Here is a 115343-nt window from a genome sequence, read left to right as displayed (position 1 = left end):
AGTCGCTCAGCTTGCCCGGCAGCGACGCGCTCTCCAGCAGCCCCTTGCGACGGGTCAGGTCACGCGCCTTGCGGGCCGCGACCCGCGCGGTGGCCGCGTTGATCGACTTGCGGATGATGTCCGCGGCCTCGTTCGGGTTGCGGTCCAGCCAGTCCGTGAGGTGCTCGTGCACGGCCTTCTGCACGAAGGTCTTCGCCTCGGTGTTGCCCAGCTTGGTCTTCGTCTGGCCCTCAAACTGGGGTTCGCCCAGCTTGACCGAGATGATCGCCGTCAGACCCTCGCGGATGTCCTCGCCAGCGAGGTTGTCGTCCTTCTCGCGAAGGAACTTCTTCTCGCGCGCGTAGCGGTTGACCAGCCCGGTGAGCGCCGCACGGAAGCCCTCCTCGTGCGTACCGCCCTCATGGGTGTGGATCGTGTTCGCGAAGCTGTAGACACCCTCGGTGTACTGGGTGTTCCACTGCATCGCCACCTCGACGGAGAGCAGCCGCTCCTTGTCCTCCGCCTCGATGTCGATCACGGTCGGGTGGATCAGCTCGCCCTTGCGGGAGTTGAGGTGATTCACGAAGTCGACGATGCCGCCGGGGTAGTAGTACTTCACCGCACGCACCCGGGGCGCGTCCTCCGGCTCCTCGACCGTCTCGGCGCCGACGGTGGCCTTCGCCGACTCCCGCTCGTCGGTCAGCGTGATCGTCAGGCCCTTGTTGAGGAAGGCCATCTCCTGCAGCCGCCGGGACAGCGTCTCGAAGGAGTACTCGGTGGTCTCGAAGATGTCCGGGTCGGCCCAGAACGTCACCGTGGTGCCCGTGGTGGACGACGGCTCGTTCTTCGCCAGCGGAGCGGTCGGAACACCCAGCTTGTAGTCCTGCGTCCAGCGGAAGCCGTCGCGGTTGACCTCGACGGTGACCTTCGTCGACAGCGCGTTGACGACCGAGACGCCGACGCCGTGCAGACCGCCGGAGACGGCGTAGCCGCCGCCGCCGAACTTGCCGCCCGCGTGCAGCACGGTCATGACGACCTCGATGGCGGGCTTGCCCTCGGACGCGACGATGTCCACGGGGATACCGCGGCCGTTGTCGACGCAGCGCACGCCGCCGTCCGCCAGGATCGTCACGTCGATGGTGTCCGCGTGCCCGGCGAGGGCCTCGTCGACCGAGTTGTCGACCACCTCTTGGACGAGGTGGTGCAGGCCGCGCTCACCGGTGGAGCCGATGTACATGCCCGGACGCTTACGGACCGCGTCGAGGCCCTCGAGCACGGTGATCGCGCTGCCGTCGTAGACCGGACTGGAGTTCTCGTTGGGGTTGCCGGAATCGGCCACGAAGCGCCCTTTCTGGCACAGCACGAGCCGTCTCCCGCCGAGCGGGATCGGCTGCGTCGTTCGACATGTACCGCGACTGGGCGGCTTACGTATCAGTCTACCGGTAGCGCCGACATGAATGGGTGTTTGCCGGTACCTGAGTTCCCACGTGCCGTCCTGAACCGCACTCACCCGACTCCCTACACGTGGACCAGGGCCAGAAACGGCTCACGCAGGCGTCCAGGGCTTCCGGCTGTCAACCCTCGACTACGGTGAGCAGGGTCTCAGCGGACCCACGGCTCTCACCCGTATGTGTCGCCCGGGCCCTTGCTGCCCGGCGCGCGCAGCCGGCCGTAGGTACGCGGCGGCCCCATCGGGCCCAGCACCTTGATCAACTTCACCGTGCCATGGCCCAGATCGCTGTTCAGCCGCGCCACCAGCGTCGGAGCCAGCAGCCGCAGCTGCGTCGCCCACGCCGTCGAGTCGCACTGCACCGTCAGGACGCACTCCTCCTCGTCGTACTTCGCCGGCTCGCAGTGCTGCGCGATGTCCTCACCGACGATCTGCGGCCAGCGGCCCATCACCCCGCCCACCGCGGCCGGCGCCTCCCAGCCGCGCTCGGTGATCAACCGGCTGATCGCGGCACCCAGCGGCAGCGGATCCCGGCCGTCGGCGCGCGCACCGCTGCGCAGGCCCCCGCGGCGCGCCTGCTTCTTCTGCTGCGTCGCCGCGCCCCGCGCCCGCGCCTGCTCCTTGGCGGCGCGCAGCGCGACCCGCGCCAGGTCGACGCCGGACAGCCCGTCGCCCGGGGTGTCCGCGTCCGGTGCTCCTGGTGCGGCCGGTTTTCCCGCGTCCCGGCCGTCCGCCGGCAGCTGCCCGCTCATGACACACGCTCCGCTGCGCCCTGCTCGACGGCGAATCGCGCCCCTGCCAGCAGATCCGGCACATCGTCCTCCACAGCCGCGGTGACCAGTACCTGTTCGCCCGGCGCCACCAGCTCGGCCAGCCGCCGGCGGCGCTTGGCGTCGAGCTCGGCGAAGACGTCGTCCAGGATCAGCACCGGCTCCCTGCCGTCCGCGCTCAGCAGCTCGTACGACGCCAGCCGCAGCGCCAGCGCGTACGACCAGGACTCGCCGTGGCTCGCGTAGCCCTTCGCCGGCAGCCGGCCAAGGTTCAGCAGCAGATCGTCACGGTGCGGGCCGACGAGCGTCACCCCCCGCTCGATCTCCTGCTTGCGGGACTCGCCCAGTGCCTCCAGCAGCAGCCCGGACAACTCCTCCCGGCCGCTCGCTCCGGCGAGTCGTTCGCCGATCGAACTGCGGTACTCCAACGCGACAGGACCGCCCCCGGGAGCCAGCTGCTCGTACGCCTTGTCGGCCAGCGGCTGCAGCGCGGCCGTCAGGTCCAGGCGCTGCGCGAGCAGCTCCGCGCCGACGCCCGCCAGATGCTGGTCCCAGACGTCCAGCGTCGACAGGTCCCCGCCCTTGCCGCCGTGCCTGCGGGCCATCGCCGCGCTCTTCAGCAGCGTGTTGCGCTGTTTCAGCACCCGCTCGTAGTCCGAACGGGTACCCGCCAGCCGCGGGGTGCGGGTCGTGAGCAGTTCGTCGAGGAACCGGCGGCGCTCTCCGGGGTCGCCCTTCACCAGGGCGAGGTCCTCGGGCGCGAACAGCACGGACCGCAGAATGCCCAGCACATCGCGCGGCCGGACCTGGTTCGAACGGTTGATCCGGGCCCGGTTCGCCCGGCCCGGATTGATCTCCAGCTCGATGAGCTGCTGGCGGTCGCCCTGCACCACCTGGGCCCTGACCACCGCGCGCTCCGCCCCCGACCGCACCAGCGGCGCGTCGGAGGCCACCCGGTGGCTGCCCAGCGTGGCCAGGTACCCGACCGCCTCGACGAGGTTCGTCTTGCCCTGCCCGTTGGGGCCCACGAAAGCGGTGACGCCCGGGTCGAGCGGTACCTCGACCCGGGCGTAAGAACGGAAGTCGGCTAGCGACAGGTGCGCTACGTGCATGGCTGTGCGCCGGCCTCCCCGGTAATGACTACTACTTGTTCTCGACCGCGTGGCCGCCGAACTGGTTACGCAGCGCCGCGATCATCTTCATCTGCGGGGAGTCGTCCTGGCGGGACGCGAAACGGGCGAACAGCGATGCGGTGATCGCCGGCAGCGGCACCGCGTTGTCGATCGCGGCCTCCACCGTCCAGCGGCCCTCGCCCGAGTCCTGCGCGAAGCCGCGCAGTTTCTCCAGGTGCTCGTCGTCGTCCAGCGCGTTGACCGCCAGATCGAGCAGCCAGGAGCGGATGACGGTGCCCTCCTGCCAGGAGCGGAAGACCTCGCGGACGTCGGTGACGGAGTCCACGGCCTCCAGCAGCTCCCAGCCCTCGGCGTAGGCCTGCATCATCGCGTACTCGATGCCGTTGTGAACCATCTTCGCGAAGTGGCCGGCGCCGATCTTGCCCGCGTGGACCGAGCCGAACTCACCCTCGGGCTTGAGCGCGTCGAAGATCGGCTGCACCTTGGCGACGTCCTCGGCGGAGCCGCCGTACATCAGCGCGTAGCCGTTCTCCAGGCCCCAGACACCGCCGGAGACGCCGCAGTCGACGAAGCCGACGCCCTTGGCCTTCAGCTCCTCGCCGTGCTTCTCGTCGTCGGTCCAGCGGGAGTTCCCGCCGTCGACGACGATGTCGCCGGGGGAGAGCAGGCCGGCCAGCTCGTCGATGGTCGACTGGGTGGCCGCACCGGACGGGACCATCACCCACACGACCCGCGGACCCTTGAGGGTGTCCACAAGCTCCTTGAGGCTGTGGACATCGGCGACGTCCGGGTTCCGGTCGTAGCCGATGACGGTGTGGCCCGCGCGGCGGATGCGCTCGCGCATGTTGCCGCCCATCTTGCCGAGACCGATGAGACCGAGCTCCATCACAGATCCTTCGTTCGAAGCGTGCCTGACCTAGACCGAGCCTACGACGGCCCCGCGCGACCGGCTCAGCCGGAGAGGCGCACCGGCATGATCAGGTACTTGTACGCGTCGTCCGCCTCCGCGTCCACCGCCGGGCGGCCGCTGAGCAGCGCGGGCTTGGTGGAGGTGGTGAAGGAGAGCTGGGCGACCGGCGAGTCGATCGCGCTGAGCCCGTCCAGCAGGAACGTCGGGTTGAAGGCGATCGAGATGTCGTCGCCGTCGAGCTTGGAGTCGACCCGCTCCACAGCCTGTGCATCGTCGCTGGAGCCGGCTTCCAGGGTGAGGACGCCCTGCTCGAAGCTCAGCCGCACCGGGGTGTTCCGCTCGGCGACCAGCGCGACGCGCTTGACGGCCTCGACGAAGGGCGCGGTCTCGATGACGGCGACCGAGGCGAACTCGGTCGGGAAGAGCGTGCGGTATTTGGGCAGGTCGCCTTCGAGCAACCGGGTGGTGGTGCGGCGCCCGGCGCCCTCGAAGCCGATCAGGCCCTCACCGGCGCCGGAGCCCGCCAGCGCGATGGAGACGGTGTCTCCGCTGGTCAGGGACTTGGCGGTGTCCAGCAGGGTCTTGGCGGGCACCAGGGCGACCGCGGAGATGTCCGCCTGCTCGGGCTTCCACATGAACTCGCGGACCGCGAAGCGGTAGCGGTCGGTGGCGGCGAGGGTGACCGTGTCGCCCTCGATCTCGATCCGCACACCGGTCAGCACCGGGAGGGTGTCGTCACGGCCGGCGGCGATGGCCACCTGGGCGGCCGCGGCGGCGAAGACCTCACCGGGCACCGTGCCGGAGGCGACCGGCATCGCGGGCAGTGCCGGGTACTCCTCCACAGGCAGGGTGTGGAGTGTGAATCGCGAGCTGCCGCAGACCACGGTGACCCGGGAGCCCTCGGTGGAGATCTCCACAGGCCTGTTGGGAAGTGCCCGCGTGATGTCGGCGAGCAGGCGGCCGGAAACGAGGACCGTGCCGTCCTCCTCGACCTCCGCGTCGACCGCGACCCGGGCCGAGACCTCGTAGTCGAAGCCGGAGAGGCTGAGCCTGCCCTCCTCCGCCTTCAGCAGCAGTCCGGCGAGGACCGGTACCGGGGGACGGGCCGGAAGGCTGCGGGCTGCCCAAGCCACTGCCTCGGCGAGTACGTCGCGCTCCACCCGGATCTTCACCGGAACCGCCTCCTGCTTGTTGCTGGCTGTCGGTGAACAGTCTGACAGCCGCCGCCGACAGTCGGTGCGGGTTGAGGTCAAGCCGGGCAGGGCGGTGTCGGGCGGCTCCGGCCCGAGTTGTTCACAGCCCATGCTTCCAAGCAGGTTCCCAGTTATCTATACGTAGTCGTAGTAATAGGTGTTGTGGATACCGTGGATAAGTGGTTCCTGCGCAGGTCAGAGCACGTTTTTTATCCACCGCGCCTGTGGGCGGAGGCGGTGCATAACCACCCGCTTCTGTGGACAGCCAGAAGTTGTGCACACCGCATACACAGGGGACCCCCACTTCTCCCCAGCACTGTCCCCAGAAATACCCGGGTTCTCCCCAGCCCAATCCACCCCCTTGGTGTGACGCGGTTCACTCTCCCCGGGGACAGACGCCGTTTTGTTGCCGAACAGTGGACAAACGTGTGGAGAAGCTGTGTACAACCCCCTTCAGGCTGTGGGCGGCCGGTGGACAACCTCCGGACCGACCGGTAACCACAATCTCTGTCCACAGGCTGTGGACGAAGGTTTCCCACAAATCCACAACCCACTGACCTCGCCTGATGAGTATGCAGCGGGCCTGCCTGTGGAGGCAGTTGGGACAACTTCCCAGTCCCCAGGGTGTGGACGGCCGTTTCCGGCCCAACCTGTGGAGAAGCCCCGGTCAGGACCCGGGATTCGAACAAAAAGAAGCGCCCCGGGAGTTCGACTCCCGGGGCGCTGAACGTTTCCACCGTGCTTCAGCTGTCATTGAGGCCGTGATTGAGGCCGTTGTCCGAGCCCTGGACGGGCCCTGGACGCGCTCAGGATCAGCTCTTGATGCGGTTCGTCAGCTCGGTCACCTGGTTGTAGATGGACCGCCGTTCGGCCATCAGCGCCCGGATCTTGCGGTCCGCGTGCATCACCGTCGTGTGGTCGCGGCCGCCGAACAGCGCGCCGATCTTCGGCAGCGACAGGTCCGTCAGCTCACGGCACAGGTACATCGCGATCTGACGGGCGGTGACCAGCACCCGGCTGCGCGAGGATCCGCACAGGTCGTCCACGGCCAGACCGAAGTACGCCGCGGTCTCCGCCATGATCGCGGGCCCGGTGATGTCCGGCACCGAGTCCTCGCCGCCCGGGATCAGGTCCTTGAGGACGATCTCGGTGAGCTGCAGGTCCACCGGCTGCCGGTTCAGGCTCGCGAACGCGGTGACGCGGATCAGCGCGCCCTCCAGCTCGCGGATGTTCCGCGAGATACGCGAGGCGATGAACTCCAGCACCTCGGGCGGGGCGTTGAGCTGCTCCTGCACCGCTTTCTTGCGCAGGATCGCGATCCGGGTCTCCAGCTCGGGCGGCTGGACGTCCGTGATCAGGCCCCACTCGAAGCGGTTGCGCAGCCGGTCCTCGAGGGTGACCAGCTGCTTGGGCGGCCGGTCGGAGGAGAGCACGATCTGCTTGTTCGCGTTGTGCAGGGTGTTGAAGGTGTGGAAGAACTCCTCCTGCGTCGACTCCTTGCTCGCGAGGAACTGGATGTCGTCGACCAGCAGGATGTCCATCTCCCGGTACCGCTTGCGGAAGGTGTCGCCCTTCCCGTCGCGGATGGAGTTGATGAACTCGTTGGTGAACTCCTCCGAGCTCACGTACCGCACCCGGGTGCCGGGGTAGAGGCTCCGCGCGTAGTGCCCGATGGCGTGCAGCAGGTGGGTCTTGCCGAGCCCGGACTCCCCGTAGATGAAGAGCGGGTTGTAGGCCTTGGCCGGCGCCTCGGCGACCGCCACGGCCGCCGCGTGCGCGAACCGGTTCGACGAGCCGATGACGAAGGTGTCGAAGAGGTACTTCGGGTTCAGCCGGGCGGTCGGCTCGTTCGGGGCACTGCCCTGGCTGCTGCGGCCGGGGGGCGCCTGGTCGTGGCGGCCCTGCTGGTCGCGGTGTCCGTCCCGGGGTCCGGAGTCGTGGCGCCCCGAGTCGTGCCGGTCGCGCTCCGGCGGCTGCGACCGGTAGCCGGACTGCGGCGCCGGCGGATAGGACTCACGGTCGCGGTCCGCCGGGTAGCGGTCCCGGTCGCTCTGGTAGCTGTCGCGCTCCTGGAAGCCGCCGAGCCGCGGCTGCTGCCAGGGGTCGTCGGCGGCGGGCCGGGGCGGCCACTCGTCGGTGCCCGGGCGTCCTGGCGGGTGGTCGGGGTAGGCCCGGCGCATCCGGGGGCCGTCGTCGTGGGACGGGCGGTCGGACTGCGGCCGGTCGTAGGACTCGTCGTACTCCCGCCGGTGCTGGCCGTACGGAGCGGGCTCCTGGACCGGCTCCTGCGGGGCCGGCGCCGGACCGTCCTGGTCGCCGCCGGACGCGACGGCGATGGCGATGCCGACCGGGTGTCCGAACTCACGGCTGAGGACTTCGGTGATCAGTGGCAGCAGGCGCCCTTCGAGGACGCTCTTGGCGAACTCGTTCGGGGCGGACAGCACCGCGGTGCCCGCGACGAGGGCGAGCGGCTGGGTGCGCTTGAGCCACTCCGCGTCCTTCGGCTTGAGGTCCTCGCTCTCCACCAGGATCTTCTGGAGTACGCGGGGCCACACTGCGGCTAGATCGGCAGATACGTCAGCCACAGTGCACGCTCTCTCAGTCGCTGGTGGTGCCGAGGAATCCCACGAAGGTGTGGTTCTTGGGACGGACGGGAAGGATGTCGGGTCGGGTGTGCGGTAGATGCCCGAGTTCGGCCACGGTAGTCAGCGCAGGCCCAGTGGTTCAAGTCGTTGTCCACAGGCTGTGCACAAACGGAGCCCCAGGTGACCCCGGTTTGACCGGATGGGTCAACCGCACGTACCGTATCGAGGTCGAGTTGTCGATGGCTGCTGCCGCCTGCCTACCGATGGGCGAGGATCTACCGGGACCCCCTGGAAGATCGTCAAGCGGTGCACCTAAATGGTCCGCGAGTTTTTCGTGGGCGCACGGTGACAGCCAGGCGACGTCCCGCCTCATCCGATTTTCCCTGGAGCCCCCGAGTGAGCAAGCGCACCTTCCAGCCGAACAACCGCCGCCGCGCCAAGACCCACGGCTTCCGTCTGCGGATGCGCACGCGTGCAGGCCGCGCCATCCTGGCGACGCGCCGCGTCAAGGGCCGCGCCCGCCTGTCCGCCTGATCGCAACAGGTCACATGCCGTGCTGCCCACCGAGAATCGGCTGAGGCGGCGCCAGGACTTCGCGGCAGCGGTACGCCGAGGACGCCGAGCGGGTCGCCCGCTTCTGGTTGTCCATCTGCAGGCAGAGACCATGGACCCGCACGTATCGGGGGGGATCACTCCCCCGGCACGTGCGGGTTTCGTCGTGAGCAAAGCAGTCGGCGGAGCCGTGCAGCGCAACCTTGTGAAGCGCCGGCTGCGGCACCTGGTACGCGAGCGGCTGGCCCTGCTGCCCCCCGGTAGCCTGGTAGTCGTACGAGCGCTGCCCGGAGCGGGTGGTGCTGACCATGCACAGCTGGCCCGCGACCTGGACGCCGCCCTGCAGCGGCTGCTGGGAGGGGTTGCGCGATGAAGTACCCACTGCTGGCGCTGATCAAGGTGTACCAGTGGACCATCAGCCCCTTGCTGGGCCCGGTCTGCCGGTACTACCCCTCCTGCTCGCACTACGGGTACACGGCCATCGACGTGCATGGAGCGGTAAAGGGGTCGGCACTGACCGCCTGGCGCATCCTGCGGTGCAATCCGTGGTCGCCCGGTGGTGTCGATCATGTTCCGCCACGTAAACGCCCCCCGTGGCACGATCGGCTGCGCAACTTGTTGCGCAACAGCAAGGGCGGTCCCTCCGCCGTCGCTGAGACCAGCCCGGCCGCAGAGACCTCGCCCCATGCTCAAGGAGCCTGATTAGTGGACACGATCTCGAATCTGTTCAGTTTTATCACCACGCCGGTCTCCTGGATCATCGTCCAGTTCCACTCGGTGTACGGGAAGATCTTCGGCGCCGACAGTGGCTGGGCCTGGGGCCTGTCCATCGTGTCGCTCGTGGTCCTGATCCGGATCTGTCTGATCCCGCTGTTCGTGAAGCAGATCAAGTCGACCCGCAACATGCAGGCGCTCCAGCCGAAGATGAAGGCGATCCAGGAGCGCTACAAGAGCGACAAGCAGCGACAGTCCGAAGAGATGATGAAGCTGTACAAGGAGACGGGTACCAACCCGCTCTCCTCGTGCCTGCCGATCATCGCCCAGTCGCCGTTCTTCTTCGCCCTGTACCGCGTGCTGAGCAGCATCGCCAACGGCGACACGATCGGTGCGATCAACCAGCCGCTGCTGGACAGCGCCAAGAAGGCGCACATCTTCGGTGCTCCGCTGGCGGCCAAGTTCACCGAGAGTTCCGACAAGGTCGCGGCGCTGGGTGCCTCCATCACCGACGTCCGGGTCGTCACCGCGATCATGATCGTCATGATGTCGGCGTCGCAGTTCTACACGCAGCGCCAGCTGATGACGAAGAACGTCGACATGACGGTCAAGACGCCGTTCATGCAGCAGCAGAAGATGCTGATGTACGTCTTCCCCGTCATGTTCGCCGTGATGGGTATCAACTTCCCCGTGGGTGTCCTCGTCTACTGGCTGACCACCAACCTGTGGACCATGGGCCAGCAGATGTTCGTCATCCGCCGGAACCCGACGCCGGGCAGCCTGGCCTTCAAGCAGCGCCAGGACCGGCTGCGGGCCAAGGGCAAGCTGGTGGAGCCGCCCGAGGAGATCGCGGCCAAGGAGGCCGTCGAGGTCGCCCGCGCCAACCGCCAGCAGCCGAAGCGGCAGACCAAGGCGCGCCGTACGACGGCCGCCGGCGCCGCTCAGGGTTCCGCGTCCGGATCGTCGGCCTCGGCCGCTTCGGACAAGACCGGTGACAAGCCGAGCCTGACGAAGAAGGAGCCCGAGGACGCCAAGCCGTCCGGCGGCTCCACCGCGTCCGGCTCCCCCAGAACGTCCAAGGGCGGACAGCGCAAGGGTCAGCAGCGCCCCAAGCACCCGTCCAAGAAGTAGTGCAGAACCTGATGAGGAGCCCATCCGTGACGGAAGGCAACAGCACCACTGTGACCGACGGCGGCTCCGCCGATCGCCTGTCCCGCCTTGAGCAGGAAGGCGAGATCGCAGCCGACTACCTGGAGGGTCTGCTCGACATCGCGGACCTCGACGGGGACATCGACATGGATGTCGAGGGCGAGCGAGCTGCTGTCTCGATCGTCGGCGACTCCTCCAGCCGTGACCTGAACAAGCTGGTCGGGCGGGACGGCGAGGTGCTTGAGGCACTGCAGGAGCTGACGCGTCTCGCGGTGCACCGGGAGACCGGCGACCGCAGTCGGCTGATGCTGGACATCGGTGGCTTCCGGGCCCGTAAGCGGACCGAGCTGGCGCTGCTGGGCGCCAAGGCGGCGGACGAGGCGAAGGACACCGGGCAGCCGGTCAAGCTGGACCCGATGACGCCGTTCGAGCGCAAGGTCGTGCATGACGCGGTCGCCGCCGCGGGGCTGCGCAGCGAGTCCGAGGGCGAGGAGCCCGAGCGCCGGGTGGTCGTGCTTCCGGTCTGATCGGGCCGAGCACGGCCCGGTACGGCTCAGTCGGCCCCGTCTGCTCGCGGACGGGGCCGATCCTTGTAAGCCTGGAAGTCGCGGTGTGCGGCAACGGGATCGATGGAAAGGACAGTCCTCGTGACGGAGGCAGCGGCGGAGGCGGCGGCGGAACTTCCCGCACCGCCCGAGCAGGCGCAGGCAGTGTTCGGCGAGCGTTTCGCCGATGCGGTCCGCTATGCGGAGCTGCTGGCCGACGCGGGGGTGCGCCGGGGGCTGATCGGTCCTCGTGAGGTGCCCCGGCTGTGGGAGCGGCATCTGCTGAACTGTGCGGTGCTCTCCGAGGTGATCCCGCAGGACATGACGGTGTGCGATGTGGGCTCCGGGGCGGGACTGCCCGGGATTCCGCTGGCGCTGGCCCGCCCTGATCTGCAGATCACCCTGCTGGAGCCGCTGCTGCGGCGGACCACGTTCCTCGACGAGGTGGTCAAGCTACTGGCGCTGTCCAATGTGACCGTGGTTCGGGGGCGTGCCGAGGAGATGGTGGGCAAGCTCCCGGCGGTGGATGTGGTGACGGCCCGCGCGGTGGCCCCGCTGGAGCGGCTGGCCGGCTGGGGGCTTCCGCTGCTGCGTCCGCACGGCGAGATGGCCGTTCTGAAGGGGGACACGGCCGAGGAGGAGCTGAAGGCGGCGCGGGCCGCGCTCGGCCGGCTCGGTGCCGTGGAGAGCTCGGTGGTGCAGGTCGGCGAGGGCGTGGTGGATCCGCTGTCGACGGTGGTGCGGGTCGTGGTCGGGGAGAGCCCCGGCGGCGTGCGGGCGGCGACGCGCAGGGCGAAGGCGGCGCGAGCCAGCCGGGCGGCGAAGAACTCGGGCCGGCGCCGGTACTGAGGCGCGTTCTACTCCATACAAACGGCCAAAACGACATAATCCGGAGTGTCTCCGGGATAACGGGCACATCGCTGTGCATCGTGTTCCACGTGAAACGTCGCTCCCTGCTCCCAGGAGTCCTCAGCCGCGGTCGTGCCGCGGCTGAGGCGCGCGCCAAGAAGCCCTCAAAGTCGGCCCATGAGGTGGATTCATCCACAGGCAGTCGGGCCTCGCTGGTTCACGACCCCGAAAGCATGGCAGGCTCTGTGCATTGCGAGCCTGTAGTCGAGGAGAGTGAATCCTTGCGGTCCGACGCCAACATCGCGGGGCCGATGACCGATCCGGTCCCCGGTCCCCGTTCGGAATCATTCGGGGGTGATGTTTCACGTGAAACATTGCCCCCGATGGACGACACCCCCATCGGTCGCGCCGCCCAGTTGGCGGTCGAAGCGCTCGGTCGGGCCGGCGAGGGGCTCCCTCGGCCGGCTCAGACCCGAGTGATGGTGGTGGCCAATCAGAAGGGCGGGGTCGGGAAGACCACGACCACGGTCAACCTTGCCGCATCGCTCGCCCTGCACGGGGCGCGGGTGCTGGTGATCGACCTCGATCCCCAGGGCAACGCCTCCACGGCGCTGGGCATCGACCACCATGCCGATGTGCCGTCGATCTATGACGTCCTGGTGGAGAGCCGACCGCTCTCCGAGGTCGTACAGCCGGTCCTCGATGTCGAGGGGCTGTTCTGTGCGCCGGCCACGATCGACCTCGCCGGTGCCGAGATCGAGCTCGTGTCCCTGGTGGCACGGGAGAGCCGGCTGCAGCGGGCCATCGAGGCCTATGAGCAGCCGCTGGACTATGTCCTCATCGACTGCCCGCCGTCGCTCGGCCTGCTCACCGTCAACGCTCTGGTGGCCGGCGCCGAGGTGGTCATCCCGATCCAGTGCGAGTATTACGCGCTGGAAGGCCTGGGGCAGCTGCTGAAGAACGTGGATCTGGTCCGCGCTCATCTCAACCCCAAGCTGCATGTATCAACCATCCTGTTGACCATGTACGACGGCCGGACCCGGCTCGCCGCGCAGGTCGCGGATGAGGTGCGTACCCACTTCGGCAAGGAAGTGCTGCGCACGAGCATCCCGCGCTCGGTCCGGATCTCGGAGGCACCCAGCTACGGCCAGACCGTGCTGACCTACGACCCGGGCTCCAGCGGGGCACTGTCCTACCTCGAAGCGGCGCGTGAGATGGCGTTGCGCGGCGCCGAGGGCACCAATGAGCATGATCAGCACAGCATGTCGGAGGGGATCCAGTGAGTGATCGACGCAGAGGGCTCGGCCGTGGTCTAGGCGCGCTGATCCCGGCGGCACCGTCATCGGCGGGTACATCGCCGTCAGCGGTACCGCTGCTGACCGCGGACCGGAGCTTGCTGGCGGCCACCAAGGTCGCCGGTCTGAACTCCAGAGCCCAGGATGCTCCGCCGACGGTGGACATCCCGGTTTCACGTGAAACAGAGCCGGATCCGCCGGCAGCCGAAGCGCCCCCGGCGCCGAGCGCCTACTTCGCCGAGCTGCCGATCGACTCGATCACGCCGAACTCGCGTCAGCCCCGTGAGGTGTTCGACGAAGAGGCGCTGAACGAGCTCATCACCTCCATCAAGGAAGTGGGCCTGCTCCAGCCGGTCGTCGTGCGACAGGCGGGGCCGGAGCGCTATGAGCTCATCATGGGCGAGCGCCGGTGGCGGGCCTGCCGGGAGGCCGGTCTGGAGAACATCCCGGCCATCGTCCGGGCGACCGAGGACGAGAAGCTTCTCCTGGACGCGCTCCTGGAGAACCTGCACCGCGCCCAGCTGAACCCGCTGGAAGAGGCGGCGGCCTACGACCAGCTGCTGCGCGACTTCGCCTGCACGCATGAGCAGTTGGCCGACCGGATCGGGCGCTCACGCTCCCAGGTCTCCAACACGCTGCGCCTGCTGAAGCTCTCTGCACCCGTGCAGCGACGGGTCGCGGCCGGAGTGATCTCCTTCGGACACGCGCGCGCTCTGCTCTCCCTGGAGGACGGGGAGGATCAGGATCTGCTGGCGCACCGCATCGTGGCCGAGGGGCTGTCGGTGCGGGCGGTCGAAGAGATCGTCACCCTGATGAACGCCGAGCCGCAGAGCGCGAAGAAGGCGGTGGGCCCGAGGGCCGGACGGCGGGTCTCCCCGGCGCTGACCAATCTCGCCACCCGGCTGTCGGACCGGTTCGACACCCGGGTGAAGGTCGACCTGGGGCAGAAGCGCGGAAAGATCGTGGTGGAGTTCGCCTCGATAGAGGATCTGGAGCGGATCCTGGGGACGATGGCCCCCGGTGAAGGCAAGGTCCTGGAGAGCAGGCTCGACGAGGAGTCCGACGACGACGTCGAATGAGTCCGCCGTTCAGGGGAGCGGGTGGTGTTCCGGCCGGAACACCACCCGCTCTTTGCTTGTCCTCAGTGTCCTGGGACAGGGGGCGAGACTACGATGCGTAGGGGTAGGGAGCCTCTCTGGGGAGGGAAGCCCATGCGTGCGTCGAAGGTCGGACTGGAGCACGAGCGGCACATGGCCGCTCTCGTAGCAGCGGGACTGGGCTTGGGGGCGGTGGGGGGATTCGTGGGCAGTTTGGTTCGCGACAGAAATGAGGGCCTGGCCGTATGGGGCGTCGGCTCGTTCCGCTCACGTTGGACAACCTCTCGGATCTCCCCAAGCGCTGCAGATCGTGCGTCTTCTGGGAACTCGATCCGGTAAGCGGTGAGGCCGCCGTGCAGGCGGGCAAGCCGGAGCTGGAGAAGGAGGCCTGGATCTCCGCGGTCCTGCTGGAGTGGGGCTCGTGCGGCCGGGTGGTGTACGTCGACGACGTCCCGGCCGGCTTCGTCCTCTACGCGCCGCCGGCGTATGTCCCGCGCTCCATGGCCTTTCCCACCAGTCCGGTGTCACCGGACGCCGTGCAGCTGATGACCGCCAGGATCATGCCCGGGTACCAGGGGCAGGGCATCGGGCGGGTATTGGTGCAGACGGTCGCCAAGGACCTGGTACGCCGTGGAGTCAAAGCGGTCGAGGCGTTCGGCGACGCCAAGTGGGCCGAGCCGGGCTGTGTCCTGCCGGCCGACCACCTACTCGCGGTGGGCTTCAAGACGGTACGCGCCCATCCGCGTTATCCCCGGCTGCGGCTGGAGCTGCGATCGACGATCTCCTGGAAGGAAGACGTCGAGATGGCGATCGACCGGCTGCTGGGAGCCGTCCAGAAGGAGCCGGTCCTCAGGCCACTGTGAGGTGTGGACACCCCGGAACGCGAACAGGCCCGCTCCTTCGAGGAGCGGGCCTGTTTCACGTGGAACGGTCGAACGGTGGAACCGGACGACGTCGTCTCAGACGGCGTCGCCGATGAAGTCCGCCAGATCGCGCTTGATGGCGGCCTTCGGCTTGGCGCCGACGATGGTCTTCACGACCTCGCCGCCCTTGTAGACGTTGAGCGTCGGGATCGACATCACGCCGTACTTGGCAGCGGTGACCGGGTTCTCGTCGATGTTGAGCTTGACGATGGTGATGTCCTCGGCGTGCTCCTCGGCGATCGCCTCCAGGGAGGGGGCGATCTGCCGGCACGGGCCGCACCACTCGGCCCAGAAGTCGACCAGCACGGGCTTGTCGCTGGCGAGGACCTCCTCGGCGAAGGTCGCGTCGGTCACAATCTTGGTCTTGCCGGCCACGGCAGTCTCCTCAGGCTTGATACGTGTGGGGGAGAGGGTTGGTGAGGGTCAGGCGGTCTTCTCGGCGTCCGCGAGGGCGGCGAGGAAGCGTTCGGCGTCCAGCGCGGCCGAGCAGCCGGTGCCGGCCGCCGTGATCGCCTGACGGTAGGTGTGGTCCACGACGTCACCGGCGGCGAAGACACCGGAGATGTTGGTACGGGTGCTGGGCGCGTCGACCGTGAGGTATCCCTCGCCGTCCAGTTCCAGCACACCCTTGAACAGCTCGGTGCGCGGGTCGTGGCCGATGGCGATGAACAGCCCGGTGACGGGCAGCTCCGAGCTCTCACCGTTCTTGGTGCTGCGCAGCGTGAGGCCGGACAGCTTGTTCTCGCCGTGGATCTCAGCGACTTCGCTGTCCCACACGAACGAGATCTTCGGGTCGGCGAAGGCGCGCTCCTGCATGGCCTTCGAGGCACGCAGGCTGTCGCGGCGGTGGACGATCGTCACGGACTTGGCGAAGCGGGAGAGGAACGTCGCTTCCTCGATCGCCGTGTCGCCGCCGCCGATGACGGCGATGTCCTGGTCCTTGAAGAAGAAGCCGTCACAGGTGGCACACCAGGAGACCCCGCGGCCGGAGAGCTGGTCCTCGTTGGGGAGGTTCAGCTTGCGGTGCTGGGAGCCGGTGGTGACGATGACGGCCTTCGCCCGGTGGACGGTGCCCTCGGTGTCGGTGACGGTCTTGATGTCACCGCTGAGGTCCACCGCGACCACGTCGTCGGGGATGAGCTCGGCGCCGAAGCGCTCGGCCTGGGCGCGCATGTTGTCCATGAGGTCCGGGCCGAGGATGCCCTCGCGGAAGCCGGGGAAGTTCTCCACCTCGGTGGTGTTCATCAGCGCACCGCCTGCGGTGACCGATCCCTCGAAGACCAGCGGCTTCAGGGCGGCGCGCGCTGTGTACAGCGCGGCGGTGTAGCCCGCAGGCCCGGATCCGATGATGATCACGTTACGGACGTCGCTCACGGGTGTCTTCCTCGTCTCTACCGACTACTGCGGGGCCCTGGCGGGACTCTCGTCCTGCCTAACGGATCCTAAGGGTCCAGCATTCCCGCAGTGGTACGCCGTCAGCGCGCGTACGTGTCCTGGCGAAGTACCCGGCCCGGCTTGGTGGAGCAGCCGGCGTCCACGACATACAGATCGACATGGGCCGGGTCGCCGGGATGCGGAAGGACCACCAGATACGCGTCGGTGCCCTCGTACGGTTCGTGTGCGGAGGCGAGCGGCTGCTCGGAGCGGTGGATGCCGTTCTGCACACACGGCGGCAGGGGGACGGACTGGGTGCGCAGCGGCGTGGTGGCGGGGGTGTCGGAGCCGAGCGCCGGGGACTGCGGATCCTTGCCGCTGACGACGTGCGCCGGGAGACCCAGGAGCTCATGGACGCGCGCTTTCAGGGCGCTGCCGGCCTCGGCGACATTCGGCGATTCGCCGGGCTGCCGCGCGGTGGCGTGAACGCCCGCGTCCTTTCTGGCCGAATCGTTGGTCTTGTTCGACGTCAGGTCGACGGAGTGCAGCAGGACGCCGCCGAGACCCAGGACCGCGACCGTGGAGGCCGTGACGAGCAGTGTCCTGGCCCAGCGGCGCCGGGGGCGGGCGTGGCCGCGTCCGGGTCCCGTGGAGGCCGGAGAGTGGCCGGTGGGCCGATCGGCCGCCGCCGCTGTTCCACGTGGAACCGATGCGTCGGCTGTTTCACGTGGAACAGCCGGGGGCGCCGTCGAGTCGAGCAGTGCTTCGGCGGCGAGTGCGGCATCGATGCGGCCGGCGATGTCGGCGGGCATGCGCGGGGGGCCGGGGAGTGTGCCCAGCAGGTTGCGGATCTCGTCCAGCGAGGTGCGCACGTCGGAGCAGAGCGCGCAGCCGTCGAGATGGCCGCGTACGTCCGCGGAGCGGCCCGGCGGAAGGAGGCCTTCGGCCAGGTCCGAGATCTCCGAGACCTCGGGGTGTGCGTCCATCCCCGTCGTCGAAGTCACTGGTGGCCACCTCCGCCCTTTTCCGTTGCCGTCTCTGGGACGGATGTCCCCTCCGTCCGGTTCCTTCCCCGGCCTGGGTCCGCGTTACTCCCCTGGTCGGCGCGCAGATGAGTGAGGAGTGGAAGGAGCCGTGCCCGGCCGCGCGCGCATCTGCTCTTCACGGTGCCGGTCGGCACATCGAGTACGGCGGCGGCCTCGGCGACGGGGTAGCCCTGCATGTCCACCAGGACAAGGGCGGCGCGCTGATCGGGAGGCAGGGTGGCCAGGGCGGTGATCAGTTCGCGGTGGAGCTCGCCGCGCTCGGCGGGGGCGGCGGCGGATTCATGCGGTTCGAGGAGCGTCTCGAAGCGGTCCTCGTCGACGACGGGGGAAGTGCGCCGGGAGACGGTTTTGCGCGCCCGGTCCAGGCACGCGTTCACGGTTATCCGGTGCAGCCAGGTGGTCACCGCGGACTGGCCCCGGAAGGTGTGGGCGGCACGGAAGGCGGACACCAGAGCGTCCTGGACGGCGTCGGCGGCTTCCTCGCGGTCCCCCAGAGTGCGCAGAGCGACCGCCCAGAGGCGGTCGCGGTGGCGCCGGACGATCTCCCCGAAGGCGTCGGGGTCTCCCGCGACGTGCCGGGCGAGGAGATCAGCGTCGCTGGCCTCCTCCCCCGGCTTGCTGCCGTCGTCCACAAGCGCCTCCCCGTCCGCTGCTCAGCTGTTGCCGAGGACCTTTATTTCCGTGATGCCGCCACGGAAGCCACCACCGGACTCGGGCGGCAGGTCGGTGATGTGGATCAGGATGTAGCGCGTTTCCACCTGCTGGCCGGCGGTCACCTGAACGGTGCTCCCGGCCTTGGCCGCCGGGGCGAGCCGCTGCGGGAAGGCCGCCAGGGTGGTGGGCTGGGAAGCGTCCGGTGCCGCGGCCAGAACCTCCACGGTCTGGCCGGGTACCCACATCGTGAGGTCGATGCCGGTGACCTTACGCCGGCTGCCCAGGTCGACGATGATGCCACTGCCCTGGATGCGGTTGGGCAGGTTGCCGAAGTTCGACTGGCCCTTGTAGTTGCTGGTGATCCAGGAGGTGTCGGCCTTGCCGTCGACGGTGAACGCGACCTTGTCGGGCGCTATCGGGGCGGCCAGCGGCGAGAACTCACTGGCCGAGGAGATGGCCAGCGGTGTGCCGGGAGCGGCGCTGCTGGGGTCCTGGCCGGCCCGCTGGGAGTTGCCGGTGTCTTCCTTGCTCTGTTCCTCGCGGCCCATGAGGGTGTCCGCGAGCTGCCAGCTGCCCAATCCCAGCGCGGCGATCAGCAGCGCGGAAACGGCCCACTTGAGTACCTTGCCGGTGCGGCCGGGAAGGGCCGGCGGCGGAGCGGGGGACGCCGGTGCCGGCCGGGGCGTGGCGGGCGTCTGGCGGTAGGGGCCCTGCTGGTACGTGGTGCGCTGGTACGGCGAGATGTCCGGCTCAGGGGGCTTGATCCGGGGCAGGCCGGCGACCGCTCGAGCCAGCTCCTCCGGAGTGGTGCACGGCGATTCCTCGCGGGAGGCGGTGGCGCCCTCGTTGACGAGCGCGCGCATAGCGATCTCGGACAGCCCGCGGTGGACCCCCGCGCGCACCTGGTCGGGGGCGACGAGCCCGACGGCCTTGGGCAGGCCGGTGAGGCCGTACGCGTCCTCCTCGTAGGGCCAGCGCCGGGTGAGCGAGGCGTAGAGCAGCGCGCCGATCGCCTCGGTGTCCTCGCGCTGCGGGCGCTCGGACTTCAGGCCGCGCAGCGCGGCGGTGACGGCGAGGCCGCGGATGCGGTACTGCCCGGAACCGGTGCGCAGTACGGAGCCCGGGCTGAGCCGCAGATGCGCCAGTCCCTCGCGGTGGGCGGCGGCCATGGCCTGGGAGACCTGGCTGACCATCTGGTAGGCGTCGTGCGGCTCCAGCGGTCCGGCGGCCAGGCTGTCACTGAGCGCGGCGGCGTCGGGGAGCCATTCGTGGATGACGTAGACGAGGTCGTTCTCCTCGACCGCGTCGAGGACCTGGACGAAACGGGGATCACCCAGGAGTGCGGCCGAACGGGCGGCCGCGAGCACCTGACGGGCCCTGGAGTGGTCGGCGGGCAGGAGATGGATGCCCACGGCACGCCGTAGCTTCTCGTCGACCGCCCGCCAGCTGCTGAAGCCGTCGAGGCGGGTGACGCACTCCTCCAACTGGTAGCGGCGGGCCAGCTTGTGGCCGCTGTGGAGTTCCGGCGGCTTGCTCTTGCCCTTGTGCTGCTCCGCTGCCTCGTCCTGCGGTTCGTCCCGCGCGTCCTGGGGGTTGTCCTGATCCATCGTCTCGTCGGGTGTGGCCCCGTCCTGCTGGACGGTGGGCGGCGGTTCGCCGCTCTCGTTGGCCACTCCGACGGCAGCCGTACTCCGATCCGCCACCGTCGTTCCTGCCTCCCCATCCGTTGCGCGATCCCACTTCAGAGCCAAGGCCAATTGTGCCCACAGTCCGGCTCTATGCACGACACACGGCGGGAGCCGATGGTTGCCCGCCGTGTTCTTTCGATCAGCGGCCGAGTCTGCCGCGCACCATTCCGACCATCGCGGTCATTTCCTCGATCCTCATACGCTTGGCGGCGATGTAGAAGACGCCGATCAGCAGTGCGCCGCCGACGATCAGGGAGACCAGCGAGCCGGAAGCCCCGCTGCCCAGGGTCCGGGTGATGCCGTAGACCGCGACCCCGGCGGCCAGGGCGGCGGGGACGCAGGCGCCGGTGAGGCGTGCGTACGTCCGGGTGATGCGCTTGCCGTCGAGGTCGCCGCCCAGCCGGGTGCGCAGCCGCCTGACGGCGACGCCGACGCCGACCGCGTAGGCCAGCCCGTAGGAGAAGGCCATACCGACCACGGCCCAGCGGGAGGGGAGCACGACGAAGCAGACCGCGGACGCGACGGCGTTCACCGCGGCGACGATCACCGTGTTGTAGAAGGGGGTGCGGGTGTCCTCGAAGGCGTAGAAGCCGCGCAGCACGACGTACTGCACGGAGAACGGGATCAGTCCGATCCCGAAGGCCATCAGGATGAATCCGATGTTGCGCGCGGAGTCCGTTCCGGTGCCGGCGTACAGCAGGCTGCACATCGGGACGCCGAGGGCGAGGAAGGCGAAGGCGGCCGGGACGATGGCCACGGCCGAGGTGCGCAGGCCGTAGGAGATGTCGTCGCGGACCGCAGGTGAGTCCCCGTCGTGGGCGGCGCGGGAGATCCGGGGCAGCACGGCGGCCATGACGGAGACCGTGATGATCGCCTGCGGCATCTGCCAGATCAGCAGTGCGTTGTTGTAGGCGGTGATGCCGGTGCCCTGGAAACCGAGCTTGTCGGCCTCGGACCCGGCCCAGGTGGCGAGCTGGGTGACGACGATGAGGCCGGCCTGGTTGGCGAGGACGAAGAAGAACGTCCACTTGGCCAGCTTCGCGGCGTGGCCGAGTCCGTGGCCGCGCCAGTCGAAGCGCAGCCGGAACTTGAAGCCCGCCTCGCGCAGATAGGGCAGCATCGCGATGGACTGCACGGCCAGGCCGAGCAGGGTGCCGATGCCGAGCAGCTGGATGCCCTCGGGGGAGATCGTGGTGGCGTCCATCTTGGTCGTGCCGTAGGAGCCGTAGACCCAGATGAACATGCCGAAGGTGAAGATGACGACGATGTTGTTGAGGACCGGGGTCCACATCATCGCGCCGAACTTGCCTCGGGCGTTGAGGATCTGCCCCATCACGACGTGCACACCCATGAAGAAGATCGTGGGCAGGCAGTAGCGGGCGAAGGTCACCGCGACGTCGAAGGTGGCCGGGTTGTCCGCGATCTTCGTGGACATCATGCGGACCAGCAGCGGGGCCGCGATCACGGTGAGCGTGACGATGCCGCCGAGAATGACCATGACGAGGGTCAGCAGCCGGTTCGCGAACGCGGTGCCGCCGTCCTCGTCGTCCTTCATCGCGCGGACCAGCAGCGGGACGAAGACGGAGTTGAGGCCGCCGCCGACGGTGAGGATGTAGATCATCGTGGGCAGGACCATCGCGACCGCGTAGGAGTCGCCGAGGGTGGCGACACCGATCGCCGCGGCGATGACCAGGGTGCGGACGAAGCCGGTGAGGCGGGAGACCAGGGTGCCGGCCGCCATCAGGGCGCTGGACTTCAGGATGCTGCCGCCACGGCCGGCGGAGCGCGGCGCGGGGACCGGGGCCGCCTGCTGCTCCGGCTCGGGCACAACAGGCTCCACGGGCGGCCCGACGGGCGCCGCGGTGGGCTGCTGGTCGCGGTACAGGTGCGCGAACGCGTCGTAGGGGGGCGGCTCCTCGGCCGCGTGGGTCACCAGGTCGTCCACCCCGACGTACTGCGTGGTGGCGTCGTCGCCGTACGGCATCTGGTACTGCTGTTGCTGCGGGGGCCACGGCTGCCCGTAGGGCGGGGGCGGCGGCGGAGGGTGCGCGGCGCGGTCGTAGAGCGCCTCGCCGACGGGGTCCTGCGCGGTCGGATCCTGCTGCTGGTACGGATCGTGGGCGTAGGTGTTCTGCAGATAGGGGTCCGGCGGGACCGGGTGGGAGCCCGGGGGTGGCGGCGGTACCTGTGCGCGCGGATCTCCGGCCGGAGTCTCCCGGTCGCGGTCACCGTCGTACGGCGCGTTCATCTGCCCCACCTTATTGATTGTCCGCTGTCGAGACCCGGCCTGGCTATCGGTCCACCTTCTCACCCGGCGGGGACGGGTCCGTGTTTTCCGGGGCGGTGTCCGGAGCCGGGTCACCCGGCTGCCCGGCTTCGGCGCCGACCGCACCGTCGCTCTCTTCCAAGCCGTCCGCACCGCCCGTACCGTCCGCACCATCGGCACCGTCAGTGCCGTCGTCGCCGTCACCGGCCGCGTCGCCGTCGTCGTCCCCGTCGGCATCGGTGCCACCCGCTCCGGCGGCCGCCTTGCGCTTGCGCTGGTTGTACATCTTCACGCCGGCCAGCGCGAGGAGCAGCAGGCCGCCGGCGATCACCAGCATCACGGTGTCGGTGATCGAGGTGACCTTGACGTTGAACGAGATCGGATCGCCGTACTTGACGCCGTCCTTGGTGTAGAGCTGGGCGGTCACCTGTGCCAGGCCGTTCGCGCCCGCCTTGGTGGGGAACTTCAGCGAGCGGGTGTGGCCGCCCTCGACGGTGACCGGCTGGGGGTCGCCGACGTCCAGCCGGATCTGCGCGCTGGAGGTGAGCCGCAGTTCCAGACCGGTGACGGCCTGCCCGAGTTCGTTCTTCACGGTGACCGGGATCGTGGCACTGCGCCCGGACAGCGTCAGGTTGGTCTTGTCCAGGATGTGCACCGAGCCCATGAGGTCGGTGAGGTAGGACCCGATGGAGTTACGGAACAGCGAGGCGCCGATGGGGTCGCCGCGCCAGGCGTTGGACATCGAGCGCAGGACCGCCGCGGTGAAGGGGACGGTGACCCGGTCCTTGCGGCTGAGGATCACCGTGAATCCGTTGAGCTGGCCCTGCGTCCGCTGGATGTCCTGGAACGCGCTGGTGCTGATCTCCTGCTTGCGCAGGTAGTCGGGGTACGCGGAGGTGCCGGGCACCTTGTGGTTGGCGGCCGGGTCCGCGGGCGCCTTGGTGGCCGCGTCGAAGCTGATGGTCTGCGCCCAGGGGCTGTGGCCGACCGCGGCGATGCCCTGGGCCATCTCCTGGGCCTGGGACGCGGTGGGCATGCGCTGCGGCGCGACGACGATGCTGCGCTGCTTGGTCGGCGCCTGCATGGTGATCATCAGGGTCTGGGAGAGGAACTCCTGGACCGCGAGGGTCGACGCCGAGGCGCTCGTCATGTCGCCCGTGAACGCCTTGGAGAGCACGGCGTCGCTGACCACCGCCGTGGTGCCGCCGCTGATCGGCCGGGCGGACGTCGGGGTGTAGGCGAGCGAGCCGGTCTCTCCGAAGCTGTCGCTGCGCGCGATCAGCTTGTCGGCGCCGCCGGCGGTGGCGATGTCCACGATCGACGGATCGACGGCGCCGTCGGCCGGCCAGGCCACATTGGAGGTCGGTTCCAGGCCGAGGATCGTGTCGACGGTCCTGACCCCCAGATCCGTGGCCGTCTTGAGGTGGCCGAGGGTCGCGGGGACGTCCTTGCCGTGATGGGCGATCGAGGCGATGTCGGTGTCACCGAAGGGCAGCGACACCACCTCATGGCCGGCGGTCGCGGACTTCAGGTCGTTGAGCCACTGCTTGGCGTTCTCGGTGCCCGTACCCGGCGTGGTGTGCGCGACGTCCCCGTCCGGACCCAGTACCCGGTAGCTGCGGGTCATGAAGTCGACGGTGGCGAGCAGGTCCGGATCGACGACCCAGGTGATCGGCAGGGTCTTGCCCAGCTCCACCAGCTCCTGCAGCCGGCCGCCGGGGGCGAGATCCGCCGCGAGGTCGTCGTCCAGGAAGATCGGGCTCTGCTGGTCGTCGGTGTCGCTGCGCACCGCCAGATGCGGCCGGTCGGCCAGCGGCCACAGGAAAGTGAACTGGGTCGGCTTGGCCTCACCCTTCGCATACCAGGGGAGAAACGTCCGCTGGATCCCCAGGACGTGGTTGTAGGCCTCGTCGGCGGTCTGGCCGTTGAGGGTGACTCCCAGCTGGTAGACGCCGTCAGCACCCAGCTCCAGGGCGCTCACGGGCACCTTCAGGGAGAAGGCGCTGCTCGCGCCGGACGGGATGTCCGCCAGCTTGGCCGTGTGCTCGGTGATCAGGCTGCCGTCGTCTCCGGTGCTCCCGGTGCGTGCGGCGGCGGAGCTGATCGCGCTGCGGCTGGTCAGCGGGCTGCTGGAGGAGACCCGCAGTCCGGCCTCGGCATGGGTGATCGTGGCCCGTCCGGTGTTGGTGACGGTGCCCTCGACGGTGATCGTGCCGTCCTTGGCCGGGGTGACCGGGTCCACGGATTCCAGGGACACCTGGGCGGTCCGTGATCCGGTACCGGCCGAGGCGGCGTAGGAGGCGGGTGCGGCGTGCACCTGCAGCAGGCCCGCGAAGAGCGACGCCCCGGCGATCAGCGCGGCCGCGCGGCGTAGCCGCCGCGGACGAGCCGTGGGTGTACCGGGTGACTGTGCCGCCTCGCCCACTCGTTTGCCCGTCCTGTCGTCAATCGGATGTGCGTCCTGGCATGTTAACGATCGGGCGAGAGGCAAAGTGCTGCGGACTGCTCCATGTGGACCGGGGACATAACGCGGAGGCCAGGAGGCTCGCGGCCACGTACCCTTTTACGTTGTGCCGAATGCCAACAATGACCCCCAGATCCAGCAGGCCCCTCACACGGTCGCGCCGGTCGCCGAAGACCTCGGCCGCCGCTTCCAGGAAGCCGGCTTCAAGCTCGCCCTCGTCGGCGGCTCGGTCCGTGACACCCTGCTCGGCAGGCTCGGCAACGACCTGGACTTTACGACCGACGCCCGCCCGGAACAGGTGCTGAAGATCATCCGGCCCTGGGCGGAGGCCGTGTGGGAGGTCGGTATCGCCTTCGGCACCGTCGGGTGCATGAAGGACGGCTTCCAGGTCGAAGTCACCACCTACCGGTCCGAGGCTTACGACCGGACCTCCCGCAAGCCCGAGGTCTCCTACGGCGACACCATCGAGGAGGATCTGGTCCGCCGCGATTTCACGGTCAACGCGATGGCCGTCGCGCTGCCGGGAAGCGTCTTCGTCGACCCGTACGGCGGCCTCGACGACCTGGCCGGACGGCTGCTGCGCACTCCCGGTACGCCGGAGGACTCCTTCTCCGACGACCCGCTGCGGATGATGCGCGCCGCGCGCTTCGCGGCCCAGCTGGACTTCGAGGTCGCTCCCGAGGTCGTCGCCGCGATGACGGCGATGGCGGACCGTATCGAGATCGTCTCGGCGGAGCGGGTCCGGGACGAACTGAACAAGCTCATCCTCTCGGACAACCCGCGCAAGGGTCTGCGGCTGCTGGTCGACACCGGGCTGGCGGAGCGGGTACTGCCGGAGCTCTCGGCGCTGCGCCTGGAGCGTGACGAGCACCACCGGCACAAGGACGTCTACGAGCACTCGCTGACCGTCCTGGAGCAGGCCATCGACCTGGAGACGGACGGCCCCGACCTGGTGCTGCGGCTGGCCGCGCTGCTGCACGACATCGGAAAGCCGCGGACCCGGCGCTTCGAGTCCGACGGCCGGGTCTCCTTCCACCACCACGAGGTGGTGGGCGCGAAGATGACCAAGTCCAGGATGGCCAAGCTCAAGTACCCCAACGACATGATCAAGGACGTCGCGAGGCTCGTCGAGCTGCATCTGCGGTTCCACGGGTACGGCACCGGGGAGTGGACGGACTCCGCCGTCCGGCGTTACGTGCGGGACGCGGGCCCGCTGCTGGGCCGGCTGCACAAGCTCACCCGGTCCGATTGCACGACACGGAACAAGCGCAAGGCGGCGGCGCTCTCCCGTACCTATGACGGGCTGGAGGAGCGGATCGGCGAGCTCCAGGAGCGGGAGGAGCTCGATTCGATCCGCCCGGACCTGGACGGCAACCAGATCATGCAGATCCTGGATGTCCCGCCCGGTCCGGTGATCGGCAAGGCCTACCAGTTCCTGCTGGAGCTGCGGCTGGAGAACGGCCCGATGGCCGAGGAGGACGCGATCGCCGCACTCAAGGAGTGGTGGGCGACGCAGGGCTGACCGCTCCGGCGGATGCGATGTTCCACGTGGAACATGGCACGGCCCGGACAGGCCCGGACGGCGCGAGGGGCGATGTTCCACGTGGAACATCGCCCCTGCGTGCGTCCGTGAACCGGGTGGGACCAGGTGGGACTACTTGTCCTTCAGGCAGAGCAGGAAGTCGCTGCCGCTACCGGACTCGGTGTACTGGTAGCGGAAGTCCGGTGCTGCCGCCGAGCACTTCTCTCCGGCCTCGGTGCTGCCGTACGTGCCACTAATCACCGCCAGCACCTTGTACTGCGCCTTGGCGTCCGTGCAGGAGACGACCTCCAGGTCCGGGTTGGTGTTGCTGGTGCTACCGCGGTGCATGCAGTCGCCGACGGCGGCCGTGCTGGCGCTCTTGTCGAGCGCGTTCACCCCGATGATCGCGGCGATCACGATGAGCGGGACCAGGATGCCGTAGGCACCCACCCGCCCGAAGATCGGCTTTCCGGGCTCGCGGGGCGGCCCCCAGCCACCGGTGGGCGCGGGGAGCTTGTTGAACTTGCCGCGTGCGCCCAGGTTGATGAGCAGGGTGACCGGCGTGATGACGAACGAGGCGATGCCCCACCAGCCCTGCCACAGGGTCTTGGTGGTCATGTCGCGGTGCGTGGCTATGCCGCAGGAGCGGCAGTAGTTGGCCTTCAGCTTGAGGAATCGCATGATGACCAGGAAGCCCTGGTGACCGCGGACCGTGGCGTGGACTGCGGGGTAGCCACCGCAGAAGGTGCACGCGCCGGGCTGGGCTCCCTGCTGGGGATACGGCTGCGTTCCCTGCTGCCCGAACGGGTTGCCGCCCTGCGGCGGTTGCGGCTGGCCGTACGGGTTCCCGCCCTGGGGCGGCTGCGGCTGCCCGTACGGGTTGCCGCCCTGCTGGTACTGCGGTGGCGGTGAAGTGGTCATGGGTGTCCCCCGAATGGGATGTATGAGCGACGTAAGAACGGGCGAACACTACTGGAGACCCCTGACACGGAGCATCGCCAGGGCCACCACCGCGTACAGCAGGGCCAGTAGGGCGATCAGCAGAGCGGACCGGCCGTCCGGCGGAAGCATCAGGGCGGCGACCGCCGCGGCGCCGACGAAGGCGACGTTGAAGGCCACGTCGTAGAGCGAGAAGACCCGTCCCCGGTACGTGTCGTCGACCGAGGACTGGACGACGGTGTCGGTGGCGATCTTGGCGCCCTGGGTGCAGATGCCCAGGGCGAAGGCGGCCACCAGCATGGGCGCGGGGTCGAACGGCAGGGCCAGCGGCGGGAGAAGCACGGCGGCGGACCCGGCGCAGACCGTGATCCAGCCGGCGGTGCCGAAGCGGGCGGTGGCCCAGGGCGTGACGACGGCGGCGGCGAAGAAGCCCGCACCCGAGACCCCCACCGCGAGTCCGAGCAGGGCCAGCCCACCGCTGCCGTCGTCGCCCGGCCGGTCCGACGCGGTGTTCCAGGCGTAGCGGCACAGCATCAGCAGGACGACGGTGAGTGCGCCGTAACAGAAGCGCAGGGCGGTCATGGCGGCCATGGCCCGCACCGCGGCCGGGCGGCTGCGCAGATGGCGCAGCCCCTCCGCGAGGCCGTGCACGGTGCCGGTCAGCGCTGTGCCGAGGCGTGGTTGGACGAGGTCCGGGTCGGGGCCGAGGAGGTCGCGGTCCAGGGCGAGGGCGGCCAGGCCCGCGCAGAGGTAGACGAACGCGGCGAGCAGCACCACGGTCGCGTCGGCTCCGGCGCCCTTGGCGAGGCCGAGGTGGACGAGGAAGGCGAGGCCGCCGCCGGCCGTCGCGGCCAGCGTTCCCGCTGTCGGCGACAGCGAGTTGGCCATCACGAGCCGCTCCCGGTCCACGACGCGCGGCAGCGCGGCCGACAGCCCGGCCAGGACGAAGCGGTTGACGGCGGTGACGGACAGCGCCGACAGATAGAACAGCCAGTCCGGGACATGCGCCAGGATCAGCGCGGCCGTGCCGCAGGACAGCACCGCGCGCAGCAGGTTGCAGTACAGCAGGACCTGGCGGCGCCGCCAGCGGTCCAGCAGCACCCCGGTGAACGGCCCCAGCAGCGAGTACGGCAGCAGGAGCACGGCCATCGCTGAGGCGATGGCGGCGGGGGACGCCTGCTTCTCGGGCGAGAACACGACGTACGTGGCGAGCGCGACCTGGAAGACGCCGTCGGACAGTTGGGACAGCAGGCGCACCGCGAGCAGCCGCCGGAAGTCGCGCAGCCGCAGCAGTACGCGGAGATCGCGCACAACAGCCATGGGCACAGCCTCACATGACGCGTCAGGCCCCGGGTGCACCACCCGGGGCCTGACGGTTACGCGTCGTGCGTGATCGGCGGTTCAGCGGCGATCAATGGCGATCGGCGGTTACGTGCCGATCGACCGGTGAGCCAGAGCCGGCTGGGCTCAGCGCTCGACCTCGCCCTTGATGAACTTCTCGACGTTGTCGCGGGCCTCGTCGTCGAAGTACTGCACCGGCGGGGACTTCATGAAGTACGAGGACGCCGAGAGGATCGGGCCACCGATGCCGCGGTCCAGGGCGATCTTCGCGGCACGCACCGCGTCGATGATGACGCCGGCCGAGTTCGGGGAGTCCCAGACCTCGAGCTTGTACTCCAGGCTCAGCGGGACGTCACCGAAGGCGCGGCCCTCGAGGCGGACGAACGCCCACTTGCGGTCGTCGAGCCACGCCACGTAGTCCGACGGGCCGATGTGCACGTTGTCGGCACCCAGGTCGCGGTCGATCTGCGAGGTGACGGCCTGCGTCTTCGAGATCTTCTTCGACTCGAGGCGGTCGCGCTCCAGCATGTTCTTGAAGTCCATGTTGCCGCCGACGTTCAGCTGCATGGTGCGCTCCAGCAGGACACCGCGGTCCTCGAAGAGCTTCGCCATCACACGGTGCGTGATCGTGGCGCCGACCTGCGACTTGATGTCGTCACCGACGATCGGCACACCGGCCTCGGTGAACTTGTCCGCCCACTCCTTGGTGCCGGCGATGAAGACCGGGAGGGCGTTGACGAACGCGACCTTGGCGTCGATGGCGCACTGCGCGTAGAACTTCGCAGCGACCTCGGAGCCGACGGGCAGGTAGCAGACGAGAACGTCGACCTGACGGTCCTTGAGGATCTTGACGATGTCGACCGGGGCCGCGTCCGACTCCTCGATGGTCTCGCGGTAGTACTTGCCGAGACCGTCGTGGGTGTGACCGCGCTCGACGGTGACACCGCTCTGCGGAACGTCGCAGATCTTGATCGTGTTGTTCTCGCTGGCGCCGATGGCGTCCGCGAGGTCGAGGCCGACCTTCTTCGCGTCGACATCGAAGGCGGCCACGAACTCGACGTCACGCACGTGGTAGTCACCGAACTGCACGTGCATGAGGCCAGGCACGCGGCCGTTCGGGTCGGCGTCCTTGTAGTACTCGACACCCTGCACCAGCGACGCGGCGCAGTTGCCCACGCCAACAATGGCTACGCGAACCGAACCCACGGTTGCTCCCTGTGTAATCGTCACGCGGTTCCCCGGTCTCCGGGTTGGCCGCCATGTTCTTGAGTGTTGCGGTCTTGTGTGTTGTCGTCCTGCTTGGCCGACGGGCGCGTGGTGCGCCCGTTGCGCTCGGTCTCGATCAGCTCGTTGAGCCAGCGGACCTCGCGCTCCACCGATTCCATGCCGTGCCGTTGCAGCTCGAGCGTGTAGTCGTCGAGCCGCTCACGGGTGCGCACCAACGAGGCGCGCATCTTGTCCAGGCGTTCCTCGAGGCGGCTGCGCCGCCCCTCGAGGACGCGCATCCGAACGTCCCGTGACGTCTGGCCGAAGAAGGCGAAACGAGCCGCGAAGTGCTCGTCCTCCCATGCGTCCGGCCCTGAGTGGGCGAGGAGCTCCTCGAAGTGCTCCTTGCCCGCCGTGGTCAGCCGGTAGACGATCTTCGCCCGGCGGCCGACGAGGGGAGCGGCCAGCGGATCCACGTCCGGAACCGTCTCCTCGATCAACCAGCCCTGGGCGACCAGCGTCTTCAGGCAGGGATAAAGGCTGCCGTAGCTGAACGCGCGGAACACACCGAGCGAGGTGTTGAGCCGCTTGCGCAGCTCGTAACCGTGCATCGGGGATTCGCGCAGCAGGCCGAGAACAGCGAATTCGAGGATCCCGGAGCGCTTGCTCACTGCCCCCGCCTCTCCGTCCTGGCCACCGCTGAACCCGGGTCCGCCCCGGTGTGTGGTGGTGCTTGTGCCGACTCGATGTATCGACTCGATACATCGCGACGATAGAACGGCTTGATCTATCTGGCAAGGCGGCCCGCGGTGACCGGTGTCACATCGGGAAACCTGTGAAGGCCCAGCCGCCCGTTATGTGACGAAGGTTGGTGTCACAGGGCTTTTGAGCCTGCGTACTCTGTTCGCCATGCAGAGCACCGGGAACCCTGTGACGCGCGTGAGCGTCTTGGTCCTGGGTGCAGTGCGGCCTGACACTGCCGCACTCAGGGGGACCCACGGATATTCATTGCCGCCTTCAGGCGATCCCGCCTGTTCTAGGAGTAGCTGTTCATGAGCGATCACCGTCGCAAGCCGCCGCAGTCGCCCGGCGGCGGCCGCGCAGCCGCCCGGCGCGGAGCGCAGCAGCAACCGCCGCCGTCGTCCGGTGGCCGGCGCGCCGCAAACCCGCCGTCCCAGGGACCGTCATCGGGCGGATCCGCCGGTGACGGGCCTTCCTATCCCGGCCGCGCGGCTGCTCGCCGTGCTTCGCAGGGCGGTCGCCGCCGTGCGGCGAACGCTGCCGAGGGCGCGGGTGTCGCGGAAGGCGCGGGCGGTTCCGGTGGCGGCGGGCGCCGCAGGACCGGCGGTGGTGGCAGCGGCAGCGGCAGTGGCAGTGGTCCCGGCCGTCCCCCGAAGAAGCGCTTCATCGACTATCCGCGCTGGGGCAAGACCGGCTGGCGCCACTGGATGCCGTCCTGGAAGCAGGTCACGTCGCTGACCATCGCGTTCCTCGGCACGCTGGTCGGTATCGCGGGCATCGCGTACGCGATGGTGAAGGTCCCGAACGTGAACCTGGCCGCCACCGCGCAGAACAACGTCTACTACTGGGACGACAACACCCCGATGATCGCGACCGGCGGGGAGATCAACCGCCAGATCGTGCCCATCGAGTCGATCCCGAAGGCGATGCAGAACGCGGTCATCTCCGCGGAGAACAAGAGCTTCGAGGGCGACAGCGGCGTCGACCCCATGGGTATCGCGCGAGCCCTGAAGAACATGGCCACCGGCGGTGAGGTGCAGGGTGGTTCGACGATCACCCAGCAGTACGTCAAGAACTCCCGGCTCGACCAGTCGCAGACGATCACTCGTAAGTTCAAGGAACTGTTCATCTCGATAAAGGTCGGCGCCAGTGTGAGGAAGCCGGACATCATGGCCGGCTACCTCAACACCTCCTACTACGGGCGGGGTGCCTACGGGATCCAGGCCGCGGCCCGGACGTACTTCGGGGTCGACTCCGACAAGCTCAACCCGAGCCAGTGCGCGTTCCTTGCCGCGCTGCTCAAGGGCCCGACGTACTTCGACCCGGCCGGTGCGGTGGACATCGACCAGCACGCCACCCCCGAGGCCAACAAGGCACGGTCCATGGACCGCTGGAAGTGGATCCTTGACGAGGAGGTCAAGGACGGCCGCCTGGAGCCCGCGGATCGCGCGAAGTACACGGCGTACCCGATGCCGGGCCCGGTGAAGAAGAACGCGCAGATGGCCGGGCAGATCGGCTATCTGGTGGGGCTGGCCAAGTCCTACGTCACCAGCAACACCAACGTCACGGCCGACATGCTGACCAAGGGCGGCTACCAGATCCACACCACCTTCAACAAGAAGAAGGTGGCGGAGCTGGAGGCGTCGATCAAGGCGGTCCGCGACAAGAACCTGAAGCCGGACACCCGTAAGGACACCTCGGGGAAGAACACCACCCTGGACAAGGACGGCGGGTTCGTCGACAAGTTCGTGCAGTTCGGTGGCGCCTCGATCAACCCCAAGGACGGCGCGATCATCGCCATCTACGGCGGTACCGACGCGACGCAGCACTTCACCAACAACGCCGACGAGACCGGCGCGCAGGTCGGGTCCACCTTCAAGCCGTTCGTCCTGGCGGCCGCGATGACGCACGGATCGCGTGACCCCAAGGGGGGGCCGGAGCAGGGTGACGACGAGCGCACCAAGGTCTCGCCGAAGAGCATCTTCAGCGGTAAGAACGACCTGAAGATCAACACCTACGACGGCAAGCCCTGGCACGACAACAAGGGCGACGAGTGGACCCAGCCGAACGACGACGGCGAGTCCGAGGCGAAGGTCACGCTGCGCGAGGCCATGGAAAAGTCGATGAACTCCCCCTACGTCCAGCTCGGTATGAACGTGGGCACCGACAAGGTGCATGACGCCGCGATCGCGGCGGGTCTGCGGCCCTCCTCGTCGAACGGTCTGAACGACTACAAGAACAGCGTCACGTACTCGATCGGCACCTCGTCGCCCAGCGCGATCCGGATGGCCGGGGCGTACGCGACGTTCGCCGCGAACGGCACGCAGAACGACCCGTACTCGGTCACCAGCGTGTCGGACAAGAGCGGACAGATCTACAAGCACGAGAAGAAGTCGAAGGTCGCCTTCGAGACGAACGTGGCCGACACCGTCACCAACGTGCTGCAGGGCGTGGTCCAAAAGGGCACCGGCGAGCCGGCGAAGCTCGACGACGGCCGCGAGGCCGCGGGCAAGACCGGTACCACCGACGACAACAAGTCGGCCTGGTTCATCGGCTACACGCCGGCGCTGTCGACCTCGATCGGTATGTGGCGACTGGACGACAAGGCCGAGGCCAGCAAGAAGACCTTCCTGTCGATGTACGGGACCGCCGGCAAGGCGAAGATGCACGGTAATTCGTTCCCGGCGCAGATCTGGCACGACTACATGACCGAGGCCCTCAAGGGCACCCCGAAGCAGACCTTCAACGAGCCGTCGAGCGATCCCGGCGAGGTGATGTACGCGCCGGGCACCAGCCCGACGCCCACGCCGTCGCAGACGACGCCCAGCCAGACCCCGTCGACGACCAAGCCTCCGACGACGCCCACGACGACGCCGCCCACGTCGCCGTCGAACACGCCGAGCGGTACGCCGCCGACGTCCTGCGGGCCGCTCGACTGGCCGCCGTGCAACCACACACCCGGTGGTGGCGGCAGCACCTCGCCGACGCCCTCGACCACCCCGCCCCGCAACAACGGCGGCGGTGGGAACAACAACGGTTTCTCCGACTGACGGATGAGCCGTCAGCAGTGCGGCCGGGGCCGCGGAGGGCCAATGCCCTCCGCGGCCTCCTGCCTTCCGGGGCCATGCGGCAGGATGTCCGGCATGACGAGCGTGCGCGAAGACGACCAGCTGGAGGCCCTCGTGCCGCCGACCGACGAGGATCCGCTGGCCGCATCCGCCAGCGAGGTCATCGGCGGGCCGCTGGGACGCCGGGCGGAGATCAGCACCCACCGCTGGTGGAACCCGCTGCGGGTCCTGGTGATCCTGGTCATCGGCATGTTCGCGCTCGGGATGGTGCAGAAGCTGCCCTGCTACAACAGCGGCTGGTTCCAGCCGGGTGACGCGCAGTACATCCACGCCTGCTACTCCGACATCCCGCACCTGTTCGGCGGCCGCGGTTTCTCCACGGGGATCGTGCCGTACTTCGACCGGATCCCGGACGAGGTCTCCACCGACTTCCACTATCTGGAGTACCCGGTCCTGACCGGCCTCTTCATGGAGGTCGCGTCCTGGTTCACCCCGGACGGCGGCTCGGAGCAGCACCGGGAGCAGATCTACTGGCTGGTCAACGCGGGCATGCTGATGGTCTGCGCGGTGGCCCTCGTGGTGTGCGTCGCGCGCACCCACCGGCGCCGGCCCTGGGACGCCCTGCTCGTCGCGCTCTCCCCCGCGCTGGCGCTGAGCGCCACCATCAACTGGGACCTGTTCGCGGTGGCGCTCACCGCGGGAGCCATGCTGATGTGGTCCCGCAGCCGCCCGCTGGCGGCCGGCGTCCTGCTCGGCCTGGCCACTGCCGCCAAGCTCTATCCGCTACTGCTGCTGGGGGCGCTGTTCGTGCTCTGCCTGCGGGCGGGCCGGCTGAGGGCCTTCTGGACGGCCGTGGCGGGTGCGGTGGGCGCGTGGCTGGTGGTGAACCTGCCGGTGATCCTGCTGGCGCGCGACGGCTGGGCGAAGTTCTACTCGTTCAGCCAGGAACGCCGGATCGACTACGGCTCCATCTGGCTCGTCATCAGCCAGCAGACCGGCAAGCCGCTCGACGGCGTCAACTCCTACGCCGTCGCCCTGATGCTGCTGCTCTGCGCGGCCATCGCGGGCCTCGCGCTCTACGCGCCCCGGCGTCCCCGCTTCGCGCAGCTCGCCTTCCTCGTCGTGGCCGCCATAGTGGTCGCCAACAAGGTCTACTCGCCCCAGTACGTGCTGTGGCTGCTGCCGCTGGCCGTGCTCGCCAGGCCGCGCTGGCGGGACTTCCTGGTGTGGCAGGGCTCCCAGGTCCTGTACTTCCTGGGCATCTGGATGCAGCTCGCCTATGTGACGGGCGGCAACAAGCACCACGGGCTGCCCCAGGACGGCTACCACCTGGCGATCGTCATCCACCTCCTCGGCACGCTGTACCTGTGCGGCGTGGTGGTGCGGGACATCCTGCTGCCGGAACGCGACGTGGTGCGCTGGGACGGCGAGGACGACCCGTCCGGCGGCGTGCTGGACGGCGCGCCGGACGTGTTCGTGCTCGGCAGGGCCCATGAACCGCGGCACGCGGCCCCCTTCACCGGGATGCCGGTGGAGTGGGGCGTGGAACGGCACGCACCGGCGGGACAGCGGCCCGTGGAGGGCGGCGGTGCCGCGACAGCGGCTGAGACCGGCTGAGAGGCGTCCTGCTGCGGCTCAGCGGTCCAGGACGCGGTCGAACTGGGTGGTGGTGTGCCGCAGGTGCGCCACCAGCTCGTCACCGACCGCCGGCGGGGCCACGTCGTTGGGCAGGAAGAGGATGGAGACCTGCATGTGCGGGGGCTCCGCGAACCACCGCTGCTTGCCCGCCCACACGAACGGCGACAGGTTGCGGTTGACGGTGGCCAGGCCGGCCCGCGCGACACCCTTGGCGCGGGGCATCAGGCCGTGCAGGGCCTTGGGCGCTTCGAGCCCGACCCCGTGGGAGGTCCCGCCCGCGACCACGATCAGGTGGCCGTCGTCGGAGGCCTTCTGCTGGCGGTACCCGTAGCGCTCGCCCTTGGCGATGCGCGTGACGTCCAGGACCGCACCGCGGTACTCGGTGGCCTCGTGGTCGCCGAGCCACATCCGGGTGCCGATCCGGGCACGGAACTTGGTCTGCGGGAACTGCTGCTGCAGCTGGCCGAGCTCATGCGCCTTGAGGTGGCTGACGAACATCGTGTGCAGCGGCAGCCGGGCGGCGCGCAGCCGCTCCATCCAGCCGAAGACCTCCTCCACCGCGTCGGAACCGTCGGTGCGGTCCAGCGGCAGATGGATGGCGAAGCCCTCCAGCCGTACGTCGTCGATGGCGGCGTGCAGCTTGACCAGGTCGTCCTCGGCGACGCCGTGGCGCTTCATGCTGCTCATGACCTCGATGACGACCCGCGCGCCCACCAGCCCGCGCACGCCCTCGACGGAGGACACCGACCGGATCGCACGGTCCGGCAGCGGTACCGGCTCCTCGCCGAGCCGGTACGGGGTGAGGACCAGGAGGTCGCCGCCGAACCAGTCCTTGATCCTGGCGGCTTCGTAGGTCGTACCGACCGCGAGCATGTCGCTGCCGAGCCGGGTCGCCTCGTCGGCGAGCCGCTCGTGTCCGAAGCCGTAGCCGTTGCCCTTGCAGACCGGGACTATGCCGGGGAACTGCTCGGCCACGGACTGCTGGTGCGCACGCCAGCGTGCGGTGTCGACATACAGGGTGAGCGCCATGGCCTGGTCAGGACCTTTCCTTCGTCTGCTCGCCGGTCAGCGGCGGGACATGTAGATGTCGAGTGCCTTGTGGAGCAGTTTGTTGAGGGGGAAATCCCACTCGCCCAAGTATTCGGCGGCCTGGCCGCCCGTGCCCACCTTGAACTGGATCAGGCCGAACAGGTGGTCCGTCTCGTCGAGGGAGTCACTGATGCCGCGCAGGTCGTACACGCTCGCCCCGAGGGCGTACGCGTCCCTGAGCATCCGCCACTGCATCGCGTTGGACGGCCGGACCTCCCGCTTGTGGTTCGCGGAGGCGCCGTAGGAGTACCAGACGTGCCCGCCGACGATCAGCATGGTGGCCGCGGCCACCGCCTCGCCCTCGTGCACGGCCAGGTACAGCCGCATCCGGTTGGGGTCCTCGTTGTTGAGCGAGGTCCACATCCGCTGGAAGTACGACAGCGGGCGGGGCCGGAAGTGGTCGCGCTCGGCCGTCACCTCGTACAGCTTCTGCCAGACCGGGAGGTCGTCGTAGCCGCCCTGCACGACCTCGACGCCGGCCTTCTCGGCCTTCTTGATGTTGCGGCGCCACAGCTGGTTGAAGCCCTTGAGGATGTCGTCCAGCGAACGGTTCTCCAGCGGCACCTGGTAGACGTAGCGCGGCTGCACATCACCGAAGCCTGCGCCGCCGTCCTCGTTCTGCTGCCAGCCCATCCGGCGCAGCCGGTCGGCCACCTCGAAGGCGCGGGGCTCGATGAACGTCGCCTCGACGTCCCGCAGCCGCTTCACGTCCGGGTCGGAGATGCCGGCCTTGATGGCGGGCGCGTCCCAGCGGCGGATGACGACGGGCGGGCCCATCTTCACCGTGAAGGCGCCCTGCTGCTTGAGGTGCGCCAGCATCGGCTGGAGCCACTCGTCCAGGTTCGGGGCGTACCAGTTGATGACCGGGCCCTCGGGCAGGTACGCGAGGTACCGCTTGAGCTTGGGGATCTGCCGGTACAGCACCAGGCCGGCGCCGACGATCTGGCCGGTTTTGTCGTCGAACCAGCCGAGGTTCTCGGAGCGCCATTCGTTCTTGACATCCGCCCATGCCGGAACCTGGCAGTGACTGGCCGAGGGCAGGCTCTGGATGAATGCCAGATGCTGCTCACGGCTGATGGTCCTCAGGGTCAAGCTCATGCGGGGCGCTCCCCATCGCTACGACTGCGGTCTTATCTGCGCCGAAGCCTACTGCGATCGGGGAACCGCCCCGCCAGCCCTGTGGACAAGTCTCCGGTCAGCCGCCGAAGAACCCTCCGTGTGCCATACCCAGGTAGAAGCCGACCGCGGCCGCGCCGAGCCCGATGATCAGCGCGAAGCGTTCGGCGGTGGTGACCGAGATGAATTGCCCGTATCCCCCGGTGATGATCCCGGCCAGGCCGGTCAGGGAACTGAGCAGATGCAGGCTGTCGAAGATCGACGTGACGATGGCGATGCCACCGAGGACCAGGCTGACCGCGACCAGCGTGTTCTCCAGGGGATGGGCCTGGCCGTCGGTGTTGAACCTGAGGCGATGGGTCCGAGCCGCTTGCTGTGCCATGGGAGACCTCCGTAACGGAGCCGTAGCGCATCGTAGCGCCGTTCCTACCCGATGTGTACAGATTGAGGGCATTAGCGGCCGGATTTCAACCGGAGGCGGTTGTCCGGGTAGTCTGTACGGTCTGCACCGGTGTCTGCGCTGGTCCACAACGATCCACCGTGATTGTCAGTGGTCGGCGCTACCGTTGCGACGCAATGCAAACCCTCCTGCCACGGAAATGCCGTGGCCGCTGAGTCCAAAGGAGGTGGGTTCCACAATGCGTCACTACGAGCTCATGCTCATTCTCGACCCCGATCTCGAGGAGCGCGCTGTCTCCCCGCTGATCGAGAACTTCCTCACTGTCGTCCGCAACGGCGGCGGCAGCGTGGAGAAGGTCGACACCTGGGGCCGTCGTCGCCTCTCGTACGAGATCAAGAAGAAGGCCGAGGGTATCTACTCGGTCGTCGACCTCAAGGCTTCGCCCGAGGTCGTCAAGGAGCTCGACCGTCAGCTCAACCTGAACGAGTCGGTTCTCCGGACCAAGGTCCTCCGCCCGGAACTGCACTGAGCCTGCGGGCTTAGAGCAGTACCGGTTCCGAGAAGCAGCCAGCACACCGCCGAGAGGTCACCACCATGGCAGGCGAGACCGTCATCACGGTCGTCGGCAATCTCGTCGACGACCCCGAGCTGCGCTTCACCCCGTCCGGTGCGGCGGTCGCGAAGTTCCGTGTCGCGTCCACACCCCGCATCTTCGACAAGCAGACCAACGAGTGGAAGGACGGCGATGGCCTCTTCCTCACGTGCTCGGTCTGGCGTCAGGCGGCGGAGAACGTAGCGGAGTCGCTGCAGCGAGGCATGCGCGTCATCGTGCAGGGCCGGCTGAAGCAGCGGTCCTACGAGGACCGCGAGGGCGTCAAGCGGACGGTCTACGAACTGGACGTCGAGGAAGTCGGCGCCAGCCTGAAGACCGCGACCGCCAAGGTCACCAAGACGACCGGCGGCGGCCGTAGCGGCCAGCAGGGCGGTTACAGCGGTGGCGGTGGCGCACAGGGCGGCCAGGGTGGCGGCAACTGGGGCGGAAGCTCCGGCGGCGGCCAGCAGGGCGGCGGCGGTGCTGCTACCGACGACCCCTGGGCGACCAGTGCTCCGGCCGGCGGTGCCCAGCAGGGCGGCGGCGGAAGCTGGGGAGGGAACTCCGGTTCCTCCTCCGGCGGCGGCTTCTCGGACGAGCCGCCCTTCTAAGGGCGTCACGACACCAACTTCTTGATCAAACAGGAGAGACATCATGGCGAAGCCGCCTCCGCGCAAGCCTAAGAAGAAGGTCTGCGCGTTCTGCAAGGACAAGACCGTTTACGTGGACTACAAGGACACGAACATGCTGCGGAAGTTCATTTCCGACCGTGGCAAGATCCGTGCCCGCCGCGTGACCGGCAACTGCACGCAGCACCAGCGTGACGTCGCCACGGCCGTGAAGAACAGCCGTGAGATGGCACTGCTGCCCTACACGTCGACCGCTCGCTAAGGAAGGGTGACCGAAACATGAAGATCATCCTCACCAACGAGGTCTCCGGCCTCGGCGCCGCAGGCGATGTCGTAGAGGTCAAGTCCGGCTACGCCCGCAACTACCTGGTCCCGCGCGGTTTCGCGATCGCCTGGACCAAGGGTGGCGAGAAGGACGTAGAGCAGATCCGTCGTGCGCGTCGGATCCGTGAGATTCACACCCTTGAGGACGCGAACGCCGTCAAGGCGAAGCTGCAGTCCGTCAAGGTGCAGCTGACCACCCGCGCGGGTGACAGCGGCCGACTGTTCGGTTCCATCACGCCGGCCGACATCGCTGCGGCGATCAAGGCCGCCGGTGGCCCGGACGTGGACAAGCGTCGTGTCGAGGTCGGTACGCCGATCAAGACCCTCGGCGCCCACAAGATCTCGGTGCGTCTGCACCCCGAGGTCGAGGTCAAGCTCGACCTTGAGGTCGTTGCTGCCTGATCTGCCGCGCTTCGGCGCAGCGCGAAGGACCGGTACCCCGCAGGGGGTGCCGGTCCTTCGTTCGTTCCGGGATGTTTCACGTGGAACATCCCATCGGCCGGCGGATGTTCCACGTGAAACATCGCACCCGAGTGCCCTCGTGGATGCCGCGCGTACTCAGGTAGGTACGGGGCCCGGAGTGAGTAGCGCAGCCCATACAGAGGACGGGGCCGCGCGGCCACCATGTGGGCATGGCAATGGGAAGCTTCGCGCGGCAGTGGCTGCTGAGAATCATCAGCTTCGGGCTCACCGCTCTGTACCGGCTCTACCGGGTGCACCCCTTCGTATGGCGGGTGATGGCCCGCAACTACCGCCCGTGGATGAGCGGTTTCGCCCGCCTCCACGCATGGATGACCTGCCAGTTCGCGGCGCTGGACGTACCGGCGTACGCCGCGCACCTGGAGAACGGCGGCTGGCGGTTCCGCTGGTTCCGGCTCGACTCCTACCCGGCCACCGACAAGGAGTCGTACGTCAAGGCGTACCCGGAGGAGATGCGCTGCTGGAAGGGGCGGGTGGAGATCGCCGGCAGCGTGGTCGACGAGTCCTCGGGCTCGTCCGGCACTCCGTACAACTGGGTGCGCAGCCGCCGCGAGTTGAACACCGTGCACCGCAATGTGGCCGGCTACACCAGCCTCGTCTTCCCCTCCAAGCGGCTCTTCGTGATCAACGCCTACTCGATGGGCGCCTGGGCCACCGGCACCAACACCGGCATCGCCATGGCCCGGATCGCCACCGTGAAGAACACCGGGCCCGATCTGGAGAAGATCGTCGACACGCTGCGGCACTTCGGGCCGCGCTACGACTACCTGGTCACCGCCTACCCGCCGTTCCTCAAGCATCTGCGGGACCGGCTGGCTGGTGAGTCCTGGTTCGAGGAGAAGGGCTACCGGCTCGCGGCGATGGTCGGCGGCGAAGGGATGACCGAGGCGCTGCGCGACTACGTCGGCGATGTGTTCGGCAAGGTCCGCTCCGGCTACGGCGCGTCCGACCTCACCATCGGGATGGGCGGCGAGACCACCTTCAGTGTCTGGCTGCGCCGGATGATGCGCGAGGACGCCACCGTCAGGGCGGCCTTCCTGGGCCCGGACGAGCAGCGGTTGCCGATGGTCTTCCAGTACAACCCCCTGGAGACCTATCTGGAGACCGCCGGCGACGACCGGACCGGCGAGGTGCTCTGCACCATCAACTCCACCGCCGTCATGGCTCCCAAGCTCCGCTACAACATCGGCGACGAGGGCACGTTGATGTCCTTCCCCCAGGTCTGGGACATCCTGCGGGAGCTCTTCGCGGACCGCCCGGTCCTGCTGCAGCGCGCGGAGGCCGCCGCCCTGCGCGAGAAGATGCGGCTGCCCCTGCTGTTCCTGTACGGGCGGGCCGACTCGACCGTCTCCTACATGGGCGCCAACATCTACCCGCAGGACGTCGAGTACGGCCTGTACGAGGGCAATCCGATGGCGGACCGGATCGAGAGCTTCTGTCTGGCGCTGGAGGAGGGCGACGACCTGGAGGCGCGGCCCGTCGTCCATGTGCAGCTGCGGGAGGGGACGGTGCTGGACGCCGACGGGACCGTGAAGCTCGCGGAGGTGTGCCGGGCGGGCGTGCTGCGGCATCTCGCCGCCTGCAGCCGGGACTTCGCCCAGTCGCTGACGGAGGACTCCTCGGCCGGCGAGGTGGCGGCGCGGGTGCACCCGTACGGCTCGGGGCCGTTCGCGGGTGGAACGGGGACCGCGGCCGGTGGCAGCAGTCGCGGCATCAAGAACAAGTACCTGCTCGGTGCGACCGCGAAGGGCGGTGCCTGAACCATGCGCAGTACCGACTTCTCCCTCACCCCGGCGCCAGGACAGGCCGGTGCCATGTTCGTCGGCGCCACCCGCTACTCGGGGCTGCGCGCGATCATCACGCTGGGCCCCGGCTATGTGCGGATGGTCCGCGAGATGAAGCGGATGAAGGGCTATGTCTGGCACAAGGTGTACTGGCGCTTCCCCTTCACCCTGGGCACGATCGCCTTCTTCGCCGACCGCGACGAACTGCTGAAGTTCGCCCGGGGCAAGGCCCATCACGAGCTCATGTGCTGGCTGACGGACGAAGGCAAGGGCCGCGCGACCGGCGGCTGGATCCGCATCTACACGGCGGACGCGGCCGGGTACACCAACGGCGTCTGGCGGGCCGAGGACGGTGCGCTGTCCCACGTCGACACCTTCGAGCCGCTGAGCACGGAGCTCTCCGCAGGGCGCGCACCGCGCCCCGTCAAGCATGTGCGGCACGAGAAACGGCGTGCGCAGCGCAGTGCGGAGCCGCGTGCGGCGGCGGGCGGCGCAGCGCCGGCGGCGCGCTGCCCGGAGCACCTGGACGGCAGGCCGTGACCATCACCGTCACCAAGGTCGGCGGACGGAGCGAGCTGCGGGAGTTCTGCGAACTCCCGCTGCGGCTCCACCCGCGCGACCGCTACGTGCCGACCCTGGAGCCCCAGATCCGCACGTGGTACCGGGAACGGACCGTCGAGCTCCATGTCGCGCGCGATACGGCCGGCACTCCCGTGGGCCGGATCTGTCTGCACCGCTACCCCGGGTTCGACAGCAGGATCGGCAAGCGCGCCCAGCTCTTCGGGCTCACCGAGTTCGCCGATCCGCAGGACGTCGGGGAGGACGTCGCCAAGGAGCTCTTCGATCTGACCGAGCGGGCCGGTGCGGGAACGGAGGTGGCGTTCGGGCCGGTCAGTCTGCTGCCCAACCAGTCGGGCGGTGTCATCACGTCGGGGTTCGGGGACCGCGGGTTCATCGACTCCGCCTGGAACCCGGCGTACTACCCGGCTGCCTACGAACAGCACGGCTTCACCCGGCGGTTCGGCGCCGACACCTGGGTCTGCGAGAACCTCGACGGTCCCGGCGCCGTCGACCCCGGCCAGGCGTTCCTGTTCGACGACAGCCGCATCGCCGCTGAGGGGCTGCGGATCCACCACGGCTCGCGGCGGAAGCTGGCGGAGCAACTGCCGCTGCTGCGCGGCATGCTCAACGCCTCCTTCGCCCAACTCGGCTACTACACCGAGATCTCCGCCGCCGAGCTGGCGGCCCAGACGGACGGGCTGGCCCATCTCCTCGACGAGCAGCTGCTGCTCTATCTGACGGCGGAGGGCGAGCCGGTCGCGTTCGTGCTCGCCGTCCCCGACATCTCGGAATTCGTCATGGCGACCCGTGGCCGGCTGGGGCTCCCGCAGCAACTGCGGCTGCTGGCCACCCGCGGCCGGTACCGCAGCGAAGCGGTACTGATCATCAAGGGGACGGTGCCGGGTCACCAGGGGAAGGGCTATCTGACGCTCCTCGCCCGGGAACTGCACCGCGATCTGCGCAGCGGCGGCTACCGGACGTTGCGCAGCACCTTCGTCGAGCACGGGAACGCCGCGTCGGCCGCGCAGTACCGGCGCGTCGGCGGCCGACCGCTGCACGGCTACACCTTCTACGAGAGGGCAATGCGGTGAGCAACCGGGACTCGGTCCACTGGACGGCGGTGCTGCGGGAGCGCGAGGAGCTGTGCCGCCGCGCGCCGAGCGCGCACAACACGCAGCCCTGGGTGCTGCGCTACGACAACGACGCCGTCGAAGTGGGCTGGGACCCGGCCCGGGAGCTGCCCGACGGCGACCCCGGCCGCCGCGATCTGTTCCTGTCCCTGGGCGCCTTCGTGGAGACCTGTCTGATCGTCGCGGCGGACGCCGGCCTCGCGATACGCGCCGAGATCACCGTCGACGAGGAACGGCGAACGGCCGCCCGGCTGTTGCCGGCGCCCGATCTGTACGCGACGCCTTTCAGCGCGCGGACCGTCGGGCTGCGCGGCTGCGCGAGGGGCGTCCACACCGGGGGACGGCTCACCGCGGCGGACCTCGGCGCCGCCAGGACCGGGCTGGAACGGACGAGCCTGGTGGAAGTGCCCGCGCGCGAACTCGCGGGCCTCGCGGTACGCGCCGACCGGTGGCTCTTCGGCAGTGCCCCGGTGGTGCGGGAACTGCGCACCTGGCTACGGCTGAACCGGAGCCATCCGCGGTACGCGGCCGACGGTCTGACGTACGAGGCGCTGGCCATGTCTCGCGTGGAGGCTGCGGGGCTGCGGGTGGTGCTCATACCGGGCGTCTACGGGGTGCTGCGGCGCCTCGGGCTGGCCCGGCTGCTGGCCGCTTCGCAGAGCGGGCTGCTGCGCTACGAGGGCAGCGTCCTGGTCCTCACCGCGCCGGCCGGACCCGCCGCGTCCGGCGCCGGTGCGGCGGCCGGGCCCCCGGCCGCCCTGGTCCAGGCCGGACAGGAGCTCGTGCGGGTCTGGTACGGCCTCGCGGAGCGGGGGATCGCCGTGCATCCGCTGAGCCAGATCCTCGACTGCCCGCGGACGGAACGGGAGCTGGCGCGGCACCTGGGAGGCCGTGAACGGCCGCTCGCCGTCTTCCGGGCGGGCCGGGCGGCCGGACCATCGGTACGGTCGGCACGGATCGGCGGAACGGGGAACCGGTCCCGGACCACCGCCGCGTCCCCCGCGGCAGGGAAGAGGACGGCTACGCCCGCACCGCACCGGTGACGATCCAGCGGCCGGACCGCGCCCGCAGCTGGAGCGCGACGAGCCGGGTCAGCATCATCAGCGTCATGGCCCACCACAGGGCGGTGAGGCCGCCTCCGAGGGCCGGGACGGCGAGCGCGACGGGGGCGAAGACGGCCAGCGTGGCGAGCATGGACCAGGCGAGATAGGGCCCGTCGCCGGCGCCCATCAGGACACCGTCGAGGATGAAGACGATGCCGGAGACCGGCTGGCTGACGGCGACCACCAGCAGGACCGGCATGAGGGCACTCCGCACGGACGGGTCGGAGGTGAAGAGCGTCGCGATCAGCGGGCGGCTCGCGACCACCAGCAGGCCCAGCAGCACGCCGGAGGCGATGCCCCACTGCACCATCCGGCGGCAGGCGGCCCGGGCGCCCGCAGGGTCGTCGGCGCCCAGATAGCGGCCGATGATGGCCTGCCCCGCGATGGCGATGGCATCGAGTGCGAAGGCCAGCAGCGACCAGAGGGTGAGCGTGATCTGGTGGGCGGCGATCTCGGTGTCGCCCAGGCCTGCGGCGACCGCGGTGGCGATCAGAAGGACCGCCCGCAGGCTCAGTGTGCGGATCAGCAGTGGAACGCCCGCCTGGGCGCAGGCCCGGATGCCGGCGGCGTCCGGGCGCAGCGACGCGCCGTGCCGGCGCGCTCCGCGGACGACGACGTACAGGTACACCACGGCCATGGCGTTCTGGGCGATGACCGTTCCCCAGGCCGAGCCGGCGATGCCCAGTCCCGCGCCGTAGACCAGGGCCGCGTTGAGCCCCGCGTTGGCCGTGAAGCCGCCGAGCGCCACGTAGAGCGGCGTCCTGGTGTCCTGGAGGCCGCGCAGCACGCCGGTGGCGGCGAGGACGGCGAGCATGGCGGGGATGCCGAACGCGCTGATCCGCAGGTAGGTGACGGCGAACGGTGCGGCGGTGTCGGACGCTCCGAAGAGGCCGACGAGTGCCGGAGCGGTGGGGACGACGAGCGCGATGACGGCAACGCCGAGCAGCAGGGCGAGCCAGATGCCGTCCATGCCCTGGCGGATCGCGCCCGGCAGGTCGCCCGCGCCGACCCGGCGGGCCACGGCGGCGGTGGTGGCGTAGGCGAGGAAGACGAAGATGTTGACGGCGGTGGTCAGCAGGGCGGCCGCGACGCCGAGCCCGGCGAGCTGCGGGGTGCCGAGGTGGCCCACGACCGCGCTGTCGACCATGACGAAGAGCGGCTCGGCGACGAGGGCGCCGAAGGCGGGCACGGCGAGTGCGATGATCTCCCGGTCGTGCCGCCGCCGGGTCTCCTTGGAGAGATGGCTGGGGCGGCTCTTCTGGGGAGGCTCGGCGACCGGGTTCACCCGCTCAGGATAATCATCCACAAGTAATACCTGCAAGGCCTGATCAGCTATTACGGGCGACTGCGTAGAGTGATCTCCTCCGCGTGGTTTGTCGCGATCTTGGCCCGAGGGCGAAAGTTTTTCTTCTGCACAGCCCGCGGATGATAAAACGCCAGGTCAGGGCAGTTCGGGTCGGCTGATTGTGTGTTTGTCCACAGCGGTTTCCCAAGGCCTGTGCACAGGTTGAGGCGGCTTCTCCACAGGTTGGATGCCTCCGTCCACAGGGCCTGTGGATAACCGTCTTGGCCAACGGTCTCCTGGGCCCTACCGTGAGCCCCCTGCCCGACGCGCCGTACGAGGAGCCGGGTGTCTCAATTGTCAGAGCCGTGGCGTAAGAAAGAGACGCACGGTATGGCGCCAGGTCGGACGGAGGAGGTGGCGGGGTGACCCAACCCGAACCCGCGGACGACCACTGGGGGGACGAACCGCCGTTCCCCCCCGACAGCGGTCCTGGTGACCGGCTGCCGGTCACCCACTTCCGTTCCGGACAGGGCGGCAAGCGCAACAAGAAGGACGACGGCGAGGACCGCAGCAACTGGTCCGAGGGCGGCGGCGGTTTCGAACGCGTACCGCCGCAGGACCTCGACGCCGAGCAGTCCGTCCTCGGCGGCATGCTGCTGTCCAAGGACGCCATCGCCGATGTCGTCGAGGTGCTCAAGGGCCAGGACTTCTACCGTCCGGCCCACGAGACCATCTACACCGCGATCCTCGACCTGTACGCCCGGGGTGAGCCGGCCGACCCCATCACCACCGCCGCCGAACTGGTCAAGCGCGGTGAGATCACCCGCGTCGGCGGCGCCCCGTACCTCCACACCCTGGTCAACGCGGTCCCCACCGCGGCCAACGCCGAGTACTACGCCGAGATCGTGCACGAGCGCGCCGTCCTGCGCCGCCTCGTCGAAGCCGGCACCCGCATCACCCAGATGGGATACGCGGCCGACGGCGACGTGGACGAGATCGTCAACTCCGCCCAGGCGGAGATCTACGCGGTCACCGAGCAGCGCACGTCCGAGGACTACCTCCCGCTCTCCGAGATCATGGAGGGCGCCCTCGACGAGATCGAGGCGATCGGGTCCCGCAGCGGCGGGATGTCCGGCGTTCCCACCGGGTTCACGGACCTCGACTCACTGACGAACGGCCTCCACCCGGGCCAGATGATCGTCATCGCGGCCCGCCCCGCCATGGGCAAGTCGACCCTGGCGCTGGACTTCGCCCGCGCCTGCTCGATCGGCAGCGGTATGCCCAGCGTCGTGTTCTCCCTCGAAATGGGCCGCAACGAGATCGCGATGCGCCTGCTGTCGGCGGAGGCACGGGTCGCGCTGCACCACATGCGGTCCGGCAGCATGACCGACGAGGACTGGACGCGGCTCGCCCGGCGGATGCCGGACGTGTCGGCGGCGCCCCTCTTCATCGACGATTCGCCGAACCTGTCGATGATGGAGATCCGCGCCAAGTGCCGGCGCCTCAAGCAGCGCAACGATCTGCGGCTGGTCGTCATCGACTATCTGCAGCTGATGCAGTCCGGTGGATCCCGGCGTCCCGAGAGCCGTCAGCAGGAGGTCTCGGACATGTCCCGAAACCTCAAGCTGCTGGCCAAGGAGCTGGAAGTCCCCGTCATCGCGCTCTCGCAGCTGAACCGTGGCCCCGAACAGCGCACGGACAAGAAGCCGATGGTCTCCGACCTCCGTGAGTCCGGCTCCATCGAGCAGGACGCCGACATGGTCATCCTGCTGCACCGCGAGGACGCCTACGAGAAGGAGTCCCCGCGCGCGGGCGAGGCCGACCTCATCGTCGCCAAGCACCGTAACGGCCCCACCGCGACGATCACCGTTGCTTTCCAGGGCCACTATTCACGCTTTGTGGACATGGCGCAGACCTGAGTCCTGAAAAGGGTATGAGCGGGCGATAAAACGGGTGTTCTTGAGGGCATCCGGATCTGTATTCTTACCGGGTACTATCCTGAGATTTGCCTGAGAGAAACTGGGGGGCCAGTGTCTCATCGTCGTCTTGCAACGACGGCTGCCGCACTTGCAGCCGGCGTTGCCCTTATACCGGGATTGGCTTATGCGGACAATTCACCGCATGCCGTTCCCCATAGCAGTGGACCGAGTGCCGCTGCCGCTCTGACCAGGGCAGCGTCCTCGAATTTCACCACCTTCTCCAGCCCCGCGGCGAAGCAGGTCCGGGAGCGCAGGCCGCTGGCCCGCGGAGTGCAGCCGCGGGACGAGGGCACTGGTAGGACGATTTACGCAGTATCGGCGATCTCCTGCGATGTCGATACCGGGACGGGCGCACAGGATGCCCCCTATTGCCTGATTCAGAACGCGGTGAATGCGGCGGTCCGGGGTGACACCGTCCAGATAACCGGCAGCACGGGGTATTTCTCCCAGGAGTCGGTGACGGTCAAGACCTCCGGAATCAGGATCGTCGGAATCGGCGGCCAGGCGTGGATCAACTCGTCAGGACAGCGGCCGGCCCTCGAACTGGACGGCGTCACCGATGTGACGGTCAGCAACATGATGCTGGAGTCGTACGGCACGCCCGCGGTTGTGATCAAGGGCTCGTCCAACATCAAGCTGGACGGCGACTATGTCGACCTCAACCCCAACACCCACGGGGTGGACGCTCTCACCATCGACGGCGCGTCCAGCAACGTGACCGTGAGCCGGACGTATGTCGACGCGGGCTTCTGGGGTGCCGGGCCCGCGGCCAGCGGGATTTCCGTGGCCTCCGGCGCGAGCGACATCACGCTCGCCGGCAACGTCCTGGCGGCGACCGGCATCACCGCCACCGGAGTGGCCGGCCTGGACGTCACCGGCAACACGATCCAGCGGGCGTGCGCGTCCGCCATCGACATCCAGGGCGCCTCGACCGGCGTTCACCTGGAGAACAACCTGCTGGAGGACACCAACCCGAACACGGACTACATGTTCGGCGGCTTCAAGTCGCAGTGCACGGCGGCCCAGCAGACCTGGGCGCCGGACATCACCGTCTCCGAAGGGTCGAGCGCCGGCACCACGGCCGACTACAACGCCTTCTACATCCACGGCGATGACGCGACCGCGCCCTACAGCTGGTCCGGAACGACGTACCCGACGCTCGCCGCCTTCCAGGCCGGCGCGGCCCAGGGCGCACACGACGTGATCGACACCAAGAAGGCGAACGGGGCCTATCTCAGGGCGAACAAGTCCGCCAACGTCGACATGCTCCTGGTGCCGGGTTCGGCCGCGATCAACTCCGCGGACCCGAACGCGCCCGGCCGGCTCGGCTCGGACTTCTACGGCGTGAGCCCGTACACCAGCCGGGGAGCCGTCCAGTACGTCAACCCCAACGCCCAACTCGCGGTGGCCCTGTCCGGGACGCACACGAGCGCGTACGCGATCTCGCTCAACGCGGACGTCACGACCGCGCTCGTGCCGATCACCGCCAAGGTCAGCTGGGGTGACGGGACCACGAGCAACCCGGACGTCTACGGTTCCGGGCGGGTGACCCTGCCGCACCGGTACGCGAAGCTGGGGACATACACGATCACCGTCACGGTCGCCGACAACGTCGGGAACACGGTGTCCAACACCGTCACGGCGAGGACGGCGGGTTCGGCCTACACGGCCTACGGGCCGACCCGGGTGCTCGACACCCGGACCGGTACCGGCGCGCCGAAGGCCAAGGCGAAGGCCCACGCGGTGACCAAGGTGCAGATCGGCGGCAACGGCGGCATTCCGGCCGGAGTGACCGCGGTGGTCCTGAACGTCACGGTCACCCGCGCCGACGGCTTCGGCTACATCACGGCGTACGGCGACGGTGACGCGCGGCCGAGCACCTCGAACGTCAACTTCACCGCGGGCCAGACCGTTCCGAACCTGGTGATCGTCCCGGTGGGCGCCAACGGCTACGTCGATCTGTACAACGGCGCCTCCGCCACCGTCGACCTGATCGCCGATGTCGCCGGGTACTTCACCCAGTCCGCGTCCAGCGGCTACACACCGGTGTCGCCCGCCCGTCTCGTCGACACCCGGAACGGCACCGGGGTGGCCAAGGGGCAGATCGGCGCCAACGGATCGTTCGCCGCCCAGATCGCCGGGAACAGCAAGGGCCACCTGCCGGCCTCCGGCGTCACCGCGGTCGCGCTCAACGTGACCGTGACCGGCTCCAAGGGCTCCGGCTTCCTCACCGTCTACCCGGACGGCGGGAAGACGCCGCTCGCGTCCAACATCAACTACGGCACGAACCAGACCATCGCCAACGCGGTGATCGTGCCGGTCGGTGCCGACGGCAAGATCCGGGTCTTCAACGGCAGCACCCGGTCCACCGACGTCCTCGTCGACGTCGTCGGCTACTACAGCGCCGCGAGCAAGAGCGCCTACCTGCCGGTCGATCCGGTCCGGGTGCTCGACACCCGCGCCTCGTACTGGCACAGCGGCCCGATGTACCCCGGGGGCTACATCTACACCCCCCTCGGCGCTGACGAGCCCGACATCACGGCGTTCGCGCTCAACACCACCGTGACGGACACCAAGGGGGCCGGTTTCCTGACGGTCTCCCCCGACCCGTACTCGGAGTACCAGTACGAGAGCGGCAGCGCGGGCTGGCCGACCCGGCCCGGCGTGTCCACGCTGAACTGGCTGCGCGGACAGACCGTTCCGAACCTGGTCCAGGCGAGCCCCGGCCCGTACGGCATCATCGACTTCTGGAATTCGGGCACCGGGAGCGTCAACCTCGTCATCGACGCCTTCGGGTACTACCAGAACGACTAGGACCCACCAGTAGGTGACCCAGGGCCGGGGCCCCGGGGCGGCGATCCACGCCGCTCCGGGGCCCCGGCCGTATCCCCTCGTGTCCGGTGCCGTCGGGTCAGGACTGGGCGATCGGTTCCTGGAGCTCGGTGACCCACTTGTCGTGGTCCTCCGGGCATTCGAGGTAGAGCTCGCGGGGATAGCCGGTGGAGCGGGCGCCGGTGGAGTCGATCCACCGGGCCAGGGTCTGGGCCGTCGACACGATGTCGTCCATGGAACCGTGGTGCACGACCGTGGCGGCGCTCCCGATCGCCGGCAGGTCCACGATCGTGAAGTCGTGGCCGGCCGCCGGGTCGGCGGTGACGGTCAGTCCGGCGTGGACGGTGATCGCACCGTCGCCTTCCGGGGCGTCCTCGTAGTAGGCGACCCCCGGTCCGGTGACGGCCACACCCGCGGCCTCCAGCCGGCGGCACAGCTCGTCGTAGAGCGGGCCGATGACCGGTCCGATGTGCTCGGGGCCGAACCCGATGGCGGTGCCGGTCAGCTCGGCCACCCGGACCGCTGGAATGCGCTTGACCACGACGTCGTCGGCAGCCATGCGTCCCTCACTTTCGATCGACCGGAGCCTCGCCTCGACATGCGTCAGCCGCGTGGCGGTGGCCGCCATCGCCTCCTCCAGCTCCGCCCGGCGCAGCCGCAGCATGCCGCGCAACTGCTCGGCGCTCACCTGCTCGTCCAGGATCGACCGGACCTGTTCGAGGCTGAAGCCGAGGTCCTTCAGAGCGATGACGCGATGGAGCCGGGACAGCTGGCCGGCTTCGTAGAAGCGGTAGCCGCTGGCGGGGTCGACGCGGGCGGGCCGCAGCAGCCCGATCGCGTCGTAGTGGTGCAGCATGCGGACCGATACCCGTCCGTGCTTGGCGAAGTCTCCGATGGTGAACATGACGTCTCCTAGTGCAGGCCCTCACACAGTGTCAGAGTCAAGCGCGACCGCCGGAAACCCTTGGAGCGACCGGCGCCGTTTCTGCGAGGCTGACCCGTATGTCCGAGACACCTGAAGTGCCGCCCGCCGCACCTGCGGCCGAGGAACTGCTGCCCACCACCCGTCGTGCCCTGCTGCACCGGCTCGCCCGAGGACAGGCCGAGGGCCGTACGCCGTCGATGGTGGGGGCGGTGGTGCGGGACGGGGCCACGGTCTGGACGAGTGGCCGCAGCATGATGGAGGGGCACGGCCCCGATGGGGACACCCAGTACCGGATCGGGTCGCTGACCAAGACCTTCGTGGCGGTGCTGGTGATGCGGCTGCGGGACGAGGGCCTGCTGGACCTGGCGGACCCGCTCGGTCTGCACCTGCCCGACACCGAGCCGGGCCGTGCGACGATCGCCCAACTCCTCGCGCACACCTCAGGACTGGCGGCCGAGACGCCCGGTCCGTGGTGGGAGCGCACCTCCGGCGATCTGCGCCCGGAGCTGGCCGACCTGCTCGGCGCGGAACCGATGAAGCATCCGGCCGGCCGCGTCCATCACTACTCCAACCCGGGGTTCGCCCTGCTGGGCGCGCTCGTGGAGAAGCTGCGGGGGAAGCCGTGGGGCGACGTGCTGCAGGCGGAGGTGCTGGAACCGCTGGGCATGACCCGGACGACGCTGCTGCCGCAGGCACCGCACGCGGGTGGCTGGGCGGTGCATCCGTGGGCCGATGTGATGCAGCCGGAACCGCTGCACGACACGGGGCTGATGGCGCCGGCCGGCCAGCTCTGGTCCACGGCGGACGATCTGTGCCGCTGGGCGGTGTTCCTGGCCGGGGGCGACGAGCGGGTGCTGAGCGCCGCGACCGTCGCCGAGATGCGTACCCCGGCGGCGGCGCCGGCCGGGGAGGACCAGGACGCCGGCTACGGGCTGGGCATGCAGCTGCTGCGCCGTGACGGCCGGCTGCTGGCGGGACACACCGGGTCCATGCCGGGCTTCCTGGCGACGCTGTGGGTGAGCGTCGAGGACGGCGTGGGAGCACTGGTGCTGACCAACGCCACCTCCGGGCCGCGGGTCGCCTCCATCGCGGCCGACCTGCTGGCGATCGTGGCGGACAACGAGCCGCGCTTCCCCGAGCCGTGGCGCCCGCGGTCGGCGGCGGATCCAGCGCTGCTGGCCCTCACCGGCCCCTGGTACTGGGGCACCACCCCGTTCGTGCTGCGGCTGCGCGCGGAGCGCGACGTGGAGCTGACGGCACTGGACGGGCGGGGCCGTGGTGCCCGGTTCAGGGCGGAGCCGGACGGTACCTGGACCGGTCTCGACGGCTACTACGCCGGCGAGACGCTGCGCGTGGTGCACGGCGACGACGGCGAGGTGCGCCATCTCGACCTGGGGTCCTTCGTGTTCGCCCGGGAGCCGTACGACGAGGCCGCCGGGGTGCCGGGAGGTGTGGACCCGGAGGGCTGGAGGTAGTGCTAGCACCCGTACCAAGAGACCTGAAGACCGCATGGGACCGGATGGTGGCGGACCTTAGGTTGGTTGCGGAGCGTCGGACGAGGGTTCCGGCGATCGGGGAGACTGTGATGACAGCCAAGCGTTCCGCCGTACTGATCGTGTCCGCGCTCGTCCTGGGGGCCGCGCTCACGGGCTGCGACGGGGTGAGCATCCACAGCAGCCCGGAGCACAAGGCCGTCGATGACGCGAAGGCCGCGGGCCCGGTCAGTGCCGTCGAGGTGGGCACCGGAAGCGGGGATGTCCGCATCCGGCCGGGCACGGGTGACGGGGTCACCATCCACCGGACGGTGCGCTATCACGGGGACGACAAGCCGACTCCCGGGCAGGAGGTCGAGAACGGCCGGCTGACGTTCACCAACGGCTGCGACGACTGTTCGATCGACTACGAGCTGACCGTGCCCGCCGGGGTGAGCGTGAAGGTGAGCACGAGCAGCGGGGAGGTGGAGGTGCAGGGGGTCGCGTCGGCGGACCTGACGACGCACTCGGGCGATATCGACGTCTCCGGGATCGCGGGGGCGCTGACCACCTCGGCGAGCTCCGGCGATCTGACCGCCACCGGACTCGGTGGAGCCGACGTCAGCGCGACCGCGTCGTCGGGCAACATCCGGCTCACGTTCGCCAAACCGCCGCAGAAGGTCCTGACGAAGGCGTCGTCGGGCGATGTCACCGTCCAGGTGCCCGGGGGACCGTACGCGATCGATGTCAGCACGGGTTCCGGCGACAGGACCGTGTCAGTGCCGACCGACCCGTCGGCCACCGCGCGCATCCAGGCGAAGACGGGCTCCGGCGATGTCACGGTCAGCCGTGTGGGGTCCTGAGCCGTCGCTGAGGGCACTCCACGGCCGATGACGTTCAGCATCCGCGGCACCTGATGATGTTCCACGGCCGCGATGTTCCACGTGGAACATCGCGGCCGCAGCCGTGGTGCGGTCCGGCGGGCGGCGGTGTCTGGGCGGCCAGGGCGGGGGCCGCCGGAGCGGCGGGTCCGCCGCACAAAACGAGTGGCCCGATCGGTCGATCCCGTCGCACGCTGGGAGTATCTCCGCGTAGGCGGGATCGGTACGAAGCAGGGAGACGCTCGCGTGGCACGGCTGCACATTTTCGACATGGACGGCACCTTGATGCACGGCTCCTCGGCGAGCCTGGAGCTGGCCAGGGAGCTGGACATGGTCGAGGAGATCCAGCAACTGGAAGGCGGCCTGATCCGGGGCACGCTGGACCCGCCGGGGTTCGCGGAACGGGTGTACGCCCTGTGGGCGACGCTGACGGAGGAGCGGCTGAAGGCCGCCTTCGAGGGTGCGCCGTGGCTGGACGGGATACGCGAGGTCTGGACGGAGATCACCGATCGCGGTGACCACTGCGCGGTGATCTCCCTGTCGCCGGACTTCTTCGTGGGGCGGCTGCGCGAGTGGGGCGTGCACGAGGCGCGCTCGTCGGTCTTCCCGCCGGTGCCCTTCGCGCCCGAGGCGGTACTCGATCTGGCGGGGATCCTGGTGCCGGAGTCGAAGGTGGGCATCGCCGATGAACTCTGCGCGCAGTACGGGGTGACGCGGGCGGACTGTGTGGCCTACGGGGACTCGCTGTCGGACGCGGCGCTGTTCGGGGTGGTGCCGACGTCGGTGGCGGTGAATGGTGACCACTATGTACGGGATCTGGCCACTCATGCCTATTCGGGTCGCGACTTGCGTGAGGCCTTTGCCCTGGCGAATCAATTCGATCGCGAATGACCGAATGAGGCCACAACTGATACCCGGCTGACGTTGTCCAAACCGAATTCCGTGACTTTGTGGGAAGGGTCACGGGATTTGGCCAACGTGCTCCGGTGAATCGGCCAACGGGGGTTGTCGAACAGCGCGTTCCGGGTATGGTCGACTGCGTTCGAGCGCCTCGGGCCGCCGCAAGCCGACGGATCCTAACCTGAATGCAGCCCCGTTTCCTGTGCTTCCGGCTATTTGTCCGATGCGCCGCCCCAGCGTGACACGCTCGCACCTCACCACGCGTGACGCACGTCGGGAAATCGACCGGGGAAGTTCGAGGCGAAGTTCACGATGGACGCTCTGACCACCAACTCGGCCGAGACGGATCCGAACCGGGGCTGGTTCACTCCGCCCGAACGGGAAACCGACTCGCATCAACGCACGGCGGACGGCGGTGAATCCGAAATACCCAGCAGATCCCCGGCCGCCATAAGACCCGTCGGCAGGGCCGCAGCCCGCAAGCAGCGGGCCCAGCAACAGGCGGACCAGCAGGAGCAGGCACAGGAACGAGCGCAGGAGCAGGCAGACCACCGGGCGGATCAGCCGCCGGACCGGCAGACACCCCCGCCGGCCGCGCCGATATCCGCCCCGGAACCCGCCCCGGCCCGCATCGCGGACCCCGCGCCCGCAGCGGCGCCGTCCCCCTCCACCTTTGAGGCCGCACCCGCGTCCGCAGCCTCGCCGGACGCGCTGCTGATCCGGCGGACCATGGCGGAGATCGGTCCGGTCGCCGACCGGACCACCGGCTACTTCTACGCCCTGCTGTTCATCCGGCACCCGGAACTGCGCGAGCTCTTCCCGGCGGCCATGGACGCCCAGCGCGACCGGATCCTGAAGGCCCTGCTCACCGCGGCCGAGCACATCGACAACACCGAGACCCTCGTCGAGTACCTGACCAACCTCGGCCGCGGCCACCGCAAGTACGGGACGCAGCCGGAGCACTACCCCGCCGTCGGCGAGGCCCTGATCGGGGCGCTCAGCCGGTACGCAGCGGCGGTCTGGGACCCGCTGACCGAGGCCGCCTGGGTACGCGCCTACACGGTGATCTCGCAGGTGATGATCGACGCGGCCGCCGCCGACGAGCGGCACGCGCCGCCGTGGTGGCAGGCCGAGATCGTCTCGCACGAGCCCCGCACCCAGGACATCGCCGTGGTGACCGTGCGGCCCGACCAGCCGTACCCGTTCCTGGCCGGCCAGTACACGTCGCTCGAAACCCCCTGGTGGCCGCGGGTGTGGCGGCACTACTCCTTCGCCTCGGCGCCCCGCTCCGACGGTCTGCTGTCCTTCCATGTCAAGGCGGTCCCGGCCGGCTGGGTCAGCAACGCGCTGGTGCACCGCGCGCGGCCGGGCGACGTCATCCGGCTCGGCCCGCCGGCCGGCTCCATGGTCGTCGACCACACCACGGACAGCGGACTACTGTGCGTCGGGGGCGGTACCGGCATCGCGCCGATCAAGGCGCTGGTCGAGGACGTCGTCGAGCACGGCCGCAAGCGCTCGGTCGAGGTCTTCTACGGTGCGCGCCACGACCACGACCTGTACGACCTCGACACGATGCTCCGTATGCAGGAGGAGCACTCCTGGCTCTCCGTGCGACCGGTGGTCGCCGACACCCCGAGCAGTAGCCTGTCGGGTCCGCTGCCGGACATCGTGCGGCAGTACGGCCCCTGGGAGGCGTACGACGCCTACCTCTCGGGCCCGCCCGGGATGATCCGGAGCAGTATGGACGCGCTGGTCGGCGGGGGTATGCCCTCGCACCGCATACGGCACGACGCTCTGGAGGAACTGGTGGCGGCGGGTGACTAGCCCGGTGGAACGACCGGGCAGCGACGGCGAGCACCTGCTCCAGACGGAGCTGGGCACCGGTGTGCGCGCGGACCGGTTCTACGACGACCAGGTGCGGGACCGGCTCAATCCGCGGATGCGGGAGTTCGTCGCCCGGCAGGAGATGTTCTTCCTGTCCACGGCGGACCGGCGCGGGGAGTGCGACAGCACCTTCCGGGCCGGGCCGCCCGGTTTCGTGCGGATTCTGGACGACAGGACGCTCACGTATCCCGAGTACCGGGGCAACGGGGTCATGGCGTCGCTCGGCAACATCCGCGAGAACCCGCATGTCGGGATCCTGCTGATCGACTTCGCCCGGGACCGGATCGGGCTGCACATCAACGGCCGCGCGCTGCTGGTCCCGGACGAGCGGATGCGCGCCGAGCACCCGGACCTGCCGGAGGATCCGGTGCCCGGCCGCCGCCCGCAGATGTGGGTCGAGGTGGAGGTCGAGGAGGCCTACATCCACTGCTCGAAACACATTCCGCGGCTGGTCCCCGCGCCGCTGCAGAAAGGTTCCGGCACCGGCGGCGGGCGGTCGTGGGGGACCGACGACGCACGCCGCAAGGGCGGTGACCACTTCGGGGCGGCGGCGGAACGCAGGCCGGTACAGCCTGTGCCGGCGTCCGTGCCGGAGGCTCCTGTGCCCGTGCCCGTACCTGTGTCCGTACCCGAACCCGTACCCGTACCCGTGCCCGTGCCCGTGGCGCGGGTGGCGGCCGCGCCGCCCGGTCCTGCGGAGCGGCGGCGCGCCCGGCGCGGGCGGCGGCTCCGCGGCTGGTTCCTCCGGCAGGCGGGCTGACCCACCGAGGACTTCCGGGGCGCCGGTCCGCCGGCCGGATCAGCCCAGGTCGGGGCCGACCAGTCCCAGTACGCCTTCGATGTTCGCGTCGAGGTAGTGCCGCAGCGTCAGCGGCACCACCTCGACGGAGGCCAGCCCGACCCGGCTGAACGGCACACGGACGACGTCGTACGTCCCGCACGGATCGTCCACCTCGGGGCCGTGCCGGCGGGCCGGGTCCATCGAGGCGAGCCGGCACACGAAGAAGTACTGCACCTTCACGCCGTGGGCGCCGTTCTCCGCGATGTGCTCGACGGTGTCGACGAAGGCCGGGACGACGTCGGTGATCTTGGCTCCCAGCTCCTCGTCCACCTCACGGTGCAGGGCGTCGACGACCGAGGGGTCGTCGTCCTCCACGCCGCCGCCCGGAGTGATCCAGTACGGGGCGAGGCCGGGCTTGGTGCGCTTGATGAGGACCATGCAGTCGCCGTCGAGCAGGATCGCGCGGGCGGTGCGCTTGACCACCGGGCGGGTGGCAGGGGCTTCGGCCGGAGTTGCGTTCTCCAGGGGCATGGTTGAGATCTGCCGCGACACAAGGATCGACAAACGCACCGGGAGCAGTGAATCGGAGCATTCGATTCCCGTTGGCGCGTCACCGGCGCTCGCCGAGCGCCGTCGGCCACGTGCCGAGGCCGCTCGATCCGGCCTCGGCGGCCCTGGCAGCCTTGGCATGGCCGGTGGTCCGGCGGCCTACCAGCCCTGTGCGGCGGTCAGCAGCCGATCGTGCGCCCGCGCGAGGTGGGGCAGTGCGAGGGTGCCGACCCGGGTGGCCAGGAAGTAGGTCCGCAGCGGTGGCACGGGAGGCTCCAGCAGCAGCGTGATCTCACCGGCGGCGAGCGCGGCGGCGCACAGATAGCGGGGCAGGACGGCCAGCCCGGCGCCGTCGCGTACGCAGTCCAGGACGGCGCGCAGGTCGGGGACGACGACCGCGGGATCCCGGGTGGGCTTGGCGTCGAAGACGGCCGACCAGTACTGGGACAGCAACCGGCATTCCTCGTCGGAGGTGACGACGGGCAGGTCGTCGAGCAGCTGCGGGCCGTGGTCGCGCACTCCGTGCGGGCCGCCGGCCCGTTCCCGCCAGGCGGGCGCGGCGACCAGGGCGTACTCCTCGTCCCACAGGGGTACGGCCGCTATCAGCCGGTCGCGGGGCTGCACGCTGACGACGGCCAGGTCGTGGTGGCCGGCGGCGAGCCCGGCCAGCGCCTCGTCGTCGCCGCTGAGCGAGACCCGCAGGTGCAGCCCGTCGGTGACCAGCGGCGCCAGGGCGGGCAGGATGCGCAGCGCGGTGAACTCGGCCGGGCCCGCCAGATGCAGGCTGTGGGTGCCGGGGCCGTCGTCGTCGGGAGCCGCGGCGGTGATCTCCAGCAGCGCGTCGAGGTGCGGGGCGACCTTGTGCGCGAGCTCGTCGCCCACGGTGGTGGGGGCGACGCCGCGGGGCAGCCGCAGGAAGAGCGGGCGGCCGACCTGCCGCTCCAGCGTGCGTATCTGGCCGGTGACGGCGGGCTGGGACAGGCCCAGGAGCTGGGCGGCCCGGGTGAAGGAACCAGCCCGGTGCACGGTGACGAAGGTACGCAGGAGGGCCAGATCCACCATGGTCTCCTCACAGACAGAACCTGACGCATCGTCAAGTATAAATTTATCGATAGGTCGTACCAGGTACTGTGATTGGACACTGACGCAGAGTCAACTAGCCTTGTTCGAGCGCGTCTTCGCGCGTTGCGCCAGGGCGGTTCGAGCCACGAGGGGGGAGGCTCGAACCGCCCATTCTGCGTAGGGCTCCCTGCATATATGCGTAGGGGCCCTACTTTGCGGCGTCCAGGGCGCGGGTGACATCGGCGACGATGTCACCCGCGTCCTCCACGCCCACCGAGAAGCGGATGAAGCCGGGCGGAACCGCGTCGCCGCCCCAGCGGGCCCGGCGCTCGGCCGTGCACTGGACGCTGCCGAAGCTCGTCGCCTCGATGGTGATCCGGAGCGCGGAGAGGAAGCGCTCGGCGTGCTCCTTGTCGGGCAGCGTGAAGGAGACGACGCTGCCGAAACGGCGCATCTGGCGGGCGGCGAGTGCGTGCGCCGGGTCGGTGGACAGGCCGGGGTGGCGCAGCCCGGTCACCTCCGGGCGGTCGGCGAGCGCCGTGGCCAGCTCCAGGGCGTTGGCGGCCTGCCGGTCCACGCGCAGCGAGAGGGTGGCCAGCGAACGGTGTGCGAGCCAGGCCTCCATCGGGCCGGGGATCGCACCGACGGTTGCGCGCCACATCCGGGTCTGTTCGGCGAGCTCGGGATCGCGGGTGGTCACGTAGCCGAGCAGCAGGTCGCCGTGGCCGGTCAGGGCCTTGGTGCCGCTGGCGACCGAGAAGTCGGCGCCGAGGTCGAGCGGGCGCTGGCCGAGCGGGGTGGCCAGGCTGTTGTCGACGGCGACCAGGGCGCCCGCCGCGTGCGCGGCGTCGGCGAGCCGGCGGATGTCACAGACGTCCAGGACGGGGTTGGACGGGGTCTCCAGCCACAGCAGGCGCGCGCCGTCCAGCAGGGCCCGCTGCGCGTCGTCGCGGGTCGGTGCGAGGCGCACGGTGACTCCGTACGACTCCAGCCGCTGTTGGAGGGCCCGGGTCGTCTGGTAGCAGTCGGAGGGCAGGACGACGGTGTCGCCCGCGCGCATCTGCGACAGGAGCACGGCGGAGACCGCGGCCATCCCCGAGGCGAAGACGGTCGTCCTGGCGGTCGGGTCGGCGGGGGACTCCAGCTCGGAGATCGCGTCTTCGAGCAGGGTCCAGGTCGGGTTCTGCTCCCGGCCGTAGGTGTACGGGCCGGTCGCGTCGCCGGGCAGGTGGAAGTGTGAGACGAAGGTGGGGCCGGGGAGGGAGGGCTCGTACGGCTGGGCGGGCGGGCGTCCGGCGTGGACGCTGCGGGTACTTTCACCGCTGCCGCTCGGGCTGTCGTACTCGGCCATCGCTGCCTCCTGGGACCTGGGGGTCGCACCTGATGCGCGTGTGCGCGCGGGTTCAGTCAACCCGATCCCGGGTCGGTGCCCGGGCCCTCCGGGGCGGGGGTCCGAAATCGTATATTTACGTGCCTGGCGGCCCACAAATACACGGCAGCATTTCGGACCCCCACCCCTACGGTCCCGGTCACCTCCGGCGCTCGTAACGGCATCGGGCCGTCCTCCTCGGTGCTCAGTCCTCGTCCGGCAGGAGCATGTTGAGGGCCCAGGACACGATGCTGATGATCAGGCCGCCGATCAGCGCCGCCCAGAAGCCCTCGACGTGGAAGTCGAGGCTGAGCTTTCCGGCGAGCCAGGAGGTGAGCAGCAGCATCAGGGCGTTCACGACCAGCGTGATGAGGCCCAGGGTGAGGATGAACAGGGGGAAGGACAGGAGTTTGACGACCGGCTTGACCAGCCAGTTCACCAGTCCGAAGACCACGGCGACCAGGATGACGGTGAGGACCTTGTGCCAGGTGTCGTCACCGGTGAGGGTGATGTCCTTGACCAGCCAGATGGCCACACCGAGGGCCCCGGCGTTGGCGAGTGTCTTGACGACGAAATTCTTCATGGTGTGATCGTGGCAGAACTGATCGCCCGGGCAAGAGATGCGACGAGGGAGAGCTGCGATGAAGGTGTTCCGGCTGGACGATCTGGAGGCGGAGCGGGCCGCCAACAACGGGGCTTATCTCAGCTTTCTGCGCGAACGGAACATGTCGGCGGGGCTGTACGCGCTCCAGGCCGGGGAGCTCGATCCGCAGACCCCGCACCAGCAGGACGAGATCTATCTGGTGGTGAGCGGCCGGGCGGCGATCACCGTGGGGGAGGAGACGACCACGGTGGCCCGGGGCAGCGTCGTCTATGTGCCGGCCGGGGTGCCGCACCGCTTCCACCACGTGACGGAGGACCTGCGGGTCATGGTCGTCTTCTCGCCGCCGGAGGCCTGAACCCCGGCGACTGAGGGTCGGACCCTGGGGTTCCGTAGGGGAACGGTCAGGGAAGGATCGGGTCTCCGACCCCTCCGCCGGCCCCCTTGTCGGCTCTAGAGTCGAAGCACGGGGACAACGAAGGAATCTGGAGGGAAACAGTCATGGAAGAGCTGGTCAAGGGTCTGCCCTGGTGGATCAAGTGGGTTGCGATCCCGGTGATCGCTCTCGTCGTCTTCGGCGGCTTGATCATGAGCCTGGTCGGCTTCGTCATCGGGCTGCTGTTCAAGGTGCTGGTCTTCGCGGCGCTGGTCGGCGGGCTGATCTTCCTGGTGAAGAAGTTCACCTCGGGATCCTCGTCCTCGCATCGTGACTGGTAATCCCCCGGGGGGCCGGAACCCGTACATCCCGTCCGCAGGCGGCACCCGCCGCGCCGGGCGGGGGCGGCGCGGCGCGATGACGCGCCCCGCCCCCGCCCTCACACGTGCTTCGCGGATCAGACCTGGTCGTCGTCCTGCAGCGGTATCAGATGGCTGCGGGGCGTCGATCCGTTGGGGGACGCCGGCGGCGGCACGGTGCCGGCGCCGTTCTCCGTGCCCATCGACGCGAGCAGCTGGCGGGCCAGTCCGAGCCCGGTGCCGCCCATGGTGAGTGCCTTCGCGAACATGTCGGACATACCGTCCGCGCCGTTGAGCAGCACCATGTGCTCCACGTTGCCGAACGCCGAGGCGCCCGCCTTCACGATCTCCGGCCAGTTCTCGGCCAGCTGCTGAGCGACCACGGCCTCCTGGTTGGTGGCCAGTGCCTCCGCGCGCGCCTGGATCGACGCGGCCTCGGCCAGGCCCTTGGCCTTCGCCGCCTCGGCCTCCGCGAGCCCGCGGGCCTGCGTCGCCGCCGCCTCGGCCTCACCGGTCGCCCGGGTGGCCGCCGCCTGGGCCAGCCCGCTGACCTTCGTCATCTCGGCCTGCGCGGCCGCGGCTATCTTGACCCGGTTGGCTTCGGCGATGGCCGCCAGCTCGGTCTCCTTCGCCTTGGCCTGTGCCGCGGAGATGCGCACATCGCGTTCGGCCTCGGCCAGCGTCCGCTTCTCGTACGCCTTCGCGTCCGCCGGCTTTCTGACGTCGACCTGGAGCTGCTGCTCGCGCCGCTGCGCCTCCAGCTCCGCGACGCGGGTCTCCTGGACCACGACCTCCTGCTTGGCCGCGGCCTCCGACAGCGGTCCTGCCTGCCGTGACGTCGCGGCCGCCTTGTCCCGTTCGGCCTGGTAGCCGGCCTGCAGGATCTCGCTGTCCCGGGTCGCCTCAGACATCCGGGCGGCGGCCTTCTGCTCCGCCTCGGTGGCCAGCCGGTCCGCCTCGGCCTGGGCGATCCGCGCGTCCCGGTGGACGGCCGCGGCGTGCGGCGCGGCCAGGTTCTTGATGTACCCGGTAGGGTCCTCGATCTCGTGGATCTGCAGCGAGTCGATGATCAGGCCGAGCTTCTCCATCTCCGAGCCGGAGGCGGCCCGGGTCTGCCCGGTGAGCTTCTCGCGGTCACGGATCATGTCCTCGACCGTCAACCCGCCGACGATCGACCGAAGATGACCGGCGAAGACGTTGTGCACCCGGTCGCCCATGAACTTCTGCTGGTCCAGGAAACGGCGGGCGGCGTTGGCTATCGACACGAAGTCGTCGCCGACCTTGAAGATGACGACTCCGCGCACCTTCAGCGGAATGCCCTGCTGCGTCACACAGTCCACCAGCAGCTCGGTCTCGTTGAGATCGAGCGAGAGCTTGCGCACGGCCTGGACACCGGGGACCACGAACGTCCCGCGCCCCGTGACGATACGGAATCCCAGGCCCTCCTCGATGCCCTCGGTCCGGTGCCGGGAACCGGAGATGACAAGCGCCTCGTTCGGCTCCGCGACCCGCCACATCAGCTTGAACAGCCCGATCACGATGATGATTGCGGCGAGAACGAGTCCCGCCACGACGCCGATGATCATCGGCATACGCCCCCCTCACAGCGGCCCCCATGCGGGGCCTGACGAACGCGAGTGTGCTCCCGCGCAAGGCCGCGGTGAACACCCTGACGGAACCTTGGCGCAGTCTTGATACGAAGCCCGCTCGGCCGAAGCCGGAAGCTCACATCAGCTGCCGCCGGAAGCTCACCCGGCCGAGGTCTGAAGCCCGCTCAGCCGAAGGCCGCGGCCACGTAGACCGTCCGCGGAGCCTGGTATTCCACGACCACGATCTGCGTCCCGGTCTCTATCCGCTCGCCCGGTGTGACCGGATACGCCAGGAACGCCTCGGCGCCGCCCCGTACTTGGACGATCACCTCGCCGACCAGCCCCGGGCCGATCCGCCCCGTCACCCTGCCCTGCAGCCCGATCATCCCGGCCATCGTCCCCCCGTTCACCGCCGCCACCCGCCCCCGCGGGTGCGGCCTGCCGCTACTTCCCCCGGCGCCGGTGGCCGCCGCCGGTCCTCGCGGGGAGAGTGTCCCCCGCCTTCGGTCCGCCCGTCCTCGTATTGTGCCGGTCGGCACTGACAACGAGCGCCGCCAGCAGCGTTGTCAGGGGAACCGACGCGACCAGGCCGATGCTGCCGACCAGCGTCCGGACGATCTCCTCCGCCACCAGTTCGCTGCTGGCGACCCGCAGCACCCCGCTGCGCGCCACCGAGAACAGCAGCAGGAGCGGCAGCGCCGCACCCGCGTACGCCATCACCAGGGTGTTCACCACCGACGCGATGTGGTCCCGGCCGATCCGCATGCCGGAGCCGTAGAGCTTGCGCCAACTCGCGCCGGGGTCGGCGTCCTTGAGCTCCCACACCGCCGAGGTCTGGGTGACCGTCACATCGTCCAGGACGCCCAGCGAGCCGATGATGATGCCGGCCAGCAGCAGGCCCTTGATCTCGATGCCGGGGTAGAGGGTGTGGACCAGCCCGGTCTCGTCCGAGGTGTTGCCCGTCAGATGCGCCCAGGAGATGAAGACCGAGCCGAGGATCCCGATCAGGAAGAGCGAGCACAGCGTGCCGATCACCGCCACCGACGTGCGGGCGTTGAGCCCGTGGCACATGTAGAGCGCGATCAGCATGATCGCGCTGCCGCCGATCACCGCCACCAGCAGTGGATCGTGGCCGTGCAGGATCGCCGGGAGGATGAAGAGCGTCAGGATCGCGAAGCTGATGACCAGCGCGATCAGTGCCATCAGACCGCGCAGCCGGCCGACGGCGATCACCGCGAGCGCGAAGATCACGGCCAGCAGTGCGAGCGGGAAGCCGCGGTCGACATCCGTCACCGCGTACTGCAGCTCCTTCGGAGCGTCGGGTGCGTACGCCACCACCACGCCCTGGCCCGCCGTGTAGCGGCGGGTCTGGTCGGGATGCACGATCTCGGTGAACGTCCGGCCCTTGTCCTTGCCCGTGGTGACCTCGATGGTCGCCTTCTCGCAGCGTTCCGGCGCGGAGGCGGCGGCGCCGGGCGTGGACTGTGCCGGTGACTGTGTGTTCGCCTCGGCGCAGGCGACGTCGTCGATCCTGGTGACGCGCGCCTGCTGGGTCTGCTGGTCGAAACCGACCCCGGTGCGTGCGTGCGGGGGCGCCCCACCCGGCCACAGCACGATCAGCCCGGCGAGCACCGCCGCGGTGAAGGGCACCAGAACCACCGCGATGACCTTGCGGAGATGCTTGGAGACCGGCGGCACCGGACCGTGACCGTGGGTGTGCGAGTGCGCGTGGGGCGACGCCTGGGGAGTGTCCACGGACCGATCATCGCAAGACCCCCTGGTGTGCGTTCGTCCGCACCCGCTACCGTGGGGGCACCTTTGCAATCGCGGGAGCTCGGAGCACCGGGCTGAGAGGGCGCTGAAGAACTGCGCCGACCGCTGAACCTGTTACCGGGTAATGCCGGCGTAGGGAGTTGGGTCTCATGACCACGCAGGATGCACGCATGCCTGTCTCCGTTCAGCCCGTTTCGACGGATAAGCCCGTTTCGGCGGAGCCGTCCGTCGCTCCGGAGAAGCGCGAGCCCGGCTGGCACAAGGGCTACCTGACCGGCACCAGGCCGGACATCCAGGTCCCCGTGCGCCAGGTGCACCTCACCACCGGCCGTGACGTGACGCTGTACGACACGTCGGGGCCGTACACCGATCCGAACGTCACCACCGACGTCCGCCGCGGCCTGGCGCCGCTGCGGGAGAACTGGATCATCGGCCGCGGCGACACCGAGGAGTACTCGGGCCGCCCGGTCCGCCCCGAGGACGACGGGATCAAGCACACCTCCCCCCGCGGCGGTCTGCGGAACCTCGACGCGGTCTTCCCCGGCCGCCCCCGGATTCCCCGCAGGGGCCGGGACGGCCAGGCGGTGACGCAGCTCGCGTACGCCCGCCGCGGCGACATCACCCCGGAGATGGAGTACATCGCGATCCGCGAGAATGTCTCCCCCGAGGTGGTGCGCGAGGAGATCGCGGCCGGCCGGGCCGTCATGCCGATGAACGTGAACCATCCCGAGATCGAGCCGATGATCATCGGCAAGCGGTTCCTGGTGAAGGTCAACGCCAACATCGGCAACTCCGCGGTCACGTCCTCCATCGAGGAGGAGGTGGACAAGATGACCTGGGCCACCAAGTGGGGCGCCGACACGGTCATGGACCTGTCCACCGGCCGCAACATCCACACCACCCGTGAATGGGTGCTGCGCAACTCCCCCGTGCCGATCGGCACCGTCCCCCTCTACCAGGCACTGGAGAAGGTCGACGGCAAGGCCGAGGAGCTCACCTGGGAGGTCTACAAGGACACCGTCATCGAGCAGGCCGAGCAGGGCGTCGACTACATGACGGTCCACGCCGGCGTGCTGCTGCGGTACGTCCCGATGACCGCCCGCCGCAAGACCGGCATCGTCTCGCGCGGCGGCTCGATCATGGCGGCCTGGTGCCTCGCGCACCACAAGGAGTCGTTCCTCTACGAGAACTTCGAGGAGCTCTGCGACATCCTCGCCTCCTACGACGTCACGTACTCGCTCGGCGACGGCCTGCGCCCCGGCTCCATCGCGGACGCCAACGACGAGGCGCAGTTCGCGGAGCTGCGGACGCTGGGCGAGCTGAACACCATCGCCAAGCGGCACAACGTGCAGACCATGATCGAGGGCCCCGGGCACGTCCCGATGCACAAGATCAAGGAGAACATCGACCTCCAGCAGGAGATCTGCGAGGAGGCGCCGTTCTACACGCTCGGCCCGCTCACCACCGATGTCGCGCCCGCCTACGACCACATCACCTCGGGCATCGGCGCCGCGATGATCGCCTGGTGGGGCACCGCGATGCTCTGCTACGTCACGCCCAAGGAGCACCTGGGCCTGCCCAACCGCGACGACGTCAAGACCGGCGTCATCACGTACAAGATCGCGGCCCACGCGGCGGACCTGGCCAAGGGCCACCCGGGGGCGCAGGACTGGGACGACGCCCTGTCCGACGCCCGCTTCGAGTTCCGCTGGGAGGACCAGTTCAACCTCGCCATGGACCCGGACACCGCGCGTGACTTCCACGACGAGACGCTGCCGGCGGACGGCGCCAAGACCGCGCACTTCTGCTCCATGTGCGGTCCCAAGTTCTGCTCGATGAAGATCAGTCAGGACATCCGCAAGGAGCACGGCGGGGACCTGCTGCTGGACCCGGAGGCCGGGATGCGGCAGAAGTCCGAGGAGTTCGCGGCGAGCGGTAACCGGGTCTACCTGCCGCTGGCGGACTGACGACGGCCCGCTGACCACCGCACATGCGTGAGGTCCCGGTGGGAATCCCACCGGGACCTCTGCGGTGCACCGACGTCGGGTCGTGCGCGTCAATCGGGTCGATCGGGTACCGCCGGGTCAGATCAGGTCCATGGCGGCCACTTCGTCGGGACGGCCGTAGCTGACCGGTCCCTGGAAGCGCTTCCGCGCGGTGGCGAACCACCAGACGGTGGCGATGAGCAGCACCACACCCAGGGCGATCGGGGCGTAGTTGAACGAGGTCGTGGTGATCGGGGAGACCTGGGGCAGCATGAACAGCACGCTGCTGAGGACGATCCAGGTCACGGCGACCGATCCGACGACCTTGCCGTAGCGCCCGAGGTTCCAGGGGCCGGACTCGAACTCGTCGCCCAGGCGCAGCCGCAGGAAGATGGGCACGCCGTAGGCGAGGAACAGCCCGACGACATTGACGCTCACAATGGCGGTGAAGGCGGTGTGGGACCACCAGCCGGGCAGTACCAGAACGATGGAGCAGGCCGCCGCGAGCCATACCGCCTTGACGGGCGTACGGGTGCGCGGGGACACGGAATGCCACCAACGCGAACCGGGCATCGCACCGTCACGGGAGAACGCGAAGATCTGCCGGGTATTGCTGGTCATGTTGGCCAGACCGCAGAACAGCATGGCGCCGATGACGATCAGCAGCAGCAGCTTGGCGGTGCCCATGCCGAGCGCGTCGATGAGAATCTGCACGGGCGGTGCGGCGGAGCTCGCCTCGGCGGCGTAATCACGAATCGCGTACACCAGGGCGAGCATGAGAATCAGGCCGATGCCGGCGGAGTAGGCGATCGACCGCATGATGCCCTTGGGCGCGTTGACCGTTGCCTGCACGGTCTCTTCCGACATGTGGAAACTGCCGTCGAAGCCGGTGAAGGTCCAGCTCGTGACGAGCAGACCGAGCATCGCGCCGTAAATCCCGTTGGAGAAGCCGGTGTTGTTCTCGAAATGCGTGACGAAGGAAACCGACTGGTGGTGGTCGGGTATGACGGTCAGACAGACGACGATCACGACCATGCCGATGAACAGCCACCACACGGATATGCGGTTCAGCAGGGCGATCAGCTGCACCGTGTAGGTGTTGGCGAGCGCCTGCAGCAGCAGGATCACCGCCGTGATGCCCACGGTGCGCTGCGCCGTCACCTCGTAGTCGGTCCACTGCATCGCGATGAAGGCCTGGATGAACGTGGCGGCGGCGTAGCCGGTGGCGGCCGTCCCGCCCACCTGGCCGACGAAGTTCAGCCAGCCGGTGTACCAGGACCAGGCGCCGCGGTGCCGCTTGGCGAGCTTGCCCGCGGAGAAGTACAGCGCGCCGCTGGTCGGATAGGCGGAGGCGATCTCTCCCATCGAGGCGCCGACGAACAGCACCATGATGGACACGCCTATCCAGCCGAATATGAGAATCCGCGGACCGCCGGCCGCCATGCCGAAACCGAACGAGGAGAAGATACCGGCGATGATGTTGATGATGGTGAAAGAGATCGCGAAGTTGTCAAACGCGCGAAATCGCCGGGTAAGTTTCCGCGGATAGCCCATGGCATGCAGCGTCGCGTCGTCGTCGAGGGCGGCGACGGGCGCTGGAGGACGAAGGGTTTTCGAGTGTGAAAGAGATCTGTGCTCGGTCACAACCGCAGCCTTTCTGAGACATGGAGGACGGGAGGACTTCGTCGTGCGATGTGGAGCGGAATAGGGATCAGGCGGCACTCGGAATCGGCAGTCCGCACAGCTTTCTGGCCCTGGTCAGTTGTTCCTCGGGCGCTCCGAACGCACTCCAGGGCATACGGGACGCATAGGGTCCTGACGCCGTGAGCACTTCCCGCGCCTCGAATTCGAGCTTCGCCATGACCAGGGCATGCGCCAGATAGGCCAGGTCGAGCACCGGGGTGAACCGGTACTTGGCCGTCTCGGGAAACCAATGGGTGTAGATCCCCATCGTGGTCGCTTTCCACTGGGGCTGTTCCCAGGTGCGGTCCGCCAGCAGTGCGGAGGGGTCGTAGTCCTCGACCAGCGCCACCAGAGGCAGCAGCCGCAGCGGCGAGGAGGTCGGTGCCCGGTGGCTCAGGAACGAGGCGACGTCCCATCGCGCGCTCGCCGAGCCGCCGTTGCGGGTGAAGAAGAAGGCCAGGAACCGGTGGTGCGCCTCACGGTGCCAGGGGTCGAGCCGGAGGATGTGGGCGAAGAGGTACCAGGGACCGGTCGGCTCGGTCAGCAGTCCGCGCGGCGCGGGATCGCGGGGTCGCTGGAGCCGGGTGAGCGCCAGTTGGGTCACCCAGGGAGTCGGGTCGGTCGGCAGCATCTCCGAGGCCCGTTCGCACGCGCCCTGCGCTATGCGGACCAGCGCGCCCTCGCGGAGATCGCCGGCGTCGGCCATCCGTAACGCCCGGAGCATCGCCACCCGCGCCCACAGCAGCGCGGACTCGGCGCTGGGTTCCTCGGCCAGCCAGCGTTCGGCCAGGTCGGAATCCGCTGCCTCGGAGGCCAGTACGAGGGACCGGTGGGCCCGCACTTCGAAATCCCCGCGGGTCTCCTTCAGGATCTCGCTGGCGCTGAGGTACCGCCCGGCCTTCACATCCATGCACGCTCGGGCCAACTGACGATCATCGGCCGCCGGATGCCACACGTACTGCCCCTCGAACGAGCCAGCAGTCACTATCCCCCTCCAGATCCTGCAGACGACACCACCCGCACCCGCACATTCCGGTCATGCTGAATTCAGCCAGACCCTCTGAATTCAGCCAGGCACCTTCCGTAGATCCATCGGCAGCGGGTCACACCCTACTCATCATCAACTCGTATCGAAACCAGTCGTCCGGAGCAACTCGTTCCACGCCAATTGCCGTCTGCGGCAATGCAGTCGGGCCCGATCCGCGCGGTTCGACTCCGGCCGTCCGGGTTGTCGAGCAGTGTGCGCCGAAGTATGCACATGGCATATGCGCGGACAGGTGGGAACGTCCCGTCGGCACTCTCCGGATCGAATACCACGGGAGCGATGGCGCGCCGCTGACCTGCGGTTCTGCGGGAAGTCCCGTTGGGGGCGCGCCCATTCGAAACACTCTCGAAGGCGAAGTTGTCCACGGATTGGACTTTGTGGGCCGGCGGCGGCATTGCGTTAACGTTTCAACCAGTTGGGCGTGGAGCCGCAGCTTTCTCGCGCGGCTTCAGGTCCCTTCCGCTGTCCGCGTAGTCGGGGACGCCGCCCGGGCCCGGTGCCTGACGCGCTCGACACCGGGGTGAGACGGGCTACGCCGTACCGCCTCCGGCGCGCACCGTAGGTGCGTTCATGCGTCACATGGGGGCGGATGGCATCAAATTCGCACTATAGGTGCGGACTTCCGCATTCCGCCCATACTCACAACCGGGTGCGCTATCTCGAACCCTCGTCCGGGCCCGTGAAGTCGGGGCTCGAAAAGTCCGGACTGGAGAAATCGGGGCTGGAGAATCGATGGCCCGGTCCTGGGGATTCCTCGGGGCCGGGACTGGTGAAGTCCGGGCGGGAATAGCCGAGTCGGGGCATTCGTGAGGGCTGGCTGCCGTTGGAGCGCGGAGGCTCGAAGTCCGGATGCGGCGCCAGGGCGGCGTTCGTTCTGGCCTCGGCGAGGAAGGGCAGGACGCCGCGGTCGCGCAGGGCGCGCCGCCACGCCTCGCGGGCGGCGGCGACCTCGGGCGGCAGCGAGTCGGAGTCGTCGTCATGGATGGCGCTCGCGCTGTCGCGCAGGGCGGTGAGGAGCAGGCCGACCATCCCGACCAGGATCCCGCACCCGGTGACGCCCGCGAAGAGCCAGCCGGCGGTGCGCAGCGGTGCGGCGATGGCGGGTTCCGGCGTCATCGCGTGCAGGACGTAGCCGATCAGCAGGAAGATCAGCGCGGCGGTGCCCGCCAGGAGGGGTGTCAGCACGGCGACCACCGCGAACAGCCCGGCGCCGGAGCCCGCGGAGTCCGCTACGCCCATGGCGGCGTAGCTGAACGCCCGGTTGTCCGCGGCCGTCACGGGCTCCGTCCGGCGGATGACCGCGGACTCCTCGAGGGCCTCGCGGATCTGCTCGCGAACCTTCAGGTACTGCTGGTACTCCGGTGCGGCGCAGGCGGAGATGACCTCCGCGGCGCTCAGCGCCATGGTGCGCAGCTGTTCGCTATTGAGCACGCCTTCGTGCCCGCCGTGCTCGTCGTGCCCGGTGTCCGCGGAGTGCAGTGCGTCGTCGAGGACTCGTTCGAAGTCCGGGCGGTCTTCGTTGAGCAGGTGTGGAGCGCTGTTCATGTGCATCCCCCGATGCTCCGTCTCCGGACCTCCCCGCTGAATGTGGAGCCGGTCGGCCGGTGAAGCGGAGGAGAGCGTGCCTTACGGATATAGCGATGGTAGAGCGCGGGATGAGGGGGTGACAGAGTGCTTCCCGGAAATCTGCCGATCAGGAAAGGGGTGGGAGTTCGGCAACGAGCAGTCGGCCGTCCATGGTTACGCCACCGTCCATTGCCAATGCCAAGTTCTCGGCATATGCCATCGGGCCATTGACGACCGGGGTGCGTTCCTCCCCGTCCGCGGTGTATTCGCCGCCGACCTCGCCGAGCAGGTACGGGATGGGGCTGTGGCCGTGGACGACCTGGTGGCCGCCGTAGGTGTCGAGGAGTTCCCGGGCGGCCTGCGGGCCGTTGTCGCCGCGGAAGGCGAAGCGCTTGGTGAGCTTGCGGAACAGGTCCCAGCACTCGTCCGCGTCGCCGCGCTGGAGGATGCCGGTGACGGCGTCGTTCATCGCGTCGATGGTGGTGCCGTAGTCGAGGTACGCCGTGGTGTCGGAGTGCAGCAGCAGATGACCGTCGGTCAGGTGCGCCGCGTCGAGCCGGGACATCCACGTCAGATGGCGGTCCTCCAGCCGGTCCATGTCGGAGGGCTGGCCTCCGTTGAGCCGCCAGGCGGCGAGGAACGACGCGGTGCCACCGGTGGAGTTGACGGGGGTGTCGCCGAAGCGGTGGGCGCCGAGCAGCAGCAGCTCATGGTTGCCCATGATGGCCTTGGCGTAGCCGCCCGCGGCGGCCGCCTCGGCGGAGAGCTGCATGACGAGCTCGATGACGCCGATGCCGTCCGGACCGCGGTCGGTGAAGTCACCGAGGAACCACAGCCGGGCGGTGCCCGCCGACCAGTGGCCTTCGGCGTCGATGAGGCCCTGGGCGTGGAGCGCCGTACGCAGCTCGTCGATGTACCCGTGGACGTCGCCGACGACGTAGAGCGGACCGGGCTGGTCCGCGTCGACGGGAGCTATCACCGGGAGGTCGTGCGCGGTGGGGGTGTAGTCCTCCGGCACCAGACGGGTGTCGAGCTGGGTCGCCTCGTACCCGGCCGGGGGCGCGGCGGCCGGCACCTGGACCGGGGCCGCCGGCGCGGCGAAGGACGCGGGCGCACCTGCCGGCCCGTCCGCACCGATCGCGGCACCGGTACCGGGCGCACCGAGAACGCCTGGTGTGCCTGGCAAGACGGGAGCACCGGAAGCGTCGGCGAACCCGTACGACCCGTTGCCGGGCGCGGCTGCCTGACCGGTCTGCCGACCGCCTTCCGGTCCGGCCTCCGGACCCGCGTCCGGACCTGCCGGACGCCAGCTCACCATCGCCTTGAGCACGGGCCCGTGACCTGCCCCCTGTGTCATCGACCCCTCCACCATCGCGCCGCCATCCGCCCATCATAGGAATGACGCTGTCGTGGTGTGACATACCTGGGTGCCGGGTTTTCGGCCGGTGCCGACAAACACCCCCTAAATCGGCGTCCTGGGGCGGTCCGGCGGCCGATTCGGGTTCCTGCTCGGACTCCTGTGCCGACTCCTGAACAGGTTTCCGCACGGAGTCCGGTGCGAACTTCCGCGCGGGGTTCCGGTTCCGGATCCCCGCGCGGACTTCCCGGCGGCTCGTGCGCGGTGGTGCGGTTCGGGTTTCCCGGGCCAGGCGTCAGCCCCCGGCCGGACTGCGCGGGGGACTCACCGTGGTGCGGTGCGTACGGCGCTGGGACGAGGTGCGGACGATGAGGTCGGTCTGCATGATCTGCTGGACGGGATGGGTGGCACCCACCCCTTCGATCGCGTCGATGAGGAGCTGGACCACCGCGGTGCCGATCTTCCCCGGTTTGAGGGACAGCGTGGTGATCGGCGGTTCGGTGCTCGCGTAGACGCTGCTCTCGCTGCAGCAGACCAGCAGCAGATCGTCCGGCACCCGCAGCCCGTAGCGGCGGGCGGCGGCCAGCAGATCGGTGCCGTTGGGGTCGAAGAGACCGTAGACGGCGTCGGGCCGGTCGGGACGGGCGAGCAGCCGGTCGGCGGCGACGGCGCTCGCGCACGGGTCGTGGGCGGGGTAGGACTCGTAGACCGGCTCCTGGCCCACCCGCTCGCACCATTGCAGGTACGCGGTGGTGGAGAGCCGGGTGTAGGTGTCGGTGCTGGTACCGGTGAGCAGGCCGATCCGGCGGGCTCCGGCGGCGGCGAGGTGGTCGAGGATGCCGAGGACGGCTTCCTCGTGGTCGTTGTCGACCCAGGCGTGGACGGGGAGGCTGCCGGCGGGCCGGCCGTCGCTGACCACCGGTACGCCCTGGCGGACGAGTTCCATGACGACGGGATCGTGGTCGGAGGGGTCGATGACCACGGTGCCGTCGAGTGCGACGTTGCTCCACACGTCATGGCGTGAGGAGGCGGGGAGGATGACCAGGGCGTAGCCCCGGGCGAGGGCGGCCGAGGTCGCGGCTCTCGCCATTTCGGCGAAGTACGCGAACTCGGTAAAAGTGAACGGTTCTTCGCCGTAGGTGGTGACCGTCAGGCCGATTAAGCCCGATCGGCCGGTGCGCAGTGTGCGGGCTGCCGCGGACGGGCGGTAACCCAGCCGTTCGGCGACCTCCCGGACATGGCGGCGGGTGGCGTCGGGCAGTCGGCCCTTGCCGTTGAGTGCGTCGGAGACAGTCGTGATCGAGACACCGGCGGCAGCGGCGACATCTCTGATGCCTGCCCGCTCGAGCCGGCGTCCGATGGGCCGGCTCGCCTGGTGGTTCCCTGCTGCTGTCATGGCGACCCGATAGTAGGGCGGGGTTGGTCCGTCCGCTGGGGCCCCGAAAAGGCATTCAGACGGTACGTTTCTGCAAGATCAAGAGTGCCTTGTGGGGTGTAATGTGCAGCTCGCAAGCGCTTTCTTCGCGTGAGTACCGGCGTCGCGGGGACGATCTCCTGCCCATTGGTTCGTATTGCGGGGAGGTATCAACTCACTCCTACGAGGGATGCGCACCACCGCGTGCGCCACCGGCGCACGGTGTGGCGCACGGCACTTTCCCACTCCCTCACGCCCCCTCGTATGGTGTGGTCATGACCCCGAAGCTGCGCGCGGAACTGGACGGCATCCCCACCTACAAGCCCGGGCGACCCCCGGTCTCGGACGAGGGTGCTCCGGCCTACAAGTTGTCCTCCAACGAGAACCCCTTCCCGCCGCTGCCCGGCGTGCTGGAGGCGGCCACCGCCGCCGCGGGTTCGTTCAACCGTTATCCCGACGCCGCGTGCACCGAGCTGATCGCCGAGCTGGCGCACCGCTTCGGAGTGCCGCAGACGCACATCGCGACCGGCACCGGCTCGGTCGGCGTCGCGCAGCAGCTGCTGCAGTCGACCGCGGGGCCGGGTGACGAGGTCATCTACGCCTGGCGTTCCTTCGAGGCGTACCCGATCATCACGCGGATCAGCGGCGCGACGCCGGTGGAGGTACCGCTCACCGACGGCGAGGACCACGACCTGGACGCGATGGCGGACGCCATCACCGACCGGACCCGGCTGATCTTCATCTGCAACCCCAACAACCCCACGGGCACCGCGGTACGCCGTGCGGCGCTGGAACGCTTCCTCGACCGGGTGCCGTCCGATGTGCTCGTGGTCCTCGACGAGGCGTACCGCGAGTTCATCCGGGACGCCGACGTGCCGGACGGTGTCGAGATCTACCGCGACCGCCCGAACGTCGCGGTGCTGCGCACCTTCTCCAAGGCGTACGGCCTGGCCGGTCTGCGGGTAGGCTTCGCCATCGCGCACGAGCCGGTCGCGGCCGCGCTGCGCAAGACCGCGATGCCGTTCGGTGTGAGCCAGCTCGCGCAGGACGCGGCGGTCGCGTCGCTGCGCTCCGAGGAGGCCCTGCTGGAGCGGGTGGCCGGCCTGGTCACCGAGCGGGACCGGGTCGTCGGGGCACTGGCCGCGCAGGGCTGGGCGCTGGCGGAGACGCAGGCGAACTTCGTCTGGCTGCGGCTGGGGGAGCGCACCCTGGACTTCGCCGCGGCGTGCGAGCGGGCCGGGGTGGCGGTACGGCCGTTCCCGGGCGAGGGCGTGCGGATCACCATCGGCGAGACCGAGGCCAACGACCTGCTGCTGAGCACGGCGGACGCGTTCCGCAAGGAGCTGTAGCTCCCTTTACCACCTGCCGTTTTCGCCCCCTTCCACCCCCCGGTGGGAGGGGGCGAACTGCTGTGCGCGATACTTAGCTTGTGAATGCGTTCACTTTCACAAGCGGACGTGTTTGCCCCCTTTCCTATGGGTTCCACGCGAGGGTTGGGGGGAAAAGTTCGAGTTTGGACCGGTGCAGGTGAACCGGTACAGGTAAGGAGTCGTGACGTGCAGCTCTCGCTGGAAACCGTCGACGTCGCGCGATGGCAGTTCGGCATCACCACCGTCTACCACTTCCTCTTCGTCCCGCTGACGATCAGCCTCTCCGCGCTCACCGCGGTCCTGCAGACCGCATGGGTCCGCAGCAAGAACGAGAAGTACCTCAGGGCCACCAAGTTCTGGGGCAAGCTCTTCTTGATCAACATCGCCATGGGCGTGGCCACCGGGATCGTCCAGGAGTTCCAGTTCGGGATGAACTGGTCGGACTACTCCCGGTTCGTCGGGGACATCTTCGGAGCCCCGCTCGCCTTCGAGGCACTGATCGCGTTCTTCTTCGAGTCCACGTTCATCGGGCTGTGGATCTTCGGCTGGGACAAGCTGCCGCAGCGCATCCACCTCGCCTGCATCTGGATCGTCTCGATCGGCACGATCCTCTCCGCGTACTTCATCCTGGCCGCGAACTCCTGGATGCAGCACCCGGTCGGCTACACCTACAACAAGGTGACCGGCCGCGCCGAGCTCACCGACTTCTGGAAGGTCATCACCCAGGACACCACCCTGGTCGTGGTCTTCCACACCATCACCGCGGCCTTCCTCACCGGCGCCGCGTTCATGATCGGCATCTCCGCCTACCACCTGGCGCGCAAGAAGCACATCGCCGTGATGCGCACCTCACTGCGGCTCGGCCTGGCCGTCGCCGTCGTCGCGGGGCTGCTCACCGCGATCAGCGGTGACTCGCTCGGCAAGGTCATGTTCAAGCAGCAGCCGATGAAGATGGCCGCCGCCGAGGCGCTGTGGGACGGCGAGGGGCCGGCCCCGTTCTCGATCTTCGCCGTCGGCGATGTCGACAAGGGCCACAACAAGGTCGCCGTCGAGATCCCCGGGATACTGTCCTTCCTCGCCGACGGCAACTTCTCCTCGTACGTGCCCGGCATCAACGACATCAACAAGGCCGAGCAGCAGAAGTACGGCCCCGGTGACTACCGGCCGAACATCCCCACCGCCTACTGGGGCTTCCGCTGGATGATCGGCTTCGGGATGACATCCTTCGCGGTCGGCCTGGCGGGACTGTGGCTCACCCGCCGCAAGCTCTGGGTCGCCGAGGAGCACCGCACCGGCGAGGACGAGGCGCCGAAGCTGATGCTCACCAGGAACACACCGTTCGGCGACCGGTTCGCCGCCTGGTACTGGCGGATCGCGCTGTGGACGATGGTCTTCCCGCTGCTGGCCAACTCGTGGGGCTGGATCTTCACCGAGACCGGCCGCCAGCCCTGGGCCGTCTACGGGCTGCTCCGCACCTCCGACGCGGTCTCCCCCAATGTCTCCACCGGCGAGGTGTTCGGCTCGCTGATCGCCTTCACCCTGCTCTACGCGGTGCTCGCGGTCGTCGAGATCAAGCTGCTGCTGAAGTACGCCAAGGCCGGACCGCCCGAGCTGACCGATTCCGACCGGAATCCGCCCACGAAGATCGGCGGCGACTCCACCGACGCCGACCGGCCCATGGCCTTCTCGTACTGAGAGGAAGGAGCGCGACATGCACCTGCACGACGTCTGGTTCGTACTCATCGCCGTCCTGTGGACCGGCTACTTCTTCCTGGAGGGCTTCGACTTCGGGATCGGGATCCTCACCAAGCTGCTGGCCCGCGACCGCCCCGAGCGCCGCGTACTGATCAACACCATCGGCCCGGTCTGGGACGGGAACGAGGTGTGGCTGCTCACCGCGGGCGGCGCGACGTTCGCCGCGTTCCCCGAGTGGTACGCCACGCTCTTCTCCGGCTTCTATCTGCCGCTGCTGATCATCCTGCTCTGTCTGATCGTCCGCGTCGTCGCCTTCGAGTACCGCTCCAAGCGGTCGGAGGACCGCTGGCAGACCAGCTGGGAACAGGTGATCTTCTGGTCCTCGCTGCTGCCGTCCGTGCTGTGGGGCGTCGCGTTCGCCAACATGGTGCGCGGTGTGAAGATCGACGCGAACAGGGAGTACGTCGGCACCTTCTGGGATCTGCTGAACGTCTACTCGATCCTCGGCGGGCTCGTCACCCTCACGCTCTTCACCTTCCACGGCGCGGTGTTCGCCGCGCTCAAGACGGTCGGCGACATCCGGACCCGGGCTCGCAGGCTCGCCTTCCGGCTGGGCATCACGGCCGCGGTGCTCGCGGTGCTCTTCCTGGGCTGGACCCAGAAGGACAGCGGTGACGGCACGACGCTCGGCGCGCTGATCGTCGCGGTGGTGGCGCTGGTCGCGGCGGTCCGGATGATCTGGATCGGCCGTGAGGGATGGTCGTTCGTCTTCTCCGGCATCACGATCGCGGCGTCGGTGGCGATGCTCTTCCTGGCGCTCTTCCCGAACGTCATGCCGTCCTCGCTGAACGCCGCGTGGAACCTCACCGTCACCAACGCCTCGGCGACGCCGTACACGCTGAGGATCATGACGTGGTGCGCCGCGGTCGCGACGCCGGTCGTGCTGATCTACCAGGGGTGGACGTACTGGGTGTTCCGCAAGCGGATCGGCACCCAGCACATCGCCGAAGTCCACTAGCCACGGTCAGACAGGGTCCGGGGCCCGTTGCGGCCGGCCGAGCTCTTCGCCGAAGGGAATGTTCCACGTGAAACCAGTCGATCCGCGTCTGCTCCGGTACGCCCGCGCCAGCCGCGTCTTCCTCGTGGCGTCCGTGGCCCTCGGCCTGGCCGGGGCGGGGCTGGTCGTCGCCCAGGCGATGCTCATCGCCGAGATCGTGGTCGGCGGATTCCAGCACGGTCTCGACGCCGGCGAGCTGCGCACTCCGCTGCTGCTGCTCGCCGCCGTCGCGGCCGGCCGCGGGATCGTCGCCTGGCTGACCGAGCTGTGCGCGCACCGCGCCAGCGCGGCCGTCAAGTCGGAACTGCGCGGCCGGCTGCTGGAACGGGCCACCGCCCTGGGCCCGTCCTGGCTCTCCACCCAGCGCACCGGCGAACTCACCACGCTCGCCACCCGCGGGGTCGACGCGCTCGACGACTACTTCGCCCGCTATGTGCCGCAGCTCGGACTGGCCGTGGTCGTACCGGTCGTGGTGCTGGCCCGGATCGTCACCTCGGACTGGGTCTCGGCGCTCACCATCGCGCTGACCCTCCCCCTCATCCCGCTGTTCATGGCGCTGATCGGCTGGGCCACCCAGGACCGGATGAACCGTCAGTGGCGGCTGCTCGCACGGCTGTCCGGGCACTTCCTGGACGTCGTCGGCGGCCTTCCCACCCTGAAGGTCTTCGGCCGGGCCAAGGCGCAGGCCGAGTCCATCCGCACCATCACCGACGAGTACCGGCGCGCGACCATGCGGACGCTGCGGATCGCGTTCCTGTCGTCGTTCGCCCTGGAACTCCTCGCGACGATCTCCGTGGCGCTGGTCGCCGTGGGCATCGGCATGCGGCTGGTCCACGGGGATCTGGACCTCTACACCGGGCTCGTCGTCCTGGTGCTCGCGCCCGAGGCGTATCTGCCGCTGCGGCAGGTGGGCGCGCAGTACCACGCGGCCGCCGAGGGGCTGGCCGCCGCGGACGAGGTCTTCGCCGTCCTGGAGACGGCTCCGGCCACCGCCGGGACGCTGCCCGCCCCCGATCTGCGGCACGCGGTCATCACCGTGGACGGTCTGACGGTGCACCACGAAGGCCGCGAGCGGCCCTCGCTCTCCGAGGTCTCCTTCACTGTCTCCCCCGGTGAGACGGTCGCCGTCGTCGGTCCCAGCGGTGTCGGCAAGACCACGCTGCTGGCCGCGCTGCTCGGCTTCGCGCAGCCGTCCGGCGGCCGGATCCTGGTCGACGGCACCGATCTGGCGTCTCTCGACCCCAGGAGCTGGCACCGGCAGATCGCCTGGGTCCCGCAGCGGCCGCATCTCTTCGCCGGGACCGTCGCCGAGAACGTCCGCCTGGCCCGGCCGGATGCCACCGACGAGCAGGTGCGGGCCGCCCTCCGTGACGCGGGCGCCCTCGACTTCGCCGGCCTGGACACTCCGCTCGGTGAGGGCGGCTCCGGAATCTCCGCAGGGCAGCGCCAACGGCTCGCCCTCGCCCGCGCCTTCCTGGCCGACCGTCCGCTGCTGCTGCTCGACGAGCCGACCGCCAACCTCGACGGTGACACCGAGGCGGCCGTGGTGGCCGCCGTCCGCCAGCTGGCGGTGGGCCGCACTGTCCTGCTCGTCGTCCACCGGCCGGCCCTGCTCGCGGTGGCCGACCGCACGATCCGGCTGCGGCCCGCGGCGGTCGAGGTGACCGCCGTCAGAGACCGGAGTCCCCTGGCAGCCCGTCAGGGACCGCTGTCGGCCGGCACGTCGACCACGTCGCCCGTCCTGCCCGTGGACGCGTCGCCCGCCGCCGATGGGGGACGTCCGCTGCGGCGGGTGCGCCGGATGGCGGGGCCGTTGCGCGGACGCTTCGCGCTGGCGCTGCTGTTGGGGGCGCTGGCGCTCGGGTCCGCGGTGGGTCTGATGGCGACGTCCGGATGGCTGATCAGCCGGGCGTCGCAGCAGCCGCCGGTGCTGTATCTGATGGTCGCGGTCACGGCGACGCGGACGTTCGGGATCGGGCGGGCGGTGTTCCGCTACGCGGAGCGGCTGGTGTCGCACGACGCGGTCTTCCGTTCGCTCGCGGATCTGCGGGTGGCCGTCTACCGGCGGATCGAACGGCTCGCGCCGGCGGGCCTGCGGGAGACGCGGCGGGGCGATCTGCTCTCCCGGCTGGTCGCGGACGTCGACGGACTGCAGGACTACTTCCTGCGCTGGCTGCTGCCCGCCGGTGCTGCGGCGGGTGTCTGTGTCGCGTCGGCGGCGTTCACCGGCTGGCTGCTGCCCGAGGCGGGCGTGGCGCTGGCGGCCGGTCTGCTGATCGCGGGCGCGGGTGTCCCGGCGCTGTCCGCCGTCCTGTCGCGGCGGGCCGAGCGGCGGCTCGCGCCGGCGAAGGGCGAGCTGTCGACGCAGGTCGTGGACCTCCTGACCGGTACCGCCGAGCTGACCGTGGCGGGCGCGCTGCCGGGCCGGCGGGAGCGCGCCGCGCGCTCCGACCGCATCCTCACCCGGATCGCCGCCCGGTCCGCCGCGACGACCGCGCTGGGCGCCGGACTGGCCGCACTGGTGTGCGGTCTGACGGTGGTGGCCTGTGCTTACGCCGGGATCCAGGCGGTACGGGACGGCCGGCTCGACGGGGTCGCCCTGGCGGTCGTGGTGCTCACCCCGCTCGCCGCGTTCGAAGCGGTCACGGGGATGCCGCTCGCGGCGCAGTACCGGCAGCGCAGCCGGGCGGCGGCGCTGCGGGTGCACGAGGTGCTGGACGCGCCGGATCCGGTCCGGGAGCCGGAGCGGCCGGCCGAGCCGCCGGCGCTGCCGTTCCCGCTGGTCGTCCGGGATCTGACGGCCCGCTACCCGGGCCAGGACCGGCCCGCGCTGGCCGGGCTGGACCTCGAACTGACGCAGGGCCGCAGGATCGCGGTGGTCGGCCCGTCGGGTGCGGGCAAGACGACCCTGGCGCAGGTGCTGCTGCGCTTCCTCGACGCGGAGAGCGGTTCGTACGCTCTCGCCGGTACCGAAGCGGCCGCGCTGGACGGCGACGAGGTACGCCGGCTGGTCGGTCTGTGCGCGCAGGACGCGCATGTCTTCGACAGCTCGGTCCGCGAGAACCTGCGGCTGGCGCGCCCGGCCGCCGATGACGACGCGCTGCGCGCGGCCCTTGCCGCGGCCCGGCTGGACGCGGACCTGGACACGCTCGTCGGCGAGCACGGGGCCCGGCTGTCCGGCGGGCAACGCCAGCGCCTCGCGCTGGCCCGCGCGCTGCTCGCCGACTTCCCCGTCCTGGTGCTCGACGAGCCGGCCGAGCACCTGGACCTGCCGACCGCGGACGCGCTCACCGCGGATCTGCTCGACGCCACCCGGGGCCGTACGACCGTGCTGATCACGCACCGGCTGGCGGGCCTGGCCGGGGACGCCGTCGACGAGATCGTCGTCCTCGACCGGGGCCGCGTCGTGCAGCGCGGTACGTACGCGGAGCTGGCCGCCGTCGAAGGACCGTTCCGCCGCACCCTCGAACGGGAGCGCGCCGCGGACCTGGCGGCGGACGCGGCCGGAACGACGGACGCGGTGGGCCTGGTAACGGTCTGACCGGCGGGGACAAAGCGGACCAAATACGCTGAGGGACATGGCAGACGACAGTGCGCCGACCACTCTCAGCTTCCAGGGCATGGCCTCCCAGATCACCGTGCGCCTGCCCGAGCTGCTGGAGGCCGTCGTCTCCGTCGGTACCGGCCTCGAGCTGCACACGACGCTGCGCAGGATCGTCGAGACGGCCGCCGAACTGGCCTCCGCCCGCTACGCGGCGCTCGGTGTGCTCAACGCCGACGGCACCGGCCTCGCCGACTTCGTCACCCACGGCATCGCCGAGGAGGACGCCGACCGCATCGGCGCCCTCCCGGACGGCCGTACGGGGTTGCTCGGCGAGCTCATCCGCCATCCGGTGCCGTTGCGGCTGGCCGACCTGACGAAGGACCCGCGGTCGTCGGGGGCCCCGCCGGACCACCCCCCGATGCACGCCTTTCTCGGGGTGCCGATCCGCGTCCACACCGAGGTCTTCGGAAACCTGTACCTGACCGAGAAGCGCGGTGGCGGTGAGTTCACCGAGGAGGATCTGCATGTGGTGCGGATCCTGGCCACCGAGGCGGGGATCGCGCTCGGCAACGCGCGGCTGTACGAGGCGACCCGTCAGCGCGAGCGCTGGATCAACGGCTCGGCCGCCCTCACCACCGCACTGCTGACGGGCGACGCGGCCGAGGACGCGCTGGACGTCGTCGCCGAGCAGGCCCGCAAGCTGGCCGAGGCCGCCGCCGGGCTGGTGCTGCTGCCGACCGCGGAGGGCGGTCTGGAGGTCGTCGCGGTCTCCGCGGACGAACCGGCCGGGATGCTCGGCACCGTCATCGAGGCGGCGAGCCCGGTCGCCGAACTGCTGCTGAACGGGGAGCCGGTCTTCGTCGACGACTCCTCCATGGACGTGCGGATGACCACGCATCTGGCGCCCCGGTTCGGGCCCAGCATGATGCTTCCGCTCAAGAGCAACGGCCGGGTGATCGGCACGCTCGCGCTGCCGCGCGAACGCGGCGGCAAGCTTTTCACCGAGGTGGAGCGCACGCTGGCCACCCAGTTCGCCGCGCAGGCCGCGCTGGCGCTGCTGCTGGCCGACGTTCAGCGCGACCGGGAGCGGCTGGCGGTCTACGAGGACCGCGACCGGATCGCCCGTGACCTGCACGACCTCGTCATCCAGCGGCTGTTCGCGACCGGTCTGATGCTGCAGGGCGCCCAGCGCCGCTCGGTGGTCCCGCAGGTGCGGGACGGGATCGGCAAGGCCGTCGACGAACTGGACGCCACTATCCAGGAGGTGCGCACCGCGATCTTCGCGCTCCAGCAGGCCCCCGCCGACGCGCCGGCCGGCCTGCGGACGCGGGTGCTGCGGGAGATCGGCACGGCGGCCGTACCGCTGGGCTTCCAGCCGTCCGTGCGGTTCGTCGGGGCGGTGGACGCGCTGGTCGGTGAGCTGACCGTGAAGAACCTGATCGCCGCACTGCGGGAGGTGCTGTCGAACGCCTTCCGGCACGCGGGCGCGAGCCGGATCGACGTGGTGATCGACGCGACGGTCACCCTTCCGGGCGACGCCGGGGGCGGCGGTGACGGCGACGCGGACGGGGACGGTGTGACCGGAGTGCGGCTGACGGTCACCGACGACGGGGTGGGCATCCCGGAGGACGGCCGCCGCAGCGGACTGAGCAATCTGGCGCGCCGGGCGGAGGCCCTCGGCGGGTCGAGCCGTTTCGGGCCGGGGCCGGACGGCGTGGGGACGACGGTCGTCTGGGAGGCGCCGCTGTAACGGCGGCTGTCCCGTGAGTTCCGTGCCGTCGGGTCCGTCCTGCCGGTTCAGTTGCTGCGGGCCGCCAGGATCCGCTCGATGATCCGGGCGACGCCGTCGTCCTCGTTGGCGGTGGTGCGGTGTGTGGTGGCGGCCAGGACCGCGGGGTGCGCGTTCGCGACCGCGTACGAGGTGCCCGCCCAGCTGAGCATCGCCAGGTCGTTCGGCATGTCGCCGAACGCGACGACCTCATCGGCCGACACACCGCGCTCCGCGCAGCACCGGGCGAGGGTGGTGGCCTTGCTGACCCCCGGGCCGCTGATCTCCAGCAGCGCGGACGCGCTGGAGCGGGTGATCTCGCCGTGCTCCCCGGCGGCGCTCAGCGCCATGGCGAGGAACGCGTCCGGGTCGGCGTCCGGGTGCTTGGCCAGCAGTTTCAGTACCGGTGCGCCGTTGTCGGCGAGCAGTTCCTCGGCGGGCGCGATCACCGCGTCGGGCATCGGGGCGTACGGCGGGTACGCGGGCTCGTACGAGAAGCCGTTCGTCCGTTCCACGGCGAAGGTCGTGCCGGGGACGGCCGCGCGCAGCGCGTCCACGACCGTGAGAGCGTCCTTCGTGTCGAGCGGGTACGCGGCGAGCAGCGTGCTGCGGTGCAGGTCGTAGACGGCGGCGCCGTTCGCGCAGATCGCCATCCCGTGCCGGGCGGTGTGCTCGGCGACGACGTTCATCCAGCGGGCCGGCCGCCCGGTGACGAAGAAGACCTCGATACCGGCCGCTTCGGCGTCCGCGAGCGCGGCGATCGTCCGGGCCGAGACCGTCTTGTCGTCACGCAGCAGCGTGCCGTCGAGGTCGGTGGCGATCAGCCGGGGCGTGCGGGCCGACGGGCGGGCGTCCGGGGACTGGGGATGCTCGGGGGCTGAGGTCACACCCCCCATCCTCCCGTATACGGCCACGACACCCGTACACAGGTACGGGCGCGCCGCGCCCGCGGACGGCCGCGGCAGGCCCCCCATGGCACGAGCGGCTCGTGCGGTCCGGTCAGCGGCCGACCTGGCGGGCCAGCCACGGTGAGAAGTTCGTGCCGGGGACCAGCTCCCGATAGGTCTCGTCGCCGGGAAGCGACACGATCAGCCAGCGCTGCAGAAACCGGGTCTTCACCCGCACCAGGCCGCGGTACACCGAGTCCAGGAACGCGGGGACGCTGTCACGCGGCACATCGTGGAACTCCACCCCGTCGACGATGATCTTTGCGTCGCCCTCGGAGTACAGCTCGATCTCCACCGCGGGTGATCCACCGAGTTCGACGTAGGCCTCGTGCGGCAGCGAACCGTCCGGATCGGCGACGGAGAACGCGCCCGCCCCGCTGCGGCGTGCGGACCGGTCGGCGCCGATGTCGTCGGTGACCCTGATCTCCAGGTTCTCCCGCCGCGCGATCTCGCGTACGGCGGTGACGGCGGCCTGGGTGGTGGGCAGCTGCTGGTGGCTCATGGAAATGATCATCCCTGGCCGTTCGGGCCGCCGGTCTGCGGGCCGTCCGTCCGCGGGCCGTCCTCGGAGGGGAGGCCGGCCAGGGTGTCCATGGTGCGGGCCCGCACTTCCCGTTCGGCGGCGGCGGCGATGAAGGCCGGGACGTTGCGGCGGCCGACCAGCTCGCGGACGGCGCCCACCGTGTCCGTCGGCAGCGAGACCGGGACGTGGGCCGGCTCCGCCGGGGGCGGCACGTCCGCCGCGAGATCGCCGAGGTGCCGTCTGACCTGCTCGGTGGCCATCATGCGCATCGCGCGGGCCAGTTCCGCGTCGATGGTCTGCTGGGCGAGCGGCCGCAGCCGCCGGACGAGGGACGCCGCCTCCGCGGCCTCCGCGTCGGTGGGCGGATGGTCCAGATAGCGCTGGAAGACATGCTCGGTGGTGAACTGCAGAAACCGCTCCGAGATGTACTCGACCTGGATCCGCAGCTCCCGCAGATGACCGGTGATCGCGGTCAGCGGGACGCCCGCCGCGTAGAGCTCGGCGGCGACCGCCAGTTCCTGGGGACTGGGGACGAGGAACTCGTCCTCGCTGCCGGGGACCGTCTCCAGCACCCCCAGGTCCAGGGCGTCGATGATCGCGGCCTGGTCGGGGACCCCGCCGAACGCCTCGGTCAGCTCGGCGCGGGTGATCCGCGCCGGAGTCTCGTCGGACCAGGGCCGGTCCACCTCGTTGACCAGGCCGAGGACCCCGCCGAGCCCGGTGCCCGCGTCCCACGCCTCCAGCAACTCCTTGATGCTGGCCAGCGTGTAGCCGCGCTCCAGGAGGTCGGCGATCTGCCGCAGCCGGGCCAGGTGCGTGTCGTCGTACACATTGGCCCGGCCCCGGCGTTCAGGTTTCGGCAGCAGCCCGCGGTCCTGGTAGCCCCGGATCGTCCGGACCGTGGCGCCGCTGAAGTGGGCCAGGTCCTCGATCCGGTAGGCGCGATGCTCGGCGGAGACGGTCAAACGGTCCTCCCTGGACTCACGAGGCGGCCGCGCGGCCTATCGCGCCCGCCGCGATCCGTGCCGCCGGGGAACTCGCCAGGTACTCGACAGCCCTGCGCAGAGACCCCTCCTGTGACGGATGGTACGACCGCCGGAGGTATCTGGGCATGGCCATGTTCAGCGCGGCCCAGGAGGGCAGCAGCCCCTTGGCGGCCGCCGCGCGGTGGTCGCGGAAGCGGTACCTGCCGTGCGGCAGCTGCGGATCGTGCCGCATCAGGTAGCGGGCCCCGGTCACCCAGAGATAGGCGAGCGCCGGCCAGGCGATGACCATGCCCTCCGCGCGGCGCAGATAGCGGGGCAGCCCCTCCCCGGCGACGTGCTGGTACATGTCGAAGGCGACGGCCCGGTGCTCGACCTCCTCGGCGCCGTGCCAGCGCAGCAGATCCAGCATCACCTCGTCGGTGCCGGCATCGTCCAGCGCTTCGGCGGCCAGGATCCAGTCCCCGAGCACCGCCGTGAAGTGCTCGATCGCGGCGATGAGCGAGAGCCGGAACTTCAGCCACTCGGCCCTCGGTATCGGTGAGCCGAACGGCGGCTTCTCCCCTAGGAGGACGTCGAACATCCACTCCACATGCCGGGTGTAGCGGTCGGTGTCGAGGTTCTGCTCGGCCAGATGCTCCAGGACGTAGGCGTGCTGCACGCTGTGGGTGGCCTCCTGGCCCATGAACCCCTTGACGTCCTTGAGCAGTTCCTCGTCCGTGACCAGGGGCAGGGCTTCCTTGAAGACCTTGACGAACCACCTCTCCCCGGCGGGGAGCAGCAGGTGCAGCACATTGATGACATGGGTCGCGGTCGGCTCGTCCGGGATCCAGTGCAGCGGCGTCCGCTTCCAGTCGAACGAGACCCGGCGCGGTTTGATCGCGTAGCTCATGGTGTCGTGACCTCCTTACAGGGCCTACCGGGGCTTAACGGGGGCTTACCGAGGTGTGCGGCGACTCGCCGGGGCTTACAGCGGCGGGTCGAGACGGGCCAGGCCGCGCAGCGCCCTGGGGGACAGTCGGCCCAGCAGCCGGGCGCCGCGCGCCTCAGGGGTGACGGGGACGACGGCGGAGTTGCGCATCACCGCGCGCACGATCGCCTCGGCGACCTTCTCCGGCGGGTAGTTGCGCAGCCCGTACAGCCGGGACGACCTGGCGCGGCGCCGCTCCTGCTCCGCGTCGGTGACCCCGGCGAAGCGGGTGGTCGAGGTGATGTTGGTGTTGACGATGCCGGGGCAGATGGCGCTCACCCCGATGTCGTGCGGGGCCAGTTCGGCGCGCAGGCATTCGCTGAGCATCAGCACGGCCGCTTTGGAGGTGCTGTACGCGGGCAGCGCGCGCGACGGCTGGAAGGCGGCGGCCGAGGCGGTGTTGACGATATGGCCGCCCTGGCCGCGGTCGACCATCTGCCGGGCGAAGAGCCGGCAGCCGTGGATGACACCCCACAGGTTCACGGCCAGCACCCGCTTCCAGTCCTCGGTGGTGGTGTCGAGGAAGGAACCGGCCAGACCGATACCGGCGTTGTTGACGACGACGTCGGGCACGCCGTACTCGGTGGCGGTCTTCTCCGCGAGCTTCTCCATGGCCTGCTCGTCGGAGACGTCCACGGTCTCGGCCCAGGCGCTCGGCGCGCCGATCAGCCGGGCCAGTTCCGCGGTGCGGGCCGCGGACTCCGCGTCCCGGTCCACCGCGATGATCCGTGCCCCCGCCTCGGCGAAGGCGAAGGCGGTGGCTCGTCCGATGCCGCTGCCGGCGCCGGTCACCAGCACCAGCTGGCCTGCGAACCGCTCACCGGCCGGGCCGGGCTTCTCCGGGGTCTTCCGGGCCGGACGGCCCTCTTCGTTGGACGTCACGAACTCACCGATCCACTGGGCGATCTGATCCGGGCGGGTACGCGGCACCCAGTGCTTGGTCGGAATGGTGCGGCGCCGCAGGTCGGGGACCCACTGCTCCAGCTCGTCGTAGAGCTTCTCCGACAGGAACGGGTCACCGGTCGGGGTGATCAGCTGCACCGGCACATGGGCGTAGGCGTCCGCGCGCGGCGCGCGCAGCCGGTCCCTGACGTTGTCCCGGTAGAGCCACGCGCCGTGCGCGGCGTCCTCGGGCAGCGAGGCCGTCGGGTAGTCCGCCGAGGAGATCTTCTCGGCGCGGGCGAGCAGCTTGGGCCACTGCCTGCCGAGCACTCCGCGCCAGGCCAGCTCCGGCAGCACGGGGGTGTGCAGGGCGTACACGTACCAGGACTTGGCGCCCTGGCCGAGGAGCTGGGCGAGCCGGCGCGGGGTGGGCCGTGCGACGCGCTGCTTGATCCAGTGGCCGAAGTGGTCGAGGGAGGGGCCGGAGATGGAGGTGAAGGTGGCGATCCGGCCCTCGGTCCGCCCCACCGTGGCGAACTCCCAGCCCTGGACCGAGCCCCAGTCGTGGCCGACGAGGTGGACCGGCCGTTCCGGGCTGACGGCGTCCGCGACGGCCAGGAAGTCGTCGGTCAGCTTCTCCAGCCGGAAGCCGCCGCGCAGCGGTTCCGGCGCCGTCGAGCGGCCGTGGCCGCGCACGTCGTAGAGCACCACATGGAAGCGGTCCGCGAGCCGGTCGGCGACCTGGGACCAGACCTCCTTGCTGTCGGGGTAGCCGTGCAGCAGCACCACGGTGGGCAGCGACGCGTCCCCGTACTCGGCGACGCACAGCTCCACCCCGTCCCCCGCCACCCGGCGTTCGCGCGCCGCCCCCGGCCCGCTGCCGTTCCCGGTCCCGTCTCCCGCGCTGTCCCGGCTCATACGGCCAGCCCCGCTTCCTTCCACCGCTTCACATGCGGCAGTTCGTCGTCCAGCCAGTACGCGTCCGTCGCGGTGACCACGAGGATCTCCTCGAACTTCGCCCCGGTCCCGCGGAATCCGAGATGGGGCTCGACCGCCCACAGTCCGGGCTGCGGCGGGTGGTCGGACATCCGGTACGGGCTCCACAGCGGGGACCAGCCGTCCCGGTGGCCGTGCAGCGCGTCCTTCGCCAGCCCCTTGAGGCTCTGGATGCCGAAGCCGGCGATCTGCGGGGACCAGCGCCGCTCCCGCACGCGGTCGACCTTGTGCGCTATGACGCCGAACGGATAGGCGCGGTGGCGGTTGGCGTACCCCTGCTTCGCCATCAGCTGGTCCACGTCCTCGTAGATCGCCCGCAGCGAGCGGCGCTCGCGCACCTCACGCAGGATCAGCTCACGGTGCTCGCGCAGATCAGCCAGCAGCCGGTCATGGACCGGGTTGAGGCCGAGGCAGCCGGAGTACCCGATGTCGGCGGTGTACCCCTTGTAGATCGGGGCGGTGTCCAGGATGAAGGGCATCCCCGGCTCCAGCCGGCGCTGCGTGGGGAAGAACTGCAGCGGCACCTTGAAGCCGGTGAAGGCCGTCCGGTCCCCGAACCAGGCGAACGGCAGATGGAACCAGTCCCGCACGCCCCGCTCGCGCAGCCACTCCCGCATCATGCGGGCGGCCTCCCGCTCGGTCACGCCCGGTTTCAGCTGCGCCGCGACCGCCTCGGCGCACGCGTACGCCAGCCGCTGCACCTCCCGGAACCCGTCCAGCCCGTCCGGATTCCCGCCCCGCCCGTCCGAACCGTCCAGTACGTCCGACCCGTCCGATGGATGACTCATCACTACCGCCCACCCCTCAGTACGGCACCCAGCACGGCATGCGCCAACCCTGACATCGATGAATGTGACATCACTTCATGGCAGGGTCAAGAGTGCCCGCACCGCCTGTGGAAAACTCCGGGCCACCGCTGTCCCGGACCGCCATGACCCTGACATCCGTCCCGCGCTCGGAGGACATCCCCTACGGGAGGTCAGCCCGCAGGACTACCCCGATGGGGCCCCGGAGGGGGACGCTCCGATGTGGTCCGCGCCACTACCGTCGACAACGTGACTGTGATCGTGACCGAAAGCCTGAGCAAGCGGTACCCAAGGGTGACCGCCCTGGACCGGCTCTCCGTGGACATCACCCCCGGCGTGACCGGGCTGGTTGGTGCCAACGGGGCCGGCAAGTCGACCCTGATCAAGATTCTGCTGGGTCTGTCCCCGGCCACCGAGGGCCGTGCCGCCGTGCTCGGACTCGATGTGGCCACCGAAGGCGCGGCCATCCGCAGTCTCGTCGGGTACATGCCCGAACACGACTGCCTGCCGCCCGATGTGTCGGCGACCGAGTTCGTCGTCCACATGGCGCGGATGTCCGGGCTGCCGCCCGCCGCGGCCCGCGAGCGCACCGCCGACACCCTGCGCCACGTCGGGCTGTACGAGGAGCGGTACCGCGCCATGGGCGGCTACTCCACGGGCATGAAGCAGCGCGTCAAGCTGGCGCAGGCACTCGTGCACGATCCGAAGCTGGTCCTCCTCGACGAGCCGACCAACGGCCTGGACCCGGCGGGCCGCGACGAGATGCTCGGACTGATCCGCCGGGTCCACAGCGACTTCGGCATCTCCGTCCTGGTCACCTCGCACCTTCTCGGCGAGCTGGAACGCATCAGCGACCACGTCGTCGTCATCGACGGCGGAAAGCTGCTGCGCTCCTCCTCCACCAGCGACTTCACGCAGGCCACCGCCTCGCTCGCGGTCGAGGTCACCGACACCGACCGGCACCCGCACGGCACCGACGCGCTGCGCGTGGCGCTGACCGCACTCGGGGTCTCGGTGCAGGGCGAAGGCCCTGGATCCGGCGGCGCGAACATCGGGCACATCCTGCTGGTCGAGATGGACGGCGAGGCCACCTACGACCTCATCCGGGACGCGGTCGCCGAACTCGGCCTGGGCCTGGTCCGGATGGAACAGCGACGGCACCGGATCGCGGAAGTCTTCAGCACGGACGACGCGACGGACGACGCGACGGACGACGACTCCGACGTCCTCGAGACCGCAGGCGCCACCGGCAGCCGACCGAAGAAGGGAGGCAGCCGAGATGCAGCCTGACACCGTTCCCGCACCCGTACCCGCCCCCGCATCGCCGGAGGCCCAGCGCAGCGCCGATGTCATCCACAACATCGGCTACCGGCACTACGACGGCCCGCGCCTCGGCCGCGGCTACGCCCGCGTCTCGCTCTTCTCGCAGAGCCTGCGCGGCGCCTACGGCCTCGGCCGGTCGGCGAAGTCCAAGGTGCTGCCGATGCTGCTGTTCGCCGCGATGTGCGCTCCGGCGCTGATCATCGTCGCGGTCGCCATCGGCACGAAGATGACCAAGCTGCCCATGCAGTACATGCAGTACACGATCTTCCTGCAGATGGTCATCGCGCTCTTCGTCGCGGCCCAGGCCCCGCAGTCCGTCTCCCGCGACCTGCGGTTCAAGACGACACCGCTGTACTTCTCGCGCCCCATCGAGCGCATCGACTACGTCGCCGCCAAGTTCGCGGCGATGACGGCCGCGCTGTTCATCCTCACCGCGGTGCCGCTGGTCATCCTCTACGTCGGCGGGCTGCTGGCGAAGTTCGGCTTCGCCTCCCAGACAGCCGGATTCGGGAAGGGAATCGTGGCCGCTCTCCTGCTCTCCCTGCTGCTGGCGGGCATCGGCATGGTCATCGCCGCCATCACGCCGCGCCGCGGCTTCGGCGTCGCCGCGATCATCGCGGTCATCGCCATCTCGTACGGCGCGGTCAGCGCGGTCCAGGGCGTCGCCTACAGCCAGGGCAACTTCGACGCGGAGGGCTGGTTCGGCCTCTTCTCCCCGATCAGCCTGCTGGACGGCGCACAGTCCTGGTGGCTCGGCGCCACCGTCTCGAACCCGGGCAACTACGGCCCGCCCAATGCCTTCGCGGGCATCGTCTACCTGCTCGTGCTCCTCGCCGTGATCGCCGGCTGCTTCGGCCTGCTGATGCGCCGCTACCGGAAGGTCGGACTCTCGTGACGACGATCACCATCGACAACGTCTCGCGCTGGTTCGGCAACGTGGTGGCGGTCAACGACGTCACCATGTCGATCGGCCCCGGCGTGACGGGCCTGCTCGGCCCGAACGGCGCGGGAAAGTCCACGCTCATCAACATGATGGCCGGCTTCCTCGCCCCGTCCACCGGCTCCGTCACCCTCGACGGCACGCGGATCTGGCGGAACGAGGAGGTGTACCACCACATCGGGATCGTGCCCGAGCGGGAGGGGATGTACGACTTCCTCACCGGCGCGGAGTTCGTCCTCGCCAACGCCGAACTGCACGGACTGCCGGACCCCGGCGCCGCCGCCCACCGGGCGCTGGCGACCGTCGAGATGGCGTACGCGCAGGACCGCAAGATCGACACGTACTCCAAGGGCATGCGGCAGCGCGTGAAGATGGCCTCGGCTCTCGTCCACGACCCGTCGGTGCTCCTGCTCGACGAGCCCTTCAACGGCATGGACCCGCGCCAGCGGCTCCATCTCATGGACCTGCTCCGGCAGATGGGCGCCGACGGCCGCACCGTGCTGTTCTCCTCGCACATCCTGGAGGAGGTCGAGCAGCTCGCGAGCCACATCGAGGTCGTGGTGGCCGGCCGGCATGCCGCCTCCGGTGACTTCCGCAAGATCCGCCGCCTGATGACGGACCGCCCGCACCGCTACCTCGTACGGTCCAGCGACGACCGGCAGCTGGCCGCCGCGCTCATCGCGGACGCGTCGACGGCCGCGATCGAACTCGACTGGTCCGAGAAGGCGCTGCGCATCCAGGCGATCGACTTCTCCGGCTTCACGGAACTGCTGCCGCGCGTCGCCCGCGAACACGGCATCCGGCTGTACACGGTCTCGCCGTCCGACGAGTCCCTGGAGAGCGTCTTCTCCTACCTGGTCACGGCGTAAGCGGCCCAACGGCCTTAAGGAGCCCACAGCGATGTACAACCCCACCGTGGCCCGGCTCACCTTCCGGGCGCTGCTCGGCAGGCGCCGCGCACTCATCCTCTTCGCGCTGCCCGCGCTGCTGATCGTCATCTCCGTCGCCGTGCGCGCCCTGGCCGGTGTGGACGACAACGTCACCAGCGACCTGCTGGGCGGCTTCGCGCTCGCGACGATGGTGCCGCTGATCGGCGTCATCGCCGGTACCGGCGCCATCGCGCCGGAGATCGACGACGGCTCGATCGTCTATCTGCTGGCCAAGCCGCTGAAGCGGCCGTCGATCATCCTGACGAAACTGACCGTCGCGATCGGCGTCGCCATGGCGTTCTCGGCCATCCCGACCTTCATCGCCGGTTACATCCTGAACGGCAACAGCCAGCAGCTCGCGGTCGCCTACGGCATCGCCGCGGCCGTCGCGTCGATCGCCTACGCCGCGGTCTTCCTGCTGCTGGGCGTCGTCACCCGGCACGCCGTGGTGGCGGGGCTCGTCTACGCGCTGGTCTGGGAATCCCTCATCGGCAACCTCGTCCCGGGCGCCCGCACCCTCAGCGTCCAGCAGTGGTCGCTGGCACTGGCGCAGAAGATCGGGGGCGGCGACATCGTGCAGTCCGACGTCGGGCTCCCGGTCGCGATCGTCCTGCTCGTCGCGGTGACCGTCGCCGCCACCTGGTTCGCCGCGCAGCGGCTGCGCTCGCTGACCCTGGCGGGCGAGGAGTAGCCGGGCATCGACGGACGGGAGGGGCGGGGGCCGGGGGTCAGACCTTGCGGTCCCTGCCCGCGCCCAGTCCCGCGGCGAGCTGCGCGCCGCACAGCAGCAGCATCAGCACGATCGGGGCGGTCCAGCCGCCGCTGCTCTGGTAGAGCGCGCCGGCCGCCAGCGGTCCGGCGGCGGCGAGCAGATAGCCGACGCCCTGGGCCATGCCCGACAGCCGTGCGGCGGTGAACGCGTCCCGGCTGCGGAGCACGATCATCGTCAGCGCCAGCCCGACGGCGCCGCCCTGGCCGACGCCGAGCAGGGCGGCCCACGCCCAGGCGCCGCCGACCGGGTCCACCAGGAGCCCGACGTATCCGGCGGCGGTCAGACTCACGGCGACGGCCACCAGCGGACCCTGGTTGCGCATCCGGCCCGCGAGCAGCGGGAAGACGAACGCGCCCACCACCTGGATCAGGTTGCTGACGGCGAAGACGACCCCCGCGGTGCCCTTGCTCATTCCGTGGTCGGTGAGGATCGTCGGCATCCACGCGATGACGACGTAGACGAGCAGCGACTGCAGGCCCATGAAGCAGGTGACCTGCCAGGCCAGCGGCACCCGCCGGAGCCCGGCGTCCCGGACCGGAACCGGGCTGTTCGTCCGGGGAGCGGCGGCCGCGGCGAAACGGGTCCTGCGGGACAGCACCACCTGCGGGAACCAGACCGCCGCGGCGACGGCCGCCGGGAGGGCCCAGAACGCCAGGGCGGCCTGCCAGCTGCCGCCGAACGACTTCTCCAGGGGGACGGACACCCCGGCGGCCGTCGACGCGCCGATGACCATCGCGCAGGTGTAGAGCGAGGTCATGCTCGCGGCCCGGTGCGGGAAGTCGCGCTTGATCAGGCCGGGCATCAGCACGTTCAGCAGGGCTATCGCCGTTCCCAGCAGGATGCTGCCGGCGAACAGTGCCACGACCGAGGACAGCGACCGCACCACGATCCCGGCAGCCAGCGCCGCCAGCGCGGCGAACAGCACCTGTTCGGTGCCGAACCGCTGCGACAGCCGGGGCGCGACCATCGAGCCGAGCCCCAGGAAGAGCACCGGCACCGACGTGACCAGGCTGCTCACCGTCGAGGAGAGCCCGTAGTGCGCGCTGACGTCGCCGACCAGCGGCGCCATGCTGGCCAGCGCGCCCCGCATGTTGAGCGAGGCCAGCACGATGCCGGCCAGCAGCAGTACGGGGTGGGAGAGCAGCCGGGGCGACCCGGACGGGTGGCCGGGCTCCGCGTCGACGAGCGGGACGGTGGCGGTCGGACGTGCCAAGGCGGGCCCCCTTCCAAGGGTGGTGGCGAGGTGATTCAGCTGGTCGGGTGGTCCGGTGCCGCGGCGAGGAGGGCTTCGACCGCACGCAGCGGCTCCCGCAGCAGCGCCCGCGCGGCGCTGTCGGCGGCCTGCGGGTCCCCTGCCTCGATGGCGTCGACCAGCGCGGTGTGCGCCGCCAGGTCGATCGGCGGCATGTCGCTGTCGCCGACCGCGGCGAGGAGTGTCTCGCGGACCGAGGAGCTGAAGTAGCGGTAGACCTCGGTCAGCGCGGCATTGTGCGCGGCCTCCACGACGTACTGGTGGAAGCGGACGTCGTCGTCGGCCTGCGCCCCACCGGTCAGTTCCGCGCCGTGGTCGTGCACGCTGCCGAGCGCGGAGCGCATCCGCTCCAGGTCCTCCGGCGTCCGCCGGGCGGCGGCCAGCCGGGCGCCTTCCGCCTCCATCGCGATCCGCAGCTCCAGCACGTCGCGGATACCGGCCCTGCGCATGCCCAGGAGCACGGCGGCGGGGTCGGCCCGGGAGATCACGTAGGTGCCCTGGCCCTGCCGTGACTCCAGCTGGCCGGCGTGCGCGAGCACCCGGACCGCCTCGCGGACCGTGTTGCGGCCCACGCCGAGCAGGTCGGCGAGCTCGTGCTCGGTCGGAATGCGCATCCCGACCTGCCAGGTACCGGCGGCGAGCTGCTCGCGGAGCTGCTCGACGACGGTGTCGACCAGGGATCTGCGGTCGGCTGCGTGGAGTGTCATCCGGTCATCCTACAACTGCATCCGTGACTCATTCGAGTGAGGTTGTTGAAAGTTAAATGGAATGGAGTTATGGTGAATGAAGTTGAACGTTGAACTACTCGTAAGGAGCACATCATGGGACTCTTCAACCGCACCAAGACCACCACGGGCAGCACCGCGGGCGTCGCCGTGGCGACCGGCCCCGCCGCCGGCGACCTCTCGCACCTCACCGGCGAGTACACCGTCGACCCGACCCACAGCGAGATCGGCTTCTCCGTCCGGCACGCGATGGTCACCACCGTCCGCGGCCAGTTCGCCGAGTACGAGGGCGCGCTGCACCTCGACGGCAGCAACCCGCACCTGTCCACCGCCGAGCTGGTCATCAAGGTCGCCAGCATCGACACCAACCAGGCCCAGCGCGACGAGCACCTGCGCACCGGTGACTTCTTCGACGCCCCGGCCTTCCCGGAGATCACCTTCCGCTCCACCGACGCCGAGCGCCTCGGCGAGGACTCGTACCGCATGACGGGCGACCTCACCATCAAGGGCACCACCCGCCCGGTCACGCTCGACCTCGCCTACAACGGCTCCGCCAAGGACCTGTACGGCAACGAGCGCGTCGGCTTCGAGGGCACCGCGAAGATCGACCGCACCGACTGGGGCCTGAACTACAACGCCGCCCTGGAGACCGGTGGCGTCCTCATCGGCGAGCAGGTCAAGCTGCGCTTCGACATCTCCGCCATCAAGGGCGCCTGACACCCCCTGCCGGGTGTGCGCGATCAAGAACGTCCGAAACGCGATTGGCCGGGTCAGCCGGCCCTGACAGATGATGTGGGGGATGGCCGCAGAGCAGGACACCCCGATCCCCGTCGAGCGCCGCCGCATCACCCTCCAGGGTGTGGGGCGCTTTGGCGCTTCCTGGGTGCGTTCCTCCCCCGGGACCCACATCTGGCTGCTGATCCTGACGATCACGACCTGTGTGGTCGCCGTCGTGTCACCCCACGTGCGGGCGTACCTGCTGCACCACGTCAGCACCAACCTCATCGAACTGCGGCAGCACCCGGTCCGGGTGCTGCTCGCCAGTGCCCTGTGGGTGGCGACCCCGTCCGGCTTCGCCATCTACTTCGTCTTCTACGAGCTGATCCACGCGCCCGCCGAACGCTGGATGGGCACCTGGCGCTGGCTCGTCGTCGTCGCCACCGCGCACATCGGGGCCACGCTCGTCAGCCAGAAGGCCGTACTGTTCGGCATCCATTACGACCGGCTGCCGCGTTCCCTCGCCCACACCGTCGACGTCGGGGTCAGCTACGGGATGGCCGGTGTCGTCGGCGTGCTGACGTACCTGGTGCCGCGTCCCTGGCGGTGGGGCTATCTGCTGGGGATCCTGACGTTCTTCACCGTGCCCGTCCTCACCAGCCGCACCTTCACCGACCTCGGGCATCTCACGGCCGTTCTCATCGGCCTGGCCTGCTACGGGCTGACGCCGACCGCGCGGAAGCCGGACGGCCCGCACCGGCCGGAGCCCCGTAACGGCCGTCGGCCGGTCAGCGACCGCCGGCCGGCGGAAGCGCCCGGCACAGCGCTTCCAGAGCGCCGCTGAACGCATGGTCGGACGGCGTGCCGTAGCCGACGACCAGCCCGTCCTGCACATCCATCGCGCTGTCGGGATGCCGGTATCCGGCCAGGCCGTCCAGGACGAGACCGTGCCGCGCCGCGGCACGGACCGCGGCGCTCTCGGTGCCGGGCGGAAGTTCCAGCACGGCGTGCAGCCCGGCCGCGACGCCGGAGACGCCGATGTGCGGGGCGCGCTCGGCCAGCGCGGCGACGAGCTGGTCGCGCCGCAGGCGGTAGTGCTGCCGCATCCGGCGAACATGGCGGTCGTACGCGCCGGAGGCGATGAAATCCGCGAGGGTCAGCTGGTCCAGGGCGCCGGCCGTGGCCTCCCGCTCGCCCTTGGCCGCCACCACCTGTTCCACGAGCGGTCCCGGAAGCACCATCCAGCCCAGCCGCACCGCCGGTGACAGGCTCTTGCTGACCGATCCGAGGTAGACGACGCGTTCGGGTTCGAGGCCCTGCACCGCGCCGACCGGCTGCCGGTCGTAACGGAATTCCCCGTCGTAGTCGTCCTCCAGGACGATGCCGCCCGTCGTCCTGGCCCAGTCGACGACGGCCGCCCGCCGATCCGGGCCGAGCGGACCGCCGGTCGGGAACTGATGGGCGGGGGTGAGCAGCACGGACTTCGCGCCGCTCGCCGCCAGATCCCTGGTCCGTGCGCCCTCCGCGTCGACGGCCAGCGGCACCGTACGCATCCGGGCCGCCGCCAGGATGCCGCGGTGGAAGGCCAGCCCGTACGCCTCGACGGCCATCGGGCCGCGCAGCACCTGGACCAGCAGCCGCAGACCATGGGCGAAGCCCGAGCAGACGACGACCCTGGCGGGGTCGGTACGCACCCCGCGGGCGCGGGCGAGGTACTCGGCCAGCGCCTCGCGCAGCTCGGGGCGGCCGTGCGGGTCACCGGGACCGAACGCCTCGGTGGGCGCGGCGGTCAGCGCGCGGCGGGCGGAGGTGAGCCAGGCGGCGCGGGGGAAGCTGCCGGCGTCGGGCTGGCCCTGCAGCAGGTTGTACGCGGGCCGCGCGGTGCGCGGGGAGGGTGCGGCGACGGCGGGGGCCGGGTTCGGCTTCGGTGGCGCGGTGCGCGGCGCGACGCGGGTGCCGGAGCCCTGGCGGGCGGTGAGCCACCCCTCGGCGACGAGTTCGGCGTACGCCTCCGCCACGGTGTTGCGGGCGATGCCGAGGTCGGCGGAGAGCGAGCGGTAGGGCGGCAGCCGGGTGCCGGGGGTGAGCCGGCCGGTGCGGATCGCCTCGCGTAGCGCCCGCATCAGCGAGGCGCGCCGGCCGCCGGGGCCGGTCAGCTCCAGATGGAGATCGCTGCCGATGGACCCGTCGGGACCCGGCCCCGCACCGTCAGCCGCACGCGCATCCCCACCCGCCGGATTGACCCTGCGAACCGTCATGGGAACGCACGCTACTCCCGGTCGCCCTAGGAGGTGATGGCGAAGAGCCGTTCCAGGACGACCGCGATGCCGTCCTCGTCGTTCGAGGTGGTGACCTTGTCCGCGACGGCCTTCAGTTCGTCGTGCGCGTTGGCCATCGCGACGCCGTGCGCGGCCCACGCGAACATCGGCAGATCGTTCGGCATGTCGCCGAAGGCGATGGTGTCGGCGGCCGTCAGGCCCAGCCGGCGGGCGGCGATGGAGAGGCCGGTGGCCTTGCTGAGGCCGAGCGGCAGCAGTTCGACGATGCCCTCGCCGGCCATCGTCACCCCGACCAGATCGCCCGCGACCTCGCGTGCGACCCGGGCCAGACCGTCGTCACCCAGGCCCGGGTGCTGGAGGTAGAGCTTGTTGAGCGGGGCGCTCCACAGCTCGCTGTCGTCCTGCATGTGGATGACCGGCAGCTCGGGGTTGTGCTGGTACCCCGCGCCGATCAGGACCTCGCCGTCCAGGCCGTCCCGGCTCGCGGCCAGGAAGAGCGGGCCGATCTCGGCCTCGATCTTGGCCAGCGCGAGTCCGGCGAGCTGGCGGTCCAGCGTCACGGACGTCAGCAGCCGGTGTTCACCCGCGTGGTAGACCTGCGCGCCCTGCCCGCACACCGCCAGGCCCTCGTAGCCCAGGTCGTCCAGGATGTGCCGGGCCCAGGGCACGGAACGGCCGGTGACGACGATGTGCGCGGCGCCCGCCGCGGTGGCCGCGGCGAGCGCCGTCCGCGACCGTTCCGAGACGGTGTGGTCGCTGCGCAGCAGCGTGCCGTCCAGGTCGGTGGCGATCAGCCGGTACGGGAGGGGCGCGGAGGAGCTCACTTGCTGACCGGCTCCAGGAACTCACGGCCGCCCAGGTACGGGCGCAGGATCTCCGGGACCCGGACCGAGCCGTCGGCCTGCTGGTGGTTCTCCAGGATCGCCACGATGGTGCGCGGTACGGCGCACAGCGTGCCGTTGAGCGTGGCGAGCGGGCGGGTGCCGTTCTCGTCACGCAGCCGGATCGACAGCCTGCGGGACTGGAACTCGGTGGTGTTCGACGTCGAGGTCAGCTCGCGGTACTTGCCCTGGGTCGGGATCCACGCCTCGCAGTCGAACTTGCGCGACGCCGAGGAGCCCAGGTCGCCCGAGGCCAGCTCGATCACCTGGAACGGCAGTTCCAGGGCGGTGAGCCACTGCTTCTCCCACTCCAGGAGCCGCTGGTGCTCGGCCTCGGCGTCCTCCGGCGTGGTGTAGACGAACATCTCGACCTTGTCGAACTGGTGCACCCGGATGATGCCGCGGGTGTCCTTGCCGTACGACCCGGCCTCGCGGCGGTAGCAGGGCGAGAAGCCCGCGTACCGCAGCGGCAGCTTGGCCGCGTCGATGATCTCGTCCATGTGGTACGCGGCGAGCGGGACCTCGGAGGTGCCGACCAGGTACAGGTCGTCCTTCTCCAGGTAGTACACGTCGTCGTCGACCTGGCCGAGGTAGCCGGTGCCGGCCATGGCCGCGGGCTTGACGAGGGTCGGGGTCAGGATCGGGACGAAGCCGGCCGCGGTGGCCTGCGCGATCGCCGCGTTGACCAGGGCCAGCTCCAGCAGCGCGCCGACGCCCGTCAGGTAGTAGAAGCGCGAGCCGGAGACCTTGGCGCCGCGGTCCACGTCGATGGCGCCGAGGATCTCGCCCAGTTCCAGGTGGTCCTTGGGCTCGAAGCCCTCGGCGGCGAAGTCGCGCGGCGCACCGAGCTGCTCGAGGACGACGAAGTCCTCCTCGCCGCCGATCGGCGCGTCCGGGTGCACGAGGTTGCCGAGCTTGAGCAGCAGGCTCTGGGCCTCCTGCGCGGCCTCGTTCTGCTCCGCGTCCGCGGCCTTGACCGCGGCCGAGAGCACGCCGGTCTTCTTCAGGAGTTCGGCCTTCTCGTCCCCCTGGGCCTTGGGGATGAGCTTGCCGAGCTGGCGCTGCTCGGCGCGCAGTTCGTCGAAGCGATGACTGGACGACCTGCGCCGCTCGTCGGCGGAGAGGAGGGCGTCGACGAGCGCGACGTCCTCTCCACGGGCGCGCTGGGAGGCGCGCACACGGTCGGGGTCCTCACGAAGCAGGCGAAGGTCAATCACGGCTACAGGCTACCGGGGCGGCGGGGTCCGACGCGACAAGTTAAGGGCTTTTGGTGGCGTTATGTCCGTTTCTGGGAAAAGGGGAGCGAAATGCAATAACGGACAAAAGGGTGCCGTCAACCGAATTCACCGCATCCCTCCATCGGGGCACCGCCCTTGTGGAGAACGGGAGTTGGGAGGGGGTGCGGACCCGAGTTATCCACAGGTGGATGGGGATTCTTTTCCTTTGTCCACAGGTTGTGTGTGCGAACTGTGGAAGACGGAGTTGATCGTTCCGGACGCCCGGTGCTCGGCGAAGGATTCCCGGTCCAAACCCTCTTAACACTCACTTTCGAGTGAGAAGTGTTCCCCCTATAGAGTTGATCAGAGGAATTGGGCTGACGAAGGGTGACCTGGGCCACTGTGGACGGGCTCGGTGCCTGTGTGCCGATTTGTCGACTAGGTCAGATTGGTCTGTCGACTTATCCCCAGTTATCCCCAGGCTGGACCTCGGGCCTGTGGATAACTCAGTGGACAACTACGGGGACACCGGCGGGCCGCCTTGGAGGGCAGCTCAGCCCCGCCCGTCCAGCGCCCGGCCCAGCCAGTCGGCGGCGTCGGTGAACTCGCTGTCGGTCGTGCCGGGGCGTACCTGGGGACGGACCTCGTCGGCCCGCGGGTACGAGCCCAGGAACCGGACCTGCGGGCAGATCCGCTTGAGCCCCATCAGCGCCTCGCTGACCCGCCGGTCGGTGATGTGCCCCTCGCAGTCCACCGAGAAGCAGTACCGGCCGATGCCCTCGCCGGTCGGCCGGGACTCGATGCGCACCAGGTTCACACCGCGCACCGCGTACTCCTGCAGGAGCTCCAGCAGCGCGCCCGGGTGGTCGTCGCCCAGCCAGAAGACGGCCGAGGTCTTGTCCGCGCCGGTCGGCGCCGCCGGGCGGGCCGGGCGGCCGACCAGGACGAAGCGCGTCGCCGCGTTCTTCGCGTCATGGATCTCGGTGACGAGCGGTTCGAGACCGTACGTGGACGCCGCGAACTCGCCCGCGAACGCGCCGTCGAACCGGCCCTCCTGCACCAGCCGCGCCCCGTCCGCATTCGACGCCGACGACTCCCACAGCGCGTCCGGCAGCTGGGCCCGCAGCCACTTGCGCACCTGCGGCTGGGCGACCGGGTGGCCGGTCACCGTCTTCACGTCCTTGAGCTTCGTGCCCGGCCGCACCAGCAGCGCGAACGCGATCGGCAGCAGGACCTCGCGGTAGATCATCAGCGGCACGCCGGTCGCCAGCTCGTCCAGGGTGGCGGTCACGCCGCCCTCCACCGAGTTCTCGATGGGCACCAGCGCCCCGCCGGCCTCGCCGTTGCGCACGGCGTCCAGCACGGCCGGCACCGACACCATCGGGACCAGCTCCCGGGTCGCCGCCTCGGGCAGCGTTCTGAGCGCGGCCTCGGTGAAAGTGCCTTCAGGACCCAGATAGGTGTAGCGGCTAGCCGACATACCGTCACCCTAATGCGCCGGACGGGTTCACGACTCCAGCAGCCGCTGCCCCACGTACTCACCGGGGCCCGGCGCGCCGGGGACCGCGAACAGGGCGCTCGACTCATGGCGCAGAAAGCGGGACAGCCCGTCCCCGCGGTCCAGTTTCCGCTGTACGGGGACGAATCCCCGCTGCGGATCGGCCTGCCAGCAGACGAAGAGCAGACCGGCGTCCGGGGTCCCGTCGGAGCCGATGCCGTCGTGGTACGAGAACGGCCGGCGGAGCATCGCCGCTCCGCCGTTCGAGGCAGGCGCCGCGACCCGGATGTGCGCGTCGCCCGCGATGGCCGGCGCCCCCTGGGCGTCCCGCTTGTCCAGGTCCACCGGGGTCGTCCCGGTACCGCCGGACAGCGGTGAGCCGTCCGACTTGCGGCGGCCGATCACCTTCTCCTGCCGCTCCACGGACAGATGGTCCCAGGAGTCGAGCAGCATCCGGATCCTGCGCACCACCGCGTACGAGCCGCCCGCCATCCACTGCGGTGAGCGGGCCGTGCCGCCGGCCGGAACGAAGATCCGGCGGTCGAAGTCCGGGTCGGTGGGCTTGGGGTTGTTGGTGCCGTCCACCTGGCCCATGAGATTGCGGGACGTCATCGGCCGCGGGGTCGCGCCGGGTGTGCGGTTGAAGCCGTTCATCTGCCAGCGCACCCGGGCGGTGTCCCCCGCGGCCTTCTGCAGCACGCGCAGGGCGTGGAAGGCGACGAGCGCGTCGTCGGAACCGATCTGCACCCACAGGTCGCCGTTGCTGCGGGCCGGGTCCAGCGCGTCCGCGGAGAACGGCGGGAGCGGCGCGAGGGCCTGCGGCGCCCGGTCCTCCAGACCGGTCTTCGGGAACAGCGAACCGCCGAACCCGAAGGTGACGGTCAGCGAGTTCGGGCCCGCGTCGTAGGCGATCTGGTCGTCGCCGGTCTCCAGCCGGCCGCCGATCAGCTGCTCGGCCGTCGCCGACCAGCGCCTGAGCAGCGCCGCGACGTTCTTGCGGGTCTGCCCCGCGGTGAGATCGAAGGCCACCAGATGGCCCCGGGCCTGCTGCGGGGTGGTGATGCCGGCCTGGTGCGCGCCGTCCCGGAAAGGGACGCCGGTCGCGCCGACCGAGGCCGGCGTCGCCGGCTCGTCCCGCAGGGCGGCGGCGCCGAAGGCCCCGCCCGCGCCGCCGACGACCAGACCCGCCGCGCCCGCGGCTCCTGCGGTGCCGAGCAGCCGTCGCCGGGTGAGGTGCCGCCCGGCGGGGAGCTCGTCGGCGGCGCGCTCGTCCGTGGTCCGGTGTTCGGTCGTCCGCTGCTCGGTCATGACGTGATCTCTACGTTCTTGGTCTCGGTCACCTGGTCGATCTCGGAGGTCCGCACGGTGACGGACACCTCCCACGTTCCGGCCATCGGCAGCTGCACCGAGGCCGCGGTCCAGTGGCCGACGTCGAGGTGCTGCAGCGGTACGGGCAGCGGGCCGATGTTCTTGGCCTTGAGGGTGAATTCGAGCTTCACCTCGGGCACGTCGACCGGCACCGGATCCGCGCCGGAGATCAGGACGTGCACCTCGTTCTGGCCGACCCGGCCCGGATCGATGGTGATCAGGGCCTGGCCCTTCCCCTTGGGGCCGCCCGTGTCGTACGGGATGCGCACGCTGAGCGGCAGCCCGGAGGAGGAGGTGGCGGGGGCGGGCGCCGAGCCGGTCTTCGCCTGCGCCGCGCGGCCCGGCTGGGTGCCGGTGAGCAGCGTCGTCACGGCGAGGACGACCACCGCGACCACGACCTCGGCCAGCACGGACTTGCGCAGCCCGCTGCGTTCGAGGTCGGCCTCGCGGGTGCGCTTGGCCTGGGTCCTGTCCCGCGCGGTGCGCTGGAGCCGCAGTTGCGCCTGGCGGGCGGGGTCGGTGGACGAGCCGGCCACGACGCGTTCCGGCCGCTTGACGGCCGCCGCGGCGGTGACGGGGACGGCGGGCGCGCCGAGCCGCGCGGTCCAGCGGCGCGACAGCCAGGCCAGCTCGACGAGCAGGACGACCAGGCCGATCTTGACGAGCAGCAGCTGCCCGTAGGAGGTGGAGACGAAGGCGTCCCACGAGCCGAGCTGCCGCCAGGACTGGTAGATGCCGGTCGCGACCAGCGTCGTGACCGCCGCGAAGCCGATGCGGGAGAACCGCTGGACGGCTTCGCGTTCGATGCCGAGCCCCGCCACCAGGGAGGTCAGCAGGGCGGTCAGGCCGCCCAGCCACACCGCCATCGACAGCAGGTGCACGACGTCGACCGGCATGGCCAGGGCGGACTGGATGCCGACGGAGGCGTGTTCCGCCATCGCCCAGGTCGCGGCGATACCCGTCGCGATGACGCCGCCGCCGATGCCCAGCCCCCAGGCGAGGTCGGCGCGCTCGGCCCGCTCGCTCTCGTTGGCGGGCGTTCCGCGTTTGGCGTACGAGCCGAACAGGACCGCCAGGAAGACGGCGGCGGCGGCGAGCAGCAGCAGTCGGGACAGCAGGGCGGCGCCCGGCCGGGTGTTGAGGACGTCGCGCATCACGCCGAGGTCGAACGCGTCACCGAGCCCGCTGCCGTTCACATATGGCCCGCGCAGCATCAGCAGCGCGATGGTGGACGCGACGAGCGCGACCCAGCCGCCGACCGCGATCCGCTGCATGGGGCGCAGCAGCGCGCCGCGCGGCCAGCACACGGCGAGGAAGACGGAGGAGCCGACGAGCAGCGCGTACCCGGCGTAGGCGATGTAGCGCCCGATGCCGTAGAGGACGCCCGCGGCGCCGCCGCCGACGGCCTGGTCCTGGTCGGCGAGGACGACGGTGGTCTTGGAGGGGGCGCCGACGGAGAACGTGAAGGCGCCCGCGACCGGGTGGCTGTCCTCCGAGACGGCCTTCCAGGCGACGGTGTAGGTCCCGTCGCCGAGTCCGGCGCGCAGCGCGACCACGGCGGTGGAGCTGTTGCCGTTGGCGTGCTGTGGCGTGCCGCTGTCCACCCGGCCGCCGGCCGGGTCGAGGACCCGCAGCGAGTCGGCGGACAGCAGCACGCCTTCGGAGAAGGTGAGCAGCACCTGCTGCGGCGCCGTCTTGACGACGGAGTCCTCCCCGGGGTTGGTGTTCACCAGCGCGGCATGCGCCGAAGCCGGGGCGGCGGCCCCGAGCACGACGGCGAGCAGGGCGCCCAGTACGACCAGCGCACGCCTGATGGTCATCGTTGCTCCCCTCAGTCCTTCGGCCGGTAGCCGGTCGGCTCGACCGGCACGGTGACGCCGATCGGGCCCGCCTCGGCGAAGTGCAGTTCCATGGACACCTTGTCGCCGGCCACCGGCTTGTGCGTGAGTTCCCTCAGCATCAGATGATTTCCGCCGCTGCTGAGCGTAAGCCGCCCGCCCGCCGGGACGGTCAGGGAGTTCACCTTGCGCATCCGGTTGTCGGTGGTGGTGTGCAGGGTGATGTCGGCGGCCAGGTCGCTGCTGACCGAGGTGAGTTCCGCGTCGGTGTCGCCGGTGTTGGTGACCGTGAAATACCCGGCGGCCATGTCGGCCATCACCGGCTGCGGTATGTACGCCCCGCTCACCGCGAGCTTCGGCCCCTTCGTCCCGGCGTGTGCCGAGGCGTCGGACGCCGAGGAACAGCCGGCGAGCGCGAGGCAGCCGCCGAGGGCGACGGTGGCGATCAGGGCATGGGCGGGCCTGGGGCGCCTCACGGTGCCTCGCTCCTGATGAGCTTCGGCAGGTCGGCGGCGAACTCGTCCGAGGTGGTGCCCGACATGTAGAGCACATGTCCCTTGTCGTCCTTCGGCCAGAAGGCCAGGACCTCGGCGCCGTGGGTGACGGTGATGCTGCCGTCCTTCTCCGTCACCGGCTTCTCGATGCCGACGCCGACGGATTTCGCGGCCTTCTGGATCGTGCCGAAGTCACCGGTCAGGCCGATGAAGTCCTTGTCCTGGGCGGCCAGCCACGAGCCGAGGCGCTGCGGGGTGTCGCGTGCGGGGTCGGTGCTGACGAACACGACCCGCAGTTTCTCCTGGTCGGGCTTGGACATCCGCGACTTGGCGATGGCGAGGTCGCTCATCGTCGTCGGGCACACGTCCGGGCAGTGGGTGTAGCCGAAGAAGAGCAGAACGGGCCGGCCCGCCGTCTCCTTGACCAGGTCGTACGGCTTGCCGTGGGTGTCGGTGAGGGTCAGTTGCGGCTTGTTGAAGGGGGCGTCGAGGAGGGTGCCCGGCTTGGACGCCGCTCCGGAGACGACCGCGAGCGGTTCCTTGGAGTCGCCGCTGGAGGCCCCGCATCCGGCGAGGGCCGCGACGGCCGCCAGGGCCACGCCGATCTTGATCGTTGTACGCATGAAGTTTCCCGGGGAGTGCGATGGCGGGGCCGGGCGGCCGTACGGGCCGGCGGCGTACCGATGCGACGGCGTACCGGGACTCGCGGGGTCCCGGCACCACGTACGGAGCATCGGACGTGCCGACGACGTGCCTTACGGCCGCCCGGCCGGTGCGTCAGGCGGAGGTGCGGCGGCGTCCGGCCAGGACACCGAACGCGACGCCGATGACGCCGATGACGATTCCGGTGATGCCCAGGATCCGCGCGGTCGAGTCACTGCTGTCGGAGTCGGCGGCCGCGGCGGTCGTGGTGTCCTTCGCCTTGGCGTCGGCGGCGGGGGCCGCGGCACCGTGGGCGTCCGTCGCCGCCGCGGTCAGCTTCAGCGCGGGCGCCGGGTTGGCCGGCTCGGCCGCGCCGGCCTTCTCCTCCTCGATCCAGCGGACGACCTCGTTGTTCGAGTACGTCTGGAGGGCCTTGAAGACCAGCTGGTCCGTGTCGTCGGGCAGCGGCCCGAACGAGACGGGGAACTGCTGGAACTGGCCGGGCTCGATCGTGCCGCCGCTCCAGGTGATCTTCGTGACGGCCTCGGTCACCGTCTTGCCGTGCATGGTCATGGGCTTGGCGAGCTTGGTCTTGGTGACCTCCACCTTCCAGCCGGGCACGGCCTGGGTGGAGACGGACGCGATCGGGTGGTCCGCCGGCAGGTTCACTTCGACCTTGATCGTCGAGGCGTTGTCCCGCTCGTTCGGGACCTTGAACGCGACGGTGCTGTAGCCGCCCTTGGGGGCGCTGCTGGGCGTGACGGAGACATGGGCGAAGGCCGGAACGACGGCCATCAGCAGCGCGGAACCGGTGAGCGCGCCGACGGTGGTCAGGCGGCGCATGCGGGAACTGTTCATGAGAGGACTCCACGGTGAGTGGTGAGGGAAGGGCCGGCGCGTATGCGGAACGCGCGAGACCGCCGTCCCCGTGGACCGGTGGGAACCGGACCGGTGGAGACCGCTCGCGTCAGACCGCCAGGGCGTAGGCCGGTGGCCCGCGCCGCGGCAGGCTGTGGCGCAGCCGTACGCTGCGCGCCGATCCCCGCCCGGTGGCGAACCGGCGGGGCCGGAGCGCGGCGAGCCGGTCGTCGGCCGCTCCGGCTACCAGGACGCGCACCAGCGCGACGAGTACGCCGCGCAGCACGTCGGCCGACAGGCTCACCAGCCGCCACAGGGCGGCCTCGCCGCGCCGCAGCAGCCATCCGACGGCCAGCGCGGCGAACAGGTGCGCGAGCAGCATCGGCAGCGAGTACGCCATCGCCGCGTGCATTCCGGTGATCCCGGTGTCACCCGTTCGAGTGACGGGGCTCATGGACATCGCCGACGCCGGGTCGATGCCGGCGTCGCGGACGATCCGTTCCGCGCTCTGCTGCGTGAGGGCCGCCGACGAGGTGTGGCTGCCGCACAGCAGCCGGCCGGCCAGCGCCAGGACACCGGCGGAGCCGTCCCGGCCCGTCGCGGGGTCCGTGCAGGCCTGTCCGGCGCCGAACACGGCGTGCAGCGCGAGCTGCCCCAGAGTGAGCGTCGTGGCGATCCCCCGGAGCGACCGTTCCCGCCCGGCCAGCGGCGCGGCCACGGCGAAGACCACGAGGGACCCCACCACCAGCGCGCCGGCCGGCACCCCGTGACGGGACGCCAGTCCGTGCCCGGCCGCGGACAGCACGACACAGACCGCGGTGAACACCGCGGCCCGCAGCAGTCGCAGCCCGGCGCCCGCGCGCACGGGGGAAACGGAGGATGGGGATGCCATGACGGGCGTCATCCTCTCACCGCCGGGAACCGGCGCATACGGGGGGTGTCCGGCTTGCGGGGGTGCGGGCGAGTCGCCCTTTTACACCTGTACGCCGGGGTCCCACATCCGCCGAATGAGCGGCATCACGTCAAGAGGACGCTTACGGGGCGCAATTCGTGGCTATAGGTATCCGTAAGTCGAGCCGCGGCCTGGAGGCTGGAGCATGAGCATCTGGTGGTCTCTCCACTTGCGGCGCGAGGCCGCGAGCGTTCCGCTCGCCCGACGACTGCTGCTGGGGACGATGCAGACCGCCGGTGTGGACCCGGAGATCTGTTACGACCTGTCGGTGGCACTGTCCGAGGCCTGTGCGAACGCGGTGGAACACGCGGGCGAGGGTGACTACAGCGTGACGGCGCGCATCGACGGCGACCGCTGCCGTATCGAGGTCGCCGACTCCGGCCCGGGCTTCGCGCCCGACCGGCCACGTCACCAACTCGCCCGGCCGCTGGCCCTGAAGGGCCGGCATGCCGAGGACGGACGGGGACTGTTCCTCATCGAGGCGCTGGTGGACCACGTCCACTTCCACAACCGGCCGGGCCACGGCGCCGTGGTGACGATCGACAAGGTCCTCAAGTGGCGGGACGACTCGCTGCTCAAGGCGTCCTGAGCTGAGGGAGATCCTCCGGCGCTAAGGGGCGGCGGGGTCTTCCTCGGCCTGCTCTCCGGCCTCCTCATCGGCCTGCACGAGGAACGCCATCACCGTGGCGCCGAGCAGGACCGAACCGGGGGTGTGCGGGGCGCGGGCGGCCTCGTGCAGGTCGGCGAGGAGCTCCGCCATGCGCGTGCGGAAGGTGTCCCAGGCCTCGGGCGCGACCCACAGTTCCGCGTCGGAGGTCACACCGTCCTGCCCGGGTGCCCGGCGGGCGGCCCGGTCGCGCAGGTTGTGCGCGAGCGCCTCGGCGAGCAGCGGGGCGCCGTCCTGCCGGTTGGACAGCGGGGTGCCGTGCACGGTGCGGTAGCGCCGTTCCCTGCCGCCCCGGTGGGAGCGGACCTCGGTGAGCTCGACGAGTCCTGCGGCGTCCAGCCGGCGCAGATGCTGGCTGGCCAGCGCGTGCGAGATGCCCAGCTCCCGGGAGAGCTCCGCCGCGGAGAGCGGGGCGGCCCACATCAGCGACAGCATGCGCAGCCGTACCGGATGGGCCAGGGCGCGCAGCGCGGGGTCGGTTGTCGTCACGGCGGCCAGTAAACCGCCCCGGGTGCCGTATCGCGGCGCCCGAGGCGGTTCACACAGGTCACGCATGCCGAGCTCTGCGTGTCAGCCCTTGAGGCCGGCCATCCACGCCTCGACCTCGTCGGAGCGGCGCGGCAGCCCTTCCGACAGGTTCCGGTTGCCGTCGGCGGTCACGAGGATGTCGTCCTCGATGCGGACGCCGATGCCGCGGTACTCGGCCGGCACCGACAGGTCGTCCGCCTGGAAGTACAGACCGGGCTCGACGGTCAGCACCATGCCGGGCTCCAGCACGCAGTCCACGTACGTCTCGGTCCGCGCGTGCGCGCAGTCGTGGACGTCCAGGCCGAGCATGTGGCCGGTGCCGTGCAGGGTCCAGCGGCGCTGCAGGGCGAGCTCCAGGACCCGCTCGACCGGGCCCTCGACGAGGCCCCACTCGACGAGCTTCTCGGCGAGCACGCGCTGCGAGGCGTCGTGGAAGTCGCGGTAGGCGGCGCCGGGCTTGACCGCCGCGATGCCCGCCGACTGCGACGCGTAGACCGCGTCGTAGATCTTGCGCTGGATGTCGCTGAACCGGCCGTTGATCGGCAGGGTCCGGGTGACATCGGCGGTGTAGAGGCTGTGGGTCTCCACACCGGCGTCCAGGAGCAGCAGCTCGCCGGAGCGGACCGGGCCGTCGTTGCGCACCCAGTGCAGGGTGGTGGCGTGCGGTCCTGCCGCGCAGATCGAGCCGTAGCCGATGTCGTTGCCCTCGACGCGGGCCCGGAGGAAGAACGTCCCCTCGATGTAGCGCTCGGAGGTCGCCTCGGCCTTGTCCAGCACCTTGACGACGTCCTCGAAGCCGCGGGCGGTGGAGTCGACCGCCGCCTGCAGCTCGCCGATCTCCCACTCGTCCTTGACCAGCCGGAGCTCGGAGAGGAACTCCTTCAGCTCGGCGTCGCGCTCGGCGGTGACCTTGTCGGTCAGCGCGCCCTCGACGCCCGCGTCGTAGCCGCGCACCACCCGTACGGGTCCGGTCGCCACGGCCAGCTTCGCGACGACCTCGCGGACGTCCGAGCACGGCAGGCCGAGCAGCTGGGCGCCCTCGGCGAGGCTGTTGCGGCGGCCGGTCCACAGCTCGCCCTGGCCGTCGAGCCAGAACTCGCCGTTCTCGCGGCTGGAGCGGGGGAGCAGGTACGCGGTCGCGTCGTGCCCCTGGCCGCCCTTGGCGGGCTCCAGGACCAGGACGGCGTCCTGCGTCTGGTCACCGGTGAGGTGGACGTACTCACTGGACGCGCGGAAGGGGTATTCCGTGTCGTTGGAGCGCGTCTTGAGGTTGCCCGCCGGGATGACCAGCCGCTCGCCCGGGAAACGGGCGGACAGCGCGGCCCGGCGGCGGGCGGCGTGGGGCGCCTGGGCGATCGGCCGCAGGTCGTGCAGTTCGGTGTCGGCCCACTCGGACTTCATCAGCTCGGCGAGCTCGTCGGAGACCTCGGGGTAGAGACCGTTCTTACGCTGCTTGATCGGCTGCTCTTCGGCCGCTTCGACCTCTTCGGACACGTCCTGCCTCCTCGCAATAGACCGATCCATCGTATGTGCGTACGGAAGGCCGGTTACAGAGGGCTTAGGTCACGAAGTGCGGCAAAGCGGACCTGGCGGGTTCTGGCGGGTCCAGGGGGGTCCAGCGGGTTCGGGGGGATGGGGGGCTCAGTCGAAGCGGACGACGAGCAGGACGACGTCCTCCGCGCTGTCGAGGGTGTCGAGCCCGTCCGGCAGCACGGTGCGCAGCACGTGGTCGGCGAGCAGGTCCGGGTCGTCGCGGGTGGCGCGCGGCGCGCTCTGGGCGGCGGCGTGCAGCCGGGCGAGCGCGCGGTCCATCGGTTCGCCGGTGCGGTGCAGCAGGCCGTCGGTGTAGAGCAGCAGCGTTTCTCCGGGCTCCGGCCGGACCTCGACGCTGGGAGCCTCCCAGCAGCTCAGCATGCCCAGCGGGGCCGACAGCGAGGTCTCGACGTACTCGATCCGGTGGTCGCCGATGATCAGCGGCGGGCAGTGTCCCGCGCCGGCCAGGACGAGCTTGTGCTGATCGGGTTCCGCGTACGCGAACAGCGCGGTCGCCGAACGGGCGGGCTCGGTGAGCCGCAGCAGCAGCTCCAGGTCGGACAGGACGGCGACCGGGTCCTCGCCCTCCATGACGGCGTAGGCCCGCAGCGACGCCCGCAGCCGGCCCATCGCGGCGACCGCGCTGGGACCGGAGCCGGTGACGCCGCCGACCGCGAGGCCGAGCGCGCCTTCGGGGAGTGGCAGCGCGTCGTACCAGTCGCCGCCGCCCCGCGGCCCGGTGTCGTGGCGTACGGCCATCCGTACGCCGGCGACCCGCGGCAGCCGGGCGGGCAGCAGCTCCTCGGCGAGGGTGGCGAGGGTGCCGCGGGCGCGGCTCAGTTCCAGCTGGCGGGCGATGTGTTCGGCGGCGTACCGGCCGTAGAGACCGACGAGATGGCGCTGGCGTTCGACCGGCGCGGCGGGTTCGTCGTACAGCCAGACGGCCGCGCCGAGGTGGCCGGTCCGCTCGGTGGTGAGCCGCAGCGCGTAGCTGGCGTCGAAGCCGAGGTGCGCGGCGACCTCGCGGTGCCGCGGGTCGAGGCCGGGCTCGTGGGGCAGATCGGGGTGGATGATCTCGTCGCGGCCCGCGGGACGGTCGCTCTCCGTGGCGCCGGACGCGTTCGCGGCAGCGGTCGTGGGTGTCGTCACGGGCGTTGTCGTGGGCGCCGAGGTGTCCGCGGGCGCGGTCCCGTCCGGGCCGTCCCCGGTGCCGGTGGGGCCGCCGGGGATGGCCGCGCCGGCGGTGCTGCCGGTGCTCTCGTCGGTGCCGTCGAGCAGGATCCCGTAGGAGGCGGCGCCGTGCGGCACGGTCTCGATGGTGCCCAGGTCGGCGTGGCCGAGGCCGAGGCCGACGGTGGTGTCGGGACCCAGCCGGTCGGCGGGTTCCAGCACGAGCAGACCGCGGCGCGCACCGACCAACGCGGCGCCGGCCCGCAGCACTTCCCGCAGCGCTTCGTCGAGGCCGGTGGTGCGCGCGAGGCGTTCGGTGAGCTCATGGAGTGTGGTGAGATCGGAGATCCAACAGGCCAGCCGGTCCTGGACGGCGGCGAGCCGATCCACGGGGCGGCATTCGGCCGCAGGGGCGGAAGTGTGTGGCGCGGCGGGAATGGGTGGCTTGGTTCCGGCCACTTTTGGCACCCGGGTGGTGCTCATGGCCGACGGCTTCCCGTGAGATCACGGCCTGCGCGACGAACAGTGCTATTTGTCGGCGATTCAGGATTTTTGCCGACTCGCGTGCGGGGCTTGATGAAGCAGGTCAATTGCGTCAATAGCATCGCAAACCCCCATATCGTGCTGCGCCGCTACCAGGTTTCCACTTGTACACGCCTGATCGTGGGCATGTCCAGGATTGTGCTGGTAGAAGGAGTGGTGTCGTACTCCGAAAGCTTGGCCGAAAATGACCACACCCGAAGACAATTGACGGTCGACTGATGCCGTCCAACAGCGCGTCATATTCACGGTGGTGGGTAGGAACCCGGTGTCTGGCTCCAGCGTCCTACTAGTAGATGACGGCCGGCCTACCCCCGAGTGGCGGGGTGTTCCCACCCCCAGCGGAACCGCACAGCGCGGCATACAGAGCAGACAGAACAGCAAGCGCCATGCGTGCGCCACCCCTCGCCACGTTCCACGCTCGGCTAGCAGCGTGATGCGCTGCCTTGTAAGCGGTGTGCTCGAGATTACGTTGTGTCATGGGCAGATCCTCTGAGCGTTAACGGAAAGGAACTTTGCGCTATGCGCGAGATCCTCGGAAGGCGACGCAAGCTCTCGTTCCGGTGGAGAGGCCAGTCCGCGCTGCTCAGCGCGGTTCTCACCTACACGGAACAGTGGAAATGGCCGGTGGTGCCCGGTGTCGGGCACGACCGCCGCGGTTCCTGGCGGGCGGCGGGGGCGCAGCCATGCGCCTGCCCACGCCCGGACTGCCCCGTCCCCGGCGTGCACCCGCACGATCCCGGACTCATGGCGGCCACCCGCGACCCGCGCATGGTGCGCTGGTGGTGGACGGCCCGCCCCGACGCGCCCGTGGTGCTCGCGACGGGCGACCGCGTCTCGGCGGTCAGCCTGCCGGCCGTGGCCGGTGCGCGGGCCCTGGACACCCTCGACCGGCTGGGCGTCCGGCTCGGCCCGGTGGTGGCCACCCCGACGCGCTTCGTTCTGCTCGTCGCCCCGTACTCCCTGGAGGAGTTGGGCGAGTTGCTCGATTCCCACGAATGGGTGCCCAGCTCATTGCGCTATCACGGGGAGGGCGGCTACGTGGCGCTGCCGCCGTCGAGCAGCAGCGGGGGACAACTGCGGTGGATCCGGCCGCCGGTGGTCGACGACGGCGCCACGTCGCCGTGGCTGCCGAGCGTGGCGCTCATCGTGGACACCCTCGTCCGCGCGGGCCGGACGGCACCGGACGGAACGCACCTCACGTACTGAACGCACCTCACGTACTGACGGGACACGCCTCCACGTGATGAGGGGGCCGGGGAGAGGCGCTCGTCGGCCCGGTCCGGCGGGCTCTCGGCGGCGTCACTCGTTCGGGTAGCAGCAGGGGGCCGTTGCCCGGTATACGGGGCAATGGCCCTCTTTTCTGCGTGATGGGCCCGATATGTTCGGCGCACCGCACCAGCCGCAATCCTTGACAGGTGGAACCCGATGGAGCGCGCTCCGAATCTGCGCATGATCGCCCTCACCAGTGTGATCGCGCTGGCGGTGGTGCTGCCGTTGGCCGCCGCCACGGCGGGTCCCTCCGGCCCCGCGGGTCCGCCGGCCCGCGCCGCACGGAGCGACAGGCCGCAGTCCGTGCCAGGGGTGGCGGACGGTACCGGCGCGGGGACCGTCGACGGCCTGCTCCCGGGGCTCGGGCCGGCCTCCGGCGGTTCTTCGGCCGCAGGTAACGCTCCAGGGCCGTCCGGGGGCTCGGCTGCGGGTCCGGGCGCCGGCTCCGGCGCGCTGCGGCCGGTCGCGGCCTGCGGGCCCCAACTCACCTCGCCCGAGGGCGTCCAGGCGCAGACCTGCACCATCGCCGTAGGCGGCGACACCTGGGCCCGTACGTACTACCGGAACGGGACCGGCGGCCCGCTCGGCGGAGTGCTGACCCTGATGCGCCCCGACGGCCGGACGGTACGGGTGGAGTGCTCCGTCGGGGCGGGGAACGGTCCCGGTTCGTGCGAGACGCCGCGCGAGCGGACGGTGAAAGCGGTTTCGCCGGATGACGGCACGGCGGAGATCTACAGCGCTGTTGCGGAGTTCGCTTCGGCGGGAAGTGAGCGAATGCTGCTACGGGCCGGTAGCAATCGGTAGCAATAGCTGAACAGAAAATCAGCCAATGTAGATCAACTTCCGGACATCGCCTGGTGAGGGGCGGATCCGGGCATGGCAAAACCCGGTCGCTGGCGACGGGGGATGCACCAGCGACCGGGCTGTTTAAACGGTAACAAGAATTCTTCCGTACGCAAATTCGCGAGAAGGAGCCGGAAGCCGTAATTGCCGGTGGGCAGGCGGAGTTGTGACCGGAGTCACTCGTTCCGCGGCGGCCCGCCGCAGTGCGGGCCGCCTCCGTTCCGCCCGGCTCAGCTGAGCGTGATCTGCCGGTTCATGAAGCCGCTGCGGGCGCGGCGCTCGTCCCCGGTCAGCGGCGCGGTCGCACCGAGCGCCTCCAGGAGCCGCTCGCCGAACGCGGCGGCCGGCTTCTCGACCTCGTCCGCGCCCATGCCCACCGGCAGGTCCCACACCGGCACGACCAGCCCGTGCGCACGGAACGAGCCGACCAGGCGGGTGTTGTCGCCGAGCGAGGACGCCCCGGCGGCGTGCAGCCGCGCCATGGCGTCGAGGAGCTGCTCCTCCGGGTGCGACATCACCCAGCGCAGGTGGTTCTTGTCCGGCGTCTCGCACCAGTACGCGGCGTCCACACCGGACAGCCGGACGGTCGGGATCGCCG

Annotated in this window: 100 protein-coding genes and 1 riboswitch (2 of these 101 running past the window's edge); of the genes, 44 read left to right on the top strand and 56 right to left on the bottom strand. The window is 70.0% G+C overall.

All coding sequences use genetic code 11. The annotated features are described in order from the left end of the window. The 6 genes from gyrB to dnaA all read right to left on the bottom strand — a co-directional run. A protein-coding gene (gene gyrB, locus C6N31_RS06625) for a DNA topoisomerase (ATP-hydrolyzing) subunit B (protein ID WP_138351182.1) crosses the window boundary here: on the bottom strand, positions 1-1342 show its 5' portion. Its footprint begins 692 nt before the window's first position; the window shows 1342 of its 2034 coding nt (coding positions 1-1342); its start codon is at positions 1340-1342; its stop codon lies off the left edge, out of view. A 257-nt stretch (positions 1343-1599) separates the two neighbouring features. Then, positions 1600-2181, bottom strand: a complete 582-nt coding sequence (locus C6N31_RS06620; RefSeq protein WP_138351181.1) for a DciA family protein — start codon at positions 2179-2181, stop codon at positions 1600-1602. Next, a complete protein-coding gene (gene recF / locus C6N31_RS06615) occupies positions 2178-3311 on the bottom strand; it encodes a DNA replication/repair protein RecF (RefSeq protein ID WP_164295672.1) in 1134 nt (377 codons plus the stop codon). Before recF ends, C6N31_RS06620 begins: the two co-directional genes overlap by 4 nt. Before the next feature lie 31 nt (positions 3312-3342). Further along, positions 3343-4218 carry a phosphogluconate dehydrogenase (NAD(+)-dependent, decarboxylating) gene (gene gnd / locus C6N31_RS06610; RefSeq protein ID WP_138351179.1) on the bottom strand — a complete coding sequence of 292 codons (876 nt, stop codon included), beginning with the start codon at positions 4216-4218 and terminating at the stop codon, positions 3343-3345. A gap of 65 nt (positions 4219-4283) precedes the next feature. After that, the gene (gene dnaN, locus C6N31_RS06605; RefSeq protein ID WP_138351178.1) at positions 4284-5414 is read right to left on the bottom strand and encodes a DNA polymerase III subunit beta; all 1131 of its coding nucleotides are present in this window, start codon (positions 5412-5414) and stop codon (positions 4284-4286) included. A gap of 833 nt (positions 5415-6247) precedes the next feature. Then, positions 6248-8020: a chromosomal replication initiator protein DnaA gene (gene dnaA, locus C6N31_RS06600; RefSeq protein WP_138351177.1), complete on the bottom strand. Its 1773-nt coding sequence runs from the start codon at positions 8018-8020 to the stop codon at positions 6248-6250. A 396-nt stretch (positions 8021-8416) separates the two neighbouring features. Here dnaA and rpmH point away from each other — a divergent pair, with 396 nt between their 5' ends. From rpmH to C6N31_RS06555, 9 genes are all read left to right on the top strand, one after another. Then, positions 8417-8554, top strand: a complete 138-nt coding sequence (gene rpmH / locus C6N31_RS06595) for a 50S ribosomal protein L34 (protein ID WP_138351176.1) — start codon at positions 8417-8419, stop codon at positions 8552-8554. A 19-nt stretch (positions 8555-8573) separates the two neighbouring features. Continuing rightward, positions 8574-8945, top strand: coding sequence for a ribonuclease P protein component (gene rnpA, locus C6N31_RS06590; RefSeq protein WP_138351175.1), 372 nt, complete (start codon positions 8574-8576; stop codon positions 8943-8945). After that, entirely contained in the window at positions 8942-9274 is a 333-nt protein-coding gene (yidD, locus tag C6N31_RS06585) for a membrane protein insertion efficiency factor YidD (protein ID WP_138351174.1), read from the top strand. Before rnpA ends, yidD begins: the two co-directional genes overlap by 4 nt. Before the next feature lie 3 nt (positions 9275-9277). Then, the gene (gene yidC, locus C6N31_RS06580; RefSeq protein ID WP_138351173.1) at positions 9278-10417 is read left to right on the top strand and encodes a membrane protein insertase YidC; all 1140 of its coding nucleotides are present in this window, start codon (positions 9278-9280) and stop codon (positions 10415-10417) included. A gap of 26 nt (positions 10418-10443) precedes the next feature. Then, on the top strand, positions 10444-10962 hold the full coding sequence (locus C6N31_RS06575) for a Jag family protein (protein WP_138351172.1): 519 nt from the start codon (positions 10444-10446) through the stop codon (positions 10960-10962). 102 nt (positions 10963-11064) lie between these two features. After that, on the top strand, positions 11065-11829 hold the full coding sequence (gene rsmG / locus C6N31_RS06570) for a 16S rRNA (guanine(527)-N(7))-methyltransferase RsmG (RefSeq protein WP_138351171.1): 765 nt from the start codon (positions 11065-11067) through the stop codon (positions 11827-11829). A 233-nt stretch (positions 11830-12062) separates the two neighbouring features. After that, positions 12063-13112, top strand: a complete 1050-nt coding sequence (locus C6N31_RS06565) for a ParA family protein (protein ID WP_138351170.1) — start codon at positions 12063-12065, stop codon at positions 13110-13112. Continuing rightward, a complete protein-coding gene (locus C6N31_RS06560) occupies positions 13109-14203 on the top strand; it encodes a ParB/RepB/Spo0J family partition protein (RefSeq protein WP_138351169.1) in 1095 nt (364 codons plus the stop codon). Before C6N31_RS06565 ends, C6N31_RS06560 begins: the two co-directional genes overlap by 4 nt. A gap of 263 nt (positions 14204-14466) precedes the next feature. After that, the gene (locus C6N31_RS06555; RefSeq protein ID WP_138351168.1) at positions 14467-15084 is read left to right on the top strand and encodes a GNAT family N-acetyltransferase; all 618 of its coding nucleotides are present in this window, start codon (positions 14467-14469) and stop codon (positions 15082-15084) included. 96 nt (positions 15085-15180) lie between these two features. Here the strand turns inward: C6N31_RS06555 and trxA are convergent, their stop codons facing one another. The 7 genes from trxA to C6N31_RS06520 all read right to left on the bottom strand — a co-directional run bounded on the left by trxA (position 15181) and on the right by C6N31_RS06520 (position 24597). Then, a complete protein-coding gene (gene trxA / locus C6N31_RS06550) occupies positions 15181-15519 on the bottom strand; it encodes a thioredoxin (RefSeq protein ID WP_138351167.1) in 339 nt (112 codons plus the stop codon). A gap of 48 nt (positions 15520-15567) precedes the next feature. After that, positions 15568-16518 (bottom strand): thioredoxin-disulfide reductase, encoded by a 951-nt coding sequence (trxB, locus tag C6N31_RS06545; RefSeq protein ID WP_138351166.1) that lies wholly within the window; start codon positions 16516-16518, stop codon positions 15568-15570. 101 nt (positions 16519-16619) lie between these two features. Beyond that, positions 16620-17522: an RsmA family anti-sigma factor gene (locus C6N31_RS06540; protein WP_244809287.1), complete on the bottom strand. Its 903-nt coding sequence runs from the start codon at positions 17520-17522 to the stop codon at positions 16620-16622. Beyond that, the gene (gene sigM, locus C6N31_RS06535; RefSeq protein WP_138351165.1) at positions 17519-18196 is read right to left on the bottom strand and encodes an RNA polymerase sigma factor SigM; all 678 of its coding nucleotides are present in this window, start codon (positions 18194-18196) and stop codon (positions 17519-17521) included. Before sigM ends, C6N31_RS06540 begins: the two co-directional genes overlap by 4 nt. Before the next feature lie 21 nt (positions 18197-18217). Beyond that, positions 18218-19921, bottom strand: a complete 1704-nt coding sequence (locus C6N31_RS06530; protein ID WP_198357239.1) for a protein kinase family protein — start codon at positions 19919-19921, stop codon at positions 18218-18220. A gap of 124 nt (positions 19922-20045) precedes the next feature. Then, entirely contained in the window at positions 20046-22154 is a 2109-nt protein-coding gene (gene murJ / locus C6N31_RS06525) for a murein biosynthesis integral membrane protein MurJ (RefSeq protein WP_138351163.1), read from the bottom strand. Between the two features lie 43 nt (positions 22155-22197). Next, a complete protein-coding gene (locus tag C6N31_RS06520) occupies positions 22198-24597 on the bottom strand; it encodes a DUF6049 family protein (protein WP_138351162.1) in 2400 nt (799 codons plus the stop codon). A 145-nt stretch (positions 24598-24742) separates the two neighbouring features. On the opposite strand from C6N31_RS06520, the gene C6N31_RS06515 reads away from it, so the two are divergent. After that, complete coding sequence (locus tag C6N31_RS06515) at positions 24743-26158, top strand: CCA tRNA nucleotidyltransferase (RefSeq protein ID WP_138351161.1); 1416 nt, start codon at positions 24743-24745, stop codon at positions 26156-26158. A gap of 132 nt (positions 26159-26290) precedes the next feature. Here C6N31_RS06515 and C6N31_RS06510 read toward each other — a convergent pair whose 3' ends face one another. From C6N31_RS06510 to C6N31_RS06495, 4 genes are all read right to left on the bottom strand, one after another. Beyond that, positions 26291-27079, bottom strand: a complete 789-nt coding sequence (locus tag C6N31_RS06510) for an LppU/SCO3897 family protein (RefSeq protein ID WP_187144947.1) — start codon at positions 27077-27079, stop codon at positions 26291-26293. Positions 27080-27127: 48 nt separating this feature from the next. Next, positions 27128-28417, bottom strand: a complete 1290-nt coding sequence (locus C6N31_RS06505; RefSeq protein ID WP_198357238.1) for an MFS transporter — start codon at positions 28415-28417, stop codon at positions 27128-27130. A gap of 147 nt (positions 28418-28564) precedes the next feature. Next, positions 28565-29644, bottom strand: coding sequence for an inositol-3-phosphate synthase (locus C6N31_RS06500; protein WP_138351159.1), 1080 nt, complete (start codon positions 29642-29644; stop codon positions 28565-28567). Between the two features lie 20 nt (positions 29645-29664). Next, entirely contained in the window at positions 29665-30315 is a 651-nt protein-coding gene (locus C6N31_RS06495) for a PadR family transcriptional regulator (protein WP_138351158.1), read from the bottom strand. 381 nt (positions 30316-30696) lie between these two features. Here C6N31_RS06495 and C6N31_RS06490 point away from each other — a divergent pair, with 381 nt between their 5' ends. Further along, positions 30697-33435, top strand: a complete 2739-nt coding sequence (locus C6N31_RS06490) for a transglycosylase domain-containing protein (RefSeq protein WP_198357237.1) — start codon at positions 30697-30699, stop codon at positions 33433-33435. 93 nt (positions 33436-33528) lie between these two features. After that, positions 33529-35070 carry a glycosyltransferase family 87 protein gene (locus tag C6N31_RS06485; protein WP_138351156.1) on the top strand — a complete coding sequence of 514 codons (1542 nt, stop codon included), beginning with the start codon at positions 33529-33531 and terminating at the stop codon, positions 35068-35070. Positions 35071-35088: 18 nt separating this feature from the next. On the opposite strand, the gene C6N31_RS06480 is transcribed toward C6N31_RS06485, so the two are convergent. From C6N31_RS06480 to C6N31_RS06470, 3 genes are all read right to left on the bottom strand, one after another. Then, positions 35089-36120, bottom strand: coding sequence for an alanine racemase (locus C6N31_RS06480; protein WP_138351155.1), 1032 nt, complete (start codon positions 36118-36120; stop codon positions 35089-35091). Between the two features lie 36 nt (positions 36121-36156). Further along, complete coding sequence (locus C6N31_RS06475) at positions 36157-37278, bottom strand: lipid II:glycine glycyltransferase FemX (protein ID WP_138351154.1); 1122 nt, start codon at positions 37276-37278, stop codon at positions 36157-36159. A gap of 97 nt (positions 37279-37375) precedes the next feature. Beyond that, a complete protein-coding gene (locus tag C6N31_RS06470; protein WP_138351153.1) occupies positions 37376-37678 on the bottom strand; it encodes a hypothetical protein in 303 nt (100 codons plus the stop codon). A 256-nt stretch (positions 37679-37934) separates the two neighbouring features. On the opposite strand from C6N31_RS06470, the gene rpsF reads away from it, so the two are divergent. The 8 genes from rpsF to C6N31_RS06430 all read left to right on the top strand — a co-directional run bounded on the left by rpsF (position 37935) and on the right by C6N31_RS06430 (position 44239). Continuing rightward, the gene (gene rpsF / locus C6N31_RS06465; protein WP_138351152.1) at positions 37935-38225 is read left to right on the top strand and encodes a 30S ribosomal protein S6; all 291 of its coding nucleotides are present in this window, start codon (positions 37935-37937) and stop codon (positions 38223-38225) included. Between the two features lie 65 nt (positions 38226-38290). Further along, a complete protein-coding gene (locus tag C6N31_RS06460; protein WP_138351151.1) occupies positions 38291-38899 on the top strand; it encodes a single-stranded DNA-binding protein in 609 nt (202 codons plus the stop codon). Positions 38900-38942: 43 nt separating this feature from the next. Further along, positions 38943-39179: a 30S ribosomal protein S18 gene (gene rpsR, locus C6N31_RS06455; RefSeq protein ID WP_031512678.1), complete on the top strand. Its 237-nt coding sequence runs from the start codon at positions 38943-38945 to the stop codon at positions 39177-39179. Between the two features lie 17 nt (positions 39180-39196). Further along, the gene (gene rplI / locus C6N31_RS06450) at positions 39197-39643 is read left to right on the top strand and encodes a 50S ribosomal protein L9 (RefSeq protein WP_138351150.1); all 447 of its coding nucleotides are present in this window, start codon (positions 39197-39199) and stop codon (positions 39641-39643) included. 230 nt (positions 39644-39873) lie between these two features. Beyond that, positions 39874-41481, top strand: coding sequence for a phenylacetate--CoA ligase family protein (locus C6N31_RS06445; protein ID WP_198357236.1), 1608 nt, complete (start codon positions 39874-39876; stop codon positions 41479-41481). 3 nt (positions 41482-41484) lie between these two features. Continuing rightward, the gene (locus C6N31_RS06440; RefSeq protein WP_198357235.1) at positions 41485-42045 is read left to right on the top strand and encodes a DUF4188 domain-containing protein; all 561 of its coding nucleotides are present in this window, start codon (positions 41485-41487) and stop codon (positions 42043-42045) included. Next, positions 42042-43157 (top strand): GNAT family N-acetyltransferase, encoded by a 1116-nt coding sequence (locus tag C6N31_RS06435; RefSeq protein ID WP_138351149.1) that lies wholly within the window; start codon positions 42042-42044, stop codon positions 43155-43157. Before C6N31_RS06440 ends, C6N31_RS06435 begins: the two co-directional genes overlap by 4 nt. Further along, entirely contained in the window at positions 43154-44239 is a 1086-nt protein-coding gene (locus tag C6N31_RS06430; RefSeq protein WP_187144946.1) for a nitroreductase family protein, read from the top strand. Before C6N31_RS06435 ends, C6N31_RS06430 begins: the two co-directional genes overlap by 4 nt. Here the strand turns inward: C6N31_RS06430 and C6N31_RS06425 are convergent. Next, the gene (locus C6N31_RS06425) at positions 44217-45584 is read right to left on the bottom strand and encodes an MATE family efflux transporter (RefSeq protein WP_138351148.1); all 1368 of its coding nucleotides are present in this window, start codon (positions 45582-45584) and stop codon (positions 44217-44219) included. The two genes, C6N31_RS06430 and C6N31_RS06425, sit on opposite strands and share 23 nt — an antisense overlap. 422 nt (positions 45585-46006) lie before the next feature. Between C6N31_RS06425 and dnaB the strand changes: the two genes are divergently transcribed. Both dnaB and C6N31_RS06415 read left to right on the top strand, forming a co-directional pair. Further along, positions 46007-47503: a replicative DNA helicase gene (dnaB, locus tag C6N31_RS06420; RefSeq protein WP_187144945.1), complete on the top strand. Its 1497-nt coding sequence runs from the start codon at positions 46007-46009 to the stop codon at positions 47501-47503. Positions 47504-48019: 516 nt separating this feature from the next. Further along, positions 48020-50377, top strand: a complete 2358-nt coding sequence (locus C6N31_RS06415; protein WP_198357234.1) for a PKD domain-containing protein — start codon at positions 48020-48022, stop codon at positions 50375-50377. Positions 50378-50474: 97 nt separating this feature from the next. On the opposite strand, the gene C6N31_RS06410 is transcribed toward C6N31_RS06415, so the two are convergent. Then, positions 50475-51299: a MerR family transcriptional regulator gene (locus C6N31_RS06410; protein WP_138351146.1), complete on the bottom strand. Its 825-nt coding sequence runs from the start codon at positions 51297-51299 to the stop codon at positions 50475-50477. A gap of 98 nt (positions 51300-51397) precedes the next feature. Here C6N31_RS06410 and C6N31_RS06405 point away from each other — a divergent pair, with 98 nt between their 5' ends. From C6N31_RS06405 to C6N31_RS06385, 5 genes are all read left to right on the top strand, one after another. After that, entirely contained in the window at positions 51398-52795 is a 1398-nt protein-coding gene (locus C6N31_RS06405) for a serine hydrolase domain-containing protein (protein WP_138351145.1), read from the top strand. A 110-nt stretch (positions 52796-52905) separates the two neighbouring features. Further along, positions 52906-53655, top strand: a complete 750-nt coding sequence (locus tag C6N31_RS06400; RefSeq protein ID WP_198357233.1) for a DUF4097 family beta strand repeat-containing protein — start codon at positions 52906-52908, stop codon at positions 53653-53655. 264 nt (positions 53656-53919) lie between these two features. Further along, positions 53920-54564, top strand: coding sequence for an HAD family hydrolase (locus C6N31_RS06395; RefSeq protein WP_198357232.1), 645 nt, complete (start codon positions 53920-53922; stop codon positions 54562-54564). Positions 54565-54885: 321 nt separating this feature from the next. Further along, the gene (locus C6N31_RS06390; RefSeq protein ID WP_198357231.1) at positions 54886-56397 is read left to right on the top strand and encodes a globin domain-containing protein; all 1512 of its coding nucleotides are present in this window, start codon (positions 54886-54888) and stop codon (positions 56395-56397) included. Then, a complete protein-coding gene (locus C6N31_RS06385; RefSeq protein ID WP_244809284.1) occupies positions 56390-57217 on the top strand; it encodes a pyridoxamine 5'-phosphate oxidase family protein in 828 nt (275 codons plus the stop codon). The genes C6N31_RS06390 and C6N31_RS06385 overlap by 8 nt, the downstream gene beginning before the upstream one ends. A gap of 39 nt (positions 57218-57256) precedes the next feature. Here the strand turns inward: C6N31_RS06385 and C6N31_RS06380 are convergent, their stop codons facing one another. The 4 genes from C6N31_RS06380 to C6N31_RS06365 form a co-directional block, all read right to left on the bottom strand. After that, positions 57257-57769: an NUDIX domain-containing protein gene (locus tag C6N31_RS06380; RefSeq protein WP_138351141.1), complete on the bottom strand. Its 513-nt coding sequence runs from the start codon at positions 57767-57769 to the stop codon at positions 57257-57259. Between the two features lie 177 nt (positions 57770-57946). Next, complete coding sequence (locus tag C6N31_RS06375; RefSeq protein WP_138351332.1) at positions 57947-58846, bottom strand: LysR family transcriptional regulator; 900 nt, start codon at positions 58844-58846, stop codon at positions 57947-57949. A gap of 211 nt (positions 58847-59057) precedes the next feature. Then, positions 59058-60200 carry a cystathionine gamma-lyase gene (locus tag C6N31_RS06370; protein WP_164298585.1) on the bottom strand — a complete coding sequence of 381 codons (1143 nt, stop codon included), beginning with the start codon at positions 60198-60200 and terminating at the stop codon, positions 59058-59060. Between the two features lie 223 nt (positions 60201-60423). Then, positions 60424-60801, bottom strand: coding sequence for a phage holin family protein (locus C6N31_RS06365; protein WP_138351139.1), 378 nt, complete (start codon positions 60799-60801; stop codon positions 60424-60426). A gap of 58 nt (positions 60802-60859) precedes the next feature. On the opposite strand from C6N31_RS06365, the gene C6N31_RS06360 reads away from it, so the two are divergent. Both C6N31_RS06360 and C6N31_RS06355 read left to right on the top strand, forming a co-directional pair. After that, positions 60860-61177 carry a cupin domain-containing protein gene (locus C6N31_RS06360; protein ID WP_138351138.1) on the top strand — a complete coding sequence of 106 codons (318 nt, stop codon included), beginning with the start codon at positions 60860-60862 and terminating at the stop codon, positions 61175-61177. Positions 61178-61320: 143 nt separating this feature from the next. Continuing rightward, a complete protein-coding gene (locus tag C6N31_RS06355) occupies positions 61321-61536 on the top strand; it encodes a DUF5326 family protein (protein ID WP_138351137.1) in 216 nt (71 codons plus the stop codon). 116 nt (positions 61537-61652) lie between these two features. Here C6N31_RS06355 and C6N31_RS06350 read toward each other — a convergent pair whose 3' ends face one another. The 3 genes from C6N31_RS06350 to C6N31_RS06340 all read right to left on the bottom strand — a co-directional run bounded on the left by C6N31_RS06350 (position 61653) and on the right by C6N31_RS06340 (position 64898). Beyond that, complete coding sequence (locus tag C6N31_RS06350) at positions 61653-63146, bottom strand: flotillin family protein (protein ID WP_187144944.1); 1494 nt, start codon at positions 63144-63146, stop codon at positions 61653-61655. Between the two features lie 182 nt (positions 63147-63328). After that, a complete protein-coding gene (locus C6N31_RS06345) occupies positions 63329-63529 on the bottom strand; it encodes an NfeD C-terminal domain-containing protein (RefSeq protein WP_138351136.1) in 201 nt (66 codons plus the stop codon). Between the two features lie 58 nt (positions 63530-63587). Next, entirely contained in the window at positions 63588-64898 is a 1311-nt protein-coding gene (locus tag C6N31_RS06340) for a YibE/F family protein (RefSeq protein ID WP_138351135.1), read from the bottom strand. Between the two features lie 61 nt (positions 64899-64959). After that, a riboswitch (TPP riboswitch) is annotated at positions 64960-65072 on the top strand. Here C6N31_RS06340 and thiC point away from each other — a divergent pair. Continuing rightward, positions 65066-66883 (top strand): phosphomethylpyrimidine synthase ThiC, encoded by a 1818-nt coding sequence (gene thiC, locus C6N31_RS06335; protein WP_138351134.1) that lies wholly within the window; start codon positions 65066-65068, stop codon positions 66881-66883. It overlaps the preceding riboswitch by 7 nt. 117 nt (positions 66884-67000) lie before the next feature. Here thiC and C6N31_RS06330 read toward each other — a convergent pair whose 3' ends face one another. The 5 genes from C6N31_RS06330 to C6N31_RS06310 all read right to left on the bottom strand — a co-directional run bounded on the left by C6N31_RS06330 (position 67001) and on the right by C6N31_RS06310 (position 73948). Further along, complete coding sequence (locus C6N31_RS06330; RefSeq protein ID WP_138351133.1) at positions 67001-68455, bottom strand: amino acid permease; 1455 nt, start codon at positions 68453-68455, stop codon at positions 67001-67003. Between the two features lie 157 nt (positions 68456-68612). Then, positions 68613-69569 carry a hypothetical protein gene (locus C6N31_RS06325; RefSeq protein WP_138351132.1) on the bottom strand — a complete coding sequence of 319 codons (957 nt, stop codon included), beginning with the start codon at positions 69567-69569 and terminating at the stop codon, positions 68613-68615. 714 nt (positions 69570-70283) lie between these two features. Next, complete coding sequence (locus C6N31_RS06320) at positions 70284-71174, bottom strand: hypothetical protein (RefSeq protein WP_306664950.1); 891 nt, start codon at positions 71172-71174, stop codon at positions 70284-70286. 148 nt (positions 71175-71322) lie between these two features. Continuing rightward, a complete protein-coding gene (locus C6N31_RS06315; RefSeq protein WP_138351130.1) occupies positions 71323-72567 on the bottom strand; it encodes a metallophosphoesterase in 1245 nt (414 codons plus the stop codon). A 280-nt stretch (positions 72568-72847) separates the two neighbouring features. Beyond that, a complete protein-coding gene (locus C6N31_RS06310) occupies positions 72848-73948 on the bottom strand; it encodes a LacI family DNA-binding transcriptional regulator (RefSeq protein ID WP_138351129.1) in 1101 nt (366 codons plus the stop codon). 293 nt (positions 73949-74241) lie between these two features. Here C6N31_RS06310 and hisC point away from each other — a divergent pair, with 293 nt between their 5' ends. The 5 genes from hisC to C6N31_RS06285 all read left to right on the top strand — a co-directional run bounded on the left by hisC (position 74242) and on the right by C6N31_RS06285 (position 83382). Next, the gene (gene hisC, locus C6N31_RS06305; RefSeq protein ID WP_138351128.1) at positions 74242-75315 is read left to right on the top strand and encodes a histidinol-phosphate transaminase; all 1074 of its coding nucleotides are present in this window, start codon (positions 74242-74244) and stop codon (positions 75313-75315) included. Positions 75316-75522: 207 nt separating this feature from the next. After that, complete coding sequence (locus C6N31_RS06300) at positions 75523-77031, top strand: cytochrome ubiquinol oxidase subunit I (protein WP_244809282.1); 1509 nt, start codon at positions 75523-75525, stop codon at positions 77029-77031. A 16-nt stretch (positions 77032-77047) separates the two neighbouring features. Next, positions 77048-78049, top strand: coding sequence for a cytochrome d ubiquinol oxidase subunit II (gene cydB / locus C6N31_RS06295; RefSeq protein WP_138351126.1), 1002 nt, complete (start codon positions 77048-77050; stop codon positions 78047-78049). A gap of 67 nt (positions 78050-78116) precedes the next feature. Then, positions 78117-81629: a thiol reductant ABC exporter subunit CydD gene (gene cydD, locus C6N31_RS06290; RefSeq protein WP_138351125.1), complete on the top strand. Its 3513-nt coding sequence runs from the start codon at positions 78117-78119 to the stop codon at positions 81627-81629. 37 nt (positions 81630-81666) lie between these two features. Beyond that, on the top strand, positions 81667-83382 hold the full coding sequence (locus C6N31_RS06285) for a sensor histidine kinase (RefSeq protein WP_138351124.1): 1716 nt from the start codon (positions 81667-81669) through the stop codon (positions 83380-83382). A gap of 47 nt (positions 83383-83429) precedes the next feature. Here the strand turns inward: C6N31_RS06285 and C6N31_RS06280 are convergent, their stop codons facing one another. The 6 genes from C6N31_RS06280 to C6N31_RS06255 all read right to left on the bottom strand — a co-directional run bounded on the left by C6N31_RS06280 (position 83430) and on the right by C6N31_RS06255 (position 89489). Continuing rightward, a complete protein-coding gene (locus C6N31_RS06280; protein ID WP_381584511.1) occupies positions 83430-84287 on the bottom strand; it encodes a Cof-type HAD-IIB family hydrolase in 858 nt (285 codons plus the stop codon). A 112-nt stretch (positions 84288-84399) separates the two neighbouring features. After that, positions 84400-84849 (bottom strand): hypothetical protein, encoded by a 450-nt coding sequence (locus C6N31_RS06275; protein WP_138351122.1) that lies wholly within the window; start codon positions 84847-84849, stop codon positions 84400-84402. 8 nt (positions 84850-84857) lie between these two features. Continuing rightward, positions 84858-85835, bottom strand: coding sequence for a MerR family transcriptional regulator (locus C6N31_RS06270; RefSeq protein ID WP_138351121.1), 978 nt, complete (start codon positions 85833-85835; stop codon positions 84858-84860). A gap of 16 nt (positions 85836-85851) precedes the next feature. Next, positions 85852-86745 carry a metal-dependent hydrolase gene (locus C6N31_RS06265; RefSeq protein WP_138351120.1) on the bottom strand — a complete coding sequence of 298 codons (894 nt, stop codon included), beginning with the start codon at positions 86743-86745 and terminating at the stop codon, positions 85852-85854. 75 nt (positions 86746-86820) lie between these two features. Further along, entirely contained in the window at positions 86821-88623 is a 1803-nt protein-coding gene (locus tag C6N31_RS06260) for an SDR family oxidoreductase (RefSeq protein WP_198357230.1), read from the bottom strand. Beyond that, positions 88620-89489, bottom strand: a complete 870-nt coding sequence (locus C6N31_RS06255; protein ID WP_198357229.1) for a M24 family metallopeptidase — start codon at positions 89487-89489, stop codon at positions 88620-88622. Before C6N31_RS06255 ends, C6N31_RS06260 begins: the two co-directional genes overlap by 4 nt. Before the next feature lie 273 nt (positions 89490-89762). Here C6N31_RS06255 and C6N31_RS06250 point away from each other — a divergent pair, with 273 nt between their 5' ends. From C6N31_RS06250 to C6N31_RS06235, 4 genes are read left to right on the top strand one after another with little or no spacing between them, the layout of a single operon-like run. After that, positions 89763-90797, top strand: coding sequence for an ABC transporter ATP-binding protein (locus tag C6N31_RS06250; protein WP_381584722.1), 1035 nt, complete (start codon positions 89763-89765; stop codon positions 90795-90797). Next, positions 90787-91725, top strand: a complete 939-nt coding sequence (locus C6N31_RS06245; protein WP_138351116.1) for an ABC transporter permease subunit — start codon at positions 90787-90789, stop codon at positions 91723-91725. Before C6N31_RS06250 ends, C6N31_RS06245 begins: the two co-directional genes overlap by 11 nt. Then, positions 91722-92639, top strand: coding sequence for an ABC transporter ATP-binding protein (locus C6N31_RS06240; RefSeq protein ID WP_138351115.1), 918 nt, complete (start codon positions 91722-91724; stop codon positions 92637-92639). The genes C6N31_RS06245 and C6N31_RS06240 overlap by 4 nt, the downstream gene beginning before the upstream one ends. A 31-nt stretch (positions 92640-92670) precedes the next feature. Beyond that, positions 92671-93390, top strand: coding sequence for an ABC transporter permease (locus C6N31_RS06235; protein ID WP_138351114.1), 720 nt, complete (start codon positions 92671-92673; stop codon positions 93388-93390). 37 nt (positions 93391-93427) lie between these two features. On the opposite strand, the gene C6N31_RS06230 is transcribed toward C6N31_RS06235, so the two are convergent. Both C6N31_RS06230 and C6N31_RS06225 read right to left on the bottom strand, forming a co-directional pair. Then, positions 93428-94684 carry a CynX/NimT family MFS transporter gene (locus C6N31_RS06230; protein ID WP_381584505.1) on the bottom strand — a complete coding sequence of 419 codons (1257 nt, stop codon included), beginning with the start codon at positions 94682-94684 and terminating at the stop codon, positions 93428-93430. Between the two features lie 35 nt (positions 94685-94719). Then, the gene (locus tag C6N31_RS06225; RefSeq protein WP_138351113.1) at positions 94720-95430 is read right to left on the bottom strand and encodes a FadR/GntR family transcriptional regulator; all 711 of its coding nucleotides are present in this window, start codon (positions 95428-95430) and stop codon (positions 94720-94722) included. Positions 95431-95544: 114 nt separating this feature from the next. On the opposite strand from C6N31_RS06225, the gene C6N31_RS06220 reads away from it, so the two are divergent. Together C6N31_RS06220 and C6N31_RS06215 are read left to right on the top strand one after the other, a co-directional pair. Continuing rightward, on the top strand, positions 95545-96165 hold the full coding sequence (locus C6N31_RS06220; RefSeq protein WP_138351112.1) for a YceI family protein: 621 nt from the start codon (positions 95545-95547) through the stop codon (positions 96163-96165). A gap of 82 nt (positions 96166-96247) precedes the next feature. Then, the gene (locus tag C6N31_RS06215) at positions 96248-97009 is read left to right on the top strand and encodes a rhomboid-like protein (protein ID WP_187144943.1); all 762 of its coding nucleotides are present in this window, start codon (positions 96248-96250) and stop codon (positions 97007-97009) included. On the opposite strand, the gene pdxR is transcribed toward C6N31_RS06215, so the two are convergent. The 10 genes from pdxR to C6N31_RS06165 all read right to left on the bottom strand — a co-directional run bounded on the left by pdxR (position 96954) and on the right by C6N31_RS06165 (position 108132). Further along, positions 96954-98288, bottom strand: coding sequence for a MocR-like pyridoxine biosynthesis transcription factor PdxR (gene pdxR, locus C6N31_RS06210; RefSeq protein ID WP_138351329.1), 1335 nt, complete (start codon positions 98286-98288; stop codon positions 96954-96956). The two genes, C6N31_RS06215 and pdxR, sit on opposite strands and share 56 nt — an antisense overlap. Positions 98289-98449: 161 nt before the next feature. Further along, complete coding sequence (locus C6N31_RS06205) at positions 98450-99268, bottom strand: HAD family hydrolase (RefSeq protein ID WP_198357228.1); 819 nt, start codon at positions 99266-99268, stop codon at positions 98450-98452. Next, positions 99265-100542 (bottom strand): serine--tRNA ligase, encoded by a 1278-nt coding sequence (serS, locus tag C6N31_RS06200; RefSeq protein ID WP_138351110.1) that lies wholly within the window; start codon positions 100540-100542, stop codon positions 99265-99267. Before serS ends, C6N31_RS06205 begins: the two co-directional genes overlap by 4 nt. 553 nt (positions 100543-101095) lie before the next feature. Continuing rightward, complete coding sequence (pheA, locus tag C6N31_RS06195) at positions 101096-102022, bottom strand: prephenate dehydratase (protein WP_138351109.1); 927 nt, start codon at positions 102020-102022, stop codon at positions 101096-101098. A 27-nt stretch (positions 102023-102049) separates the two neighbouring features. Continuing rightward, the gene (gene efeB / locus C6N31_RS06190) at positions 102050-103348 is read right to left on the bottom strand and encodes an iron uptake transporter deferrochelatase/peroxidase subunit (RefSeq protein WP_138351108.1); all 1299 of its coding nucleotides are present in this window, start codon (positions 103346-103348) and stop codon (positions 102050-102052) included. After that, positions 103345-105228, bottom strand: coding sequence for a copper resistance protein CopC (locus C6N31_RS06185; RefSeq protein ID WP_138351107.1), 1884 nt, complete (start codon positions 105226-105228; stop codon positions 103345-103347). The genes efeB and C6N31_RS06185 overlap by 4 nt, the downstream gene beginning before the upstream one ends. A gap of 11 nt (positions 105229-105239) precedes the next feature. After that, positions 105240-105722, bottom strand: coding sequence for a copper chaperone PCu(A)C (locus tag C6N31_RS06180; RefSeq protein WP_138351106.1), 483 nt, complete (start codon positions 105720-105722; stop codon positions 105240-105242). Next, positions 105719-106363: an SCO family protein gene (locus C6N31_RS06175; RefSeq protein WP_138351105.1), complete on the bottom strand. Its 645-nt coding sequence runs from the start codon at positions 106361-106363 to the stop codon at positions 105719-105721. Before C6N31_RS06175 ends, C6N31_RS06180 begins: the two co-directional genes overlap by 4 nt. A gap of 154 nt (positions 106364-106517) precedes the next feature. Further along, positions 106518-107240, bottom strand: a complete 723-nt coding sequence (locus C6N31_RS06170) for a YcnI family copper-binding membrane protein (RefSeq protein ID WP_138351104.1) — start codon at positions 107238-107240, stop codon at positions 106518-106520. A 109-nt stretch (positions 107241-107349) separates the two neighbouring features. Beyond that, on the bottom strand, positions 107350-108132 hold the full coding sequence (locus C6N31_RS06165; RefSeq protein WP_232484877.1) for a hypothetical protein: 783 nt from the start codon (positions 108130-108132) through the stop codon (positions 107350-107352). Positions 108133-108337: 205 nt separating this feature from the next. Between C6N31_RS06165 and C6N31_RS06160 the strand changes: the two genes are divergently transcribed. Then, entirely contained in the window at positions 108338-108781 is a 444-nt protein-coding gene (locus tag C6N31_RS06160) for an ATP-binding protein (protein WP_138351102.1), read from the top strand. A gap of 21 nt (positions 108782-108802) precedes the next feature. Here the strand turns inward: C6N31_RS06160 and C6N31_RS06155 are convergent, their stop codons facing one another. The 3 genes from C6N31_RS06155 to C6N31_RS06145 form a co-directional block, all read right to left on the bottom strand. Then, the gene (locus tag C6N31_RS06155; RefSeq protein ID WP_187144942.1) at positions 108803-109348 is read right to left on the bottom strand and encodes an ArsR/SmtB family transcription factor; all 546 of its coding nucleotides are present in this window, start codon (positions 109346-109348) and stop codon (positions 108803-108805) included. Between the two features lie 81 nt (positions 109349-109429). After that, positions 109430-110881 (bottom strand): aminopeptidase P family protein, encoded by a 1452-nt coding sequence (locus C6N31_RS06150; RefSeq protein WP_381584494.1) that lies wholly within the window; start codon positions 110879-110881, stop codon positions 109430-109432. Between the two features lie 147 nt (positions 110882-111028). Continuing rightward, complete coding sequence (locus C6N31_RS06145; RefSeq protein WP_198357227.1) at positions 111029-112573, bottom strand: PP2C family protein-serine/threonine phosphatase; 1545 nt, start codon at positions 112571-112573, stop codon at positions 111029-111031. A 579-nt stretch (positions 112574-113152) separates the two neighbouring features. Between C6N31_RS06145 and C6N31_RS06140 the strand changes: the two genes are divergently transcribed. Then, positions 113153-113839 carry a bifunctional DNA primase/polymerase gene (locus C6N31_RS06140; RefSeq protein ID WP_138351098.1) on the top strand — a complete coding sequence of 229 codons (687 nt, stop codon included), beginning with the start codon at positions 113153-113155 and terminating at the stop codon, positions 113837-113839. Positions 113840-114058: 219 nt separating this feature from the next. Next, positions 114059-114706: a hypothetical protein gene (locus C6N31_RS06135; RefSeq protein ID WP_138351097.1), complete on the top strand. Its 648-nt coding sequence runs from the start codon at positions 114059-114061 to the stop codon at positions 114704-114706. A 269-nt stretch (positions 114707-114975) separates the two neighbouring features. Here the strand turns inward: C6N31_RS06135 and C6N31_RS06130 are convergent, their stop codons facing one another. Beyond that, on the bottom strand, positions 114976-115343 hold the end of the coding sequence (locus C6N31_RS06130; protein WP_138351096.1) for a DUF5926 family protein. Its footprint extends 595 nt past the window's final position; only the last 368 of its 963 coding nucleotides appear in the window; its start codon lies off the right edge, out of view — the gene reads right to left on this strand; it ends in the stop codon at positions 114976-114978.

It is taken from the genome of Streptomyces fildesensis (assembly GCF_016107395.1).
Taxonomy (GTDB): Bacteria; Actinomycetota; Actinomycetes; order Streptomycetales; family Streptomycetaceae; genus Actinacidiphila; species Actinacidiphila fildesensis.
The sequence above is the reverse complement of the archived record's forward strand: the minus strand, read 5'-3'. Positions and strand labels throughout refer to the sequence as shown.

Coding starts and splice junctions, on each gene's coding strand:
- cydB (WP_138351126.1), top strand. CDS start 77,048: ATGCACCTGCACGACGTCTGGTTCGTACTCATCGCCGTCCTGTGGACC.
- C6N31_RS06225 (WP_138351113.1), bottom strand. CDS start 95,430: ATGACACTCCACGCAGCCGACCGCAGATCCCTGGTCGACACCGTCGTC.
- C6N31_RS06165 (WP_232484877.1), bottom strand. CDS start 108,132: ATGGCATCCCCATCCTCCGTTTCCCCCGTGCGCGCGGGCGCCGGGCTG.
- C6N31_RS06410 (WP_138351146.1), bottom strand. CDS start 51,299: ATGTTCACCATCGGAGACTTCGCCAAGCACGGACGGGTATCGGTCCGC.
- rpsF (WP_138351152.1), top strand. CDS start 37,935: ATGCGTCACTACGAGCTCATGCTCATTCTCGACCCCGATCTCGAGGAG.
- C6N31_RS06220 (WP_138351112.1), top strand. CDS start 95,545: ATGGGACTCTTCAACCGCACCAAGACCACCACGGGCAGCACCGCGGGC.
- C6N31_RS06470 (WP_138351153.1), bottom strand. CDS start 37,678: ATGGCACAGCAAGCGGCTCGGACCCATCGCCTCAGGTTCAACACCGAC.
- C6N31_RS06175 (WP_138351105.1), bottom strand. CDS start 106,363: ATGCGTACAACGATCAAGATCGGCGTGGCCCTGGCGGCCGTCGCGGCC.
- C6N31_RS06510 (WP_187144947.1), bottom strand. CDS start 27,079: ATGACCACTTCACCGCCACCGCAGTACCAGCAGGGCGGCAACCCGTAC.
- C6N31_RS06355 (WP_138351137.1), top strand. CDS start 61,321: ATGGAAGAGCTGGTCAAGGGTCTGCCCTGGTGGATCAAGTGGGTTGCG.
- gnd (WP_138351179.1), bottom strand. CDS start 4,218: ATGGAGCTCGGTCTCATCGGTCTCGGCAAGATGGGCGGCAACATGCGC.
- rsmG (WP_138351171.1), top strand. CDS start 11,065: ATGGAAAGGACAGTCCTCGTGACGGAGGCAGCGGCGGAGGCGGCGGCG.
- rplI (WP_138351150.1), top strand. CDS start 39,197: ATGAAGATCATCCTCACCAACGAGGTCTCCGGCCTCGGCGCCGCAGGC.
- C6N31_RS06185 (WP_138351107.1), bottom strand. CDS start 105,228: ATGACCATCAGGCGTGCGCTGGTCGTACTGGGCGCCCTGCTCGCCGTC.
- C6N31_RS06275 (WP_138351122.1), bottom strand. CDS start 84,849: ATGAGCCACCAGCAGCTGCCCACCACCCAGGCCGCCGTCACCGCCGTA.
- C6N31_RS06505 (WP_198357238.1), bottom strand. CDS start 28,417: ATGGCTGTTGTGCGCGATCTCCGCGTACTGCTGCGGCTGCGCGACTTC.
- efeB (WP_138351108.1), bottom strand. CDS start 103,348: ATGACCGAGCAGCGGACGACCGAACACCGGACCACGGACGAGCGCGCC.
- recF (WP_164295672.1), bottom strand. CDS start 3,311: ATGCACGTAGCGCACCTGTCGCTAGCCGACTTCCGTTCTTACGCCCGG.
- C6N31_RS06235 (WP_138351114.1), top strand. CDS start 92,671: ATGTACAACCCCACCGTGGCCCGGCTCACCTTCCGGGCGCTGCTCGGC.
- C6N31_RS06310 (WP_138351129.1), bottom strand. CDS start 73,948: ATGACAGCAGCAGGGAACCACCAGGCGAGCCGGCCCATCGGACGCCGG.
- C6N31_RS06320 (WP_306664950.1), bottom strand. CDS start 71,174: ATGAACAGCGCTCCACACCTGCTCAACGAAGACCGCCCGGACTTCGAA.
- C6N31_RS06475 (WP_138351154.1), bottom strand. CDS start 37,278: ATGAGCTTGACCCTGAGGACCATCAGCCGTGAGCAGCATCTGGCATTC.
- C6N31_RS06170 (WP_138351104.1), bottom strand. CDS start 107,240: ATGAACAGTTCCCGCATGCGCCGCCTGACCACCGTCGGCGCGCTCACC.
- C6N31_RS06460 (WP_138351151.1), top strand. CDS start 38,291: ATGGCAGGCGAGACCGTCATCACGGTCGTCGGCAATCTCGTCGACGAC.
- C6N31_RS06620 (WP_138351181.1), bottom strand. CDS start 2,181: ATGAGCGGGCAGCTGCCGGCGGACGGCCGGGACGCGGGAAAACCGGCC.
- C6N31_RS06245 (WP_138351116.1), top strand. CDS start 90,787: ATGCAGCCTGACACCGTTCCCGCACCCGTACCCGCCCCCGCATCGCCG.
- C6N31_RS06260 (WP_198357230.1), bottom strand. CDS start 88,623: ATGAGCCGGGACAGCGCGGGAGACGGGACCGGGAACGGCAGCGGGCCG.
- C6N31_RS06345 (WP_138351136.1), bottom strand. CDS start 63,529: ATGATCGGGCTGCAGGGCAGGGTGACGGGGCGGATCGGCCCGGGGCTG.
- C6N31_RS06145 (WP_198357227.1), bottom strand. CDS start 112,573: ATGAGCACCACCCGGGTGCCAAAAGTGGCCGGAACCAAGCCACCCATT.
- C6N31_RS06135 (WP_138351097.1), top strand. CDS start 114,059: ATGGAGCGCGCTCCGAATCTGCGCATGATCGCCCTCACCAGTGTGATC.
- C6N31_RS06265 (WP_138351120.1), bottom strand. CDS start 86,745: ATGAGCTACGCGATCAAACCGCGCCGGGTCTCGTTCGACTGGAAGCGG.
- yidD (WP_138351174.1), top strand. CDS start 8,942: ATGAAGTACCCACTGCTGGCGCTGATCAAGGTGTACCAGTGGACCATC.
- C6N31_RS06565 (WP_138351170.1), top strand. CDS start 12,063: ATGGCAGGCTCTGTGCATTGCGAGCCTGTAGTCGAGGAGAGTGAATCC.
- C6N31_RS06400 (WP_198357233.1), top strand. CDS start 52,906: ATGACAGCCAAGCGTTCCGCCGTACTGATCGTGTCCGCGCTCGTCCTG.
- C6N31_RS06140 (WP_138351098.1), top strand. CDS start 113,153: ATGCGCGAGATCCTCGGAAGGCGACGCAAGCTCTCGTTCCGGTGGAGA.
- pdxR (WP_138351329.1), bottom strand. CDS start 98,288: ATGCGGGCGCTACGCGAGGCGATCCGCACCGGCCGGCTCACCCCCGGC.
- C6N31_RS06255 (WP_198357229.1), bottom strand. CDS start 89,489: ATGAGTCATCCATCGGACGGGTCGGACGTACTGGACGGTTCGGACGGG.
- C6N31_RS06555 (WP_138351168.1), top strand. CDS start 14,467: ATGGGGCGTCGGCTCGTTCCGCTCACGTTGGACAACCTCTCGGATCTC.
- pheA (WP_138351109.1), bottom strand. CDS start 102,022: ATGTCGGCTAGCCGCTACACCTATCTGGGTCCTGAAGGCACTTTCACC.
- thiC (WP_138351134.1), top strand. CDS start 65,066: ATGACCACGCAGGATGCACGCATGCCTGTCTCCGTTCAGCCCGTTTCG.
- C6N31_RS06285 (WP_138351124.1), top strand. CDS start 81,667: ATGGCAGACGACAGTGCGCCGACCACTCTCAGCTTCCAGGGCATGGCC.
- C6N31_RS06330 (WP_138351133.1), bottom strand. CDS start 68,455: ATGGGCTATCCGCGGAAACTTACCCGGCGATTTCGCGCGTTTGACAAC.
- C6N31_RS06370 (WP_164298585.1), bottom strand. CDS start 60,200: ATGGCCGAGTACGACAGCCCGAGCGGCAGCGGTGAAAGTACCCGCAGC.
- murJ (WP_138351163.1), bottom strand. CDS start 22,154: ATGAACGCGCCGTACGACGGTGACCGCGACCGGGAGACTCCGGCCGGA.
- C6N31_RS06440 (WP_198357235.1), top strand. CDS start 41,485: ATGCGCAGTACCGACTTCTCCCTCACCCCGGCGCCAGGACAGGCCGGT.
- C6N31_RS06215 (WP_187144943.1), top strand. CDS start 96,248: ATGGCCGCAGAGCAGGACACCCCGATCCCCGTCGAGCGCCGCCGCATC.
- C6N31_RS06480 (WP_138351155.1), bottom strand. CDS start 36,120: ATGGCGCTCACCCTGTATGTCGACACCGCACGCTGGCGTGCGCACCAG.
- C6N31_RS06445 (WP_198357236.1), top strand. CDS start 39,874: ATGGCAATGGGAAGCTTCGCGCGGCAGTGGCTGCTGAGAATCATCAGC.
- C6N31_RS06390 (WP_198357231.1), top strand. CDS start 54,886: ATGGACGCTCTGACCACCAACTCGGCCGAGACGGATCCGAACCGGGGC.
- C6N31_RS06360 (WP_138351138.1), top strand. CDS start 60,860: ATGAAGGTGTTCCGGCTGGACGATCTGGAGGCGGAGCGGGCCGCCAAC.
- C6N31_RS06380 (WP_138351141.1), bottom strand. CDS start 57,769: ATGCCCCTGGAGAACGCAACTCCGGCCGAAGCCCCTGCCACCCGCCCG.
- C6N31_RS06485 (WP_138351156.1), top strand. CDS start 33,529: ATGACGAGCGTGCGCGAAGACGACCAGCTGGAGGCCCTCGTGCCGCCG.
- hisC (WP_138351128.1), top strand. CDS start 74,242: ATGACCCCGAAGCTGCGCGCGGAACTGGACGGCATCCCCACCTACAAG.
- C6N31_RS06405 (WP_138351145.1), top strand. CDS start 51,398: ATGTCCGAGACACCTGAAGTGCCGCCCGCCGCACCTGCGGCCGAGGAA.
- C6N31_RS06490 (WP_198357237.1), top strand. CDS start 30,697: ATGAGCGATCACCGTCGCAAGCCGCCGCAGTCGCCCGGCGGCGGCCGC.
- C6N31_RS06350 (WP_187144944.1), bottom strand. CDS start 63,146: ATGCCGATGATCATCGGCGTCGTGGCGGGACTCGTTCTCGCCGCAATC.
- rpsR (WP_031512678.1), top strand. CDS start 38,943: ATGGCGAAGCCGCCTCCGCGCAAGCCTAAGAAGAAGGTCTGCGCGTTC.
- C6N31_RS06160 (WP_138351102.1), top strand. CDS start 108,338: ATGAGCATCTGGTGGTCTCTCCACTTGCGGCGCGAGGCCGCGAGCGTT.
- C6N31_RS06365 (WP_138351139.1), bottom strand. CDS start 60,801: ATGAAGAATTTCGTCGTCAAGACACTCGCCAACGCCGGGGCCCTCGGT.
- C6N31_RS06315 (WP_138351130.1), bottom strand. CDS start 72,567: ATGGTGGAGGGGTCGATGACACAGGGGGCAGGTCACGGGCCCGTGCTC.